Origin of the sequence: Roseovarius faecimaris, from assembly GCF_009762325.1 — a bacterium.
Classification (GTDB): domain Bacteria; phylum Pseudomonadota; class Alphaproteobacteria; order Rhodobacterales; family Rhodobacteraceae; genus Roseovarius; species Roseovarius faecimaris.
Map to the genome: position 1 here is coordinate 1205349 of NZ_CP034348.1, position 111464 is coordinate 1316812.

Annotated in this window: 115 protein-coding genes (2 of these 115 cut by a window edge); 84 read left to right on the top strand and 31 right to left on the bottom strand. The window is 63.9% G+C overall.

What is annotated here, in order from left to right:
* The 3 genes from EI983_RS06350 to EI983_RS06360 all read right to left on the bottom strand — a co-directional run.
* Positions 1–225 carry the start of an acyl-CoA dehydrogenase C-terminal domain-containing protein gene (locus EI983_RS06350; RefSeq protein WP_157706543.1) on the bottom strand. Its footprint begins 1554 nt before the window's first position, so 225 of the gene's 1779 nt are visible here — the first part of the coding sequence; it begins with the start codon at positions 223–225; its stop codon lies beyond the left edge, outside the window.
* A 30-nt stretch (positions 226–255) separates the two neighbouring features.
* Entirely contained in the window at positions 256–657 is a 402-nt protein-coding gene (locus tag EI983_RS06355; RefSeq protein WP_157706544.1) for a MerR family transcriptional regulator, read from the bottom strand.
* A 236-nt stretch (positions 658–893) separates the two neighbouring features.
* Positions 894–1262 carry a MerR family transcriptional regulator gene (locus EI983_RS06360; RefSeq protein ID WP_157706545.1) on the bottom strand — a complete coding sequence of 123 codons (369 nt, stop codon included), beginning with the start codon at positions 1260–1262 and terminating at the stop codon, positions 894–896.
* Between the two features lie 113 nt (positions 1263–1375).
* On the opposite strand from EI983_RS06360, the gene EI983_RS06365 reads away from it, so the two are divergent.
* Genes EI983_RS06365 through EI983_RS06375 form a run of 3 tightly spaced genes read left to right on the top strand, consistent with a single transcriptional unit; the run spans position 1376 to position 3627 of the window.
* Positions 1376–1798, top strand: coding sequence for a PaaI family thioesterase (locus EI983_RS06365; protein ID WP_157706546.1), 423 nt, complete (start codon positions 1376–1378; stop codon positions 1796–1798).
* Position 1799: 1 nt separating this feature from the next.
* Positions 1800–2309, top strand: coding sequence for a PaaI family thioesterase (locus tag EI983_RS06370; RefSeq protein ID WP_157706547.1), 510 nt, complete (start codon positions 1800–1802; stop codon positions 2307–2309).
* Complete coding sequence (locus EI983_RS06375; protein ID WP_157706548.1) at positions 2302–3627, top strand: MATE family efflux transporter; 1326 nt, start codon at positions 2302–2304, stop codon at positions 3625–3627. The genes EI983_RS06370 and EI983_RS06375 overlap by 8 nt, the downstream gene beginning before the upstream one ends.
* A gap of 53 nt (positions 3628–3680) precedes the next feature.
* On the opposite strand, the gene EI983_RS06380 is transcribed toward EI983_RS06375, so the two are convergent.
* The 4 genes from EI983_RS06380 to EI983_RS06395 all read right to left on the bottom strand — a co-directional run bounded on the left by EI983_RS06380 (position 3681) and on the right by EI983_RS06395 (position 7132).
* Positions 3681–5303 (bottom strand): MFS transporter, encoded by a 1623-nt coding sequence (locus tag EI983_RS06380; protein WP_157706549.1) that lies wholly within the window; start codon positions 5301–5303, stop codon positions 3681–3683.
* 85 nt (positions 5304–5388) lie between these two features.
* Entirely contained in the window at positions 5389–5733 is a 345-nt protein-coding gene (gene arsC, locus EI983_RS06385; RefSeq protein ID WP_157706550.1) for an arsenate reductase (glutaredoxin), read from the bottom strand.
* On the bottom strand, positions 5730–6788 hold the full coding sequence (locus tag EI983_RS06390) for a quinone-dependent dihydroorotate dehydrogenase (protein WP_157706551.1): 1059 nt from the start codon (positions 6786–6788) through the stop codon (positions 5730–5732). Before EI983_RS06390 ends, arsC begins: the two co-directional genes overlap by 4 nt.
* A 5-nt stretch (positions 6789–6793) precedes the next feature.
* Complete coding sequence (locus EI983_RS06395) at positions 6794–7132, bottom strand: DUF952 domain-containing protein (RefSeq protein WP_157706552.1); 339 nt, start codon at positions 7130–7132, stop codon at positions 6794–6796.
* A gap of 107 nt (positions 7133–7239) precedes the next feature.
* Here EI983_RS06395 and EI983_RS06400 point away from each other — a divergent pair, with 107 nt between their 5' ends.
* Entirely contained in the window at positions 7240–8799 is a 1560-nt protein-coding gene (locus EI983_RS06400; protein ID WP_157706553.1) for a bifunctional metallophosphatase/5'-nucleotidase, read from the top strand.
* A 122-nt stretch (positions 8800–8921) separates the two neighbouring features.
* On the opposite strand, the gene EI983_RS06405 is transcribed toward EI983_RS06400, so the two are convergent.
* Positions 8922–9470 (bottom strand): flavodoxin family protein, encoded by a 549-nt coding sequence (locus EI983_RS06405; protein WP_157706554.1) that lies wholly within the window; start codon positions 9468–9470, stop codon positions 8922–8924.
* Between the two features lie 87 nt (positions 9471–9557).
* Here EI983_RS06405 and EI983_RS06410 point away from each other — a divergent pair, with 87 nt between their 5' ends.
* On the top strand, positions 9558–10751 hold the full coding sequence (locus EI983_RS06410) for a class I SAM-dependent methyltransferase (protein WP_157706555.1): 1194 nt from the start codon (positions 9558–9560) through the stop codon (positions 10749–10751).
* A gap of 22 nt (positions 10752–10773) precedes the next feature.
* Here the strand turns inward: EI983_RS06410 and EI983_RS06415 are convergent, their stop codons facing one another.
* Positions 10774–11451, bottom strand: a complete 678-nt coding sequence (locus EI983_RS06415; protein WP_157706556.1) for a DUF6629 family protein — start codon at positions 11449–11451, stop codon at positions 10774–10776.
* Positions 11452–11639: 188 nt separating this feature from the next.
* Between EI983_RS06415 and EI983_RS06420 the strand changes: the two genes are divergently transcribed.
* Positions 11640–12635, top strand: coding sequence for a type I glyceraldehyde-3-phosphate dehydrogenase (locus tag EI983_RS06420; RefSeq protein ID WP_157706557.1), 996 nt, complete (start codon positions 11640–11642; stop codon positions 12633–12635).
* 127 nt (positions 12636–12762) lie between these two features.
* On the opposite strand, the gene EI983_RS06425 is transcribed toward EI983_RS06420, so the two are convergent.
* Complete coding sequence (locus EI983_RS06425) at positions 12763–13506, bottom strand: FadR/GntR family transcriptional regulator (RefSeq protein ID WP_157706558.1); 744 nt, start codon at positions 13504–13506, stop codon at positions 12763–12765.
* 85 nt (positions 13507–13591) lie between these two features.
* Here EI983_RS06425 and EI983_RS06430 point away from each other — a divergent pair, with 85 nt between their 5' ends.
* From EI983_RS06430 to murD, 16 genes are all read left to right on the top strand, one after another.
* Positions 13592–14380 carry a DUF2182 domain-containing protein gene (locus EI983_RS06430; RefSeq protein ID WP_157709005.1) on the top strand — a complete coding sequence of 263 codons (789 nt, stop codon included), beginning with the start codon at positions 13592–13594 and terminating at the stop codon, positions 14378–14380.
* A 3-nt stretch (positions 14381–14383) separates the two neighbouring features.
* A complete protein-coding gene (locus EI983_RS06435) occupies positions 14384–15088 on the top strand; it encodes a DUF1326 domain-containing protein (protein WP_157706559.1) in 705 nt (234 codons plus the stop codon).
* Positions 15089–15110: 22 nt separating this feature from the next.
* Positions 15111–16211, top strand: coding sequence for a dimethylsulfoniopropionate demethylase (locus EI983_RS06440; protein WP_157706560.1), 1101 nt, complete (start codon positions 15111–15113; stop codon positions 16209–16211).
* A gap of 76 nt (positions 16212–16287) precedes the next feature.
* On the top strand, positions 16288–17280 hold the full coding sequence (gene acuI, locus EI983_RS06445) for an acrylyl-CoA reductase (NADPH) (RefSeq protein ID WP_157706561.1): 993 nt from the start codon (positions 16288–16290) through the stop codon (positions 17278–17280).
* A 2-nt stretch (positions 17281–17282) separates the two neighbouring features.
* The gene (locus EI983_RS06450; RefSeq protein WP_425500899.1) at positions 17283–17792 is read left to right on the top strand and encodes a GNAT family N-acetyltransferase; all 510 of its coding nucleotides are present in this window, start codon (positions 17283–17285) and stop codon (positions 17790–17792) included.
* A 608-nt stretch (positions 17793–18400) separates the two neighbouring features.
* A complete protein-coding gene (gene mraZ / locus EI983_RS06455; RefSeq protein ID WP_157706562.1) occupies positions 18401–18904 on the top strand; it encodes a division/cell wall cluster transcriptional repressor MraZ in 504 nt (167 codons plus the stop codon).
* 3 nt (positions 18905–18907) lie between these two features.
* Positions 18908–19900, top strand: a complete 993-nt coding sequence (gene rsmH, locus EI983_RS06460; protein ID WP_157706563.1) for a 16S rRNA (cytosine(1402)-N(4))-methyltransferase RsmH — start codon at positions 18908–18910, stop codon at positions 19898–19900.
* Positions 19900–20247 (top strand): cell division protein FtsL, encoded by a 348-nt coding sequence (ftsL, locus tag EI983_RS06465; RefSeq protein ID WP_198389386.1) that lies wholly within the window; start codon positions 19900–19902, stop codon positions 20245–20247. The genes rsmH and ftsL overlap by 1 nt, the downstream gene beginning before the upstream one ends.
* A complete protein-coding gene (locus EI983_RS06470; protein WP_157706564.1) occupies positions 20244–22031 on the top strand; it encodes a peptidoglycan D,D-transpeptidase FtsI family protein in 1788 nt (595 codons plus the stop codon). The genes ftsL and EI983_RS06470 overlap by 4 nt, the downstream gene beginning before the upstream one ends.
* Before the next feature lie 22 nt (positions 22032–22053).
* Positions 22054–23535 (top strand): UDP-N-acetylmuramoyl-L-alanyl-D-glutamate--2,6-diaminopimelate ligase, encoded by a 1482-nt coding sequence (locus EI983_RS06475; protein WP_157706565.1) that lies wholly within the window; start codon positions 22054–22056, stop codon positions 23533–23535.
* The gene (locus tag EI983_RS06480) at positions 23532–24965 is read left to right on the top strand and encodes a UDP-N-acetylmuramoyl-tripeptide--D-alanyl-D-alanine ligase (protein WP_157706566.1); all 1434 of its coding nucleotides are present in this window, start codon (positions 23532–23534) and stop codon (positions 24963–24965) included. The genes EI983_RS06475 and EI983_RS06480 overlap by 4 nt, the downstream gene beginning before the upstream one ends.
* The gene (gene mraY / locus EI983_RS06485; protein ID WP_157706567.1) at positions 24966–26048 is read left to right on the top strand and encodes a phospho-N-acetylmuramoyl-pentapeptide-transferase; all 1083 of its coding nucleotides are present in this window, start codon (positions 24966–24968) and stop codon (positions 26046–26048) included.
* 5 nt (positions 26049–26053) lie between these two features.
* On the top strand, positions 26054–26458 hold the full coding sequence (locus tag EI983_RS06490; protein WP_246162321.1) for an ACT domain-containing protein: 405 nt from the start codon (positions 26054–26056) through the stop codon (positions 26456–26458).
* Positions 26451–27122: an SDR family NAD(P)-dependent oxidoreductase gene (locus EI983_RS06495; protein WP_157706568.1), complete on the top strand. Its 672-nt coding sequence runs from the start codon at positions 26451–26453 to the stop codon at positions 27120–27122. Before EI983_RS06490 ends, EI983_RS06495 begins: the two co-directional genes overlap by 8 nt.
* A 62-nt stretch (positions 27123–27184) precedes the next feature.
* Positions 27185–27517, top strand: coding sequence for a hypothetical protein (locus EI983_RS06500; protein ID WP_157706569.1), 333 nt, complete (start codon positions 27185–27187; stop codon positions 27515–27517).
* On the top strand, positions 27514–28911 hold the full coding sequence (gene murD / locus EI983_RS06505; RefSeq protein WP_157706570.1) for a UDP-N-acetylmuramoyl-L-alanine--D-glutamate ligase: 1398 nt from the start codon (positions 27514–27516) through the stop codon (positions 28909–28911). The genes EI983_RS06500 and murD overlap by 4 nt, the downstream gene beginning before the upstream one ends.
* 34 nt (positions 28912–28945) lie before the next feature.
* On the opposite strand, the gene EI983_RS06510 is transcribed toward murD, so the two are convergent.
* Positions 28946–29326, bottom strand: coding sequence for a nuclear transport factor 2 family protein (locus tag EI983_RS06510; RefSeq protein ID WP_157706571.1), 381 nt, complete (start codon positions 29324–29326; stop codon positions 28946–28948).
* A gap of 170 nt (positions 29327–29496) precedes the next feature.
* On the opposite strand from EI983_RS06510, the gene EI983_RS06515 reads away from it, so the two are divergent.
* On the top strand, positions 29497–30291 hold the full coding sequence (locus tag EI983_RS06515) for a phytanoyl-CoA dioxygenase family protein (protein ID WP_157706572.1): 795 nt from the start codon (positions 29497–29499) through the stop codon (positions 30289–30291).
* 309 nt (positions 30292–30600) lie between these two features.
* Here EI983_RS06515 and EI983_RS06520 read toward each other — a convergent pair whose 3' ends face one another.
* Positions 30601–31794 carry a BaiN/RdsA family NAD(P)/FAD-dependent oxidoreductase gene (locus tag EI983_RS06520; RefSeq protein ID WP_157709009.1) on the bottom strand — a complete coding sequence of 398 codons (1194 nt, stop codon included), beginning with the start codon at positions 31792–31794 and terminating at the stop codon, positions 30601–30603.
* A 220-nt stretch (positions 31795–32014) separates the two neighbouring features.
* Between EI983_RS06520 and ftsW the strand changes: the two genes are divergently transcribed.
* The 16 genes from ftsW to EI983_RS06600 all read left to right on the top strand — a co-directional run bounded on the left by ftsW (position 32015) and on the right by EI983_RS06600 (position 48157).
* On the top strand, positions 32015–33181 hold the full coding sequence (gene ftsW, locus EI983_RS06525) for a putative lipid II flippase FtsW (protein ID WP_157706573.1): 1167 nt from the start codon (positions 32015–32017) through the stop codon (positions 33179–33181).
* Positions 33182–33231: 50 nt separating this feature from the next.
* Positions 33232–34338, top strand: coding sequence for an undecaprenyldiphospho-muramoylpentapeptide beta-N-acetylglucosaminyltransferase (murG, locus tag EI983_RS06530; protein ID WP_157706574.1), 1107 nt, complete (start codon positions 33232–33234; stop codon positions 34336–34338).
* 29 nt (positions 34339–34367) lie between these two features.
* The gene (murC, locus tag EI983_RS06535) at positions 34368–35771 is read left to right on the top strand and encodes a UDP-N-acetylmuramate--L-alanine ligase (RefSeq protein ID WP_157706575.1); all 1404 of its coding nucleotides are present in this window, start codon (positions 34368–34370) and stop codon (positions 35769–35771) included.
* A gap of 154 nt (positions 35772–35925) precedes the next feature.
* Positions 35926–36177 carry a DUF2484 family protein gene (locus EI983_RS06540; protein ID WP_157706576.1) on the top strand — a complete coding sequence of 84 codons (252 nt, stop codon included), beginning with the start codon at positions 35926–35928 and terminating at the stop codon, positions 36175–36177.
* A gap of 28 nt (positions 36178–36205) precedes the next feature.
* A complete protein-coding gene (locus tag EI983_RS06545) occupies positions 36206–37393 on the top strand; it encodes an APC family permease (RefSeq protein ID WP_157706577.1) in 1188 nt (395 codons plus the stop codon).
* Positions 37390–37635, top strand: coding sequence for a DUF2484 family protein (locus EI983_RS06550; RefSeq protein ID WP_157706578.1), 246 nt, complete (start codon positions 37390–37392; stop codon positions 37633–37635). The genes EI983_RS06545 and EI983_RS06550 overlap by 4 nt, the downstream gene beginning before the upstream one ends.
* A gap of 29 nt (positions 37636–37664) precedes the next feature.
* Positions 37665–37952, top strand: a complete 288-nt coding sequence (locus tag EI983_RS06555; protein ID WP_157706579.1) for a hypothetical protein — start codon at positions 37665–37667, stop codon at positions 37950–37952.
* A gap of 64 nt (positions 37953–38016) precedes the next feature.
* A complete protein-coding gene (gene murB, locus EI983_RS06560; protein ID WP_157706580.1) occupies positions 38017–38949 on the top strand; it encodes a UDP-N-acetylmuramate dehydrogenase in 933 nt (310 codons plus the stop codon).
* A 95-nt stretch (positions 38950–39044) separates the two neighbouring features.
* A complete protein-coding gene (locus tag EI983_RS06565) occupies positions 39045–39923 on the top strand; it encodes a D-alanine--D-alanine ligase (protein WP_246162388.1) in 879 nt (292 codons plus the stop codon).
* On the top strand, positions 39911–40786 hold the full coding sequence (locus EI983_RS06570; protein WP_246162323.1) for a cell division protein FtsQ/DivIB: 876 nt from the start codon (positions 39911–39913) through the stop codon (positions 40784–40786). The genes EI983_RS06565 and EI983_RS06570 overlap by 13 nt, the downstream gene beginning before the upstream one ends.
* Before the next feature lie 3 nt (positions 40787–40789).
* Positions 40790–42121, top strand: a complete 1332-nt coding sequence (ftsA, locus tag EI983_RS06575) for a cell division protein FtsA (RefSeq protein WP_157706581.1) — start codon at positions 40790–40792, stop codon at positions 42119–42121.
* 177 nt (positions 42122–42298) lie between these two features.
* Complete coding sequence (gene ftsZ / locus EI983_RS06580) at positions 42299–43918, top strand: cell division protein FtsZ (RefSeq protein ID WP_157706582.1); 1620 nt, start codon at positions 42299–42301, stop codon at positions 43916–43918.
* Between the two features lie 236 nt (positions 43919–44154).
* Positions 44155–45075: a UDP-3-O-acyl-N-acetylglucosamine deacetylase gene (lpxC, locus tag EI983_RS06585; protein ID WP_157706583.1), complete on the top strand. Its 921-nt coding sequence runs from the start codon at positions 44155–44157 to the stop codon at positions 45073–45075.
* Positions 45076–45221: 146 nt separating this feature from the next.
* Positions 45222–46070 (top strand): outer membrane protein assembly factor BamD, encoded by an 849-nt coding sequence (locus EI983_RS06590; protein ID WP_157706584.1) that lies wholly within the window; start codon positions 45222–45224, stop codon positions 46068–46070.
* 36 nt (positions 46071–46106) lie between these two features.
* Entirely contained in the window at positions 46107–47756 is a 1650-nt protein-coding gene (gene recN / locus EI983_RS06595; protein WP_157706585.1) for a DNA repair protein RecN, read from the top strand.
* Entirely contained in the window at positions 47756–48157 is a 402-nt protein-coding gene (locus EI983_RS06600) for a hypothetical protein (RefSeq protein ID WP_157706586.1), read from the top strand. The genes recN and EI983_RS06600 overlap by 1 nt, the downstream gene beginning before the upstream one ends.
* 7 nt (positions 48158–48164) lie before the next feature.
* Here the strand turns inward: EI983_RS06600 and EI983_RS06605 are convergent, their stop codons facing one another.
* Positions 48165–49544, bottom strand: a complete 1380-nt coding sequence (locus tag EI983_RS06605) for an FAD-binding oxidoreductase (protein ID WP_157706587.1) — start codon at positions 49542–49544, stop codon at positions 48165–48167.
* A gap of 83 nt (positions 49545–49627) precedes the next feature.
* On the opposite strand from EI983_RS06605, the gene EI983_RS06610 reads away from it, so the two are divergent.
* Positions 49628–51319 carry a chloride channel protein gene (locus EI983_RS06610; RefSeq protein ID WP_157706588.1) on the top strand — a complete coding sequence of 564 codons (1692 nt, stop codon included), beginning with the start codon at positions 49628–49630 and terminating at the stop codon, positions 51317–51319.
* A 259-nt stretch (positions 51320–51578) separates the two neighbouring features.
* On the opposite strand, the gene EI983_RS06615 is transcribed toward EI983_RS06610, so the two are convergent.
* From EI983_RS06615 to cobS, 4 genes are all read right to left on the bottom strand, one after another.
* Positions 51579–51920, bottom strand: coding sequence for a DUF427 domain-containing protein (locus tag EI983_RS06615; RefSeq protein ID WP_157706589.1), 342 nt, complete (start codon positions 51918–51920; stop codon positions 51579–51581).
* Between the two features lie 93 nt (positions 51921–52013).
* The gene (locus EI983_RS06620) at positions 52014–53816 is read right to left on the bottom strand and encodes an aminopeptidase P family protein (protein WP_157706590.1); all 1803 of its coding nucleotides are present in this window, start codon (positions 53814–53816) and stop codon (positions 52014–52016) included.
* Between the two features lie 146 nt (positions 53817–53962).
* Entirely contained in the window at positions 53963–55837 is a 1875-nt protein-coding gene (gene cobT / locus EI983_RS06625; RefSeq protein ID WP_157706591.1) for a cobaltochelatase subunit CobT, read from the bottom strand.
* 88 nt (positions 55838–55925) lie between these two features.
* Complete coding sequence (cobS, locus tag EI983_RS06630) at positions 55926–56912, bottom strand: cobaltochelatase subunit CobS (RefSeq protein ID WP_157706592.1); 987 nt, start codon at positions 56910–56912, stop codon at positions 55926–55928.
* A 218-nt stretch (positions 56913–57130) separates the two neighbouring features.
* Here cobS and msrB point away from each other — a divergent pair, with 218 nt between their 5' ends.
* Positions 57131–57610 carry a peptide-methionine (R)-S-oxide reductase MsrB gene (gene msrB, locus EI983_RS06635; RefSeq protein ID WP_157706593.1) on the top strand — a complete coding sequence of 160 codons (480 nt, stop codon included), beginning with the start codon at positions 57131–57133 and terminating at the stop codon, positions 57608–57610.
* Positions 57611–57653: 43 nt separating this feature from the next.
* On the opposite strand, the gene EI983_RS06640 is transcribed toward msrB, so the two are convergent.
* From EI983_RS06640 to EI983_RS06665, 6 genes are all read right to left on the bottom strand, one after another.
* A complete protein-coding gene (locus EI983_RS06640; RefSeq protein WP_157706594.1) occupies positions 57654–58277 on the bottom strand; it encodes a J domain-containing protein in 624 nt (207 codons plus the stop codon).
* A gap of 108 nt (positions 58278–58385) precedes the next feature.
* Complete coding sequence (locus EI983_RS06645; protein ID WP_157706595.1) at positions 58386–58814, bottom strand: DUF4177 domain-containing protein; 429 nt, start codon at positions 58812–58814, stop codon at positions 58386–58388.
* Between the two features lie 76 nt (positions 58815–58890).
* Positions 58891–59934, bottom strand: coding sequence for a YeeE/YedE family protein (locus tag EI983_RS06650; RefSeq protein ID WP_157706596.1), 1044 nt, complete (start codon positions 59932–59934; stop codon positions 58891–58893).
* Positions 59935–60243: 309 nt separating this feature from the next.
* Positions 60244–61146 carry an ABC transporter permease gene (locus EI983_RS06655; protein WP_157706597.1) on the bottom strand — a complete coding sequence of 301 codons (903 nt, stop codon included), beginning with the start codon at positions 61144–61146 and terminating at the stop codon, positions 60244–60246.
* Entirely contained in the window at positions 61139–62146 is a 1008-nt protein-coding gene (locus EI983_RS06660) for an ABC transporter permease (protein ID WP_157706598.1), read from the bottom strand. Before EI983_RS06660 ends, EI983_RS06655 begins: the two co-directional genes overlap by 8 nt.
* Before the next feature lie 116 nt (positions 62147–62262).
* The gene (locus EI983_RS06665) at positions 62263–63963 is read right to left on the bottom strand and encodes a peptide ABC transporter substrate-binding protein (protein WP_157706599.1); all 1701 of its coding nucleotides are present in this window, start codon (positions 63961–63963) and stop codon (positions 62263–62265) included.
* A 277-nt stretch (positions 63964–64240) separates the two neighbouring features.
* On the opposite strand from EI983_RS06665, the gene EI983_RS06670 reads away from it, so the two are divergent.
* The 3 genes from EI983_RS06670 to EI983_RS06680 all read left to right on the top strand — a co-directional run bounded on the left by EI983_RS06670 (position 64241) and on the right by EI983_RS06680 (position 68665).
* On the top strand, positions 64241–66061 hold the full coding sequence (locus tag EI983_RS06670; RefSeq protein ID WP_157706600.1) for an ABC transporter ATP-binding protein: 1821 nt from the start codon (positions 64241–64243) through the stop codon (positions 66059–66061).
* The gene (locus tag EI983_RS06675; RefSeq protein ID WP_343038634.1) at positions 66049–67404 is read left to right on the top strand and encodes an NAD(P)/FAD-dependent oxidoreductase; all 1356 of its coding nucleotides are present in this window, start codon (positions 66049–66051) and stop codon (positions 67402–67404) included. Before EI983_RS06670 ends, EI983_RS06675 begins: the two co-directional genes overlap by 13 nt.
* A 100-nt stretch (positions 67405–67504) precedes the next feature.
* Positions 67505–68665, top strand: coding sequence for a M20 aminoacylase family protein (locus EI983_RS06680; RefSeq protein WP_157706602.1), 1161 nt, complete (start codon positions 67505–67507; stop codon positions 68663–68665).
* Positions 68666–68708: 43 nt separating this feature from the next.
* Here EI983_RS06680 and EI983_RS06685 read toward each other — a convergent pair whose 3' ends face one another.
* The 3 genes from EI983_RS06685 to moaA are packed head-to-tail and all read right to left on the bottom strand — an operon-like array spanning position 68709 to position 72056.
* Positions 68709–69752 (bottom strand): glycosyltransferase family 4 protein, encoded by a 1044-nt coding sequence (locus EI983_RS06685; RefSeq protein ID WP_157709012.1) that lies wholly within the window; start codon positions 69750–69752, stop codon positions 68709–68711.
* 7 nt (positions 69753–69759) lie between these two features.
* A complete protein-coding gene (locus EI983_RS06690) occupies positions 69760–71049 on the bottom strand; it encodes a 3-deoxy-D-manno-octulosonic acid transferase (RefSeq protein ID WP_157706603.1) in 1290 nt (429 codons plus the stop codon).
* On the bottom strand, positions 71049–72056 hold the full coding sequence (gene moaA / locus EI983_RS06695; protein ID WP_157706604.1) for a GTP 3',8-cyclase MoaA: 1008 nt from the start codon (positions 72054–72056) through the stop codon (positions 71049–71051). Before moaA ends, EI983_RS06690 begins: the two co-directional genes overlap by 1 nt.
* Before the next feature lie 103 nt (positions 72057–72159).
* Here moaA and EI983_RS06700 point away from each other — a divergent pair, with 103 nt between their 5' ends.
* Positions 72160–72657, top strand: coding sequence for a hypothetical protein (locus tag EI983_RS06700; protein WP_246162325.1), 498 nt, complete (start codon positions 72160–72162; stop codon positions 72655–72657).
* On the opposite strand, the gene EI983_RS06705 is transcribed toward EI983_RS06700, so the two are convergent.
* Genes EI983_RS06705 through glmU form a run of 3 tightly spaced genes read right to left on the bottom strand, consistent with a single transcriptional unit; the run spans position 72654 to position 76509 of the window.
* Positions 72654–73334 (bottom strand): DNA alkylation repair protein, encoded by a 681-nt coding sequence (locus EI983_RS06705; RefSeq protein WP_157706606.1) that lies wholly within the window; start codon positions 73332–73334, stop codon positions 72654–72656. The two genes, EI983_RS06700 and EI983_RS06705, sit on opposite strands and share 4 nt — an antisense overlap.
* A complete protein-coding gene (glmS, locus tag EI983_RS06710) occupies positions 73331–75154 on the bottom strand; it encodes a glutamine--fructose-6-phosphate transaminase (isomerizing) (RefSeq protein WP_157706607.1) in 1824 nt (607 codons plus the stop codon). Before glmS ends, EI983_RS06705 begins: the two co-directional genes overlap by 4 nt.
* Positions 75154–76509, bottom strand: coding sequence for a bifunctional UDP-N-acetylglucosamine diphosphorylase/glucosamine-1-phosphate N-acetyltransferase GlmU (gene glmU, locus EI983_RS06715; RefSeq protein WP_157706608.1), 1356 nt, complete (start codon positions 76507–76509; stop codon positions 75154–75156). The genes glmS and glmU overlap by 1 nt, the downstream gene beginning before the upstream one ends.
* A 144-nt stretch (positions 76510–76653) precedes the next feature.
* On the opposite strand from glmU, the gene EI983_RS06720 reads away from it, so the two are divergent.
* Together EI983_RS06720 and EI983_RS06725 are read left to right on the top strand one after the other, a co-directional pair.
* Positions 76654–77319, top strand: coding sequence for an HAD-IA family hydrolase (locus tag EI983_RS06720; RefSeq protein WP_157706609.1), 666 nt, complete (start codon positions 76654–76656; stop codon positions 77317–77319).
* Positions 77320–77424: 105 nt separating this feature from the next.
* Positions 77425–78618, top strand: coding sequence for a DegT/DnrJ/EryC1/StrS family aminotransferase (locus EI983_RS06725; protein WP_157706610.1), 1194 nt, complete (start codon positions 77425–77427; stop codon positions 78616–78618).
* Positions 78619–78695: 77 nt separating this feature from the next.
* Here the strand turns inward: EI983_RS06725 and EI983_RS06730 are convergent, their stop codons facing one another.
* Positions 78696–79928 (bottom strand): flavin monoamine oxidase family protein, encoded by a 1233-nt coding sequence (locus EI983_RS06730; RefSeq protein WP_157706611.1) that lies wholly within the window; start codon positions 79926–79928, stop codon positions 78696–78698.
* Positions 79929–80146: 218 nt separating this feature from the next.
* On the opposite strand from EI983_RS06730, the gene EI983_RS06735 reads away from it, so the two are divergent.
* From EI983_RS06735 to EI983_RS06750, 4 genes are read left to right on the top strand one after another with little or no spacing between them, the layout of a single operon-like run.
* The gene (locus EI983_RS06735; RefSeq protein WP_157706612.1) at positions 80147–81310 is read left to right on the top strand and encodes an isovaleryl-CoA dehydrogenase; all 1164 of its coding nucleotides are present in this window, start codon (positions 80147–80149) and stop codon (positions 81308–81310) included.
* A complete protein-coding gene (locus tag EI983_RS06740; RefSeq protein ID WP_157706613.1) occupies positions 81307–81684 on the top strand; it encodes a hypothetical protein in 378 nt (125 codons plus the stop codon). Before EI983_RS06735 ends, EI983_RS06740 begins: the two co-directional genes overlap by 4 nt.
* Before the next feature lies 1 nt (position 81685).
* Positions 81686–82156 (top strand): lysozyme inhibitor LprI family protein, encoded by a 471-nt coding sequence (locus EI983_RS06745; RefSeq protein WP_157706614.1) that lies wholly within the window; start codon positions 81686–81688, stop codon positions 82154–82156.
* 3 nt (positions 82157–82159) lie between these two features.
* Positions 82160–83722 carry an AMP-binding protein gene (locus EI983_RS06750; protein WP_157706615.1) on the top strand — a complete coding sequence of 521 codons (1563 nt, stop codon included), beginning with the start codon at positions 82160–82162 and terminating at the stop codon, positions 83720–83722.
* Positions 83723–83793: 71 nt separating this feature from the next.
* On the opposite strand, the gene EI983_RS06755 is transcribed toward EI983_RS06750, so the two are convergent.
* Positions 83794–84411, bottom strand: a complete 618-nt coding sequence (locus EI983_RS06755) for an OmpW/AlkL family protein (protein WP_157706616.1) — start codon at positions 84409–84411, stop codon at positions 83794–83796.
* 157 nt (positions 84412–84568) lie between these two features.
* Here EI983_RS06755 and EI983_RS06760 point away from each other — a divergent pair, with 157 nt between their 5' ends.
* The 33 genes from EI983_RS06760 to nuoL all read left to right on the top strand — a co-directional run.
* Positions 84569–86173 carry a carboxyl transferase domain-containing protein gene (locus tag EI983_RS06760; RefSeq protein WP_157706617.1) on the top strand — a complete coding sequence of 535 codons (1605 nt, stop codon included), beginning with the start codon at positions 84569–84571 and terminating at the stop codon, positions 86171–86173.
* Positions 86174–86178: 5 nt separating this feature from the next.
* On the top strand, positions 86179–86622 hold the full coding sequence (locus tag EI983_RS06765; RefSeq protein WP_198389387.1) for a thermonuclease family protein: 444 nt from the start codon (positions 86179–86181) through the stop codon (positions 86620–86622).
* On the top strand, positions 86622–87134 hold the full coding sequence (locus EI983_RS06770) for an O-acetyl-ADP-ribose deacetylase (protein WP_157706618.1): 513 nt from the start codon (positions 86622–86624) through the stop codon (positions 87132–87134). The genes EI983_RS06765 and EI983_RS06770 overlap by 1 nt, the downstream gene beginning before the upstream one ends.
* Positions 87127–89076, top strand: a complete 1950-nt coding sequence (locus EI983_RS06775) for an acetyl/propionyl/methylcrotonyl-CoA carboxylase subunit alpha (protein ID WP_157706619.1) — start codon at positions 87127–87129, stop codon at positions 89074–89076. Before EI983_RS06770 ends, EI983_RS06775 begins: the two co-directional genes overlap by 8 nt.
* Positions 89073–89729 (top strand): glutathione S-transferase family protein, encoded by a 657-nt coding sequence (locus EI983_RS06780; RefSeq protein WP_157706620.1) that lies wholly within the window; start codon positions 89073–89075, stop codon positions 89727–89729. Before EI983_RS06775 ends, EI983_RS06780 begins: the two co-directional genes overlap by 4 nt.
* Entirely contained in the window at positions 89726–90391 is a 666-nt protein-coding gene (locus EI983_RS06785) for a glutathione S-transferase family protein (RefSeq protein WP_157706621.1), read from the top strand. Before EI983_RS06780 ends, EI983_RS06785 begins: the two co-directional genes overlap by 4 nt.
* Positions 90388–91233 (top strand): hydroxymethylglutaryl-CoA lyase, encoded by an 846-nt coding sequence (locus tag EI983_RS06790; protein WP_157706622.1) that lies wholly within the window; start codon positions 90388–90390, stop codon positions 91231–91233. Before EI983_RS06785 ends, EI983_RS06790 begins: the two co-directional genes overlap by 4 nt.
* A gap of 69 nt (positions 91234–91302) precedes the next feature.
* On the top strand, positions 91303–92079 hold the full coding sequence (locus EI983_RS06795; RefSeq protein WP_157706623.1) for a crotonase/enoyl-CoA hydratase family protein: 777 nt from the start codon (positions 91303–91305) through the stop codon (positions 92077–92079).
* A 128-nt stretch (positions 92080–92207) separates the two neighbouring features.
* Positions 92208–93437 (top strand): hypothetical protein, encoded by a 1230-nt coding sequence (locus EI983_RS06800; protein WP_157706624.1) that lies wholly within the window; start codon positions 92208–92210, stop codon positions 93435–93437.
* Positions 93438–93529: 92 nt separating this feature from the next.
* Positions 93530–94285: an SDR family NAD(P)-dependent oxidoreductase gene (locus EI983_RS06805; protein WP_157706625.1), complete on the top strand. Its 756-nt coding sequence runs from the start codon at positions 93530–93532 to the stop codon at positions 94283–94285.
* A gap of 23 nt (positions 94286–94308) precedes the next feature.
* Complete coding sequence (locus EI983_RS06810) at positions 94309–95358, top strand: cobalamin-independent methionine synthase II family protein (RefSeq protein ID WP_157706626.1); 1050 nt, start codon at positions 94309–94311, stop codon at positions 95356–95358.
* A gap of 181 nt (positions 95359–95539) precedes the next feature.
* Positions 95540–95905: an NADH-quinone oxidoreductase subunit A gene (locus tag EI983_RS06815; protein WP_157706627.1), complete on the top strand. Its 366-nt coding sequence runs from the start codon at positions 95540–95542 to the stop codon at positions 95903–95905.
* On the top strand, positions 95896–96429 hold the full coding sequence (locus EI983_RS06820; RefSeq protein ID WP_157706628.1) for a NuoB/complex I 20 kDa subunit family protein: 534 nt from the start codon (positions 95896–95898) through the stop codon (positions 96427–96429). Before EI983_RS06815 ends, EI983_RS06820 begins: the two co-directional genes overlap by 10 nt.
* Positions 96430–96449: 20 nt before the next feature.
* On the top strand, positions 96450–97058 hold the full coding sequence (locus tag EI983_RS06825; RefSeq protein WP_157706629.1) for an NADH-quinone oxidoreductase subunit C: 609 nt from the start codon (positions 96450–96452) through the stop codon (positions 97056–97058).
* A 115-nt stretch (positions 97059–97173) separates the two neighbouring features.
* Entirely contained in the window at positions 97174–98391 is a 1218-nt protein-coding gene (locus tag EI983_RS06830) for an NADH-quinone oxidoreductase subunit D (protein ID WP_198389419.1), read from the top strand.
* Positions 98392–98536: 145 nt separating this feature from the next.
* On the top strand, positions 98537–98836 hold the full coding sequence (locus EI983_RS06835; RefSeq protein ID WP_246162326.1) for a hypothetical protein: 300 nt from the start codon (positions 98537–98539) through the stop codon (positions 98834–98836).
* A gap of 84 nt (positions 98837–98920) precedes the next feature.
* Positions 98921–100075, top strand: a complete 1155-nt coding sequence (locus EI983_RS06840) for an NADH-quinone oxidoreductase subunit E (RefSeq protein WP_157706631.1) — start codon at positions 98921–98923, stop codon at positions 100073–100075.
* A 45-nt stretch (positions 100076–100120) separates the two neighbouring features.
* Positions 100121–100879, top strand: coding sequence for an NADH:ubiquinone oxidoreductase (locus EI983_RS06845; RefSeq protein WP_157706632.1), 759 nt, complete (start codon positions 100121–100123; stop codon positions 100877–100879).
* A 13-nt stretch (positions 100880–100892) separates the two neighbouring features.
* Positions 100893–101114 (top strand): DUF5337 domain-containing protein, encoded by a 222-nt coding sequence (locus EI983_RS06850; RefSeq protein WP_157706633.1) that lies wholly within the window; start codon positions 100893–100895, stop codon positions 101112–101114.
* Positions 101115–101118: 4 nt separating this feature from the next.
* Entirely contained in the window at positions 101119–102414 is a 1296-nt protein-coding gene (gene nuoF, locus EI983_RS06855) for an NADH-quinone oxidoreductase subunit NuoF (protein ID WP_157706634.1), read from the top strand.
* 3 nt (positions 102415–102417) lie between these two features.
* On the top strand, positions 102418–102867 hold the full coding sequence (locus tag EI983_RS06860) for a DUF3291 domain-containing protein (protein ID WP_157706635.1): 450 nt from the start codon (positions 102418–102420) through the stop codon (positions 102865–102867).
* Complete coding sequence (locus EI983_RS06865; protein ID WP_246162328.1) at positions 102864–103289, top strand: MAPEG family protein; 426 nt, start codon at positions 102864–102866, stop codon at positions 103287–103289. Before EI983_RS06860 ends, EI983_RS06865 begins: the two co-directional genes overlap by 4 nt.
* Before the next feature lie 11 nt (positions 103290–103300).
* On the top strand, positions 103301–103636 hold the full coding sequence (locus tag EI983_RS06870) for a hypothetical protein (protein WP_157706636.1): 336 nt from the start codon (positions 103301–103303) through the stop codon (positions 103634–103636).
* 125 nt (positions 103637–103761) lie between these two features.
* Positions 103762–104160, top strand: a complete 399-nt coding sequence (locus tag EI983_RS06875) for a DUF5333 domain-containing protein (protein WP_157706637.1) — start codon at positions 103762–103764, stop codon at positions 104158–104160.
* 6 nt (positions 104161–104166) lie between these two features.
* A complete protein-coding gene (gene nuoG / locus EI983_RS06880; RefSeq protein WP_157706638.1) occupies positions 104167–106179 on the top strand; it encodes an NADH-quinone oxidoreductase subunit NuoG in 2013 nt (670 codons plus the stop codon).
* Positions 106179–106583, top strand: a complete 405-nt coding sequence (locus tag EI983_RS06885; protein ID WP_157706639.1) for a hypothetical protein — start codon at positions 106179–106181, stop codon at positions 106581–106583. Before nuoG ends, EI983_RS06885 begins: the two co-directional genes overlap by 1 nt.
* A 7-nt stretch (positions 106584–106590) precedes the next feature.
* Positions 106591–107628, top strand: coding sequence for an NADH-quinone oxidoreductase subunit NuoH (nuoH, locus tag EI983_RS06890; RefSeq protein ID WP_157706640.1), 1038 nt, complete (start codon positions 106591–106593; stop codon positions 107626–107628).
* An 8-nt stretch (positions 107629–107636) separates the two neighbouring features.
* Positions 107637–108404 (top strand): methyltransferase domain-containing protein, encoded by a 768-nt coding sequence (locus EI983_RS06895; RefSeq protein ID WP_157706641.1) that lies wholly within the window; start codon positions 107637–107639, stop codon positions 108402–108404.
* A 3-nt stretch (positions 108405–108407) separates the two neighbouring features.
* Complete coding sequence (gene nuoI, locus EI983_RS06900) at positions 108408–108902, top strand: NADH-quinone oxidoreductase subunit NuoI (RefSeq protein ID WP_157706642.1); 495 nt, start codon at positions 108408–108410, stop codon at positions 108900–108902.
* Positions 108899–109312: a carboxymuconolactone decarboxylase family protein gene (locus EI983_RS06905; protein WP_157706643.1), complete on the top strand. Its 414-nt coding sequence runs from the start codon at positions 108899–108901 to the stop codon at positions 109310–109312. The genes nuoI and EI983_RS06905 overlap by 4 nt, the downstream gene beginning before the upstream one ends.
* Positions 109309–109917: an NADH-quinone oxidoreductase subunit J gene (locus EI983_RS06910; RefSeq protein WP_157706644.1), complete on the top strand. Its 609-nt coding sequence runs from the start codon at positions 109309–109311 to the stop codon at positions 109915–109917. Before EI983_RS06905 ends, EI983_RS06910 begins: the two co-directional genes overlap by 4 nt.
* A gap of 99 nt (positions 109918–110016) precedes the next feature.
* A complete protein-coding gene (gene nuoK / locus EI983_RS06915; RefSeq protein ID WP_157706645.1) occupies positions 110017–110322 on the top strand; it encodes an NADH-quinone oxidoreductase subunit NuoK in 306 nt (101 codons plus the stop codon).
* Positions 110323–110326: 4 nt separating this feature from the next.
* On the top strand, positions 110327–111464 hold the 5' portion of the coding sequence (gene nuoL, locus EI983_RS06920; protein ID WP_157706646.1) for an NADH-quinone oxidoreductase subunit L. The gene runs 1016 nt beyond the window's last position; 1138 of the gene's 2154 nt are visible here — the first part of the coding sequence; it begins with the start codon at positions 110327–110329; its stop codon lies off the right edge, out of view.

A 111464-nucleotide genomic window follows, 5' to 3' on the forward strand; every position in this document is an offset into this window, starting at 1 on the left:
CTTGGGCGTGCGCACCACGCCGTTTTCCAGCACGCAGCCCTCTGTGTCTCCCACCACGTTCAGGGGAGCAAGCACTTCGGAGGCGATTTTGCCCGCCTCATCCAGGACGGCGGCGGTGAAATCGGCCTCAAGCTCGTTATAGCCGGGGGTGTCATGGGTGCTGACCTTGAGCACGTCATGCAGGACGAACTGGAGGTCTTTGGTGGGGGCGGTATAGCTGGGCATGGTGGTCTCCCTTGGGTCTTTGCGTATGTGTCAGCCGGCCTTGCGGCGGGTGGTGTTGAAAGAGGCGATCATCTTGCGGCCCCAGGCCATCTGTTCCTTGAGGTCGTCGATGGCGGTGGTCAGCTCGTCGCGCTGGCGCTCCATATCGGCCAGGCGGCGTTCGGCCACGTCATAGGCTGCGGTGATCTGGGTTTGCTGCTGGTCGCCCGCATCGTAGAGATCGAGCAACTGGCGGATTTCTTCGAGCGAAAAGCCAAAGCGCTTGCCCCGCAGGATCAGCTTGAGCCGGGCACGGTCGCGCTTGGTGAAAAGCCGCTTCTGGCCGACCCGGTGCGGAAACAGCAATTCCTTGCTTTCGTAGAACCGCAGGGTGCGCGGCGTCACCTGAAAAGCGTCACACATTTCGCGAATGGTCATTACTTGATCAGCCATGTTGAGCCTCGTACTCATGAATAGGATGAGGCGTAGGTGGACAGTTTCCACTATCGTTACAACAGCCGCGTTGGTTTACGTAGACACAACGCTACGTCACTTTGAAGTTGACGTAAGATCAGCAAAGGTAAACCGGGGGCTGGCGCAAGATTTTAACGGGGAAGAGGGGCTGTTTCCTCCCCGTAGGCCCTGTTTTTAAGGAGATTTGCGGGAATCAGCCAAGGTCATGGCGCAGGTCAGTCGAGGGCCTTCGCGCTTTCGTCGCGGACCTCGCGCAGCTCGGCGATCGAGGTTTCAAGCTGGGCCTTCTGCTTTTCAAGCTCGACCAGCTGATCGTCGGCTTTCTGCACCCAGTCACGCAGCTGCGCCTGCGTGCCTTCCTGTTCGTAGATCAGCAGCCATTGGCGGATGTCCTCCAAGGCAAAGCCCCAGCGGCGCCCGCGCAGGATCAGCGTCATCCGGGCCACTTCCCGCGGCCCGTAAAAGCGCGAGCGGCCTTCGCGCTCGGGGGCCAGAAGCTCGATATACTCGTAATAGCGAAGGGTGCGCGGCGTCACATCGAACTTTGCGCACATTTCCTTGAAGGACAGACGTGAGTCAGACATCTTTTAGGGCTCCCTTCGGTTGAGTTTACCCCATCCTGTGACGAGGGCAACAGGTGGGTTGCGGGTCGGGCGAATTGCGGCACATATAGGGCCAGAACGAACGGAGGCATGTGATGGCCGCGGACAGAAGCAAACAAGTCAGGCAATTCTTCGGCGCGTTGCCGCATGCGAATGCGCTTGGCATGAGCCTGACGGATGTCGGGCCGGGCTGGGCAGAATTCGAGATGGCTTATGACAAAAGGTTCATCGGTGATCCGGAAACCGGCGTGATTCATGGCGGGGCGGTGTCGGCGCTGATGGACACCTGTTGCGGCGCGGCGGTGTCGAGCCACCCCGACAATCCCGGCGCGACCGCCACGATCGACCTGCGCATCGACTATATGCGCCCAGCCACCCCCGGTCAGCGGATCCGGGCGCGGGCCGAGTGCTATCACATCACCCGCTCGGTGGCGTTTGTGCGCGCCCGCGCGATGGATGACGACGACACACGCCCGGTGGCCACGGCCACGGGCACCTTTACCGTGGAGGGCGGCTGACATGGCAAGATCCCGGCCCGAACCCGTACAGGTGGTCAAGCAGCGGCGCGACGCGGCGCTGAAGGCGCTGGTGGAGGGGGTGCCATATGTGCAGTTCCTCGGGATCAGCTTCGACCGGCGCGGCGATGAACTGACCGCGGTGATGCCGTTTGACGAAAAGCTGATCGGCAACCCGATCCTGCCCGCCCTGCACGGCGGGGCGACGGCGGCGTTTCTGGAGGTGACGGCCATTATCGGCCTTAGCTGGGCGACGCTCTGGGACGATATCGAAAGCGGCGCGCTGGAGGCTCCGGGCGAGGGTGATGCGCCGCTGCCGCCCCTGCCCAAAACCGTGGGGTTCACGGTCGATTACCTGCGCTCGGGCCTGCCGCGCGATGCCTATGCGCGGGCCGAAGTCACGCGTTCGGGGCGGCGCTATGCATCGGTACATGTGAGTGCCTGGCAGGACAACCGCGCGCGCCCCTTTGCACAGGCGACGGGGCGGTTCGTGATGCCGCGGCGCGATGGCTGACCTCAGGGGGCCGGTCACGCACGGCCGTGTTCTGAACATTGCCCTGCCAATCGTGCTGGCCAATGTGACGGTGCCGATCCTGGGCGCGGTGGATACCGGCGTGGTGGGCCAGCTGGGCGAGGCCGCGCCGATCGGGGCGGTGGGTATAGGCTCGGTGATCCTGACAGCGCTCTACTGGATTTTCGGCTTTTTGCGCATGGGCACGACGGGCCTCACCGCGCAGGCGCACGGGGCCGGGCAGGCGGGCGAGGTGGCGGCCCTGCTGACCCGCGCGCTGATGATCGCGGGGGCAGGCGGGCTTGCGGTGATCGCGTTGCAGGCCCCGCTGTTCTGGGGGGCGTTCCAGGTGGCCCCGGCCAGTGCCGAGGTGGAAAGCCTCGCCCGCGATTACATGGAAATCCGGATCTGGTCGGCCCCGGCCATCATCGCAACCTTTGGCGTCACCGGCTGGCTGATCGCGCTGGAGCGCACGCGCGCTGTGCTGGCGATCCAGATCTGGATGAACGGGCTCAATGTGGTGCTGGACCTGTGGTTCGTGCTGGGGCTGGGCTGGGGGGTGGAGGGCGTGGCCTGGGCCACGTTCCTGGCGGAATGGAGCGGGCTGTGTCTGGGGCTGTGGCTCTGCCGTGTGGCTTTGCGGCACTCTGCGTCGCGGGATTGGCCACGGGTGTTCGACCGCGGCGCGGTGATCAATATGGCGACGGTCAACAGCCACATCCTCCAACGCTCTCTGATGCTGGAGGGGATTGTCGTGTCGTTCCTCTTTCTCGGGGCGCGGTTCGGCGATGTGACCCTGGCGGCCAATCAGGTGCTGCTGCAATTCCTGCATATCACCGCCTATGCGCTGGATGGGTTCGCCTTTGCCGCCGAGGCGCTGGTGGGCCAGGCGATGGGCGCGCGCAACCGGGCGCGGCTGCGGCGCTCGGCCTGGATGTCGAGCCAATGGGCCGGGGCGATCTGTCTTGCGATGGCGGCGGCCTTCTGGTTTGGCGGCGGCGCGATCATCGACCTGATGGCCAAGGCCGAGGCGGTGCAGGAGGAGGCGCGCGCCTATCTTGTGTGGATGGCGCTCGCGCCGGTCATCGGCGTTGTGCCCTGGATGCTCGACGGGGTGTTCATCGGCGCCACCCGCACCCGTGACATGCGCGACATGATGGTGATCAGCCTGATCGTCTACATCATCGCCGTCCTCGTGCTCGTCCCCGTGTTTGACAATCACGGCCTGTGGATCGCGCTGCTGATCAGCTATGCGGCGCGGGGGCTGACCCTCTGGTCCCGCTACGGCGCGCTGGAGGCCGCCGCCGTCCCGCGCCTCTGATCGCTTTCATTGTTCCAAAAATACTCCCGCCGGAGGCCATATACTCTTCTGGCTCAGTCCGTCGTGCGCAGGCGCGACATCTGCACGAAAAACACCACCAGGAGCGGCACGATCACCGTCACCCCCGCCACGGTCAGCAGCAGGTGCCCGAGCTGGGTGTAATCGGCCGGTGTGGTGATCACGTCATCCGCGCGCACCTCGCGGGTCACGATAAAGACCTCGTTGAGATATTTGGTGCTGAGCGCCGAGGCCGAGAGCGCGAGATTGGTGAAGGACGCCATGACGGCAAAAAAGGTCGCCTTGAGATCGACAGGCGCGTTGCGGGCGATCCAGGCCAGCATCGGGATCATCGCGATCTGGCCCAGCGGGCTTTCCACCGCCGTGTCCAGGATGGCGATGAAGCGCGCGTCGACCACGCCACCCGTCATCGCGGCGGTCCAGTGATGAATGCCGTAGTAAAGCCCGATATTGGGCAGGCTCAGCAGGCCCGCCGCCACGGTCAGCAGCACGATGATCGTGGCAATGGGCCGGTGCGCGATCAGCGGGCGCAACAGCAGCATCCCCGCGAGTGTCAGGACCGAGGTGATCAGCGACAGCACCGACAGGAACTGCTGATCGAATTTCAGCACGTCGATATTGAACCAGGTCAGCCCGTCGCCCACGCCGGGGGTCGCGCGAAAGACGAAGATGATCAGCGCGGTGCCCACCAGCATCCGCGCCTGCGCCTCTGGCAGACGCGCAATAAGCTGGCGCATCAGGAACAGCACGATCGCCATCGATCCGGCAAAGATGATTTCCTGCCCATAGGGCACGCCGGTCAGGCCAACGGTCAGCGTCAGTGCCACGAAAAGCCCGCCGCCGATGAAATACCACGGGTTCGGCTTGGTGGCGGGGGCCTCCTCGAAACCGGGGATTGCGTCGGGATCCAGACCCTTGGCGCGCAGGGCGCGGCGCTGGCGCAGGGCCATGAACCCGCCCAGCCAGACGCCCGAGACCGAGATCACCGGGATGATCAGCGCAAGCCCGTAAATGCGGGCGTAGATCTGTGCCTTGTCCTCCTGCGGCAGCGCCTCGATGCCGGAAAACTGCCAGATATTGATCAGCGCCACGGCCACGGTGCCGCTGATCAGCGCGAAGCGGCCCAGCGTCTGCATGGTGGTGTGCATGTTCTTGATGTCGTCCTCGGGAATGGCGCGCCCGTGTTCATCATGGACGGGCACGGCCTCGATCGACATGGCGTCGGCCACGGCATCCTGCAGGACAAGGCCGCAGGGGGCGAGAATATAGGACAGGATATACCAGCTGCCGATGGGCATGACCGCCTGCATGGCGTCGGTCCGGGTCAGCACCAGATACATGATCGCGATGCTTGTGGCCACCAGCCCCGCGCCGAGATAGATCAGCAGCGACTTCCAGCGCCAGATGATATCCACCAGATGCCCCAGGGGCATTTTCAGCGCCCAGGGCAGCCCTGCCCAGAACACCAGCCCCGCGATATAAGCCGCCGAAAAGTCGAGATATTCCTTGACGAAGAACGTGCCGACAATGGCGGTGACGGTCGAGCAGCCGAATGCGAAATAGACCATGAGCGGCGGCAGGAAGGACCAGCGCATCTGATGCACCAGGTCAACGACGATGGCGTCATAGGCACGGGAGAGGACGGAAGCTTGGCGCATGCAGGTCCGGATCTGGTGTCAGCTCAGCAGGATATAATCGGCATTGGCGCGTTGGTCCAATGTCCTGACGAGGATGTGAGCGGGTTCAGAGGATATCGAGCACCGCTTCGGGCGGGCGGCCAATGGCGGCTTTGCCATCCTTCAGAACAATCGGACGCTCGATCAGCTTGGGCGCCTGCGCCATGGCCTTCAGAAGCGTCTCCTCGGGGTCGGTCTTGCTCAGGCCCAGATCCTTGAACGGGGCCTCCTGCGGGCGCATCATGGCGATGGCGGGCAGGCCCAGGGCGGTTTGCGCGGCGCGCAACTCGGCCTCGTCGGGCGGATCCTCCAGATAGAGCCGCACCACGGGGTCATGCCCCTCGCGTTTGAGCAGGTCGAGGGTTTGCCGCGATTTGGAGCAGCGCGGGTTGTGCCAGATGATCAGGCTCATAGCCAATCCTCCCGTTTGGTGCCGACCGCCTCGGCCACGCAGGTGTATCCGTCACGGGCCAGCAGCGCGTCAAGGCCGTGAGCAATCTCGGCGGCGAGCGACAGGCCGCGATAGACCAGCGCCGAATAAAGCTGCACGGCGGAAGCCCCGGCGCGGATCTTGGCATAGGCGTCCTCGGCCGAGGCGATGCCGCCGACGCCGATCAGGGGCATGTCGCCCCCGGTGAGGTGCGACAGCTTGGCCAGCACGCGGGTGGAGCGCTCAAAAAGCGGCGCGCCGGAGAGGCCGCCGGCCTCATTGCTCGCCGGGCTTTTCAGCCCGTCTCGCGACAGCGTGGTGTTGGTGGCGATGATGCCCGAGAGGCAGGAGGCGCGGGCGACATCGGCAATCTCGGAAAGCTCGGCATCGCTGAGGTCGGGCGCGATCTTGAGGAAAACGGGGATGGGGTTGGGCAGCCAGTCACGCGCCTCCATGACACCGGCGAGCAGGCCCGAGAGCGCCTCGGCCCCTTGCAGATCGCGCAGCTTTTCGGTGTTGGGAGAGGACACGTTCACGGTGGCGAAGTCGAGGTGGCGCCCGCAATGGGCCAGCACACGGGCGAAATCCTCGGCCCGGTCGGCGCTGTCCTTGTTGGCGCCGAGATTGAGGCCGATCACGGCGTCGCGCGGGCGCGAAGCAAGGCGCTGGGCGGCGGCTTCCATGCCGTCGTTGTTGAAGCCGAAGCGGTTGATGACGGCGCGGTCCTTGGAGAGGCGAAAGAGCCGCGGGCGCGGGTTGCCGGGCTGGGCGCGGGGAGTGACCGCGCCCACCTCGACAAAGCCGAACCCGGCACGAGAGAGAGGGCGGAGCGCCTCGGCGTTCTTGTCAAAGCCCGCGGCCAGGCCCACAGGGTTGGGCAGGTGTAGTCCGGCCAGTTCGGTGCGCAGGCGCGCAGAGGTGACAAGGCCGGGCAGGGGCACGGCGCCGAGGCGCAGCGCCCTGAGGGCGAGGCCGTGGGCGGTTTCGGGATCAACCCGGTGCAGAAGGCCGAGGCCCAGTTTTTCCAGCGCCCGCATGCGGCTTACCCGAGCCCGGGCGGGAACTGGTGATGGCCATCGACCAGCGGAAGGGGCTGTGCCCAGGCCACATCGGAGAGTTGAAGGGCGCGGTAGAGATGCGGAAACAGCGCGCCGCCGCGGGAGGGCTCCCATTTGAGCGCATCGCCCAGCCGCTCGGTTTCGACCGCGACGAGCATCAGCCCGTCGGCCCCGGCGAAGTGTTTGGCGGCGGTCTCGGGCGCCTGCTCGAGCGTTGAGAAGTGGACATAGCCATCAGCCAGGTCCACCGGCGCGCCAGACGTTTCGCCCTCGGCGCGCAGGTCTGCCCATTCGGGGGCGCGGAATATCTTGTAGATCAGCATGGACGCGTGATGCCTTGCCGCCGGGGCGCGGTCAAGCACGAAGGTTTTGACAGGAATCGGAACACAGGCCAGTCTGGTGGAATAGATCTTAGTAAAGGAATTGATTCATGCTGCATAGAGCGCTGGCCACGACGGCCCTGACATTGTGTGCGTCCATGGCGGTGGCCGAGTTCGAGCTTACCATTCTTCACACGAACGACTTCCACGCGCGGTTCGAGCCGATCACCCGTTATGACAATACCTGCAAGGAAGACGCCAACCAGGCGGGCGAGTGTTATGGCGGCTCGGCGCGGCTGGCCACGGCCATTTCGGACGCGCGCGGTCGGCATGAGAACACCATCCTGGTCGATGGCGGCGACCAGTTTCAGGGGACGCTGTTCTACACCTATTACAAGGGCACCATGGCCGCCAAGATGATGAACAAGATGGGCTATGACGCGATGACCGTGGGCAACCACGAGTTTGACGACGGCCCTGAGGTATTGCGCGGGTTCATGGATGCGCTGAACTTTCCGATCCTGATGTCCAATGCCGATGTGAGCGGAGAGAAATACCTGGCCGGGGTGCTGAAGAAGTCAACGGTGATCAGCCGGGGCGGTGAGCGGATCGGCCTGATTGGCGTGACCCCGCAGAACACCGATGAACTGGCCAGCCCGGGGCCCTATATCGTGTTCTACGATCCCGTGGACGGTGTGCAGACGCAGGTGAACCTGCTGCGCGATCAGGGGATCAACAAGATCATCGTGCTGAGCCATTCGGGGTATCTGGTGGATCAGCGTATCGCCGCCGAGACCGAAGGCGTCGATGTGATCGTGGGCGGGCATTCCAACACCTACCTGCATTCGGATGACGAGGATGCCGCGGGGCCGTACCCGACCATGGTGGGCAATACCGCGATTGTGCAGGCCTATGCCTATGGCAAGTTCCTGGGCGAGCTGAACGTGGTGTTTGACGATGACGGCGAGCTTGTCTCAGCCGTGGGCGCGCCGCTGATCATGGATGCCTCGGTGCATGAGGATGAGAGCATCAAGGCGCGGGTGACGGAGGCGGCCATTCCGCTCGACAAGATCCGCAACGAGGTGGTGGGCGAGGCTGTCGAGGCGATCGATGGCTCCTCGGCGTCTTGCCGGGCCGGGCCCTGTGCCATGGGGATTGCCATGGCCGAGGCGATGCTGGGCCGGGTGCGCGACCAGGGGATCGACGTGGCGATCACCAATGGCGGCGGCGTGCGGTCTGGCATCGACATGGGCGAGATCACCAAGGGCGAGGTGCTGACCGTGGCGCCGTTCCAGAACACGATGTCGACCTTCCGCCTGACCGGCGCGCAGATCGTTGCCGCGCTGGAAAACGGGTTTTCCCAGGTGGGCGAGGATGCCGGGCGGTTCCCGCAGGTGGCGGGGATGACGGTGACCTATGACGCCAGTGCGGAGCCGGGATCGCGGGTGCGCGACGTGACGGTAGGTGGCGCGCCTCTGGAGATGGACAAGCTCTATGGCGTGGTCTCGAACAACTATCTGCGCGGCGGCGGGGATGGCTACCGGGTGTTCGTAGATGCGGAGGATGCCTATGATTTCGGCCCCGATGTGGCCGATGTGCTGGCCGACTACCTGTCGCTCAACTCGCCCTTCACGCCGATGGTGGATGACCGGATCAAGCCTGCGGAGTGATCGCGCCGCTCGCCGCGCTCTGACGTGCGCGTCTCGCTGAGGGCGCGCGTCAGGGTTGGCGGGGGGAATTTGGCGCGCCGGGGATGCCTCCGGCGGGAGTATTTGGAGAACAATGAAAGGGCTCAGCGCCCCCAGCGATCAGCGGCGCGGCGCAGGCGGGTGCCGAAGAGGCGGGCGGTTTCGGCGTCACCGTCCGAGATCAGCCGGGATTTGTCCGGATCCGAGCGCGCCATGAGGCCCAGCATGGAGCCGTCACGGTCGATGCCGGGGCGGTCCGGGTTGACCGGCGCGCCGATCTCGGTCGCGCCGACCCAGAGCATGCCCATCTGCGCCGCGAAGATGCTGAGGCGCAGCAGCGTGCTGAGCTTGTCGCCCGAGGGGTAGGTGCCGATGGTGAAGCCCCCGGCGAGCTTGTTCTGCCAGCTTTGTGCGGTCCAGCGCGCATCAGAGGCCTCTTCGAGGAAGTGAACGTAGCGGGCGGCGACGGAGCCCATATAGGTGGGGCTGCCGAAGATGATGGCCGGGGCGGCGTCGAGCGCATCCCAGTCGGCCTGGGTCATCGTTTCGATATCGATCAGCCGGGCCGGGGCGGCGCCCTCGGCGATGGCCTGCGCGAGCCGTGCGGTATGGCCGTGGCCGGAGAAATAGGGGATGGCGATGGGATGGGTCATGGGGCGCAGTTTTGGCCGCTTGGATGGCTGGATGCAAGGGCGGCGGTTTGCTATGGCGGGCAGAGCGGCACCGGGGAGCGAGGGGATATGAGCGACGTCAAAGCACAATACGAGGCCTATCCCTATCCGGAGCGCGCGCCGGAGGAGGAGGCCAGGCGGCTGATCACCGGCTCGCCGTCGCATCCGCTGGAGATCGATCATTTCATTTATGGCGGACAGAGGGACTGGGCCCGGCCGCTGCGGGTGCTGGTGGCGGGCGGCGGGACCGGCGACGGGCTGGTGCAGCTGGCGCAGCTGATGGCGCAGGCGGGCAGGGCCTGTGAAATCACCTATGTGGATCTGTCAAAGGCCTCGCGGAAGATTGCCGAGGCCAGGATCAAGGCTCGGGGGCTCAAAGGCGTGCGGTTTGTCACCGGCAGCCTGCTGGATGCGCCTGAGCTGGGAACATTTGATTACATCGACTGCTGCGGGGTGTTGCATCACTTGCCGGAGCCTGCCGAGGGGTTCCGGGCCTTGCGCGCGGCATTGGCCCCGGGGGGTGGGATGGGGTTCATGGTCTATGCGCCGTATGGCCGCTCCGGGGTCTATCCTTTGCAGGAGGCGTTTGGCGCGCTTTATGCCGGGCTGGCCCCGGAGGAGAAACTGGCCGCCGCACGGGCGCTGCTGGAGCGGCTGCCGGAGGGGCATCCGTTTCGCTGCAATCCCAATCTGGGGGATCACCAGGACAGCGATGCCGGGTTCTATGACCTGCTGCTGCATAGCCAGGACCGGGCCTTTGATGTGCCTGCCCTGCTGCAGGTGCTGGGCGAGACCGGCTGGCGGCTGAGCGGGTTCACGATGCCCGCGCTCTATGATCTTGCCCGGATCACGCAGGTGCCCGAGGGACTGGATGAGGCAACGCGGATGGCGGTGGCCGAGAAGCTGCGCGGCACGATCAAGACCCATGTGGCCTATGCGGTGCCCGAGGAGGCCGAGACAGGGCGCGCGACCGGGGCCAACCGGGCGCTGGTGCCGCATCTGAAGGGTGTGGACGGGCGGGCGCTGGCGCAGGCGGCAGCGCAGGGTCAGGCGCCGAAGCTGAGCTTTGCCGGGGTCGAGGCGCGGCTGAGCCTGCCGAAAGAGGCCGCGCCGCTGCTGGCGGCGGTGAACGGGCGGCGGAGCCTGGCGGAGATTGCCGGGGCGACGAAGGCGGACCCGATCGCCTTTGGCGCGCTCTGGGGCAGGGTGGAGCGGGAGCTGGCGGACTGGGGTCTGTTGCTCTATTCCTCGATCCTTCGCTGATGCGCGGCGGCGCGCCGTTTCGTCAGCCCGGTGGCGCAGTGCCGCGGGCCGGGCGCGCGATCACCACCCAGGCCAGGTAGGCCGACAGGATTGCCGCGAAGAAGCACCAGACCGAAATGAACGCATAGGCGAAAAAGCCGTATGTGGCGACCAGCGAGACGGCCACCAGCGCGCCGAAGATGCGGATATGCCTGTGCGAGGAGAGCAGCAGGGCACTGACCACGATGGCGGCATAGAAAAGCTTGAGCGCCGTCCGGCTGATGATGCCTTCGTAGATCAGCGTGGTGCGGTACTCGATCGAGCGGTGGATCACCTCGACATAGAGCCAGTCGCGCAGAAGCGCCGCGGGCAGGAAGATAGAGAGCCCGAAGAGGCAGCCGATAACGCTGAGCCAGCCAAGGCCGCGGCGGCGCCGACCTGGGGGTTCGGTCAGCCAGACGGATAGCGGCACCCAGGCGAGCCAGAAAAAATGCGAGAAGAACAGGAAGCCGCGGGCGCTGGCTATGGTCAGAGCGGGGTCCTCTGCGCCGATGCCCAGCCACAATGCGCCTTCGATGGCCTGTTGCAGGCCGAACGCCAGGGGGTAGACCGCAAAGGGCCAGAGAGGAGAGCCCGTGCCGCGCGCATTGGCAAGCGTGATGGCGCCGAGGGGCACGAGCGCCCCGGCAAGGGTGAAGCTGGCGGTTGCGGAAAAGCACATGGTGCGGGCCTCCGGTTGGGGCGGTCAAGGCGATCTGATCTGACAAGTATACCGCGCGGCGGAGCAGGCCGGTTTGAGGTGGGTCAAAGGCGCCCGGTAATTTGATCAAATTTTGTTTCATGGGTGGCGCCGAGCGATTTGCGGCGTAATGTGTCAGATGTGTTGACCTTTTGAGGGAGGGGGGTGTCATGACGGACGCGCCCATACGCGTGGCGATCAACGGGTTTGGCCGGATTGGCCGGACCTTGCTGCGGATTCTCATGCGCGATGCGCCGGGGATCGAGCTGGTGCTGATCAACGAGATCGAGCCGCTGGAGACCTGCGCCTATCTGTTTCAGTATGACAGCGTGTTCGGCCCCTGGCCCGGAGAGGTCCGGGTTGAGCACCGGACGCTTGTCGTCGGTGAGCGGCGCATTCCCTTTCATGGCGAGACCGACCTGCGCGCGCTTGATCTGAGCGGTGTTGACGTGGTGCTGGAATGCACCGGCATGGGCGGGGCGCGGGCGATGGCCGAGAGGGGCCTTGAGGCCGGTGCCGGGGCGGTGCTGGTTTCGGGGCCGTCGGCGGAGGCGGATGTGACTTGCGTGCTGGGCGCCAACGAGGCCGATCTGGGGCAGCACCGGATCGTGTCGAACGCGTCATGCACCACCAATGCGCTGGCCCCGCTGGCGCGGCTTCTGGACGAGGCTTATGGCCTGAAAAGCGGGCAGATGACGACGGTGCATTGCTATACGGGCAGCCAGCCCACGGTGGACAAGCCGCGCGGCGCGCCGGAACGCAGCCGTGCTGCGGCGCTGTCGATGGTGCCCACCACTACAAGCGCCCAGCATCAGACCGGGCTGGTCCTGCCCTGGCTGAAAGGCCGGATCGAGGCGCGCGCCATCCGGGTGCCGACGGCCAGCGTGAGCTGCATCGACCTGACGGTGCAGACCGGGCGGCGGGTGACGGAAGAAGAGGTACGCGCGCTGATGCAAGAGGCTGCGCAAAGATCGGGCGTCTTCGGGTACACCGAACAGCCCCTGGTCAGCGCCGATCTGCGGCAGCGGCCGGAATCGATCATCCTGAGCGGGCCGGAAACCTCGGTATCGACGGGAGGATTGCTCAGGGTCTTTGGCTGGTATGACAATGAGTGGGGATTTTCCTGCCGGATGCTCGACATGGCGCGGCTGATGGCGGCGCGCTGAGCCGAGATGCATGCCGTCGGCGCGCGTTTTTTTGCCGAGAAGAAGAGGGGCGCACACCCTGTCGTGCGGCGCAGCGGGGCATGGCGCGCTTTGTTGTGACCCTTGCCAGCAGCGGTACCGGCGGCGTCTAGGCGGATTTTTCGGACATGCCCTGGCGGGCCGCCATGACATCGCGGGCCAGTGTCAGCGTGTAGGCTTCGAGATCGTGCAGGGCGGCGTCGGCCAGGGCGGCGTTGCGCGCCTCGAGCGCGTCGGCGATGCGGGTGTGCAGGCCGACAATGGCTTCGCGCGAGCGGGCGGTGAAGGTGATCATGTTCATCAGGGGTTGCATGGCCTCGACCGCGCCGGCGAGCTGGTAACTGAGCACCGGGTTGGCCGCTGAATCGACCAGCGCGCGGTGGAAGGTGACATCTGAGGCGCAGAAGCTTTCGTCACTCAGGCCGGGCTGACCCTGGCGGTGGATCTCGGCGCGCATCGTGGCCAGCATGTCGGGTGTGCGGCGCTGCGCGGCAAGGGGCGCGCACGCGCGTTCGAGCGCATAGCGGGCTTCGCAGGCGGTTGCGAAGCTGACCGCGTTCATGCTGAGCAGGAGCGTGGCGGTGGTGATCTGCTGGCCGTAGGCCTCTTCATAAGAGAGCCGGTTGACGAAGGCCCCGCCGAAGGCCCCGCGCTGGGTGCGGATGAGCGACTGGGCGGCGAGCCGTTTGAGCGCCTCGCGCACGGTGGAGCGGGAGACGGCGAACTGCTCGGCTAGCTCGGCTTCGGAGGGCAGGCGTTCATCGACGATCATCCGGCCCTCGACGATGGCATCGCGAATGGCCTGGGCAATCTGGGCCGAGAGGTCTGGCTTCTTATCAGGTTCAGTTTTCATTTGTCTGACATTTAAATGTCTGGCATTTGTGATGCAAGACTGAATTGATTCTCTCCGGTCTGAGGATTCGACCCTGAGCACCACCATCAGACATAGCTTGCGCAGCGCGCTTTGGCTGGCTTTTTTTGCGGCCATCCTTGCGGCGTGGTGGGTGATGTATTCCATGGCGATCGACATGGATGTCGATCTGATCGGGCGGCCGGGGGCCGAGGGCGCGATCATGCAGTCGATGGATCCGCGCATGCCGATGTATATGCCGATGGCCAATTTCGGGCCATTGTTCGCGATGTGGGCGATCATGATGGCGGCGATGATGCTGCCCACCATGGTGCCGACGCTTCGGTCGTACGAGGACCTGATCCACAGCGCCAACGGAAGCTGGGCCGGTTGGGCAGGTGTGCTGGCCGGGTATGCGATCATGTGGGTGGGTTTCGCCGCGCTGATCGCGGGCGTGCAGCTGGCGCTGCTCTTCGGCGGGGTGATCGACATGCTTGGGATCGCCAAATCGCCGCTGCTGGGTGCGGCACTGCTGATCGCGGTGGGCGCGTTTCAGTTCACCCGCACCAAGGAGCTGTGCCACGGGGTGTGCCATTCGCCGATGAGCTATTTCCTTGGCCATTGGCGACCCGGCGGCCTCGGTGGCTTGCGTATGGGGCTGGGGCTGGGCGCCTATTGCGTGGTCTGCTGCTGGGGTTTCATGGCGCTGGGTTTCGTCGGCGGGGTGATGAACCTCGCCTGGATGGGCCTCGCCACGCTTTTTATGGTGCTGGAAAAACTGCCCCAGATCGGGCACCGTGTGGTGCGCCCGCTGGGGATTGCAATGATCATCGGGGGGGTGGCCTGGGCCATTTCGCCGGTCGTAACGGGAGGATAGACCATGGCCGTGAAACGCAAACCCGAGGCCGATAAGCTGCCGGTGTCGCAGCGCATCGACAACCGGATGCCCAACCCCAAGCGTCGGCAGATGAGCCCGACGGAATGGGCCATCAAGGGCGAGCTTTTTCTGAACTGCTCATGCACGGTGTTCTGCCCCTGTGTGGTCAGCTTGGGGAACCATCCGCCCACCGAGGGCCATTGCCATGCCTGGATGGGCATTGCCATTGACGAGGGCCATTTCGAGGGCGAGGACCTCTCTGGGCTGAATGTCGGGCTGCTGGTGGATATCCCGGGCCGGATGGGCGAGGGCAACTGGAAAGTGGCCGCCTATGTGGACGAGCGCGCCTCGGGCAAGGCATATAACGGCATTCTGCAGATCTTCTCGGGCCAGGCGGGGGGCACGACGGGGCTTTTCACCATGCTGGTGAGCGAGATCATCGGCGCCGAGCGTCAGAAGGTCGATATTGTCCGCGAGGGCAAGAAGCGCGGCCTTTATATCGGGCGCAAGATCCAGGGCGAGATCGAGATGATCGACGGATCCTCACCCGATCATCCGGTCATGGTGACCAATTCGAAATACTGGATGGGGCCGGATATCATCGCCGCGAAAGGGCTGAAAAGCCGGGTGCGCGATTATGGCCGGGTCTGGGATTTCGGGGGCAAATCCGCCGAGATCTGCCCGATTGACTGGCACGGGCCAAAATAAGCCCATTTAAGGAGATACAGGGGTGGCGTTTATCTTTCCCTCGCGCCGGGTACGGCGCACGCCGTTCTCGGACGGTGTCGAGGCCGCGGGTGTGCGCGGCTATACGGTCTATAATCACATGCTGCTGCCGACGGTGTTTCACACCACCGAGGCCGATTATCGCCACCTGAAGACGCAGGTGCAGGTCTGGGATGTCGCCTGTGAGCGGCAGGTGCAGGTGAAGGGCCCGGATGCGCGGCGGCTGATCCAGTACCTGACCCCGCGCGATCTGAGCACACTGCGCGAAGATCGCTGCATGTATATCCCGGTCTGCGATCAGAATGGCGGGATGCTGAACGATCCGGTGCTGCTGGATGCGGGGCCCGACACCTACTGGATTTCCATCGCCGACAGCGATTTCCTCTTTTGGGTGCAGGCGGTGGCGGGCATGGGCAATTTCGATGTCGAGGTGACCGAGCCCGATGTCTCGCCCTTGGCCGTCCAAGGCCCGCTGGCCGACGAGCTGATGTCCCGGGTCTTTGGCGGCGCTGTGACGGGCCTGCGGTTTTTCGGTTGTGGCCGGTTCGAGTGGGAGGGGCATGAGTTCCTGATCGCGCGCTCGGGCTATTCCAAGCAGGGGGGCTTTGAGATCTACGTGAATGACACAGCCCTTGGCATGCCGCTTTGGGACGCGTTGTTCGCGGCCGGCGAGGATTTGCAGGTGCGGGCGGGCTGTCCGAACCTGATCGAGCGGATCGAGGGCGGATTGCTGAGCTATGGCAACGACATGACGCGCGAAAACTCGCCAATGGAATGTGGGTTGGGGCGCTATGTGTCGGATAACCAGCTGGAGCATTGCATCGGCGGACGGGCGCTGCGCGAAGAGCGTGAGGCGGGCTCGAAACGGATGATCCGCCCGGTGGCGATTGAGGGCATGGCCCCGCCCAGCGACCGGGCCTGGCCGCTTTATGCGGACGGCCGCCAGGTCGGGCGCGTGTCGTCGGCCGCCTACAGCCCCGATTTCGAGACCACGGTGGCGATCGCCATGGTGGACCGGTCGCACTGGGATGCCGGCACCGCGCTGGAGGTGGATACGCAGGATGGTATGCTCTCGGGTGTTGTGCAGGACCGGTTCTGGATCTGAGCGGGGCTGAGAAAATTCGTACGAATTTTCTTTTGCCTTCGGCGAGAGTATTTTTGGAACAATGAAGGAGAGAGAGATGTTCAAGGCACTTGTGGTTGAGAAGGACGAAGACAGCGGCAAGACCTCCGCGGTGGTGCAGGAGATCAGCGAGGATCAGCTGCCCGAGGCCGATGTGACGGTGGCGGTCGAGTATTCGACAGTCAACTACAAGGACGGGTTGTGCATCGGGCCGGGCGGCGGGCTGGTGCGCAAGTATCCGCATGTGCCGGGGATCGATTTTGCCGGAACCGTGGAGGCCTCGGAGGACGACCGTTACAAGCCCGGCGACAAGGTGGTGCTGACCGGCTGGCGCGTGGGCGAGGCGCATTGGGGCGGTTATGCCCAGAAGGCCCGGGTCAAGGCCGATTGGCTGGTGCCGCTGCCCGAGGGGCTGGATGCGCGTCAGGCGATGGCCGTGGGTACGGCGGGTTTTACGGCGATGCTGGCAGTGATGGCGCTGGAGGATCACGGGCTCGAGCCGGGGCATGGTCCGGTACTGGTCACCGGGGCCGCGGGCGGTGTGGGATCGGTCGCGACGGCGATCCTTGCCAATCTGGGCTATGAGGTGGCGGGTGTCACCGGGCGGCCGGAAACGGGCGATTACCTGAAAAGCCTCGGCGCGAGCCAGATCGTGCCGCGCGAGGACCTGAACGAGACCACCAAGCGCCCGCTGGAGGGTGAGACCTGGGCGGGCTGTGTCGATGCCGTGGGCGGCGAGATGCTGGCGCGCGTGCTGGGGCAGATGAAATATGGCTGCTCGGTCGCGGCTGTGGGTCTGGCCGGGGGGGCGGCGCTGCCTGCGACGGTCATCCCCTTCCTGCTGCGCGGGGTGAACCTTTTGGGGATCGACAGCGTCATGCAGCCCTATGACAACCGCGTGCGGGCATGGCAGCGCATTGCCAGCGACCTGCCGATGGACAAGCTCGAGGCGATGATCCAGCCCGCGACGCTGGAGGATCTGCCGGGGTTGGGGCGTGACATCCTGAAGGGTCAGGTCAAGGGCCGGGTCGTGGTGGATGTGAACGCCTGATCTTGGGCGCCGATCTGATCATACGAAAGGCGCGGGCCGGAGACTGGCCCGCGCTTTGGTCCATCCTTCAGCCGGTGATCCGCGCGGGTGAGACCTATGCGATCGATCCCGCGCTGCCGGAAGAGGCGGCGCGCGCGATGTGGATGGAGGCGCCTGCCGCCACCTATCTGGCCGAGCAGGGCGGAGACATCCTCGGAACCTACTATATCAAGACCAATGCCGCGGGCGGCGGCGCGCATGTGTGCAACTGCGGCTATATGGTGGGCGAGGCGGCGCGCGGGCGCGGCGTGGCCGGGGCCATGTGCGCCCATTCCCAGGAGGCCGCGCGCGCGCTTGGCTATCGCGCCATGCAATTCAACATGGTGCTGTGCTCCAACACAGGCGCGATCCGGCTTTGGGAAAAGATGGGATATGACACGGTGGGCCGGCTGCCGCGTGTCTTCGCGCATCCGAGCGAGGGGTTGGTGGATGCGCTGGTCATGTATAAGTGGCTGGAGGATACCCCGGCCTGACGCGTCACGGGAAAGTATGGGACGCTGCTTGGGAAACCACGGCACATGCCCCAAGAGTCGACGAATCAACCGCAGATTTAGGGGTGTTTCGCCCGTAGCATGGGGTTTGTTACCCCTTAATTGCGGCTGAGCTTCGAAAAATTTCAAGATATCCGGGAATTGATGGGACTTTTTTGCCGGTCAAGGTGGGCCACTATATATTGTGTTCGGTGGGCGGAATTCAGCTAGGTTATGCGCCAGTAGGGTGATTTTCTCCACATGATCTTGTTTTTCTAGGGGGTGAAAAACAAGATGCAGTGGCAAATTCCCAAAAAATGTTCTTGATTACCATGAATTCCCGTGTCATCCCTAATGACAGATGAAGACGGGACAGGGGCACCAAACGACCCCGAACACAAAAAACCCTAAGGCAGGTTCATACAGGCATCCGCTTTCATCGAACGAAGAGATCCGGCGCGCGGGCGAGCAGACATCCCCCCAGGTGGCGCGCGCAGCTGGACACCCCGCAAGCGCGGGACGAGGGCGGCGGATTGGGCAGTGGCAGCAGCTCAATCCGTCGTTTTCGTTTCTGAAACGGAATTTTGGGGGACAGGAAAGGGCCGGGACAGTTGGGTCGCAGGTTCAGAGGTGAAAGCCATCACAAGGTGGATGGCAAGGGGCGGGTGAGCATCCCGGCCTCGTTTCGCCGTGTGCTGGAAGCCTCGGACCCGAACTGGCGCGATGGCGACAACCCGGAGCTTGTGATCGTCTATGGCGATCACCGCCGCAATTACCTGGAATGCTACACGATGGAGGCGATCGACGAGGTCGATGCCAAGATCGACGCGCTGCCGCGCGGCTCAATGGAGCGCAAGATGCTGCAACGGCTGTTTCATGGCCAGTCGCTGCCCACGTCGGTGGATGAGACGGGGCGGCTGGTCCTGCCCGCGAAGCTGCGGCAGAAGATCGATCTGGACAATGAGGCGTTTTTCATCGCCGCAGGCGATACGTTCCAGATCTGGAAGCCCGAGACCTATGAGGCCGAGGAACTGGCCAAGACCGAAGAGTGGCTTGATGAGCTGCCCGATGACTTCGATCCGCTCGTCTATCTGGACGGTGTGAAAGGGGAGTAACGCATGGCCGCTGCCGCCCGCATCCCCGATGAGGCCCCCCATATTCCCGTTCTGTTGCGCCCGCTTCTGGCGGCGGTGGCCCCGGTCAGCGGCGTCTGGCTGGATGGCACGCTGGGGGCCGGAGGTTACACGCGCGGCTTGCTGGAGGCCGGTGCCGATCAGGTGATCGGGCTGGACCGCGATCCGCTGGCGCTGGAGATGGCCGAAGGCTGGGCCGCGCCGTATGGCGACCGCGTCCGGCTGGTGCAGGGGGTGTTTTCCGAACTGGACGAGGTGGCAAGTGATCTTGATGGGGTTGTGCTCGATCTGGGCGTGAGCTCCATGCAGCTCGACCGGGCCGAGCGCGGCTTTTCCTTCATGAAGGACGGCCCGCTCGATATGCGGATGAGCCAGGAGGGCACCTCTGCCGCGGATCTGGTGAATGAGCTTGGCGAGGCGGAGCTGGCCGATATCCTTTATCTCTATGGCGAGGAACGGGCGAGCCGCCGGATTGCGCGGGCGATTGTGCGGGCGCGCGAGGCGGCGCCGATCACCGGCACCCTGCGGCTTGCGGAAATTGTCGAGAGCTGTCTGCCGCGCGCCAAGCCGGGTCAGGCGCATCCCGCGACACGCAGTTTTCAGGCGCTGAGGATTGCGGTGAATGACGAATATGGCGAGCTTCTGGGCGGGCTGGAGGCGGCGGAGCGGGCGCTGAAGCCTGGCGGCAAGCTGGCCGTGGTGACCTTTCATTCGGTCGAGGACCGGATGGTGAAGCGCTTTTTGCAGGCGCGCTCGGGCGGCGGCGGCGGGGGCAGCCGCTATGCCCCGGAGATCGTCAGGGACGCGCCGCAATTCATTGTGAAGACACGCAAGGCCATTGGTCCGGATGACCGGGAGCTGGCCGAGAACCCGCGGTCGCGCAGTGCCAAGCTGAGGGTGGCGGAGCGAACGGATGCCGCCCCCGGCAGGACCGACCGCAAAGCCCTGGGAATGCCGATGTTGAAGGGGGAAAGATAATGCGCAGCTTTCTTGTGGTGATCACGGCGGTGGCGGTGATTGCGCTGGCCTTCTGGGCCTATCGCGAGAATTACGAGACGCAGGAGGCGCAGGCCGAGGCGCGGGATCTGATGCAGGAGATTGCCCGGGAACGCCAGCGCTTGCGCATGCTCAATGCCGAATGGGCCTATCTCAACCGTCCCGAGCGTCTGCGCGACCTTGCCGAGCTCAATTTCGACAAGCTGGGGCTGGTGCCGCTGCGCCCGGATCAGTTTGGCCGGATCGATCAGGTGGCCTTCCCGCGTGAGGAAGAGGAACTGCCGATCCTGAACCCTGTCGAGGTGTCCAACATGGAGCAATTCCCATGATCCGTACGCCGCTGCGCCCGCTGGCGCGCATCCTTGAGGCCCGCGCGAAGGGCGAGAACCCCGACGCCATCGAGCGCGAGAATATCCGCCTGCGCCACGAAGAAGAGCGCGACCGCGCCCGCAAGCGGGCCGAGGGCCGGCTTCTGGTGCTGGGGGTGGTGTTCTTTGCCGCCTTCTCGGTGATTGGCGGGCGCATGGGTGTACTGGCCAATTCGGAACCCGCGGAGCCGCGCATTTCGGTGGCCGGGGCGGACATCTATGCCCAGCGGGCCGATATCGTGGACCGCAAGGGCCGGATTCTGGCGACCAACCTTGAGACGCACAGCCTCTATGCTCAGCCGCAACAGATGATCGAGCCCGTCCGCACGGCCAAGGCGCTGGTCAAGATCTTCCCGGACCTGAAGGAAGAGCGGCTGATCAAGGATTTCACCGGCAAGCGCAAGTTCTTGTGGATCAAGAAGAAAATCAGCCCGGAACAGAAACAGGCGGTGCATGAGATCGGCGAGCCCGGCCTGCTTTTCGGACCGCGCGAGATGCGGCTTTATCCCAATGGCACGCTGGCGGCCCATGTGCTTGGCGGGGCAAGCTTTGGCCGCGAGGGGGTGCATGCGGCCGAAGTGATCGGCGTGGCGGGCATTGAGAAGTTTTATGACGAGCGCTTGCGCAACCCCGCAGAGGGGCACAAACCGCTGGAGCTGTCGCTTGATCTGACCATTCAGGCGGCGATCGAGCGGGTGCTCTATGGGGGCATGCGGATCATGAACGCCAAGGGCGCTGCGGCGGTGCTGATGGATGTGCATACCGGCGAGGTGATCTCGATTGCCAGCCTTCCCACATTTGACCCCAATGACCGCCCGCGCCCGCCGACCGAAGGCAATCCGAGCGACAGCCCGCTCTTCAACCGGGCGGTGCAGGGGGTGTATGAGCTGGGCTCGACCTTCAAGATTTTCGCCGCCGCGCAGGCGCTGGAGCTTGGGCTGGTGAATGCCGAGACGATCATCGACACCTCGGGGCCGATGAAAGTGGGCGGGCATACGATTGGTGAGTTCGACCGCAAGAATTACGGCAAGATCAGCGTGTCGGAGATAATCGTGAAGTCATCGAACCGGGGCACCGGCCGGATGGCGTTGCAGATCGGCCCGAAGCGGCAGAAAGAGTTTCTCGAAACGCTGGGGTTCTTCGAGCCCACGGGGCTTGAGATTGTCGAATCGAAAGGCGGCAAGCCGCTTTTGCCGCAACGCTGGACGGACCTCTCGACGGTGACGATCTCCTACGGGCACGGCCTGTCTTCCAGTCCGCTGCATCTGGCGGCGGGCTATGCGGCGATTGCCAATGGCGGCACGCGGATCCGGCCCACCTTGCTGAAACAGGACGGCCCGCAGAACGGGGAGCGCGTCATGTCGCCCGCCACGGCCCGCGAGGCGCGCACCATGCTGCGCAAGGTGGTGACCGAAGGCACGGCCAGCATGGGCGACGTGCCGGGATATGCGGTGGGCGGCAAGACCGGCACCGCCGACAAGCCCAAGGAGCGCGGCGGCGGCTACTACAAGGACAAGACCATCACCACCTTCGCCAGCATCTTCCCGGCGCACAAGCCGGAATACGTGCTGATCGTGACGCTGGACGAGCCGGTGGAAACCTCGGGGTCGAAACCGCGCCGCACGGCGGGGTGGACGGCGGTCCCCGTGGCCTCCGAGATCACCCGGCGCGTGGCCCCTCTGCTTGGCCTGCGGCCCGAGATTGAACCCGCCCAATTTAGCGGTATAACGCTGACATCGAATTGACCCGTGATCAGGGACAGGTGATGTGGGGCAGACAGTGACTTTGGCAGGTCTGGGGCTAACGGCGCAAGGCGGCCGCAGCCCCGAGATCACGGGGCTGGCGGTGGACAGCCGCGAGGTGAAACCGGGCTATCTTTTCGCCGCCTTGCCCGGCACGCGGGTGCATGGGGGCGAGTTCATCCAATATGCGCTGCGCATGGGGGCGGCGGCGGTGCTGACCGACGCGCAGGGTGCCGAGATCGCCCGCGCGGAACTGGCGGCGAGCGAGGCCGCGCTGGTCATCGCCGAGGATCCCCGTCAGACGCTGGCCTATGCCGCGGCCCTCTGGTTTGGCGCACAGCCCGAGACCATGGTTGCGGTGACCGGGACCAACGGCAAAACCTCGGTGGCGAGCTTTACCCGGCAGATCTGGGCGGCACTGGGCTTTGACGCCGTGAACCTTGGCACCACGGGGGTGGAAGGGGCATGGAGCGCACCGCTCAAGCACACCACGCCGGAGCCGATCACCCTGCACCGGACGCTGGCCGAGGCCGAGGCCCATGGGATCACCCATGCGGCGATGGAGGCCTCGTCGCACGGGCTGGAACAGCGCCGCCTGGATGGCGTGCGGCTGGCGGCGGCGGGGTTCACAAACTTCACCCAGGATCATCTGGATTACCACGCCACGTTTGAGGAATACTTCGCGGCCAAGGCCGGGCTTTTCGCGCGGGTGCTGCCCGAGGATGGCGTGGCGGTGATCAACATGGATGATCCGCGCGGCCCGGACATGGCCGAGATCGCGCTTGATCGGGGCCAGGAGGTGATCCGCGTGGGCTCTGCCCCCGGCAATGACCTGCAAATCCTCGCGCAGCGGTTCGAGGCGACGGGACAGGAGTTGCGCTTTGACTGGCATGGCCGGGTGCAGCAGCTCAGGCTGGGGCTGATCGGCGGGTTTCAGGCCGAGAACCTGATGATTGCGGCCGGGCTGGTGATCGCCTCGGGTGCGGACCCGGACCGGGTGTTCGAGACGCTGCCGCAGATGACCACGGTGCGCGGCCGGATGCAGTTGGCCGCGACGCGCGAAAATGGCGCGGCGGTGTTCGTGGATTACGCCCATACGCCCGATGCGGTGGCCACGGCGCTCAAGGCGCTGCGCCCGCATGTGATGGGCCGGCTGGTGGCGATTGTCGGCGCGGGCGGGGACCGCGACCCGACCAAGCGGCCCCTGATGGGGCAGGCGGCGGCAGACCATGCGGATGTCGTGATCGTGACCGATGACAACCCGCGCAGCGAGGACCCCGCCGCGATCCGAGCGGCGGTGATGCAGGGCTGCCCGGAGGCCACCGAGGTGGGCGACCGCGCCGAGGCGATCCTGCGCGGCGTGGACGCGCTGGGGCCGGGCGACGCGCTGCTGATCTCGGGCAAGGGGCATGAGACCGGGCAGATCGTGGGCGACGATGTGCTGCCCTTTGACGACACCGAACAGGCGAGCGTGGCGGTGGCCGCGCTCGATGGGGGCGGGGCATGAGCCTTTGGTCCTCACATGACGCCGCCGAGGCCACGGGCGGGCGTAGCACCGGTGACTGGCAGGCGAGCGGTGTGTCGATCGACACGCGCACCCTCCAGCCGGGCGATCTTTTCGTGGCCCTCAAGGATGTGCGCGACGGGCATGAGTTTGTCGCGCAGGCGCTGGAGAAAGGCGCCGCCGCGGCCCTTGTCAACCATATCCCCGACGGGGTGCCGGAGGATGCGCCGCTGTTGATCGTGAAGGACGTTCTTCCTGCGCTGGAGGCATTGGGCGTCGCGGCACGGGCGCGCACCGGGGCGAAGGTCGTGGCGGTGACCGGCTCGGTCGGCAAGACCTCGACCAAGGAAATGCTGCGCGACGTGCTGTCCCATCAGGGGCGCACCCATGCGGCGGAGGCCAGTTACAACAACCACTGGGGCGTGCCGCTGACGCTGGCGCGGATGCCTGCCGACACGGAATTCGCCGTGATCGAGATCGGCATGAGCAATCCCGGCGAGATCGCGCCCTTGAGCCGCATGGCACGCCCGCATGTGGCGATTGTGACCACCGTCGCGGCGGCGCATCTGGAGGCGTTCGAAAACCTCGAAGGGATCGCCCATGAAAAGGCGTCGATCTTCGAAGGGCTGGAGCCGGGCGGCGTGGCCATTGTCAACGGCGATGTCGAGACGGCCCCGATCCTGAGGCAGAAAGCAGAGGCGCGGGCGGCCCGCGTGATCGGTTTCGGTGCGGATGACGCCAATGATCACCGGCTGCTCAAGGTCAGTCTGGGCGACGAGGTGACAACCGTGCAGGCGCGCGCGGGCGACGTGCCGGTCCTTTACAAGCTGGGCGTGGTGGGTCGGCATTTCGCCCATAACGCGCTGGCCGTGCTGGCCGCGGTCGAGGCGATGGGCGGTGATCTCGCGGTGGCGGCCTCTGACCTCGGGCACTGGGTGCCGCCGGGGGGGCGCGGACGGCGCGAGACGCTGATCCTCGACAAGAGCGATGACAGCCTGACCGTCGATCTGCTGGACGATGCGTTCAATGCCAACCCGACCTCGATGGCGGCCTCGCTGGAGGTGCTGGCCGCCGCAACGCCCATGGAAGGGGTGGGGCGGATTGACAAGGGCCGACGCATCGCCATCCTTGGCGACATGCTTGAGCTTGGTCCCGATGAGGCGGCGATGCATGCCGCCCTTGCCGACCTGCCCGCGATGCAGGCGGTGACGCTGGTGCATTGCGTGGGCCCACGGATGCGTCACCTTTACGAGGCGTTGCCCGAACATCAGCGCGGTAAATGGGTTGCAACCGCGCCGGAATTGGCGGATGAGGCACTCCGCCTGCTGGATGCGGGCGACGTGGTGCTGGTCAAGGGCTCGAAGGGCAGCAAGGTCAGCCTGGTGGTTGATGCGCTGCGCCGCGCCTGCCGGACCAAGGAAAAGGACGAGTAGATGCTGTATTGGTTGACCGCATGGTCGGATGGCGGGGATTTCTTCAACCTCTTTCGCTATATCACCTTCCGATCTGGCGGGGCGTTCATGACGGCGCTGCTCTTCGGGTTCATCTTTGGCAAGCCACTGATCAACATGCTGCGGGTCCGGCAAGGCAAGGGCCAGCCCATTCGCGATGACGGCCCGGAGGGGCACTTCGTCAAGGCCGGCACACCGACGATGGGAGGCTTACTGATCGTGGGCGCCCTGGTGACCTCGACGCTTCTCTGGGCGCGGCTGGACAATCCGTTTGTCTGGCTGGTTCTTTTCGTAACGCTGGCCTTCGGCACCATCGGCTTTGCGGATGATTACGCCAAGGTCAGCAAGCAGAACGTGTCGGGCGTGTCGGGCAAGGTAAGGCTGGGCATGGGGTTCGTCATCGCAGGTGTCGCCTCGTGGTGGGCCAGCATGTATCACCCCGAGGCGCTGCAATATCAGCTTGCCCTACCGGTCTTCAAGGACACGCTGATCAATCTCGGGCTGTTCTTCATCCCCTTCGCGATGTTCGTGATCGTGGGGGCCGCCAATGCGGTGAACCTGACCGACGGGCTGGATGGTCTTGCGATCATGCCGGTGATGATTGCCGCCGGCACGCTGGGGCTGATCGCCTATGCGGTGGGGCGCGTGGACTTCACCGAATATCTCGATGTGCATTACGTGCCGGGCACCGGGGAAATTCTGGTCTTTGTGGCAGGCCTTGCGGGCGGTGGTCTTGGGTTCCTGTGGTATAACGCGCCGCCGGCGGCCGTGTTCATGGGCGATACCGGGTCTCTGGCCCTGGGTGGGGCACTTGGCGCCATCGCCGTGGCCACCAAGCACGAGATCGTGCTGGGCATTGTCGGCGGCCTGTTCGTGGTCGAAGCGCTGAGCGTGATCATCCAGGTGCTCTATTTCAAACGCACCGGCAAGCGCGTCTTCCTGATGGCGCCGATCCACCACCATTACGAGAAAAAAGGCTGGGCCGAGCCGCAGATCGTGATCCGCTTCTGGATCATCGCGCTGATCCTGGCGATGATCGGGCTGGCGACGCTGAAGGTGCGCTAGTGGCGGTGGTCCGCGACACAAACGCGATGATCGCGGGCATGGCGCCCGTGCTGGACCCTGAGACCTACCATTTCGTCACCTTGCCCGAAGGGGCGGCGCTGCCCGGCGCGGCCCTGGCGAGCTTTGTCGAAGACGAGGGTCTGTCGGTGATCCTGCCCGAAGCATTGGCCAAGGAATTGGGCCTGCTGTCTGAAACTCCCATGCGGCGGATCACGCTGAGTGTGTATTCCGCCCTTGACGGGGTCGGGCTGACGGCAGCGGTGGCCGGGGCGCTGGCGGAGGCGGGGATCCCCTGCAACATGGTGGCGGCCACCCGGCATGATCACGCCTTTGTGCCGGTGGCCCAGGCGGTGCAGGCGATGACGATCCTGAAGGCGCTGGCCTCCGATGGGGAGACGCGCGATGTTTGACCGGCTCGATCCTGCCCGGCGCACGGCGCTGGTGACCGGGGGCAACCGGGGCATCGGCAAGGCGATTGCGCGGGGGCTGCTGGAGCGTGATCTCAACGTGATCATCGCCTGTCGGGACGCCGAAGACGGGACCCGCGTCGCCGATGAAATGGGCGCGCATTTCGTCTATTGCGATCTTTCGGCCCCGATGGTTCTTCCGCCGGAGGGGGCAGAGGTGGATGTGCTGGTCAACAATGCGGGCGTGTGTTTCGATGCGCCGCTCTTGTCGCGCAAGGCAGAGTTTGAAGAGGTCATGAACGTCATGGTGACGGGGCCTTACGAGTTGATCCGGCAGGTGGTGCCTGGCATGCGTCAGCGCGGCTATGGCCGGATTGTCAATGTCTCCTCGGGTTGGGGCAGTTTTGGCGAGGGGCTGGAGGGGCCGGGGGCCTATGGTGTCGCCAAGGCGGCACTGAACGCGCTGACCGTCGCCGTCGCGCGCGAAGTGCCTGACGATATCAAGGTCAACGCCATGTGCCCCGGTTGGGTGCGCACACGGATGGGCGGGCAGGGGGCCACGCGCAGCCCCGAGGAAGGGGCCGACACCGCGCTGTGGCTGGCCTGTCTGGACGACGATGGCCCCACGGGTGGCTTTTTTCGCGACCGCAAACCGATCGACTGGTAGCGGCAGGCTGGTCAAGGCCGGGGCGTTGCGCTAGCGATAGGACAAGCGAGGGGAGGGCCGGGATGCCACATGCCGAACTGAGATATTCCAGCGATCTGCAGATCGATGCCGCTGCCGTTCTGGCCCGGATCGAAGAGGTGATCCAGGCGCATGATGCCGGATCCGGCGCGTGCAAGGGCCGGGCCTATCCGGCGCAGGTGTTCCACCACACGCATTGCCTGCTAACGCTCAGCCTGCTGACCAAGCCGCACCGCGATGCGGCCTTTACCCATGCGCTGATGGCGGATGTGGAGGCGGCGGTGAAGGCGATGATCCCGCAGAGCTGCTATTTCTCGCTGGGGCTTGAATATAGCGGCGCCACTTACGTGACCAACCGGCATGAGGTGGCCGCATGATCCCCGTGCTGGGAGTTGAGGGCGCGCGCGTGGCTGTACTCGGGCTGGGCCGGTCGGGTCTGTCGGCGGCGCGGGCCTTGCAGGCGGGCGGGGCGGTGCCGCTCTGCTGGGACGACAACCCCGAGGCGCGCGACCGGGCGCAGGCCGAGGGTTTCGACGTGGCTGACCTGAGCCGCCCCGGCGCCTTTGACGAGGTGGCAAGCCTGATCGTCAGCCCGGGTATTCCGCATCTTTATCCCGCGCCCAACAAGGTGGTGGCCGCGGCGCTGCACGCGGGCGTGCCGGTGGACAACGATATCGGCCTGTTCTTCCGCTCGCTGGCGGTCCCGGAGTGGGATAATTACGACACCGCGCCGCGGGTGATCGCGGTGACCGGCTCCAACGGCAAATCCACCACCTCGGCGCTGATCCATCACGTGCTGAGCGAGGCCGGGCGCGAGGCGCAGCTTGCCGGCAATATCGGGCGCGGGGTGCTGGATATCGACCCGCCCGGCGATGGCGGCGTGGTGGTGCTGGAGCTTTCCAGCTATCAGACCGAGCTTGCCCGCGCGCTGACGCCCGATGTGGCGGTCTTCACCAATCTCAGCCCCGATCACCTGGACCGGCATGGCGGGCTTGGCGGGTATTTCGCAGCCAAGAGGCGCCTCTTCGCAGAAGGCGGGCCGGACCGGGCGGTGATCGGCGTGGACGAGGATGAAGGGCAGTTTCTGGCGGGCCAGCTTGCCGAAGCACCGGGCGATGACCGGGTGATCCGCATCTCGGTCGCGGCCAAGCTGAGCGGGCCGGGCTGGGCGGTCTTTGCCAGGAAGGGGTTCCTGAGCGAGTACCGCAAGGGCCGACAGGCCGGGTCAATCGACCTGCGCGGGATCAAGGGCCTGCCGGGGGCGCATAACCATCAGAACGCCTGTTGCGCCTATGCCGCCTGCCGCACGTTGGGGCTGGCGCCGAAGGTGATCGAGCGCGGTTTTGCCAGCTTTGGCGGTCTGCCGCACCGCTCGCAACTGATTGCCGAAAAGGCGGGCGTGGCTTTCGTCAATGACAGCAAGGCCACGAATGTGGACAGCGCCCTGAAGGCGTTGCAGGCGTTTCAGAACATCCGCTGGATCTGTGGCGGGCTGGAGAAGGAAGGCGGGCTTGCCGGGCTCGCTCCGGGTTTGCAGAACGTGGTGAAGGCCTATGTGATCGGGCGCGAGGCGGCGCAGTTCGCGATGCAGCTTGACGAGGTGGAAACGCAGGTCTGCACGACGATGGCGGCGGCTGTGGACGCGGCAATGGCCGAGGCGCAGGCCGGCGACACGGTGCTTCTGGCCCCCGCCGCGGCAAGTTTCGACCAGTATGACAGCTTCGAGCGGCGCGGCGAGGATTTCATGGCCGAGGTGCAGGCGCGGCTTTAGCCCGGCGCCGGCGCGGCCAACCGCATGGGCGGCCCTAGGACGCGGCGTTGGCGTGATCGAAAAACGCCTTCATCACGATCTGCCATTGGCCGTCATGTTTGATCAGCGTCAGATAGTCGGTGAAAGTCGTGCCAAAACAGGCATCCGTCACCTTCGCCACCGCGACATCGCCAGTGATGTCCAGCGACACGATCTCGTACTCGTAAGGCGTTCCGGGCGGCAGGGCGGTTTCGCCTTCGACCGAGCTGATGAATGTCTCGCGATCGAAGAATTCGTAAGTCCCGTCGAAGTGACCGGCCTGCATGCATTGCGGGTGCATCGCGCGTTTCAGCCGCTCCCCCTGACCGTAGATCATCCCTTCCAGATACTCGACAACCACCGTTTCAATCGCATCCCGTTCGTTCCCGTTGCTCATCATCCGGTTCTCCATCCTGCGCAGCCGCCCGGCACGGGGCAGCCTGATGCCCAATATGCGGTGCCCCTTCCCTGATGTCTTGTGAATTTTGCCGGGAAAGGGGTGGTGCGTTTCTTGCAATTGCAATTGCAGTGCATTGGCGGCAGGTTGGGCCACAAAGGAGAGCCTCAATGCCACAGCACCTTGCCCCAGAGACCATTCAGCAATTCCGTGATCAGGGCGCGACCGTGCTGCGCGGTGCGTTTTCAGACTGGATCGACCGTCTGCGCGAGGGCGTGGATTACAACATGGCGCATCCTGCCCCGAACGCCCGCGACTATCGCACCGAGGAGGGCGGGCGCTTCCTGTCGGATTACTGCAACTGGGACCGGATCGAGGCCTATCGCGATTTCATCTTCAACTCGCCCGCCGCCGCCATCGGGGCCGAGCTGATGAGCAGCGAGACGGTGCGGCTTTTCCACGAGCATGTCATCGTCAAGACGCCCAAGACCGGCATGCCGACGCCCTGGCATCAGGATCTGCCCTATTACAGCGTCGATGCCACCCAGACGGTCAGCATCTGGATCCCGATGGATGCGGTGCCGCGCGACCGGACGCTGGAGTTCGTGGCAGGCTCGCACAAATGGGGCAAGCATTACCGCCCGCAGCGCTTTGACGGCACCGCTCTGAACGAGAATGACGGGCTGGAGGAGTTGCCCGATATCGACGGCAACCGCGCGGAGTATGACATTCTCGGCTGGGCTTTGGAGCCGGGCGATGCGGTGGCGTTCGATTATCGCACCGTGCACGGGGCCCCGGCCAACAATTCGGCCTCGGCCCAGCGGCGGGCGTTTTCCCTGCGCCTGCTTGGAGACGACGCCACCTTTGCCCGGCGCGAGGGGATCGTGACCTCGCCACCCTTTGAGGGGGTGACACTCAAACATGGCGACCCGATGGACGCGCCGGAGTTCCCGCGGTTGATGTAGGTGGGGGAGGGCGAATACGGGTTGTGGTTGTCTGGATTGCGGGACGCAAGCTGCCGTTCAACCGTCGCGCCATAGGCGGCCCATGGCCAGGCCCCGGGATGGCCATCCTGACCGGGGTTCTAAAGCCCTTTATCCCCGCCGCATCCGCGCGCAGAACGAGCGAAGCGCCCAGCATTACCCTATCGCCAGCCCAGGTAGGGGGGCTGGCGATGGGCCGGGCGCTTCGCGCTGTTAACCGGCCTGTTGTGTATCGCTCGAAGGTCCGCAAAGGGCTCAGCACGGACATTGCCAATACGGGAAAGCAAGGCGCTATTCTAAGCCGGTCTTTCGTGCCTTGATCGCCTGACCCGCCGCCCAGCCCGAGGACCAGGCCCATTGGAAGTTGTAGCCGCCCAGCCAGCCTGTCACATCCACGGCCTCGCCGATCACGTAGAGGCCGGGGACGGTCTTGGACATCATCGTTTTGGAGGACAGCCCGGCGGTGTCGATCCCACCCAGGGTGACTTCCGCCGTGCGGTAGCCTTCGGAGCCGTTGGGGGTGAGCGTCCAGTTGCGCAAACCTTCGACCAGCGCCGAAAGCGCCGCGTCGGACTGATCGGCCAGATTGCCCGTCATGGGCAGGGCCGGGCCGAGATGCTCCACCAGTTTGGCGGGCAGGTGACGCGCCAGTTCCGTCTTGAGCTGCCTGCGGCCCTCGCGCTGGCGTTGGTTGCGCAGGGTGTCAAAGAGCGTGCCATCGGGATCGAGGTCGAGCGTGATCGCCTCACCCTCGCGCCAATAAGAGCTGATTTGCAGGATAGCAGGCCCGGAGAGGCCGCGATGGGTAAAGAGCACGGCCTCGTCAAAACCGGCGCGGTCATTGAAGGCGCGTGCCGGGGCGGCCACGCCCGACAGCGGCGCAAACCGCTTGTCGGAAAAGGTGAGCGGCACAAGGGCAGGACGGGGCTCGACGATCTCGTGACCGAATTGCCGGGCGATGTCATAGGCCAGCCCCGTCGCCCCCATGGCGGGGATCGACTTTCCGCCGGTGGCCAGCACCAGTGCGGCCGCGCTTACCTCGATGCGGCGCCCGTCGCGTTCCAGCACAACCTGAAAGCGCTCATCGCGCCGCGCCACCTCCACCACGCTGGTGGATAGCCACAGCTCCGCGCCCGCGCGCGCCATCTCAGCGCGCAGCATGTCGATGATCTGGGTGGATTTGCCATCGCAAAAGAGCTGGCCCAGGGTTTTCTCGTGCCAGGAGATGCCATGACGCGCGACGAGATCGACAAAATCCCATTGGGTATAGCGGCTGAGCGCGGATTTGCAGTAATGCGGGTTGGCCGACAGGAAAGCCGCAGGCTCTGTATACATATTGGTGAAGTTGCAGCGCCCGCCGCCGGAAATGCGGATCTTCTCCCCCGGCTTTTTGGCATGATCCACCACCAGCACGCCCGCCCCGGCATGGGCCGCGCACATCATCCCGGCCGCACCGGCCCCCAAGATCAGCGTATTGACCTGCATGTCATGCGCCATGCCGTTTTCGCCCCCGCATGGCAAGCCCCCGCGTCGTCTTCTTGGGTCAAATACTCCCGTCGGAGGTGTCCAACGCCAGCCAGGGGCGCGCCGATCGGCAATTTGACCCCCTTATCTCGCTCAAAGCTTCCCTCACGCCACAACACCTGCTACACTGGCGGGATAGACCCCGGAAAGGGGCAGGCTGAGGCAGTGGTGAGCGGTTGTCATGACAGAGATGGTCTATGGGGCGGTCCCGGTGCGGGATGGGGAACCCATCTTGCCGAAATGGTGGCGCACGATCGACAAATGGTCGGTCTCCTGTGTGCTGATCCTGTTCGGGATCGGGATTTTGCTGGGTCTGGCGGCGTCGGTGCCGCTGGCGGAAAAGAACGGGTTTGAGCATTTCCACTACGTGAAGCGGCAGGCGCTGTTCGGCGGGCTGGCGCTGACGGCGATGTTTCTGACCTCGATGATGAGCCCGCAACTGGTGCGGCGCCTGGCGGTGCTGGGCTTTATCGGGGCGTTTATTGCCCTCGTGCTGCTGCCGGTCTTCGGCACGGATTTCGGCAAGGGGGCGGTGCGGTGGTACAGCCTCGGCTTTGCCTCTGTGCAACCTTCGGAGTTTCTCAAGCCCGGTTTCGTGGTGGTGGCCGCGTGGATGATGGCGGCGAGCCAGGATATCAACGGCCCGCCGGGGATCAGCTGGTCTTTCGTGCTGGCCATCGTAATCGTGGCCTTTCTGGCGATGCAGCCCGATTTCGGGCAGGCCTGTCTGGTGCTCTTTGGCTGGGGGGTGATGTATTTCGTGGCCGGTGCGCCGATAACCCTGCTTGTGATCATGGCGGTGCTGGTGGTGCTGGCGGGGTCTTTCGCCTATTCCAATTCCGAGCATTTCGCGCGCCGGATCGACGGGTTTCTGAGCCCCGATGTGGACCCCAACACGCAGTTGGGCTTTGCCACCAATGCGATCCGCGAAGGCGGGTTCTTTGGTGTGGGCGTGGGCGAGGGCGAGGTGAAATGGTCCCTGCCGGATGCGCATACGGATTTCATCATCGCCGTGGCGGCCGAGGAATACGGCCTCGTTCTGGTGCTGTGCATCATCACGCTTTACGCCTCCATCGTGGTGCGCTCTTTCCTGCGGCTGATGAAGGAACGCGATCCGTTCATTCGCCTTGCCGGGACCGGGCTTGCGGCGATGTTTGGCGTGCAGGCGATGATCAATATGGGCGTCGCGGTGCGGCTTCTGCCGGCCAAGGGCATGACGCTGCCCTTCGTGAGCTATGGCGGGTCTTCGCTGATTGCGGGCGGGATCGCGCTTGGCATGCTCTTTGCCTTCACGCGCTCCCGGCCGCAGGGCGGGGTGGGCGATATTCTGCGGGGGCATATCCGGTGAATGGCGTTCAGCAAAAGGTGCGTGAAATCACGCACCCTACGGCGTAGCTCATGGCGGAGCGTCAGCCTCTTCTCATCATCGCCGCAGGCGGCACGGGTGGGCATATGTTCCCCGCACAGGCGCTGGCCGAGGTGATGCTGCGGCGGGGCTGGCGGGTCAAGCTGAGCACGGATGCGCGTGGCGCGCGCTACACGGGAGGGTTCCCGCATTCCGTCGAGATCGAGCAGATCTCAAGCGCCACCTTCGCACGCGGCGGGCTGGTGGCGAAACTGGCCGTGCCGTTCCGCATTCTTGGCGGGGTGCTGTCGGCGGCGTTTGGCATGATGCGCGACAAACCGGATGTGGTGGTGGGTTTCGGCGGCTACCCGTCGATCCCCGCGCTTGGTGCGGCGTGGCTCTTGCGCCGCCCGCGCATGGTGCATGAGCAAAACGGCGTTCTGGGCCGGGTCAACCAGATCTTTGCCAAACGGGTGGACACGGTCGCCTGTGGCACCTGGCCCACGGCGCTGCCCGAGGGCATAGAAGGCGTGCATGTCGGCAACCCGGTGCGCGCGGCGGTGCTGGAACGGGCCGCGGCGGGCTATATCGCGCCGGGGGATTATCCGATGTCGATCCTGGTGATTGGTGGCAGTCAGGGCGCGCGTATCCTGAGCGATGTGGTGCCGCCCGCGATTGCGGGTCTGCCCACCGACCTTCTGCGCAATATCCGCGTGAGCCATCAGGCTCGCGAGGAGGATCACGACCGCGTGGCGGGATATTATGCCGAGCACGGGATCAATGCCGATGTGCAGCCCTTCTTCCGCGACATCCCCAACCGGATGAGCGAGGCGCAGCTGGTAATCAGCCGCTCGGGCGCCTCCAGCGTGGCGGATATCAGCGTGATTGGCCGCCCGTCGATCCTGATCCCCTATGCGGCGGCGGCCTCGGACCATCAGACGGCCAATGCGCGGGGCCTGGCAGAGGCGGACGCAGCGATCATCATTCCGGAATCAAGGCTTGAGGTCGAGACGCTTTGCGAGCATATGGCCAGCGTCCTGACCAATCCGGAAGCGGCCACGGCCATGGCGCAGGCGGCTTTGAGCGTGGCCAGACCCGATGCGCCGCAGATCCTGGCGGATATGGTGAGCGAGCTTGCCGGAAAGGACGATACGACATGAGGGATTTCGCAAGCGAAGGAGCCCAGCAGATGAATGCAGCGACGAAACTCCCGGGCGATGTAGGCCCGATTCATTTCGTGGGCATTGGCGGGATCGGCATGTCGGGGATCGCCGAGGTGCTCTTGAACCATGGCTATGTCGTGCAGGGCTCGGACCTGAAATCGACGCCGATCACCAGGCGGCTGGAAGAAAAGGGCGCGCTGATCTTCGAAGGACAGCGGGCGGAGAACCTGGCAGAGGCCGAGGTTGTCGTGATCTCATCGGCGATCAAGCCGGGCAACCCGGAACTCGATGAGGCGCGCAGGCTGGGCCTGCCGGTGGTGCGCCGGGCCGAGATGCTGGCCGAGCTGATGCGGCTGAAATCCAATATCGCGGTGGGTGGCACCCACGGCAAGACAACGACCACGACGATGGTCGCGGCCCTGCTGGATCACGGCAAATACGATCCGACGGTGATCAATGGCGGGATCATCCATGCCTATGGCTCGAACGCGCGCGTGGGGCAGGGTGAATGGATGGTGGTCGAGGCCGATGAAAGCGACGGCACCTTCACGCGGCTGCCCGCCACGATCGCCATCGTCACCAATATCGACCCCGAGCATATGGAGCATTGGGGCGATTTCGACACGCTGCGCGACGGGTTCCATGAGTTTGTCAGCAACATTCCGTTCTATGGCCTTGCCGTCTGCTGCACCGATCATCCGGAAGTGCAGAGCCTTGTGGGCCGCATCACCGACCGGCGCGTGGTGACCTTTGGCTTCAACAAGCAGGCGGATGTGCGGGCGGTGAACCTGACTTACAAGGCCGGGGTTGCGCATTTCGATATTGAGCTGAACAACGAGGACAAGCGCATCGAGGGCTGCACGCTGCCGATGCCGGGCGATCACAATGTCAGCAACGCGCTGAGCGCGGTGGCGGTGGCGCGGCACCTGGGCATGAAGCTTGATGAGATCCGCGAGGCGCTGGCCGCCTTTGGCGGGGTGAACCGCCGCTTTACCCGCGTGGGCGAAGTGAATGGTGTGACCATCATCGACGATTACGGGCATCACCCGGTCGAGATTGCCGCCGTGCTCAAGGCCGCGCGGCAGGCCACCGACGGGCGTATCATCGCCGTGCACCAGCCGCATCGCTACACCCGCCTGCATTCGCTGTTCGAGGATTTCTGCACCTGTTTCAACGAGGCCGATGTGGTCGCCATCGCCGATGTCTACGCAGCCGGGGAAGAGCCCATCGACGGCGCCAGCCGCGATGATCTGGTCGCGGGACTGATCGCCCACGGGCACCGCCATGCGCGCGCCATCCGCGATGAGGACGATCTGGAGCGTCTGGTGCGTGAACAGGCCCGGCCCGGCGATATGGTTGTCTGTCTGGGCGCGGGCACGATCAGCGGCTGGGCCAATGGATTGCCCGGGCGCCTCGAACGGGCCGGATAAGCGGCCATTGTGGCCGGACTGTGCCGGGCGGGCGTGAGGCGATGGGTCGCGGAGTGGCCGACGGGTTTGCCTTCAATGCCGCGACGATTTTGCGCATGATTGCGGAAGAGCATGAACGGCCCATTCGGGCCGTGCTGAACGAAGAGGTGTCATCATGACCCTGGTTGTTCTCTGTGCCGTCTGGGTGATTGCGGCAACGGCCGTGGCCTTCCTGCCGCTGCGGTATCAATATGCGCCGGGTATCCTGTTGCTGATCGCGGCGGCGGTCCTGATCTGGATGCTGGGACGAGAATTCGGGCTGCTTGTCGTTTTGCTGGCGGTGTTCGCCGTGGTGTCGATGTTCCGCAAACCGCTGCGATATTTCGCGCGGCGGGCGCTGGGGCAGACGCCGGAGGTGCGTAAATGAGACCTTTCGTCTCTACAGGCGGGTCACCATGACCGAGGCGCTCAAGCGACGCATCGGCCCGGGGCTTCTGACCGCTTATGGCGTGGGCGTCATGGTGGGGGCCGGTATCTATGTGCTGGTCGGAGCGATGGCTGCGGATGCGGGGGTCTGGGCGCCGCTGTCCTTTCTGATCGCGGGGCTGATCGCCGCACCGACAGCCCTGAGCTATGCGGAGTTTTCCACCCGGCTGCCGGAGGCGGCGGGTGAGGCAATTTATGTGGCCAAGGGGTTTGGCCTGCCTGCGCTGGCGCTGCTGGTGGGGCTTGCCATCGTCTTCGCCGGCGGGGTGTCCGCGGCGGCGGTGCTGCGGGGCGGGGCCGGGTACCTGACCGCGATCACCGATTTGCCGTTTGACGCCACGGTGGTGGTGATGGGCGCGGTCCTGGTCGCGGTGGCGCTGATCGGGGTGCTGGAGAGCCTGGCGCTTGCCGCGCTCTTTACGGTGATCGAGGTCACCGGGCTGGGGCTGGTTGTCTATGCGGGGTTCTCGGCGACGCCCACGGCCGATTTCACGCTGCCCGCCGAGATCGTCTGGCCTGGGGTGGCCGCGGGCGCGGTGCTGGCGTTTTTCGCTTTCATCGGGTTTGAGGACATCGTCAACATGGCCGAAGAGGTCGACCGGCCCGAACGCACCTTGCCGCGCGCGATCCTGTGGTCGCTGGTGATCACCAGTGTGCTTTATGCGCTGGTTGCCTATGCCGCCGTCCGGTCTGTGCCCCTGTCGCTTCTGGGCCAGAGCGAGCAGCCGCTGGCGCTTGTCTGGTCCACGTCGCAGGGCGGAACGGCGGCGTTTCTGTCCATCATCGCGGTGGCGGCGGCTCTCAACGGTGTGCTGGCGCAGATCGTGATGGCAAGCCGCGTCCTTTTTGGCCTGGGCAAGAGGCATCCGGGCCTGTCGCTGTTTCATCACGCGCATCCGCGGTTCGGCACGCCGGTGCTGGCGACGCTGCTGATCGGTGTTGCGGTGATAGCCGGGGCGCTTCTATTGCCGGTGGCTCACCTCGCGGAAATGACGTCGACGATATTGCTTGGCGTTTTCGTTCTGGTGAACGCGGCCCTGCTTCTGATGAAGCGGCGGACGCCGGAGGCGCCGTTTCGGGTGCCCGCGGTGGTGCCGCTTTTTGGTTTTCTCGCCGCGCTGGCGGCGCTGGTCTTTACGTTTGGAGGTGCAGCATGACCCTTTCGTTGATCCTGGCCTGTGTCTGGGCGCTTTGCGCAAACTTCCTGGCCATGCTGCCCAGCAAGGACAATCACTGGCGCCGGGCCTATGCGCTGATCGCGGTGGGAATCCCGCTACTGGGATATGTCACCTATGAGAACGGGCCGTGGATCGGCCTTCTGGTGCTGGCGGCAGGAATGAGCGTGCTGCGCTGGCCGGTGGTCTATCTGGGCCGCTGGTTGCGCGCGGCGCTTAGGTGAAACGGACAGGGATCAGGAGAGGCAACGCTATGTATACATCGACTTTTTTCGCTCTGCTGCCCCTCGCCAGCGTGGTGGCAGGGGCGCTGGCCGGGGCGGCCCTGGGGCGGTATTGCACCCCGCGCGCGGCGGCCTGGGCGCTGGCGGCCTACGCAGCGGTGGCGCTGGTGCTGATCATTCGGCTGGCAGGCGTCGGCGAGGGCGAGGAGATCAAGGCTTTTGCCCCCTTCGCCACGCTTACAGCGGGGCTGTTTCCGGCGCTCTTCGGGGCGATCCCCGGCTGGCTTGGTGGCAGGGCGCTGGCCCGGCGGGCCTGAGCGGCCGCAACAGGCGCGGGCAAAACGCTTGCAGTCCGCCCCGTGCCCGATTAGCAGAGCGGGCATGAGTGAAATGCCCACACCGCGCGGAAAGCTGACACCGAACCGAGTGCTTTCGGATCTGACATGGCTGCGTGTGGGCGGGCCTGCGGACTGGCTGTTTCAACCGGCGGATATCGACGATCTGGCGGCGTTCCTCGCCACCCTTGACAGGGATGTCTCGGTGTTTCCGATCGGCGTGGGATCGAACCTGATCGTGCGCGATGGCGGGCTGCGCGCGGTGGTTATCCGGCTGGGCCGTGGGTTCAACGGGATCGAGATCGACGGCACGCGTGTCATCGCGGGGGCGGCGGCGCTCGACGCCCATGTCGCGCGCAAGGCCGCCGAAGCGGGGATAGACCTGACCTTTCTGCGCACCATCCCCGGAGCGATGGGCGGGGCGGTGAAGATGAATGCCGGGTGCTATGGGCGCTACACCGCCGATGTCTTTGTGCAGGCCGAGGCGGTCACGCGCGCGGGCGATATTGTCACGCTTGGCGCCGATGAGCTGCAATTCGCCTATCGCCAGAGCAGTATTCCCGAGGGCTGGGTGATCACCAAGGTGACGCTGGAGGGGCCAAAGGCGGATCCCGAGGAGCTTGGGGCGCGGATGCAGGAGCAATTGCGAAAGCGCGACGAAACCCAGCCCACCAAGGACCGCAGCGCAGGCAGCACGTTCCGCAATCCGGCGGGGTTCAGCTCGACCGGTCGGGCCGATGACGTGCATGATCTGAAGGCCTGGAAGGTGATCGACGACGCCGGTATGCGCGGGGCGACGCATGGGGGCGCTCAGATGAGCGAAATGCACTCTAACTTCATGATCAACACCGGCACGGCCACCGCCGCGGACCTTGAGGCTCTGGGCGAAGAGGTGCGAAAAAGGGTTTTCCAAAACAGTGGCATAATGCTAGACTGGGAAATTATGAGGGTCGGCGAAACGGCCCCAACCGATCCGTGAGGCGGACATACGAATAACAAGACCGGAAAACGGTCTGGATATTGAGGCACAAGGTGGGACTTTCGAGCGGAAATCCCCCCAAAGTGGCGGTGATCATGGGTGGCCCTTCGTCCGAGCGCGAAGTGTCGCTTTCGTCAGGACAGGAATGCACCGCTGCATTGAGGGACGCAGGTTGCGAGGTGATTGAGGTCGATGCGGGCCTCGATCTGGCGCAGCGCCTGTTGGAGATCAAACCCGATTGCGTATTCAACGCCCTGCATGGCCGCTGGGGTGAGGATGGCTGTGTGCAGGGTCTGCTGGAATGGCTGCGCATCCCCTACACGCATTCGGGCGTCTTTGCCTCGGCCCTGACCATGGACAAGCAGCGCACCAAGCAGGTTTATGCCGAGGCCGGCCTGCCCTTCGTGCATTCGGTGATCGCCACCTCGGAAGAGGTCGAGGCCGCGCATGTTCTGCCCCCGCCCTATGTGGTCAAGCCTTTCAATGAGGGCTCATCAGTGGGTGTATACATTGTGGGCGAGAACCCCAACGGCCCGCCGAAGCTGGCGCGCGAGATGCCCGCGACCGTGATGGTGGAAACATATGCGCCCGGGCGCGAGCTGACCACGACGGTGCTGGACGGCAAGGCGCTGACCGTCACCGATATCATCACCGATGGCTGGTATGACTACCATGCCAAATATGCCTCCGGCGGGTCGCGCCATGTGGTGCCCGCAGAGCTGCCGCAGGAGATTTTCGACGCCTGCCTCGATTATGCCGAGCGCGCGCATGTGGCGTTGGGATGCCGCGGCCTTACCCGGACCGATTTCCGCTGGGACGAGGCGCGCGGGCTCGACGGGCTCATCCTGCTGGAAACGAACACGCAGCCGGGCATGACGCCCACGTCGCTTGCCCCCGAACAGGCGGCGCATTGCGGCATGAGCTTTCCCGAGCTGTGCCGATGGATGGTGGAGGACGCGTCATGCGACAGGTAAGCCAGACCCCGAAAAGCGATCCGGCCCCGTCCCGCTGGGCCTACCGGATGGAGCGGCTGATGCTGACCCCGCTTTTCCGCAAGGTTCTCAAGGTGGGGGTGCCTTTCGCGGCGGCCTTCATCGGCGGGACGATCTATTTCTCCGATGCGGAGCGGCAGGAAAAAATGGCGCTGGCCTTCGTGGACCTGCGCGAGCAGATCGAGACGCGCCCCGAATTCATGGTCAACCTGCTGGCCATTGACGGCGCCAGCGATGAGACCGCCGAGGATATTCGCGAAATCTTTCCCATCGAGTTTCCGGTCAGTTCCTTCGATCTGGAGCTGGATGACCTTCAGGAGCTGATCGAGGGCCTGCCCGCCGTGGCGGATGCTTCGGTGCGCATCCGGCAGGGGGGGATCCTGCTGGCTGAGGTCACCGAGCGGCAGCCGGTCGCGCTGTGGCGCAACCGTGACGGGCTGGGCATCGTCGATATCGAGGGCGTGGTGGTGGGCGAGGTGATCAGCCGCGCCGAACGGTCCGATCTGCCGCTGGTGGTCGGCGAAGGGGCCGAGCGCGCACTGCCCGAGGCGTTGCAGGTGCTGCATGCGGCGCGCCCGCTCGCGGGCCGGGTGAAGGGGCTGGTGCGCATGGGTGAGCGGCGCTGGGACGTGGTGCTTGACCGCGATCAGCGCATTCAGTTGCCCGCGGTCGGCCCGGTGCGGGCGCTGGAGCGGGTGATCGTGCTGAACCAGGTGCAGGACATGCTGGAGCGGGATCTGGTGGTGGTGGATATGCGCCTCGCCGAGCGGCCCACGATCCGGATGAATGAGGCGGCCATCGAAGAATGGTGGCGGGTGGTCAAGATGAGTGCAGAGGCAGAATAACACATGATCGAGCTCTACGAATCTCAACGGGCGATGCGCAACATGCGTCAGGCGGCGATGCAGCGCGGGGTGATTGCGGTGCTGGATGTGGGCACCTCCAAGATCGCCTGTCTGGTGCTGCGGTTTGACGGGTCCGACCGGCTGGAGGCCGATGGGATCGGCGCGCTTGCGGGGCAGGCGGGGTTTCGGGTGATCGGTGCCGCCACGACCCGCTCGCGCGGGGTGCGCTATGGCGAAATCGACACGATGCAGGAAACCGAGCGCGCCATCCGCACGGCGATTCAGGCCGCGCAGAAAATGGCCAATATCCGGGTGGATCATGTGATTGCCTGTTTCTCGGGGGCCGGGCCGCGCAGCTATGGGCTGGCCGGTCAGGTCGAGCTGGAAGGCCAGGTGGTGACCGAGCAGGATGTGAGCCGCGTGCTGAGCGCCTGCGACGTGCCCGATTACGGGCCGGGCCGGGAGGTGCTGCATGCGCAACCCGTCAATTTCGCGCTGGATCACCGTTCGGGGCTGAGCGATCCGCGCGGGCAGATCGGGCATGAGCTGAGCACCGATATGCATATGCTGACGGTGGATGCGATCGCGGTTCAGAACCTTGCCCATTGTGTGAAGCGCTGTGATCTGGAGCTCGCGGGGCTGGCCAGCTCGGCCTATGTGTCGGGCATTTCGGCGCTGGTGGAGGATGAGCAGGAGCTGGGCGCGGCCTGTATCGACCTGGGCGGCGGGTCTGCCGGTGTGTCCATCTTCATGAAAAAGCACATGATCTATGCCGATAGCGTGCGCATCGGCGGGGATCATGTGACCTCGGATATTTCCATGGGTCTGCAAATCCCCGCACCCACGGCGGAACGGATCAAGACCTTCTATGGCGGCGTGGTGGCGACCGGCATGGACGATCGCGAGATGATCGAGATCGAAGCCGATACCGGCGACTGGCACCATGACCGGCGCAGCGTGAGCCGGGCGGAACTGATCGGCATCATGCGGCCAAGGGTGGAGGAAATCCTCGAAGAGGTTCGCGCGCGGCTGGATGCGGCGGGGTTCGAGCATCTGCCGAGCCAGCAGATTGTGCTGACCGGCGGCGGCAGCCAGATCCCCGGCCTCGACGGGCTGGCGAGCAAGATCCTGGGTCAGCAGGTGCGCCTTGGCAGGCCGCTGCGCGTTCATGGGCTGCCGCAGGCGGCGACCGGGCCCGGATTTGCCAGCGCCGTGGGCCTGTGCCTCTTTGCCGCGAATCCCCAGGACGAATGGTGGGACTTCGAAATACCGGTCGACAGATACCCTGCGCGCTCGCTGAAACGGGCCGTGAAGTGGTTCAAGGACAACTGGTAACCGCAAGATATGGGGATTTTGGCGAAATACCGCGTATTTGCTGAAAAAAATGGCCATATTTGGTATGAATTTGCCAGTTTTCGGGTGACGTGCGGGAACGGGATGCGTAAGATCACTCCAATTTAGGCAGTAAACAGGCCTGCGCGGGCGGGCATAACAAGCAGGCGGATGAGGACCATGACTTTGAATCTGACGATGCCAGGCCACGAGGACCTGAAACCCCGGATCACCGTTTTCGGTGTGGGCGGGGCGGGCGGCAATGCCGTCAACAACATGATCGAAAAAGAGCTGGAGGGCGTCGACTTCGTCGTTGCCAATACCGATGCGCAGGCGCTGCAGCAAAGCAATGCCCCCAACCGGATCCAGCTTGGTGTGAAAGTCACCGAGGGGCTGGGCGCCGGGGCGCGTCCGTCGGTCGGGGCGGCCGCGGCTGAGGAGAATATCGAGCAGATCGTCGATCACCTCGCTGGCGCGCATATGTGCTTTATCACCGCCGGTATGGGCGGCGGCACCGGCACGGGCGCGGCGCCGATCATCGCGCAGGCCGCGCGGGAGCTGGGCGTTCTGACCGTTGGTGTCGTGACCAAGCCGTTCCAGTTCGAAGGGGCCAAGCGCATGCGCCAGGCCGAGGAAGGCGTGGAAAGCCTGCAGAAGATGGTCGATACCCTGATCATCATCCCGAACCAGAACCTGTTCCGTCTGGCCAATGAAAAGACCACCTTCACCGAAGCGTTCAGCATGGCTGATGACGTGCTTTATCAGGGTGTGAAAGGGGTGACCGACCTGATGGTGCGCCCGGGCCTGATCAACCTCGACTTCGCCGATGTCCGCGCGGTGATGGACGAGATGGGCAAGGCCATGATGGGCACCGGCGAGGACAGCGGCGAAGACCGCGCCATCCAGGCCGCCGAGAAGGCAATCGCCAACCCGCTTCTGGACGAAATCAGCCTGCGTGGCGCCAAAGGTGTCCTGATCAACATCACCGGCGGGCATGACCTGACGCTGTTTGAACTTGACGAAGCCGCCAACCGCATCCGCGAAGAGGTGGATGCCGATGCCAATATCATCGTCGGCTCGACACTGGATGCCGGGATGGAAGGCACGATGCGGGTGTCGGTCGTGGCGACGGGCATTGATGCGTCGGAGGTACAGCACGACATTCCGGTGCCGCGCCGCTCTCTGGCGCAGCCGCTGCAGCTTTCGACCGTGGCGGAAGAAGCCGATGAGGCCATCGCTGCCGCAACCGCGCAGACCGCCGCGGACGAGGCGCATGATGAGCCGTCGCTCTTTGCCGATATCGACGCGGAAAGTGCCGCTGCCGAGGAGCAGATGGAAAGCATCTTCGAACCTGAAACCGTGCGCCGCGCCGAGCCGGTCGCCGAGGATCTGGATGATGAACTGCCGCCCCCGGCCTATACGCCTCCGGCCCCCGAGCCCGAGGTGGCCGAAGCGGATGCGGAAAGCTTCGTCGCACCGCGCGCCCCGAGCGCCGGAACCCCCAGCGCGGAAGCTATGGCCCGGCTGAGCGCTGCGGTCAGCAAGGTTCCGGCCCGTAGCCCGGCGCCTGGTGCAGCATCGCAGGGCGGCAGCCCGGCCGAGAAGCCGCGCTTCGGGATCAACTCACTGATCAACCGGATGACGGGGCAAAGCGCGGAGAGTGACCAGCCCGCCGCGCGCCCGGCACGTCAACAGCCCCCGGTGCGCACTCAGGCGGCCCAACCGGCCCCGGTCGAATCGGAAGCAGCAGAAGAAGATCAGATCGAGATTCCGGCCTTCCTGCGCCGTCAGGCGAACTGATCCGCAACACATTGCCAATGGAAAGAGGCCGCATCACGCGGCCTTTTTTCTTTTTATTGCAGAGGGTTGGAGCCGCTGAACGGGACTTTCGGCAGGAGTCCGCCACCCTGTTGAAGCGCATGTTTCAACACGTTGCAAAGATTGAATTGAGCCCCTCGCGCCTGGCAACTACACCTTCGTCACTCTCCCAGCCTTAATGGGCTGTTAACCATTGAGACGACCAAAGCAGGCAAATCGTGCAAACAACGATCACATCGCAGGTGGAATTTCACGGCGTCGGGTTGCATTCCGGCGTGGCCGCGTGCCTGCGCATTCTGCCCGCTCTGCCGGGACGGGGTATCGTCTTTCGCCGCACCGATATGGATGGGGCCGGGGCCGAGATCCCGGCGCGCTGGGATCTGGTCAAGCAATCGCCGCTGTGCACGCGCATCGAGAACGCGCAAGGCGTGGCGGTCTCGACGGTCGAGCATGTGATGGCCGCGCTGGTCGGTTGTGGGATCCACAATGCCACGATCGAAATCGACGGACCCGAAGTGCCGATCCTGGATGGCAGCTCTGCCGCCTTCGTGCGGGGCATTCTGTCAAAGGGCGTGCGCAAGATGGCCGCCCCCCTCAAGGCATTGCGGGTGCGCGACACGGTCGAGGTCCAAAAGGGCGAGGCCTGGGCGCGGCTGGTGCCGCATGACACGCTCTTGATCGAGTTCAATATCGAGTTCGAGGATGCCGCGATCGGCACCCAGAAAAAGCTTCTGAACATGTCCAATGGCAGCTTTGTGCGTGAGCTGTCCAACAGCCGGACCTTCTGCCGCAAGGCGGATGTGGAGCAGATGCGGGCCAATGGGCTGGCGCTTGGCGGCACTTATGAGAACGCGGTCGTCGTGGACGGGGCCCAGGTTCTGAGCCCGGGCGGGCTGCGCTATCGCGATGAGGCGGTGCGCCACAAGATGCTCGATGCACTGGGCGATCTTGGCCTCGCCGGTATGCCGATCCTTGGGCATTATCAGGGCTTCCGTGCGGGGCATGCGCTGACCAATGACCTGTTGCGCGCGCTTTTCGCAACCCCCGAGGCGTATGAGATCGTCGATTGCGACGAGGATATCGCCGCCCGCCTGCCCGGTGCCGGGGTGCACTGGGGAGAGATCCCCGAGGTCGCCTGATCCTCGAGTAGAGGACCTTGCCGAACAAAAACAGATACTCGCGCAGAAATGTGCCAAAGGCGTTTTGCCCCGGATATTTCTGTGCTAGGACCATGCGGAGTTTTGGGGTAACAATCTGTAAAACCGCGATGAAGGGTCGTTCGAGCATGATATTCGGCAAGCCATGGGCCGCCAGCGCCAGCGCCCTTGTACTTAGCTTGGTGTTGACCGGCTGCGGCGGAAGCTCCGCGGTGGAACGCGGCGACGTGGATTTTGAGCAATACACCGCCGAGCAGATCTTTGAGCGCGCCGAATACGACCTTGCCCAGAAAGACCCGGATCTGGCCGCCACCGTCTTTGCCGAGGTGGAGCGGCTCTACCCCTATTCGGAATGGGCCAAGCGCGCGGTGATCATGCAGGCCTTCGCCTTCCATCAGGCCAAGGATTACGAGAACAGCCGCGCCGCCGCGCAGCGCTTCATCGATTTCTACCCGACGGATGAAGATGCAGCCTATGCGCAGTATCTGCTGGCGCTCAGCTATTACGACCAGATTGACGAGGTGGGCCGCGATCAGGGGCTGACCTTCCAGGCGCTGCAAAGCTTGCGCGAGGTGATCGAGCGCTATCCGGATAGCGAATATGCCCGGTCCTCAGTGCTGAAATTCGATCTGGCCTTTGACCATCTGGCCTCCAAGGAAATGGAGATCGGGCGGTACTACCTGAAGCGCGATCATTTCACGGCCGCGATCAACCGTTTCCGCGTCGTCGTCGAGGATTTCCAAACGACATCGCACACTGCCGAGGCTCTGCATCGTCTGGTCGAAGCTTATCTGTCGCTTGGTCTTGTGAACGAAGCACAGACCGCCGGCGCGATCCTTGGGCATAACTTCCAGAGCACCGAATGGTATGAGGACAGCTATGCGCTGCTTACCGGGCAGGGGCTGCAGCTTCAGGCCAAGGGCGACAACTGGCTGCGCCAGATTTACCGGCAGATGTTGCAGGGACGGTGGCTCTGAGGGGGGCGGGGTGACCCCCGCCCTACGGAGTGGGCGATGCTGCGAACACTAGAGATTCGGGACATGCTGATCATCGACCGGCTTGAGCTTGCGCTTGAGCCCGGGCTGAACGTGCTGACCGGAGAGACCGGGGCGGGCAAGTCGATCCTACTCGATTCGCTGGGCTTCGTTCTGGGCTGGCGCGGCCGGGCCGAACTGGTGCGCGCGGGCGCGGAGCAGGGAGAGGTCACAGCGGTGTTTGACCTGGAGGAGGGGCATCCCGCGCTAGAGGTACTGGAAGAGGCCGGACTGCCGGGAGGCGAAGAGCTGATCCTGCGGCGGGTCAACACGCGCGACGGGCGCAAGACGGCCTGGGTGAATGACCGGCGCTGCTCGGGCGAGGTGCTGCGGCAGCTCTCGGACACCTTGGTGGAATTGCACGGGCAGCATGACGACCGGGGGCTGCTCAATCCGCGTGGTCACCGGGCGTTGCTTGATACCTATGGCGGATTGCAGGGTGAGGTGGCCCGGGTGCGCGAAGCCTGGCGCGAGGTGATGACCAGGCGCCGCCAGCTTGATGAGACCCGTGCGACGCTCGACAAGGCGCGGGGCGAGGAAGAGTATCTGCGCCACGCCGTCGGAGAGCTTGATGCGCTCGATCCGCAACCGGGAGAGGACGCGGAGCTCGATGCCCGCCGCCGCCTGATGCAAGGGGCCGAACGGCTGCGCGAGGAGATCGGAAAAGCGGCGCAGGCGCTTGGACCCGACGGGGCCGAGGGGGCCGCGAACGATGCGCTGCGCTGGCTGGAAAGCGTGGCGGGACAGGCCGAGGGGCAGCTCGATGCGCCGCTTGCCGCGATTGGCCGGGCTCTGGTGGAGCTTGACGAAGCGGCCAGCGGGGTCAGCCGGGCCCTGGAGCAGCTGACCTTCAACCCCAGCGAACTTGAGGAAGCCGAGGAGCGGCTATTTGCGATACGGGCGCTGGCGCGCAAGCACGGCGTCGCGCCGGATGACCTGGGCGATTTCGCCCAAGGTCTGCGCGGGCAGATCGAGGCGATGACCCAGGGTGCGACAAACATGGTGCAGCTCCAGCAGGCACTGGTCGAGGCGGAACAGGCCTATGAGACGGCCGCGGCAGAGCTTGGCCAGGCGCGCGCGACGGCGGCCAAGGCGCTGGATGCCGCCATGGCGGACGAGCTGGCCCCGCTGAAAATGGAGCGCGCGCTGTTCACCACCGAAATCACGCAGGCTGAGGCCGGGCCGGAGGGGCGCGACGAAGTTGTGTTTACCGTCGCCACCAACCCTGGCGCCCCGGCGGGGCCGCTGAACAAGATCGCCTCGGGCGGGGAGTTGAGCCGCTTTTTGCTGGCGCTCAAGGTTTGCCTGACCGGCACGACCCCCGGCCTCACGCTCATTTTCGACGAGATTGACCGGGGCGTGGGCGGTGCCACGGCTGATGCGGTGGGCCGCAGGCTTGCTCAGCTGGCCGAGCACGGTCAGGTTCTGGTCGTTACCCATTCTCCTCAGGTCGCGGCGCGCGCCGGGCATCACTGGCGGGTGGAAAAGCGGGTTTCGGAAGATGCGACGCTGTCGACCGTGACCAAGCTCGCCACGCAGGAGCGCGTGGACGAGATCGCCCGGATGCTTTCCGGCGACCGCATAACCGACGAAGCCCGTGCCGCCGCAGACAAGCTGATGAGCGTCTGATGCGCGGCGCGTGGACAGCCGCGGCATGCTATTTCGCGGCGGTCTTTGCGCTTGGGTTCGCCCTTGGGACGGTACGGGTGTTGCTGCTGCTGCCGGTACTGGGGGAGGGGCTGGCGGTGCTTCTGGAACTGCCGATCATGCTCGCCTTCAGCTGGTGGATCGCCGGACGGATCATTGCCTGGCTCGATGTGGCCCCGGCCGTATTGCCGCGAATCATTATGGGAGGTGGGGCTTTTGCCCTGCTTATGCTGGCTGAATTGATGCTGGCCACGCAGGGGTTCGGGCGGAGCCTGACGGAGCATTTCGCGCATTACCTGACCCTGCCGGGCGCGGTGGGGCTGGCCGGGCAGGGGGTGTTCGGAGCCATTCCATTGCTGCGGCTGGGCCGCGACCGGGGCTGAAACGGGATCAGTTGCGCGGCGGGACAAGCTTGCCGGGGTTCATGATATTGTCGGGATCGAGCGCCTGCTTGATGTTGCCCATCATGGTCCAGGCGGTGTGCCCGTGCTCTTCTTCCATATAGCCGAGCTTGCCGATGCCGATCCCGTGCTCGCCGGTGCAGGTGCCGCCAAGCCGGAACGCGCGCTGAACCATACGATGCGACGCCTCCTGCGCGCGCCGCACCTCGTCCCCGTCGCTTTCGTCGATCAGAAGAATGGCGTGGAAATTGCCATCACCCACATGCCCCAGGATCGGGCCGGTGAGCCCGGATTGCGCCAGATCGGCGCGCGTTTCGTCAATCGCATCCGCAAGGGCCGAGATCGGCACACAGATATCGGTGACAATGGCACGCGCCCCGGGGCGCAGTTGCAGAATGGCGTAATAGGCATTGTGCCGCATCGCCCAGAGCGCCTTGCGGTCTTCGGCCCTGGTGGCCCAGTCAAAGCCCAGCCCGCCATGGTCGCGGGCCAGTTCTCCAAAGGTTTCCGCCTGTTCCGCGACCGCGCTTTCGCTGCCGTGGAATTCAAGCAGAAGATGAGGTTTCAGAGGTAAGTCACTGTTTGAATAGGCATTCACAGCTATAACGCTGTCTGTATCCATAAGCTCGATCCTGGCCACAGGCAGGCCGATCTGCACCGCGTCGATCACCGCATTCACCGCATCCGGGACGGTGTCAAACGCGCAAACCGCGCTGGATACGGCCTCGGGCTGGCCGTGCAGACGCAGGGTGAGTTCGGTGATCAGGCCGAGCGTTCCTTCGGCGCCGACGAAAAGATGGGTCAGATCGTACCCTGCCGAGGATTTGCGCGCCCGGCTGCCCGTGCGGATCACCTCGCCCGAAGCGGTCACCACTTCAAGCGCCAGAACATTGTCGCGCATGGTGCCGTATCGTACGGCGGTAGTGCCGCTGGCACGGGTCGAGGCCATACCCCCGAGCGAGGCATTCGCGCCGGGATCGACGGGAAAGAACAGGCCCGTGGCGCGCAGCTCTTCATTGAGCTCCTCGCGGGTCACGCCGGGCTGCACCGTGACATCCATATCCGCCGCGTTGATCTGCAGAATGCGGCGCATGTCGCGGAAATTGACCGCGACACCGCCCTGCACCGCCTGGGTCTGGGCCTCCAGCGAGGTGCCCGCGCCAAAGCCGATCACCGGACAGCTGTGGCGGGCGCAGATCCGGACCAGTTCGGCCACGTCCTGGGTCGAGCGCGGATAGACCACTGCGTCGGGGGGGGTTAGGGGGAAATGGCTTTCGCTGCGGCCATGTTGCTCCAATTCGGACTTGGAGCGGGTGAGCGCTTCGCCTAGAACAGCTTGAAGCTCCGCGATTGCATCCTGGATGCCCATTTACGTCCTCTCGTTACACGTCTTGACCGAGACTATGCGATGTGGCCGGATTGGAAAAGACGTGGTGTATAAAGGGGGTTACCGTGAGCGCAGAGCCTGATCCGCCGATCTGGAAGCAGAAGTGGCAGGCCGCTCGTGACGAGCTGCGCAAGGCCTGGTCCGTGCTTGTCACGCGCGGGCCAAGCCAGATTCAGTTCTGGTTCATCGCGTTGCTGATCGGGATTGCGGCGGGCTTTGCCGCCTTGTTGTTTCGCAAGGGGATCACGGCCTTGCAGACCTGGGCCTATGGTGCCGAGGACATCAGCCAGATTCATTCCTTCGCCGAAACGCTGCCCTGGTATGTGGTGTTTATCGTTCCGATCCTGGGCGGGCTTGTTGTCGGGCTGGTCCTGCATTGGTTCACTCCTGATGGGCGGGTGCGCTCGGTTGCGGATGTGATCGAGGGGGCCGCTCTTCAGGAAGGCCGGGTCGAGGCGCGTGAGGGGCTTGCCTCGGCGCTCGCGTCGATGATCACGCTGGGCACGGGGGGCTCCTCGGGGCGCGAGGGGCCGGTGGTGCACCTGGCGGGAGTGATCTCGACCTGGGTGAGCGACCGGATCAACGCCAATGGCATCACCGGGCGCGATCTGCTGGGCTGTGCGGTCGCGGCGGCTGTCTCGGCCTCGTTCAATGCGCCCATTGCCGGTGCCATTTTTGCCCTCGAGGTGGTGCTGCGCCATTTCGCGGTGCATGCCTTTGCGCCCATCGTCATCGCATCAGTCGCGGGCACGGTGATCAACCGCCTGGAATTCGGGGATGTGACCGAGTTCACCCTGCCGGTGGCCAGCGCGCTGGAATTCTACGTCGAACTGCCCGCGTTTCTTCTGTTGGGGTTGTTATGCGGTCTGGTGGCCACGGCGCTGATGCAGGCGATTTTCTTCACCGAGGACGTGGCGAGTGACTGGCAGAAGCGTTTGAGCATTCCGCGCTGGTGCCGCCCGGTTGCCGCGGGGGCGTTGCTGGGACTGCTGGCGATCTGGTTCCCGCATATCATCGGGGTCGGCTATGAAACCACGTCTGCGGCGCTCACCGGCAAGCTGGTGCTGCATGAGGCGGTGGTGTTCGTGATCCTCAAGGTCGCCGCCGTGTCGATCACGATCGGCGGGCGCATGGGGGGTGGGGTGTTCTCGCCCTCGCTGATGGTGGGCGCGCTGACGGGGCTGGCCTTTGGCCTGGTGGCGACGGGGCTGTTTCCCGAGGTGTCGGGCTCCAGCACGCTTTATGCGCTGGCGGGTATGGGGGCGGTGGCCGCCGCCGTGCTGGGCGCGCCGATTTCAACGACGCTGATCGTCTTTGAGATGACGGGCGACTGGCAGACCGGGCTGGCGGTGATGGTGGCGGTGTCGATGTCCACGGCACTTGGCTCGCGGCTGGTGCGGCGGTCCTTCTTCCTGACCCAGCTTGACCGGCGCGGGGTGCGGCTGGCGGCTGGACCGCAGGCCTATCTGTTGGGGATGTTCCGGGTGGCCAAGCTGATGCGGCCGATGGATCACCCGCAGGCGGCGGATGAGGCAGCGTGCTGGGAGCTGATCGGAGACGGCGTCTATATCGACGGCAATGCCACGCTGGAGGCCGCGATGCCGATCTTCGACAAGGCCGGGCTGCGCTATATCCCTGTGGTGACCCTGTCAGGCGAGGACGCCCCGCCGGAGTTGTGGGGGGCGTTGTTCCATGTGGATGCGCTCAAGGCGTATAACCGTGCCCTTGCTGCGGTGTCGGAGGAAGAGCATAGCTGAGGCGTTGCGCTCGCCCAAAAAGAAACGCCCCGGCACAGCGGCCGGGGCGCGATTGTCCGAAGTTATGCCGACGGCGCTCAGAGTGCGGCCACCATTGCAACGGGCAGACCGATCATGCCTGCGATGATGATGGCGGCGGAGGTGGTAAGACCTTTGAACATGAGGGTTTCCTTCCTGCTGTAAAACCTGACTGTTTTGCTGAGGTAGGAAGGGGAGGCGCGCCGGGTATGCGACACCCTGCCGCAGGTACGATCACGCCTCAGAGCCGCTCCACGGTCAGGTATTCGCCCTGGGTGAAGGCGATATGATCCTTGATCCGGGCGACCGCATCTTTTGGGTTTTCATAGCTCCAGCCGGCATTTTTCAATGTCTGGCTTTTGGTGACGATCGAAAAATAGCTGGCATCGCCCTTGTGCGGGCAATGGGTGCTGTGGGGGCTGTCGTCGAGAAAGGCCATGGCGATGTCGTCGCGCGGGAAATAGATCACATCGTCATAGCCCGGCTCACTCAGTTCCAGCGCATTCTTGCTTTCGGCAAGCACAGCGCCGCCTGCGCGCACCACCCAGGTGCCGCCCGCTTTTCGTATCGTGATCGTGGTCATCCCATTCCTCCCGTTGGTAATTGCGCCCCCGGTTCTGTGCAGGGGTGGCCCCCGTTATGACATGTTGTGCCTCTGTCGTAACCCGGCGCAATGTCACAGCGGCGCGGTGGCGGTCTCCAGCCAGGTGCGCGCGACGTCGCTCAGTTGCGGGGCGATCCTTGTCCGGCACTCGGCGTGATAGTCATTGAGCCAGGCGCGCTCCTCTTCGCTCAGCCTCTCGGCGATGATCAGGCGGCGGTCAATCGGCACAAAGCTGATCGTTTCGAAACAAAGCTTGCCGGTCTGGTCGCCCTGAGGCAGGGGGGCGGCCTCCTGCACGACGACGAGGTTCTCGATACGGATGCCGAAGGCGCCTTCGCGATAATAGCCCGGTTCGTTGGACAGGATCATCCCGGGCTCCAGCGGCACGTCGGAGATGCGGCTGAGCCGTTGCGGACCTTCATGGACGCACAGATGCACACCGACGCCGTGGCCGGTGCCGTGGTTATAGTCCTGATCGGCCAGCCAGAGCGGGTAACGGGCCAGCACGTCGAGGTCGCGGCCTGCCAGTCCCGCGGGCCAGCGCACACGGGACATGGCGATCATCCCCTGCAACACACGGGTAAAGGCGGCGCGTTCGTCCTCGCCGATCTCGCCAATGGGCAGGGTGCGGGTAATGTCGGTCGTTCCGTCGATATACTGCCCGCCGCCATCGAGCACCAGAAGCTCGCCCGCCTGCAAGGTGCGGTTAGAACTGGTGGTGACGCGGTAATGGGCAAGCGCCCCGTGCGGGCCAGAACCGGCGATCGTGTCAAAGCTGATATCGAGCAGTTCTCCGGTGGCGGCGCGGCACTCTTCGAGATGGCGCACCACGTCGATCTCGGTGATGGTGCCGGGTGGCTGCGCGTCAAACCAGGTGAGAAACTCACAAAGTGCGGCCCCGTCACGCAGATGCGCACGCCGTGTGGCGGCGATCTCGGCCCCGGTCTTGCGGGCTTTGGGCAGGATACACGGGTCCTGACCCCAGACATGGGGCACACCCGCTTCGTCAAGCTGCTGGCGCACCCAGATCGGCACTGTCGCCTTGTCGAGCCGCACGGGACCGGTCAGGCTGTGCAGGGCTGGCCCGAAGGCATTGGGTGGGCGCAGCGTGATCTGCGCGCCGAGATGCGCGCGCACGGTATCGTCAAGTTTGGCCGGATCCACAAACAGGGTGAGCTGCCCGGTGTCATGCAGAATGGCGAACCCATGCGGCAGCGGGTTGCGGGGGATATCTGCGCCGCGGATATTCAGAAGCCAGGCGATGGAATCGGGCAAGGTGATGACGGCACATTCCTGGCCCGCGTCACGCAGGGTCCGGGCCAGTGCCTCCCGCTTTTCCTGGTGGGTTTTCCCAGCCAGCTCCGAGGGGTAGGGAGTGATTTTGCCTTGCGGCGGGGCCGGTTGGTCGGGCCAGATACTGTCGATTGGATTGTCGGTGGGCTGGAGCGAGACACCGCTGCCCTTGAGCCCGGTCTCGATCGCCTCGATCTGCTCGGGCGAATAAAGCCAGGGGTCGAACCCGATCACCCCGCCGTTCGGCAGCGCCTCGCGCAGCCAATCCGCAGGTTTGGTCTCGGGCCAGTCCACGGGCGTGAAGGCGGCGGTATCAACCTGCACCTTCACCTGCACTCGGTAACGCCCATCGACAAAGACGCCCGCGCGCCCCATCAGAGCGATGCAAAAACCCGCAGAGCCGGTGAACCCGGTAAGCCAGGCCAGCCGGTCATCGCGCGGGGCGACATATTCACCCTGATGCGCATCGGCCCTGGGGATCAGGTAGCCGGCAAGGCCGGACTGGGCGAGCACCTCGCGCAGACGGGCGAGGCGCGGAGGCCCCTGATCAGGGGAAGCGGTATCGGCAAAGCTCTGAAACATGGACCCTCAACATGGTAATGCACCACGGGGAGCAAAGCGGCTCAGGCCACGGAAAGCAACAGGTAAATCATGGTGCGGACAGCCTGAGAAAATTCGTACGAATTTTCTTGGGCCGAGATTTTTCGTACGAAAAATCTGACGGTCGGTCAGCTGGCTTTGCGAATGCCCATCACCCTTGCCCGGGCGCGGGGGTCCGAATCGAAAAGGGCGGCCAGTTGCTCGGTCATGGCACCGGCCAACTGATCCACATCCGTAATCGTGACCGCGCGCTCGTAATAGCGCGTCACGTCATGGCCGATGCCGATGGCCAGAAGCTCGACCTGGCGGCGCTTCTCCACCATCGCGATCACGTCTCGAAGATGTTTCTCGAGGTAATTCGCGGGGTTAACGGATAAAGTTGAATCATCCACGGGCGCTCCGTCCGAGATCACCATCAGGATCTTGCGGGCCTCGCGGCGCATCACCGTACGCCGATGCGCCCATTCCAGCGCCTCGCCGTCGATGTTCTCCTTAAGCAGACCTTCCTTCATCATCAGGCCGAGATTCTGCCGTGTGCGCCGCATCGGTGCATCGGCGGATTTGTAGATGATATGACGCAGATCGTTCAGCCGCCCCGGCAGCTGCGGGCGACCCTGGTTGAGCCAGGCCTCGCGGTTCTGCCCGCCTTTCCAGGCGCGGGTGGTGAAACCCAGGATTTCGACCTTGACCGAGCAGCGTTCCAGCGTGCGCGCCAGCACATCGGCGCAGATCGCGGCAATCGAGATGGGCCGCCCACGCATCGAGCCGGAATTGTCCAAGAGAAGCGTGACCACCGTATCGCGGAACTCGGTGTCTTTCTCGACCTTGAAGCTGAGCGGGGTCGTCGGATTGGCGACCACCCGGGCGAGGCGGCCTGCGTCGAGCATGCCTTCCTCGCGGTCAAACTCCCATGAGCGGTTCTGCTGGGCCTGCAGGCGGCGCTGCAGCTTGTTGGCGAGGCGGCTAACCGCGCCTTTCAGCGGCTCAAGCTGCTGATCGAGATAGGCCCGCAGCCGTTCAAGCTCGACCGGCTCGGCCAGATCTTCGGCGTGGATTTCCTCATCGAATTCAGTGGTGTAGACAGTATAGTCCGGATCTGCCTCAGAAATGGGCTGCGGTGCGGGGGGCTCCATCGGGGCCTCGCCCTCGGGCAGCTCCTGTTCTTCGCCCGCGTCCTGGTCGGCCATGTCATCGGTGCTGACCTGGGCCTGTGCGGCGTCCTGCTGGTCTTCCTGGCTTTGCTCGGGGTCGGCATCGGCCTCGCTGTCGTCGCTGTCGTCCTGACCGGTACTTTCGGGCTCCTGTTCCTCGGTGCTGTCCTCGCCCTCGTCATTTTCATCTTCGTCCATCGCATCGGGGTCATCGCCGAGCTGATCGCCATAGCCGAGATCCTCGATGATCTGCCGCGCGAATTTGGCAAAGGCTGCCTGATCCGACAGCTTCTCCTGCAGATCCTCCAGCGTGCCGCCGGCCTGTTCCTCGATGAAGCCCTGCCAGAGGTTCATGACATTCTCGGCGCCCTCGGGCAGGGGACGGCCGGTGGCGAGATGACGGATGAGATAGCCCGCGGCGACGGGCAGGGGGGCCTCAGACGCGTCCTTGATATCGCCGTAGCCCAGCCGCTGCGCCTCGTTGGCGATCTTGACGTCGATATTGGAGGCGGTGCCGGGCATGTCGCGCGCGCCCATCGCCTCGCAGCGGGCAATCTCCATGGCCTCGTAAAGATCGCGGGCCATCTCGCCAGACGGGTTGTATTTTGTGTGCGTGGCGTCGTCGTGATACTTGTGACGCAGCGCGAGCGCATCTGCCGTGCCGCGCGCCAGAAGCACCTCGTCGCGGGTCATCCGGCGGCTGATCTGCGGCAGGCGCATCGCGTCGCCGGTCACGCCTGCGGGGTCCACCGAATAGGTGATGGTCAGGTCCGGATCATCGGCCATGACCTTGGTGGCCTCGGCCAGGGCCTTCTTGAACGGATCAGCAGGGTTGTCGGAGGGTTTGCTCATGGCGTTTCTCCCATTTGGGGCCGCTCATCCGCCCTGATGGGCGGCCTCGCGAGGCGGGCACGTAAGGGCCCGAAGAGCGGCACTCCCCTCACCCCAGGCTCAAGCTCGCCGCGCTTTCCGGCAGTTCCTCGTCAAAGCAGCGCTGGTAGAACTCGGCCACGGTCTGCCGTTCCAGTTCGTCGCATTTGTTGAGGAAGGTCAGCCGGAAGGCATAGCCCACATCGCGGAAAATCGTGGCGTTTTGCGCCCAGGCGATCACGGTGCGGGGGCTCATCACCGTCGACAGCTCGCCATTCATGAAGGCGGTCCGGCTCAGGTCGGCGACGGTCACCATCTGGCTGATGATCTTGCGCCCTTTCTCGGTATTGTAGACCGGGTTCTTGGCCAGCACGATGGCGGTTTCGGCGTCGTGGCTGAGATAGTTCAGCGTGGCCACAAGCGACCAGCGGTCCATCTGGCCCTGGTTGATCTGTTGCGTGCCGTGATAGAGCCCCGTCGTGTCGCCCAGACCCACGGTGTTGGCCGTGGCAAAGAGGCGGAAACAGGGGTTGGGCGTGATCACCTCGTTCTGATCGAGCAGCGTGAGCTTGCCGTCGGCTTCCAGAACCCGCTGGATCACGAACATAACGTCGGCGCGGCCGGCGTCATATTCGTCAAACACGATCGCGGTCGGGTTGCGCAGGGCCCAGGGCAGGATGCCCTCATGAAACTCGGTCACCTGCTTGCCGTCGCGCAGCTTGATCGCGTCCTTGCCGATGAGGTCGATCCGGCTGATATGGCTGTCGAGGTTGACGCGCACACAAGGCCAGTTGAGCCGGGCGGCGACCTGCTCGATATGGGTGGATTTGCCGGTGCCGTGATAGCCCTGGATCATCACCCGGCGGTTATGGGAGAAGCCTGCGAGAATCGCCAAAGTGGTATCGGGATCGAACTTGTAGGTGCTATCGAACTCCGGCACGCGTTCGGTACGTTCCGCAAAGCCTTTGACCGCCATGTCGGTATCAATTCCAAACACTTCGCGGACCGAGATCTCTTCGGTCGGTTTGGCGTTCATATCAATGGTTCCGTCGGCCATCGTCAGCTTCCTTCATTCGCGCAGTGTGGTTGCGGGACGTGGTGCAACATATCGCGGCAAAGGGCAAGGGGAAGGGGAAGAAATGAAAAGGGCTGTCGGAAACGGTGCGCGGGCGGCAGAGTTGTAACTTTTTTCACGCAAAGGTGCGGGAGGTTTAATTGCCCCTGCACCGCGCCTCCCCCATCTTTCTTTCAGAAGGTTTGGCAAGGGAGGCCCTCATGGAGCGGCGGTATTTCATCCTGAGTATACTTGGCGCAGGCGCGGCGGTGACGCTTGCCCGTACCGGTACGGTGTCGGCGGCCGGCGGGCGTTTCGAGATCACCCGGAGCGAGACCGAATGGCGCGCCATGCTGAGTGATTTGGAATACCGGGTGATGCGCGAGGAAGGCACGGAGCGCGCCTTCAGTTCGCCGCTCGACAAGCTTTACGATGCGGGCGTCTATCATTGCCGGGGCTGTGACAAGGCGCTCTATTCGTCGAAGCATAAATATGACAGCGGCACCGGCTGGCCCAGCTTCTGGCAATCTCTGCCGGGGGCGATCGGCACCAAGACCGACTACAAGCTGGTCTACCCGCGCACCGAATGCCATTGCGCCCGCTGCGGCAGCCATCTGGGGCATATCTTCAACGATGGGCCGCAGCCAACGGGCAAGCGGCACTGCCTGAACGGGGTGAGCCTGGTTTTTAAACCGGCGTGAGGCGTGGGGGCGGCAGGGGTGCGTGAAATCACGCACCCTACGGCTATTTAAAGCTCTTGCTCTGCTTGATCTGATCCCAGGCCCAGACCACCTGTTGCAGCTGCTCTTCCTGTGACCTGTCACCGCCATTGATGTCGGGGTGCAGCACCTTGATCAGCGATTTATAAGCCTTGCGGATCTCGGCCTTGGTCCAGGTGTCCTCGGCTTCGAGAATTTCGATGGCGCGGCGTTCCGTCGGGGGCAGCTTGCGCTGGCCGCCGCGGGCCTTGCCGGGGTTCTGCGTGGCATTGCCGCCCAGAACCTGATGCGGGTCCTCGATGCCAAGCCGGGCCCAGGCGCGCGCCTCGGGGTCTGAAAAGCTGCGGGTCTCGCGCTCCCAGACCTTGTCCTTTGACATCTGCGCGTTCATCTCGGCTTCGGTCGTGCCGTCGAAGAAATTCCACTTGAGGTTATATTCGCGCACATGGTCCTTGCAGAACCAGAAATAGTCATCCAGCACATCGGGTGCTTTGGGCGCGCGGAACTTGCCCGGCTCTTCACAGCCCTCGTGTTCGCAGACCCGGGTCGAGGTCTCCGATTCGCCTGACATGCCACGACGGCCGCGCGGCTTTTTCTTCTTGGCCGACGAGACGGACATATCGAAACCGAAGGGATCGGGCTTGGACATGGGGCACCCCTGAGTGACTCGGAGACGTGAGTTTAGGCAATTGTGCAGCGATGAGAAGAGGGTCGGGCGAAAAAAATGGGGATAAATTGGCGATGTGGGGGGCAGGTCTCAGACCGGGCGGGGGCTGTCGTCGGCCTCGGCGTGCTCCGGCGTCTCTGCGTCCGGGTCGGCGGTCTGTGACTGGCGGTCCTCAGCGGGCTCAGGCTCTGGCGCAGGGTTCGGCTCCGTCTCCGGGGCGGGATCGGGCGCGCCCGGTGCCGTGTCCGCCTCCGGCTCTGCCTCCGCCACAACAGGCGGCTCTTCCTCCAGCGCGCGGCGAAACACCAGAACCGAGCGATAGACGGTATGGGTCGATGTGAGCCCCTGGCGTTCTTCGCTGGGCAGGATATCGGAGCGCTGATATTCCCAGCCCTCTGCGGCCAGCGCGTTCATCGCCGTTTCGAGCCCGTGTGCAAAACGCGCCTCCGGGCCTTTGATGCCCGGGGCTTTGAGGCCCTTGTTGGGGGCCGGGATTACCTTGTATTCATACCGCGTCATGCCACTTGTCCCATCACCTCTGCGCGCCGCACTCTAGCGCAGCAGCCCTCAGGTGCAAGGGTTGTGCGGGTCTGACTTACTCCGCCGGCACCGCGTTGGCCGTCGGGATCCTGCCGCTGTCAAGCAGACGCTGGGCCACAAGCGCGCCCGCAACGATGGCGCCAAGGGCCAGCAGCGCGGCAATGGAAAGTGTGGGCACACCCGCCAGCCCCGCGCCGACGGTGCACCCCCCGGCCAAAGGCCCGCCCACACCCATCAGTGCGGCACCTGCCATGTAGCGACCGGTCTGGCGGGGGCTGTCGAAGCTGGTCCAGGCGAATTGTCCACGCAGCAGCGCCGCCACAAGCGCGCCCGCCAGCACACCGCCAACGAGGCCCGTGCCGAAGCTGGCGCTGATCGAGGTGGAGGCGACGGTGTAGAACAGAGCCTCTGAGAAGGGCAGGGTGAAGGACAGCGATTCCATCGCGATGGGATCGAAATCGTCATAAAGGACAAAGCCCGTGCCGACCCAACCCAGCGGCACCAGCGCGCCCAGGAGCGCAGCAAGTGCGAGCAGACCGGCGCGGTTGCCCGACCGCAGCGCAAAGGCCAGTGCCGCCACGGCCAGCAGCCCGGCCCAGATCAGCGGGTGACCGGGCAGCGCGGCGCTGTCGAGCGTCAGGGTCGTGGCGCCGAGCGAGGTACGCAGCGGGGCCAACACGCCCTTGAGGGTTGCGTGTACCACCACGGCAAAAACCAGCAGAACAGTCAGCGCGCGCAGGTTGCCCGAGCCGGTCAGCACGGTCAGACGCGAAACGCAGCCCCGGGTGAGAACCATCCCCGCGCCAAACAGAACCCCGCCGATGACAATTGCCAGAACCGGCAGGTCGCTGGCCATGAACCGGTGATCGCCGAAGCTGATCCAGCCAACGGCCACGGCCGCCTGCGTGCCGAGGATCGCCGTCGCCAGTGCCGTCAGCCAGACACCTGCGGCCGCGCGGCGGTCTTCGCCAACCACGGCGCGGCGCAGGCAGAAGCGGGTGATCTGTGCCAGACCACCAAAGAGCACCCCCAGACCGAGGCCGAAAAACACGGCCGCCTGCGGGGCGGTGAGGTTTTCAAATCCGAGTGTTTCAAACATGGTGCGACTCCGGCAGGGGATTTTTGTTCCAAATGACCTGAAAGGATCGTCGTTTCAAGCATGCCTGAACCTGAATATGTATAGGGTTGTGGAACAATATTCCGATTTGGCGGGCTGGGGAGGGTGGTTGTTCGCATTCGCAACGGCAGGGGCGACAAACGCACCCGGCTTGATGGGTTGACCTGAAGTCAGTTCTTTTTTGATCGGGTCTTTCCCGAAGAAGCCGCTCCGCTTTCGATGAGACGGGAGATGTGAGGGGGCATCAGGCGGCGGGGACCGTTCACGACAGAAACCGCGGAAGATGGCCGCTCAACGTCCGCGCAGCCGCGGGTCCAGCGCATCGCGCAGGCCATCGCCGAGATAGTTGACAGCAAGCACGGTAAGCGAAATCGCGATACCCGGCCAGATGACACGCTCGGGATAGTCCTGAAGATAGACCGTGGCATCGTTCAGAAGCCGGCCCCAGGTGGGAAAGTCGGGCGGGAAACCAAGCCCGAGAAAGCTGAGCGCGCTTTCGGTAATGATGGCGTTGGCGATGCCCAGCGTGGCCGAGACCATGATCGGTGAAAGGACATTGGGGAGGATGTGACGGGTGATCATCTTTGCGTTGGTGGTACCCAGAGAGCGCGCGGCGAGGACAAACTCCCGTTCCTTCAGCGCCAGCACGTCAGAGCGGACGATCCGCGCAGTGGGCATCCAGCTGGTCACGCCGATGGCCACCACGATAAGCAGGAAGATACCTGTTTCCGGCCCGAAAGCCGTGCTCAGCGCTTCGCGGAACAGCATCACCATGACAAGCAGCAGCGGCAGAAGCGGCAGGGACAGAAAGAGGTCGGTGAGGCGCATGAGGGGCGCGTCGAGGCGGCGGAAAAAACCGGCCAGCACACCGATGAGACTGCCAAGCCCGAGGGCCAGCAGCATCGCGGTGAGACCCACGGCGATTGAGGTCTGACCGCCTGCCAGCATACGCGCCAGCGTATCGCGGCCAAGCTGATCGGTGCCGAAAGGATGTGCCAGTGACGGCCCCTGATTGCGGGCGCGAATGTCGATCAGCGCAGGATCGATCCGCCAGATCAGCGGGCCAAGAAACACCGTGGCGACAATGAACAGAAACACCGCCCCCCCCAACACGGCCCCGCGATGCTGCCGGAACTGCTGCCAGACATCGTGCCACTGGCTGCGCGGAGGCGGGAGATGCGCGCGCTCAGTCATAGCGGATCCTCGGGTCGAGCCAGCCATAGATCAGGTCCGCCGCGATATTGGCGAGCACGATCAGCATCGCCAGCATGAAGGTCACCGTTTGCACCATCGGCAGATCATTGGCCTGAATGGCGGTGATCAGAAGCTGGCCAAGCCCGTTCACCTTGAAGATCTGCTCGGTAATGATGGCCCCGCCAAAGACGGCGGGCAGACCAAGCGCGATGACCGTCACCACCGGGATCATCGAGTTGCGAAGCACATGGACAAGCACGACGGTGCGTTCCCTCAGCCCCTTGGCACGGGCGGTGCGCACATAATCCTGGCCCAGATTGTCGAGCATCGCGGCACGCATGAACCGGCTGATCTGGGCGGTCGTCTGCAGGGCGAGCACCATAACGGGTAGGACCATCTGCCTGAGCTGGGTCTTGAAGCTCTCCCAGTCGACGACGACATGGGTGGTGTCATAGATCGATGGCAACCAGCCCAGTTGCACCGAGAAAATCACGATCACCAGCACGCCGGAGAAGAACGGCGGCACGGAATAGCCGACCATGGTGACAAAGGTGCCGACCTGATCGAAGAGAGAGTATTGCCGGTAGGCGGAATAGATGCCGATGGGCAGCGCGATGAGGATACCCACCACATAGGCCATCCCCACAACCCACATCGTCTGTGGTAGGCGTTGCAGCACGATGTCCATCACCGGAGAGCGGGTCTGCCAGCTGATCACCCGTTGTTTGTCGGCGGCAAGATCGGTGCCGAGCGCATTGTCCAGCCAGACCATGGGTTCCACCGCAAAGAACTGCCACATCCATTTGCCGAAACGGATATGGGTGGGCTCGCCCAGGCCAAGCGCCTCGCGCATCTGGGCCCTGACCTCGGGCGGGATGGTCAGGGGCACCTGCGCCATGGGGTCGCCGGGGGCAAGCTCCAGCAGCAGAAAGATCACCAGGGCGATGAAAAGCAGTGTCGGGACGGACAGAAGCAGACGCCGGATGGTGTAGGTGAGCATTCAGTTCGTGCCTATGCTGGTCGGGCAAGGTCATGGAGCAACCCGCCCCGGGCCTGACCCGGGACCTTCAGCATCGGCCGGTCGGCGATTTGGGTCAAGTCCGGGACCGCAGCGCGTCAGTCCGCCACACGGTGCCAGTCGGCGATATTCCACAGCTCGCTGTCCCACACATTGAGCCGGATACCGCCCAGCGAATTGGCATGCGCCGAGACGCGGCCGCGATCCACCAGGGGCAGCATCACGAAGTCCTGCATCAGCATGTCGTTCATCTTCTTCGCCAGCGCGGCCCGGGCCTCAAGCTCGCCCGTGCCCTGCATCTCGGCCACCAGGGCGTCATAGGCGTCGCTGCAATAGCGTGGCATGTTGTTGCCCTGCCATTGGTTTTCAGGCGTTGGGATCTGTGCGCAAAGCCAGCCGGCCATATAGGCCTCGGGATCGGTTCCGTCGAAATTCTGAGCATACATCTGCACATCGGCAAAGAACTTCTGGAATGTGTCGGGGCTGCCGGGGTCGCCACCGAAAAAGACGCTGGCATTTATGTTGCGCAGCTCTGTTTCCACGCCGATCTCGCTCCACCATTGCTTGATCAGCGCCTGGAAGTCCTGGCGCACCGCGTTGGTCGAGGTCTGATAGAGCAGACGCAGACGCTTGCCGTCCTTCACGCGGATGCCGTCGCCCCCCCTGATCCAACCGGCCTCGTCCAGAAGGGCATTGGCCCCGGCGATATCCTGCTGCTTGCAGGCGTCGTTGGCGGTGGAGGCATAGATCTCGGGGGCAGGCAGGATGTTGCAGGTGACGCGCCCGGCATCGCCATAGCCGATCTCGACCAGAATTTCGCGGTCAATCGCCATGCTCAGCGCCTGCCGCACGCGTTTGTCCGACAGGATCGGGTGCGGGTGCGCACGGGTTGAGCGCGCCGCGCCCAGATCGGCGGAGGGGTCGGAAAGGTTGATCATGATCCGCTCGACCAGCGTGCCGAAGGCCGAGACGAGCTGCCCCTTGCCTGCCGCCTGCATGCCGGCCAGCACATCGGGGGCAAGCTGCAGGTTCCAGGCATAATCAAATTCGCCTGTCTCCAGCACCGCGCGCCCCGCCGCCGCCGCCTCGCCGCCGCCTTTCAGCACCACGGTGGAAAAGGCGGGCTTGTCAGCCTCGCGGTAATTCGGGTTGGCGGCATACTGAACGACGTCATTGGGCCGGAAATCGGTGACAGTGAAAGGCCCGGTGCCGATGGGCATGAAATTGGCCTCGGTGCATTCCGGGGCCTTGGGACCGAGGCAGTCGGCGAATTGCGCGGCCTGCAGGATCGGCGTGGTTGCCCCGACAAAGGCGGTATAGGGGAAGGGCTTTGGCGCATCGAAATTGATCACCACGGTGCGGGCATCCGGGGTGTCGATCGCAGTGATGCCGTTGAAACTTTCCAGTCGGGCGCACCCGCCACCTTCGGAGGTGCAGTATTCCCAGGTGAATTTGACATCGACCGAGGTGACCGGGCTGCCATCGGACCAGTTCAGCCCCTCGGAGAGGTGCCAGGTGATCGAGGTGAGATCCGCCGCCACGCCGCCGTTTTCAACTGTGGGCAGGCTGTCCACCAGCCAGGGCACCATTGCCCCGGTTTCGTCATAGCGGGCCAGCGGTTCCAGCACGAGGCTGGCCGCCTCGATATCCTTGGTCCCGCCCGAGAGATAGGGGTTCATGATCGACGGGGCCTGCCAGTAGAGAATGTTCACCTGCCCGTCCGCGCCGCGCTCGGCCTGTGCTGCCGGAGCGAGCGCCAAGCCCAGGCAAATCCCAAGAAGCCCGTGGGGTACTCTCATTATCTGTCTCCCTTCAGGCCCTCCCGGTGGCCCGTTATTCGGCGTGCGAACGGCAACAGCCGTCAATGGGTCGGCGCTGACGGGTACGAAACAATGAGTGGATTTGGCGGCGCCGGACTGCAATACGCCAAAATTACAGCCCCTGAGCGGCTGAAAATCAAGGGTGGGATTGCTGTCCCGGTCGGGACCGTCTGCCATCAGAGGTGCGCGGACAGAGCGTTTGACACTTGCGCACTGATATCGCTAGCCTTTTGACGGAACGGCTTCAGGATTTTTGATGTTGGACAGCCCCATCGCCCGTGTCGAAAAGCTCGGCGTGCAGTTCGCCACGCGCGGAGGACCCGTGCACGGGGTTGAGGACGTGACCTTCGAAGTCAACCCTGGCGAGACATTGTGCATCGTGGGCGAATCGGGATCCGGCAAATCGGTGACATCGCTGGCGCTGATGCGCCTGGTGGAGTTCGCGGGCGGTGATATCACCCAGGGGCGGCTGCTGTTTGAACGCGAAGCGGGCGGGCAGGTGGACCTGGTCCGCAGCGATCAGGCGCAGATGCGATCGATCCGCGGTGGCGAGATCGGGATGATCTTTCAGGAGCCGATGACCGCGCTCAACCCGGTCTTTACCATCGGTCGGCAACTGACCGAGGGGCTGCGCCTGCATGAACGGCTGGGCAGGCACGCCGCCCGGGCGCGCGCGGTCGAGCTTTTGCAAGAGGTGCGCATCCCTGAACCGGAGCGGCGGCTCGGGCAATATCCGCATGAGCTGTCGGGCGGGATGCGGCAGCGGGTGATGATCGCCATGGCCATGGCCTGCCGTCCGCGCCTGCTGATTGCCGATGAGCCGACGACGGCGCTGGATGTGACCATTCAGGCGGAAATCCTGGCGCTGATTGACCGTCTCAAGCAAGAGACCGGCATGGCGGTCATCTTCATCACCCATGACATGGCCGTGGTGGCGCAGATGGCGGACCGGGTCGTCGTCATGCTGAACGGCCGAAAGGTGGAAGAGGGGGAGGTGACGCAGATTTTCGCCACCCCGCAGCACGACTATACCAAGGCCCTTCTGGCGGCGGTGCCAAAGCTGGGTGACATGCGCGGTAAACCCTATCCCGAGCTGATGCGCCTGCCGGGGCAGGGCCCGACCCATTCAGAGCCGATCAGGGGTAGCGACCGGCCGTTCTTGACGGTCCACGGGCTAACGACGCGTTTCCCGGTGAAAACCGGCCTTTTCCGGCGCACAACCGCCTATGTCCATGCGGTGGAGGACGTGTCCTTTACCCTCAATGCGGGGCGCACGCTGGCCCTGGTCGGCGAAAGCGGCTGCGGCAAATCAACTGCGGGCCGGTCCGTTCTGCGGCTGATGGAGCCGATGGCGGGCAAGGTGGAGCTTGATGGCACCGATATCCTTTCGCTCGGGGATGAGGCGTTGCGCCGGGCGCGGATCGAGATGCAGATGATCTTTCAGGATCCGTTCGGCAGCCTCAACCCGCAGCGAACGCTTGGCGCGCAGGTGGCTGAGCCGCTGCACAATTACCCCCTGCTGCCAAAGGACGAGATCGCCGACTGGGTGGCGACGCTGTTTGACCGGGTCGAGCTGCCGCGCAGCTATCTCAACCGCTATCCGCATGAGTTGAGCGGTGGCCAGCGCCAGCGGGTGGCAATCGCCCGTGCGCTGGCGCTCAAGCCCAAGCTGATCGTGGCGGATGAGGCGGTGAGCGCCCTGGATGTGAGCGTGCAGGCGCAGGTGCTGAACCTGATGATGGAGCTTCAGGCGGAGCTGGGCCTGAGCTATCTCTTCATTTCGCATGACATGGCGGTGGTGGAACGCGTGAGCCATGATGTGGCGGTGATGTATCTGGGCCGCATTGTCGAACGCGGGCCCCGCATGGCCGTTTTCGAGGACCCGCGCCACCCCTACACGAAGGCGTTGCTGCAGGCTGTGCCGGTGGCCGATCCATCGCGGCGAAGGGTCGAAAGGGACTTGAACTTCAGACCGATCCCGTCCCCTATCCACCCGGTGGGATATGAGCCTGAGCCCAGCGTCTATGAAGAGGTCAGCCCGGGCCATGTGGTTCTAACAAGCGAGTGCGGATATTGAGCGGATTTCCAATTGTCGAGAGCAACCCGGTCGAACACGCGGCGGCGCTGCCCGAGCGCGCCGATGTCGTGATCGTGGGCGGCGGTGTGATCGGGGTGATGACGGCCTATTTCCTGGCGCGCAAAGGGCGGCGTGTCGTGCTTCTGGAGAAGGGCCGGATCGCGGGCGAGCAATCGAGCCGCAACTGGGGCTGGGTCCGTCAGACCGGGCGGGATGCGGCCGAGCTTCCGGTGATGGTCGAGGCCAACCGGCTCTGGCCGCAATTGCAGCGCGAAACCAATGAGGATCTGGGGCTGGAGCAATCAGGCCTGACCTATCTTGCCGCGAGCCAGTCGAAACTGGCCGAGTATGAGGAGTTCATCCCGCTGGCCAGGATGAACGGGGTGGATAGCCGGATGCTGAGCGGCGCAGAGGTTGCCGCGATGATGCCCACCGCCACGCGCCGATATGCAGGGGCGTTGCACACCCCGTCGGATTATCGCGCCGAGCCGTGGATCGCGGTGCCGGGGCTGGCCCGGGCAGCGGTGCGCGCGGGCGCGCTGATCCGCGAGAATTGCGCGGTGCGCGGGCTTGATATCGCCGCCGGACAGATCGCCGGTGTCATAAGCGAAGCGGGCCGGGTGGCCGCGGATCAGGTTCTTGTCGCGGGGGGCGCGTGGTCTTCGCTGTTGCTGCGTCGGCATGGCGTCAAGATCCCGCAGCTGTCGGTCAAGAATACGGTTCTTGCAACCGAGCCGGTGGCAGATGTGTATGGCGGGGGCGCGGCGGATGATATTCTGGCGTTCCGGCGTCGCAAGGATGGCGGCTATACGCTTGCGCCTGAAGGCTTCCACGAGTTCTACCTTGGCCCCGACGCACTGCGCGCCACGAGACCGTTCCTGCGTGCATTCCTGCGCGATCCCATTGGCCGCAGCTATTGGCCTGCGGCACCTGCCGGGTTTCCGGATGGATGGACGCAATCGCGCCGCTGGTCGATGGAGGACGCGTCGCCCTTTGAGCGGATGCGCATCCTCAACCCGGCGCCGCATGCCAAGACCCTGCGCAAGCTGCTTGCCGATTTTCAGGTGCTGTTTCCGCAGCTTGGCGCAGTCAGGATGCAGGCGGCCTGGGCCGGGATGATCGACGTCATGCCCGATGTGGTGCCGATTGTGGATGAGGTGCCGGATGTGCCGGGGCTGTGGATCGGCACCGGCATGTCGGGGCATGGGTTTGGCATCGGCCCGGCCTTCGGGCGCATATTGGCGGACCTGATGAGCGGTGGCGAAGCCGGACATGATATGGAGCGTTTCCGGTTCGGGCGGTTCACGGACGGCTCGAAACTTGTGATAGGACCGGGGATGTGAGCGGTCAGAATTTGAAAAATTCTGGATCGGAAACTTTGAAAGTTTCCGCTACATTTTCTTTACAAGAAAATGGCCGCGCTCGACTGCGCAGGAGAAAACAATGCCCGTAAAGAACCGATTTGCCGAACTGCACGACGACATCACCGCCTGGCGGCGCGATATGCATGAGCACCCCGAGCTGCTGTTCGATACGCATCGCACAAGCGCGCTGGTTGAGGAAAAGCTACGCGCCTTTGGCTGTGACGAAGTGATTACCGGTATTGGCCGCACCGGCGTTGTCGGCGTGATCAAGGGACGCTCGGATCGGTCAGGCAAGGTGGTCGGGCTGCGCGCGGATATGGATGCGCTGCCGATCGAAGAGGCGACGGGGCTGGCCTATGCCTCGAAAACACCGGGCAAAATGCATGCCTGCGGACATGACGGGCATACCGCGATGCTGCTTGGCGCGGCGCAATACCTGGCCGAGACGCGCAATTTCGACGGCACGGCAGTGATCATCTTTCAGCCCGCCGAAGAGGGCGGTGGCGGGGGCCGGGAGATGTGCAAAGACGGGCTTATGGACCGGTTCGGCATCCAGGAGGTTTATGGCATGCACAACTGGCCTGGCATGCCGGTCGGGCAGTTCGCGATCCGCCCGGGACCTTTCTTTGCCGCGTCCGACTGGTTTGACATCGAGATCGTCGGCAAGGGCGGGCATGCGGCCAAACCGCAGGAGACGGTGGACCCGATCGTGATGGCCAGCCAGCTCATCAGCGCGTTCCAGACCATTGCCAGCCGCAATGCCGACCCGGTCGAGCAGCTGGTGATCTCCGTGACATCGGTGAGCACCTCGTCGAACGCCTATAATGTCATACCACAGGTTGCCAAGATGCATGGCACGGTGCGCACCCTGAGCGCCCGCATGCGCGATCTGGCCGAGACGCGCATGCAGGCGCTGTGCGACGCGATCGGCGCGGGATTTGGCGGGGAGGTGCGGTTCAGCTACACCCGCAGCTATCCGGTGATGGAAAACCACGATGCGCAGACTGCGTTTGCGGCGGATGTGGCGCGCAGCGTGGCCGGCGCTTGCGACGAGGCGCCGCTGATCATGGGCGGAGAGGATTTCGCCTTCATGCTCGAAGAACGGCCCGGTGCCTATATCCTTGTCGGCAACGGTGACACGGCGATGGTCCATCACCCGGAATACAATTTCAACGACGAGGCGATCCCGGCGGGTTGTTCCTGGTGGGCGGAAATCATCGAGCAGCGGATGCCTGTGTGATCAGCCACGGGAAATGAGTATTTTCGCCAGGAAGAAGAGGGGGTCAGCTCTCTGACCAGAGCTGGTCGTAGACAGCGGTGATGCCATCGGCTTCGGCCTGGATGGAGAAATGCGTCTCGGCCGTGCTGCGGGCATCGCGCGCCATCCGGGTATGGCGCGCCTTGTCGGTGAGCATGTCGGACAGGGCGATGGCCGCTGCTTCAGGGTCATCTTCGGGCACGATCAGGCCTGCGCGGCCCTGGGACGTGAAGCTGCGATAATACCCCGCATCGGTGGCCACGAAGGGCACGCCGCTGGCCATGGCTTCGAGCGGGGCCATGCCATAGCCCTCATAGCGCGGCAGTTGCACCACAGCGCTGAGCGCGCGCAGGAGGGCGGGGAGCCGTTGCGCGGGGATTTCACCGGGAAAGAGCAGGCGGTCCGAAAGATGAGCTTCGGCGATCTGTGATTTGAGATCGTTGAGAAAATTCTGATCGGAAGGTGCTGCGCGGCCAATCACCAGCGCGGTCAGATCAGGATGATCCGGCAACAGGTTCAGCATGGCCTTGACGAAGCGATCGGTGCCTTTCTCGGGACGGATGCGTCCGATGGTGGCGATGCCCGCCGCACCAGGATAGCCGGTGCCTGCCCACGCGGCGGCGCGGTCCCCTGCCGGAGTGAATGCCGCGCAATCCACCCCGTGCGGGACCACGGCGCGCACATGCGGCACGAAGGTCGCGGCGGCCTCCGTGGTGGCGATGACGGCATCCATCCGGCTGATAAGCCAGCGGGGGAAGGCCGAGTGCCGACGCTGCGCGGCGGAGGTGAAAACGATGCGGATGGGCAGGCGAAGCACGTCCCGTGCCCAGAGGGCCGCGCGCATTTCGGTATTGCGGCGGACGTGCCAGATGGTGAAGGGACGGCCAGGCGGCGGTGTGCGCGACTGGCGGCGTGCTTCGGCCAAAGAGATCGGATCTGGGCAGCCGGGCAAGGGGTGGCCCACAAGTGCAAGATCGCGCGTTCTGGCTTGCTGGCGCACGACACCGGCGGCTGTCGCAGACACGCCGGTGAAGTTCCGGTTGAAATTGGTGACGATTACCTCGGGCATGGGGCTGTCATAGCCCGAGCGAAAGGGCATTGGAAAGCTCTTGCCCCAGTGTTTTCAGCGCCTCTGCCTGATCTTGTACGAAGGCGCGCGCATTGTTGCGACGCTGCTGAAGGGCGCTCGGATGGTTCAGGTCGTCGCGCAATGCGTTTTCGAGTGCTGCAGCATCATGCACCTCACGAGCAGCACCGGCTGCGTCCAAATCCTCATAGACCTGCGCAAAATTGGCATAAAGCGGGCCGTGCAAAAGAGCCGATCCGGCGTGGGCGGGCTCGTATGGATTATGTCCGCCGACGGGGGTGAACGAGCCACAAATGCAGGTGATTGGGCTGAGGGCATACCAAAGACCGGTCTCGCCCAGCGTATCGGCAAGATAAACCTGGGTGTCGCCATTGATCTGCGCGCCCAGCGACCGCCGTTGGCCGCGAAGCCGATGGTCGGCGATCATCACCTCGATGTCCGGCGCGCGCTCGGGATGGCGTGGCACGAGGATCAGCAAGAGGCCCGGAAACTCGGGCAGCAGCGCCTGGTGGGCGCTGAGCATGATCTCGTCCTCGCCCGGATGGGTGGAACTGGCAAGCCAGAGCGGGCGTCCCTGGAGCACTTGCTGCATGCGCCTGAGTTCCGCTTTGTCATAGGGCAGGGGGCCGGAGATTGACTTGAGGTTTTGGCCCTGACGGGCATCCGGACGGCCTAGTTCGGCCATGTAAGCGGCTGTTGCGGCATCCTGGCAATGGATCATCGTGAACAGGCCGAGCAGGTAGCGCGACGTCCGGGCGGCCTTTTTCCACTTCTCGGCAGAACGCTTCGACACGCGCGCATTCAAAAGCGCCAGAGGGATCGCCCGGCTCGCGGTTTCGCGCAGCATGTTGGGCCAGAACTCGCTCTCGACAAAAACGGCGGCATCGGGTTGCCAGTGATCGAGAAACCGTCGCATGTAGAGGGCACTGTCGAGCGGCGCAAACTGGTGCCGGGTGCGCGCGGGCAAACGGCGAGACAGGATCTCGGCGGAGGTGGCAGTGCCCGACGTGATCAGGAAATGCAATTCAGGGTGGACGACACCGAGATGCTCGATCAGGCGCAGAACCGAAAGGCTTTCCCCCACCGAAGCTGCATGAAACCAGATCAGCCCCCCCTCGGGGCGGGGCAGGGTGGCGATGCCTTTGCGTTCTGAAAATCTTTTGGGATCAACGCCATGTACCTTGAGCTTTGCCACTGCCCCACGCAGCGCCAGAGGAGCAACCAAGCTGGCCACTCCGCCATAAAGGCGGACCAGAGCAGACGGGCTCGGGCGTGTCATCAGCCGCCGGTATGGCTCATGTGGCGCGAAACACGGCCATCGACGGTCTGACGCGAATAGTCGAAATCATGGCCCTTGGGTTTGCGGGTAATCGCCTCCCGGATGGCGGCATGAAGCGGCGCATCGTCATTTGGATGATTGCGCAGGGCCGGGCGCAGATCGGCCATATCCTCCTGACCGAGGCACATGTAAAGCTCGCCCGTACAGGTCAGCCGCACACGGTTGCAACTTTCGCAGAAATTATGCGTCAGCGGCGTGATGAACCCGATCTTCTGCCCGGTCTCTTCCAGCCGCACATAGCGGGCAGGGCCGCCGGTGCGTTCGGCCAGTTCGGTCAGCGTATACTGTTCGGCCAGACGTGCGCGCAGGTCGCTCAGCTTCCAATACTGATCCAGCCGGTCTTCGTTGCCGATGTCGCCCATCGGCATGACCTCGATGAAGGTCAGATCCATATCGCGGCTTTCGCACCATTCGACGATCTCAAAAAGCTCGTCCTCGTTGAAACCCTTGAGCGCCACGACGTTGATCTTGACCCGAAGACCCGCCTCCTGCGCCGCGTCGATGCCTTTGAGCACCTGCGGAAGGCGGCCCCAGCGGGTGATATCGGCGAATTTTTTCTCATCCAGCGTATCGAGAGAGATGTTCACCCGCCGCACGCCTGCTGCATAAAGCTCGGCGGCAAACCGCTCCATCTGGCTGCCGTTCGTTGTCAGCGTCAGCTCTTTGAGCGCGCCGCTGTCCAGATGCCGGGTCATCGCGTTGAAAAACGTCATGATCCCGCGCCGCACGAGAGGCTCCCCGCCGGTGATACGGAGCTTTTCCACACCCATATCGACAAAGGCGGTGCACATGCGGTCCAGTTCTTCCAGCGTCAGAAGCTCTTTCTTGGGCAGAAAGGTCATGTTCTCGGACATGCAATAGACGCAGCGAAAATCGCAACGGTCCGTTACCGAAACGCGCAGATACGAGATGGCGCGCTGAAAGGGGTCGATAAGAGGTGCTGTCATGGGGTGAAAGAGTAGTGTTTTACTCAGGTTTCAGCAAGAGCGATCTTGCCAATTGCGGCGGGTCGATGGGAGCCGTAAGTTCATCTCCATGAAACAGGGTTTTATGAGTATTGTTGTCGTTGCTGCGCTGACGGGATGTGCGCTGACCGGACCGTTGGAGCAAAGCCCGGCGCCGGACGTCCAGATCACGGGTGAAGGGCAGATCCGCCCGCTGGCGCGGCCCGAAACGCTGAACACGAGCATGAGCGCGCCGCCGGTGGCTGCGCGCACCGTGGAAGAGTTTGACACCACGACAGCTCAACAACGCAGCGAGGCGGTGGCAGAGGCGGCAACGGAAGGTGGGGAGGTTGATCTGGGGCGCACCATTGCGTCGCTTGGCTCCCCCACGGAGCCCGGTTTCTGGCTCAAGACGCCGCTTGTCAGCGCGCCGTCCAAAGGCCGTGTCGTCTATCCGGTCAGCGGAAAATCGGTGGCGGTGGACCTGATCCCGATTGACGGGCCAAAGACGGCTGGAAGCCGGATGTCACTGCCAGCGATGCGGCTCATCGAGGCCCCGTTAACAGAGTTGCCCGAAGTGCAGGTCTTTCGGGTAAGCGGCTAATCTTTCAGGTATTTTTCTGCTTCCTTGCGTGCAAACGACTTCATGTGCCTGCCATTTTCTGCCATGAAGGCGCGCACCCGGTCCGGGTCATGCTTGCTGAGGTCGCGCAGCCACCAGGCGACGGATTTCTGGATGAACCATTCGGGGTCGCGGACATAAGACGCGGCCCAGCCAAGCACCTGCTCGCGAATGTCGCGTTCCTGCGGTTTGGGGTGGTTCTGCTTGGTGTAGGGCAAGGTGATGACCATGGCCGCCCGGCGGGTCCAGTGAGAGCTTTCCTTGGTCCACGCCTCCACCTCGGCGATCCGCTCCGGTACAGCCACAAGCCGTTTTTGTCCTGCCATCATCGCGTGATCGGCAATCGCCCAGCTGTCGAAATCGGGCACCCAGCTTTTGATCAGGGACCAGGCGGCGTCGTCCGGGCGGATTCGCGCTTGCGTCAGCAGCTTTGCCGCAGCAAGGCGGGCCTCGAAGATGTTGGTCTGCCAAAGCTGATCGGCCAGCGCCACACGGTCCTCGACGCCCAGTGCTTGCCGCCAGCTTTTCGTCAGGTCGTTGATCGCCGGGTTCGGCACACCGAGATAGGGGCGCGGGACCTTGTGATAGTCGGCCATCCCTTCGGCGCGGCCCGGTTCAGCCGCGGCGCGCAGCGCGTCGAGCGCCTCGTCCCGCGTCATTCGACCGTGACCGATTTGGCGAGGTTGCGCGGCTGATCCACATCGGTCCCCTTGGCGACAGCGGTGTGATAGGCCAGCATCTGTGCGGGCAGGGCATAGAGGATCGGGGTCAGTACGGCGTCGATCTCGGGCATGATCAGACATTGCCAGACCCCGTCATCCGCCGCGCGCGCGCCCTCAGGATCGGTGATCAGGATCACCTTGCCGCCGCGAGCCATGACCTCCTGCATATTGCTGACCGTCTTGTCAAAGAGCGCATCGCGCGGGGCCATGACGATGACCGGCATTTTCTTGTCAATCAGCGCGATGGGGCCGTGCTTCAACTCCCCAGAAGCATAAGCTTCGGCGTGTATGTAGCTGATTTCTTTTAGTTTCAGCGCACCCTCAAGCGCGAGCGGATACATCAGGCCACGCCCCAGGAACAACGCGTTATCGGCTTCCGAAAGACGTTGCGCGGAGCGGCGGAATGTCTCGTTCATCTCCAGCGCCGTATTCAAAGCTGTCGGCAAGGCGCGCAGTTGAGACAGTTTGTCGGCCAGGGCATCGTTATCTATGCGGCCCCTCTGATGCGCGGCCTTCAGCGCCAGCAGCAACAGCACGGTGAGCTGGCAGGTGAATGCCTTGGTCGAAGCCACACCGATCTCGGTACCTGCAAGAATGGGCAGGGCGAGGTCGCTTTCACGGGCAATCGAGCTTTCGGGGACATTCACTACCGACAGGATCCGCGCGGCCTTGCCTTCGCAATAGCGCAGGGCGGCCAGCGTATCGGCAGTCTCGCCCGACTGGCTGACAAAGAGGGCGGCGGTGCGCTCTGGCACGGGCGGCTCGCGATAGCGGAACTCCGAGGCGATATCGACTTCGACAGGCAATCCGGCAAGCTGCTCGAACCAGTATTTCGCAGTCAGGCAGGCATAGTAAGCCGTGCCACAAGCCACCATAACTATGCGATCCAAGCTTTTGAAATCAATGCCATCTTCGGGAAGGCGGATATCTCGGCCCGCATCTGTCAGGTAATGCCCGAGCGCATCGGCGATCACCGAAGGTTGCTCGGCGATTTCCTTGGCCATGAAATGCTTGTGCCCGCCCTTGTCGACATGGCCGCTGTCGATCTGGATCTGGCGCATCTCGCGGTTGGCGAGGCGCCCGTCTGCATCGGTGATCTCCAGACTTGTGCGGGTGATCACCGCACAGTCGCCTTCCTCAAGATAGGTGATCTTGTCGGTGAGAGGGGCCAGGGCGATGGCGTCAGAGCCGACAAACATCTCGCCGTCGCCATGGCCCACCGCCAGAGGGCTGCCCTTGCGTGCGGCGATGAGCAGGTCCTCCTGCCCGTCGAACAGAAAGCAGAGCGCATAGGCGCCCTCAAGCCGCTCCAGGGTGCGCAGGACCGCCTCACGTGGACTGCTGCCCTGGCTGAGGAAATGCTGTGCCAGAAGGGCGATGGTTTCGGTGTCCGTATCGGTCGAATGGCCCATCCCGGCGGCGGTCAGTTCGGCGCGCAGCTCGCGGAAATTCTCGATGATCCCGTTATGGACCACGGCGACCGCGCCGGCCTGATGCGGGTGGGCATTTTCGACGCTTGGCGCACCGTGGGTGGCCCAGCGGGTATGGCCGATCCCGGCCTTGCCCGCGAGCGGCTCGTGCACAAGAAGGTCGGAGAGGTTCACGAGCTTTCCAACCGCCCTGCGGCGGTCGAGCCTCCCCTGATTTACGGTGGCGATCCCGGCGCTGTCATAGCCGCGATACTCAAGCCGCTTCAGCGCTTCGACGAGAATTGGCGCGGCTTCGTGATGGCCCAGTACCCCTACAATACCGCACATTATCCTGCCCCTTTATCGCGTTTATTCTTTTGTGATTTTAACATTTCGAACAATTTACGGGCAAGCCCCGGTTTGTTGACCTGACTGCCGCGAGCGATGGCAAGCGCCCCGTCGGGCACGTCTTTGGTGATCACCGAACCCGAAGCGGTCATGGCCTCGTCCCCGACCGACACGGGCGCCACGAGCATCGTGTTCGACCCGATGAAGGCCCGCGCGCCGATGCTGGTTTTGTGCTTCATCACCCCGTCATAATTGCAGGTGATGGTGCCCGCGCCGATATTGCTCGCCTCTCCGACCTCGGCATCGCCGATATAGCTCAGATGGTTGACCTTGGCCCCCTCATGCAGCACCGCATTCTTGACCTCGACGAAGTTGCCGATACGCGCCTCTTCGGCAAGCTCGGCACCGGGGCGCAGACGGGCGTAGGGGCCGACGATGCAGCCGCGCGACACATGGCAGCCCTCAAGATGGCTGAAGGCACGAATATGCGCGCCCGTCTCGACAGTCACGCCGGGGCCGAAGACGACGTTCTGCTCCACAATGGTATCGCGCCCGATCACCGTGTCATAGGCGAAGAACACGGTCTCGGGGGCGGGCATGGTTGTGCCGTTCTCCAGAGCCTCGGCACGGGCGCGGGACTGAAACGCCGCTTCGGCGCGGGCAAGGTCACTGCGGGAATTTATGCCCAGGGTTTCGGCCTCGTCGCAGGCAATCGCGGTGGCGGACAGCCCCTTGTCACGGGCAATCGAGACAATATCGGTCAGGTAGTATTCCCCACTGGCATTGTCATTCGTCACAGCATCGATCAGCTCGAAGAGCGTGCTGGAATCAGCGCATATAACACCTGAATTACAAAAGCTTATGGCGCGAACTTCATCTGAGGCATCTTTGAACTCGATGATCTCCGAAAGGGTTTCGCCCTCCATCACCAGCCGCCCGTAGCGTCCCGGATCGGCGGCTTCGAACCCGAGCACGACGATATCATGGTGCTTGCGGGCCTCGGCCATGGCCGTCAGCGTTTCGGGCCGGATAAACGGGGTGTCGCCATAGAGTACGATCGCGTCCCCGTCGAACCCGTCCAGCAGGGGGGCGGCCTGCGCCACCGCATGGGCCGTGCCGAGCTGCTCGGTCTGCCGGGCAATCTCGATCCGGTCGTCATGTCCCGTGGCGGCCTCTTCGACTGCGTCGGCGCCATGACCGGCCACAACGACCACGCGCTGGGGCTCCAGAACCGCCCCAGCCTCTATCGCGTGGAGCAGCATGGGCGCACCGGCAATCTCGTGCAGCACTTTCGGCAGGTCGGATTTCATCCGTGTGCCTTTGCCCGCGGCCAGGATGATCAGGGCTGTGCTCATGCAATATCTCTTTGTATTCGACGCCCGCTCGTTTTATCTGCCTTTGGCAGCGGCGCAAGAGTGATGCGGGTCAAAACGTGTTTCGCCATGTGACAGGGATGCGCGGATTTGCGCCGTGAAGAAGCGGGGGAGCAGGATAAGCCGATGAAAACAGTGGTGTTTGATCTTGATGGCACGCTGGCGGACACAAGCGGTGATCTGATCGCCGCGGCCAATGCCTGTTTCCGGGAAATGGGCGAGGGGGATCTGCTGGACCCTGTGCATGACGCCTCCACCGCGCTGCATGGCGGGCGGGCGATGCTCAACCTGGGGCTGGACCGGCTGGGCCGTTCGGGCGAGACGGCGACGGTGGATGCCTATTATCCCGTACTTCTGAAGGCATATGGCGGCGCGATAGACACCTACACCACGCTTTATCCCGGCGCGATGGACGCGGTGGAGCGGCTCAAACAGGACGGGTATCGCGTGGCGATCTGCACCAATAAACCCGAGGCGCTGGCCCGGCAGCTTCTGAACAGCCTGGGCGTGCTGGACGCCTTCGGCAGTCTGATCGGGGCCGATACATTGCCGGTACGCAAGCCTGACCCGGAACCTCTGCGCGAGGCCGCCCGGCGCGCTGGCGGACACCCCGAGAGATGCCTCCTGGTGGGCGATACGCTGACCGACCGCAGCACCGCCAGAGCCGCGGGTGTGCCATCGGTTCTGGTGACGTTCGGGCCAAATGGGCGCGGCGTCGAGGCACTGGAGCCTGAGGCGCTGATCGACCATTACGATGCCCTGGATGATGTCGTCCGGGAATTGATCGGCTAAGCAAGTTTCGGTTTTGATGCAGGGTGTTTGCGGATTTCCTGATCGAAGCGGGCGGTATGGTGTGGTCCCATTGACCTTGCCACACCCGATAGGCAGAGTTTTGATATGACAGAGATCTTCAAAGGGAATTTCACCCAGCAGGAGCCGATCCCAGACGAGGGGATCGAGGCCGCGCTGGAGGTGATGCGCAGCGGGCGGCTGCACCGCTACAACCTCGTCGGGGGCGACCCGGGCGAGACCGCGCTGCTGGAGCAGGAGTTCGCGGCCTATGTGGGCGCGAAATACGCGCTGGCCGTGGCGTCGGGCGGGTATGCTTTGGCCACGGCGCTGCGGGCCATGGGGGTCAGGCACGGCCAGAAGGTTCTGACCAATGCGTTCACCCTGGCCCCTGTGCCGGGGGCGATTGCAAGCGTCGGAGCGGTTCCCGTGTTTGTTGGCGTCACGGAGAATCTGACGATTGATCTCGATGACCTCGTGGCCAAGGCAGGCGAGGCTGACATCTTGATGCTCAGCCATATGCGCGGGCATCTGGCGGATATGGACCGGCTGCTGGATATTTGCGCGGCGCAGGGGCTGACCCTGATCGAGGATTGCGCACATACGATGGGCGCGGCCTGGAAGGGGCGGCCCTCGGGGCGCGACGGGCTCATCGGGTGCTATTCGACGCAGACCTACAAGCATATGAATTCGGGCGAGGGCGGGTTCCTCGTCACCGATGATGACGAGATCATGGCGCGCGCGGTGATCCTGTCGGGGTCCTATATGCTCTATGGGCGGAATGGCACGGTCCCGCCTGCGGAGGTGTTCGAGCGGGTCAAATACGATACGCCGAATGTCTCCGGCCGGATGGACCATCTGCGCGCGGCGATCCTGCGCCCGCAACTCAGGGTGCTCGACCGGCAATGCGAGGCATGGAATGCGCGTTATCGCGTGGTCGAGGATGGCTTGCGCGGAACGCCCGGGCTGACCGTTGTCGAACGCCCCGAGGCGGAGCAGTATGTCGGGTCGTCCATTCAGTTCCTGCTGCTGGACTGGAGCACGGAGGCGGTGAATGATGTGCTGTCCCGCTGCAAGGGACGCGGGGTGGAGTTGAAATGGTTCGGCGGCTCGGAGCCGTCGGGCTTCACCAGCCGCTATGACAGCTGGCGCTATGCGCCGTCCGAGCGGATGCCGGTTTCCGACCGTATCCTGCGTGGCATTGTCGATATGCGTCTGCCGCTCACCTTCAGCCTTGAGGATTGCGCCCAGATCGCACGGATCATCCGGGCCGAGGTGGGGGCGGTCTATCAGAGTGGATGACGCGCGAAGAGGTTGAGGCCGAGATGCGCACCTGCCGTGGCGGGACCCGTTTCCGCAACGCCAGGCAATCGCGCCGTTCAGCCAAGATGCGCGGCCACCGCCTTGCCCATCGTCTCGCCCGAGATCCGCGCGCCCGCCGCTGTCTGCTTTAGCCCGCCGCCCAGGGCCTCGCCCGCAAACCAGATGCGGTCGGCCACAGGCTCGGCCAGTGTCGAACGTGCATCGGCTTTGCCGGGACGGGCCGCGGCATAGGCGCCGCGCGCCCAGCGGTCTCCGGCCCAGTTGGTCATCATGCCCTTGCGGACATGCTTGCGCGTGTCACTGCCGAAGATCGACACAAGTTTGCCGGTGACGTAATCGACCCCGGCCTCTTCCCCCGCGGCTTCCAGCTCCCATGCGAAATCACCGCCGACGAAGCCGACCATGAGGTCGAGATCGAAGGGAAAGCACAGGAAATAAAGGTCATGCTTGGCCAACCCTTCGATCAGCAGATCGTCAAAGGGGTTAAGGTCGAAACGGGTTCCGGTGACCTGAAGGGGGATCTTGGTCAGCAGGCCCATGGGAAGATCAAAGATCGCCGCGCGGTGGGACAGCGGCAGTTCGGGCGCGAAGCGCAGCGCGTCGAACGCCAAAGCGCCCGTGGGAATGGTGACGATGGCCGCATGGGCCCGGATCGTGCCCTGATCTGTTTCCACCGCGACGCCGGGCCCGTCCCAGCGCAGCAAGCGCGCAGGGCAGTTCAGCGTCACCGGCACATCGGCACCCCAGCGGTGGATCAGCGCACCGAACCCTTCGAGCGTGAAATAATTGGGATCGAGGCATTCGGCGGACTGGTAATCGGCGATGGAGATCTCATCGGCGTCGCGGGCGAAGTCCATCGGCCCGGCATAGGTGGCATTCGCACGCAGGAAGTGGCAGTTCCCGATCAGATCGCTCAGCCGGTCGTCAGGGTCGGCATGGGCTTCGATTGCCTCCCGCAAGGCTTCGTCCGCCACGGCCAGGCGCGCCATATCCGCATCGCTGGCCCGCGTGGTCCCGAACCAGAGATGGTCGAGCCCGGCATCGTGGTGATAGAGCGTCCAGCCCGCCGCCTGCGCCTCGGGGTAAAACGGGTTGCGATCGGCGGCGTGCAGCCAGGCGCAGCCGATATCGAAGGGAACGCCAAAATCCGTGTCTGTGGTCCAGGCGCGCCCGCCGATCCGGTCACGCGCCTCGATCAGCCGGAAACTCTTGCCAGCCGCCCGGAGCGTCTTGGCCGCCGCCAGCCCAGCGGCCCCGGCGCCTATGATCACAACATCCACGTCCTGCATTTGTCTGTCCTTTTTGATGAAAGCCGAGTGGTGCAAATGTCTTCCGGTCCGCCAATTCATCCGGACCATGATTGAGTTAACTCCCGGATTGCCTCGCAAGGCAAGCGTTGATCCCGGCGGTGCGATGCAGCGGGCGCCGGACCCGCACGGGGATTGACCCGACTCGGGAGTCGTGCCTATAAATGAACAAGTGTTCAATAAAATGCCGGAGACAGCCGATGTTCAACGCCGCCATGCAGTTTGACCTGGGCGAGGATGTGAATGCACTGCGCGATATGGTGCATCGCTGGGCGCAGGAGCGGGTGAAGCCGATCGCCGCAGAGGTCGACAGCTCCAACGCCTTTCCCAATGAGCTCTGGCGCGAGATGGGCGAGCTGGGCCTTCTGGGCATCACGGTGCCGGAAGAATACGGCGGGGCGGGCATGGGCTATCTGGCGCATGTCATCGCGGTGGAGGAGATTGCGCGTGCCAGCGCGTCGGTCTCGCTCAGCTATGGCGCGCATTCCAATCTTTGCGTCAATCAGATCAAGCTCAACGGGACCGAGGCGCAAAAGCAGAAATACCTTCCCGGCCTTGTGTCGGGCGCGCATGTCGGCGCGCTTGCCATGTCCGAGGCGGGCGCGGGCAGCGATGTCGTCTCGATGAAGCTCAAGGCCGAGAAGCGCAATGATCACTACCGCCTGACCGGCAATAAATACTGGATCACCAATGGCCCCGATGCCGATACGCTGGTGGTCTATGCCAAGACCGATCCCGACGCAGGCGCCAAGGGCATCACCGCCTTTCTGATCGAGAAGGATATGGCCGGTTTCTCGACCAGCCCGCATTTCGACAAGCTGGGGATGCGCGGCTCGAACACGGCCGAGCTGATTTTCGACGATGTTGAAGTGCCCTTCGAGAACGTCCTGGGCGAGGAAGGCAAGGGCGTGCGCGTGCTCATGTCGGGGCTCGATTACGAACGCGTCGTGCTGGCCGGGATCGGCCCCGGGATCATGGCCGCCTGCATGGACGAGATCATGCCCTACATGGCCGAGCGCAAGCAATTCGGGCAACCCGTCGGGTCGTTCCAGCTGATGCAGGGCAAGATCGCCGACATGTACACGGCGATGAACTCGGCACGGGCCTATGTCTATGAGGTGGCGAAGGCCTGCGACCGGGGGGATGTGACCCGGCAGGATGCCGCCGCCTGCTGCCTTTACGCCTCCGAGCAGGCCATGGTGCAGGCGCATCAGGCGGTGCAGGCAATGGGCGGGGCGGGGTTCCTGGCGGATGCGCCCGTCGCGCGACTCTTCCGTGATGCGAAGCTGATGGAAATAGGGGCCGGCACCTCGGAAATTCGGCGTATGCTGGTGGGACGTGAATTGATGGGAGCGATGACATGAAACATCTGATTGCACTGACCGCGCTGGCGTTGGCCGGGCCGACTTTTGCCGGGGACAGCGCCTATGACCCCTATGTTGCGGGCGCGCTGAGCTGCATGGCGGGCGCACCGGGCGATGCAACGGCGCAGGATGCGTGCATTGTGGCCGCCGTGGAAGAGTGCCGCGCAAAGGCCGGAGTGTTCGAAAGCTGCCTTCAGGCTCTGCGCGACGGGTTTGACGCGGCCCAGTCGCGGGTCGAAGCCGAAGAGATGAAGGTCTGCGACGGCAAGATGGACAGCGCCTGCGCCGTGGTCCTGCGGGGCCATGCTCTGATCCGCTCGGGGCAGGGGCTGAGCGCCGCGCAATGGGCCGAGGCCCTGACCGGGGGCGACTGAAATGCGCCTTGCCGCGTGCCTCGTCCTGTTGCCCTCATTGCTGAGCGCGCAGCAGATCGAGTTTGACATCTCTCCGACCGCTGATTGCGCCGCAGGTGATGGCGGAATGGCCTGTGTCGGGCTGGCCGCGAATTCCTGCATGGAGTCGAGCCCGGGCGGATACTCCACCAACGGGATGAGCATCTGCACCGAGCTTGAACTGGACTGGTGGGATGAGCGGCTGAACCGCAATTATCAACTGATGCGGGAGCGGGCGCGCGCCTTCGATGCAGACACGGCGGATTATGCACCGCCGCAGGAGGAGGCGCTGAAAGAGATGCAGCGCGCCTGGATTCCCTTTCGCGATGCGAAATGCGAATTCGTGGCGACGGAATGGGGCGCTGGCACGGGCGCGGGCCCCGCGACGATCTGGTGCCTGATGGACGAGACCGCCCGCCAGGCGCTCTATCTCGAAGAGCGGAGCCGGAACTGAGCCATGCTGACACGGACCCAGACATATGAAGCGCTTTGCGCCGGGTTTTCCTGGGATTTGCCGGAGCGGCTGAACATGGCCGAACAGGTCTGTGATGTCTGGGCCGAGGCAGAGCCGGAGCGCATAGCGATCATTGATCTGACAGGCGGGGCGCGGCGCGATGTGAGCTATGGCCAATTGCGGGCCATGGCAGACAGTCTGGCACTGGCCCTTGCGGCGCGGGGGGTGCAGCGCGGGGACCGGGTGGGTGTGTTGCGGTCGCAATCGCCCTGGTGTGCGGCGGCGCATATCGCGATCTGGAAAATCGGCGCGATTTCAATACCTTTGTTCAAACTCTTCATGCAGGATGCGCTGACCAGCAGGGTCCGGGACGCGGGCGCGCGGATCATCGTGACCGATGCCGATGGCGTGGGTATGCTCAAGGCGCTGCCCGAGGTCGAAGCCCTTGTGCCCGAGGATGAAACTCTGCCCGAAGGCCGGTTCGAGACGGCTGAGACAGGTCCCGAAACCCCGGCTGTTTTGATCTACACGAGCGGCACGACCGGCAGCCCCAAGGGGGCGCTGCACGGCCATCGCGTCCTGACCGGGCACATGCCGGGGACTGAACTTTTCTGCGGTTTCCTGGGGCAGGAGGGCGATTGCCTCTGGACGCCTGCCGACTGGGCCTGGATCGGCGGGCTGTTCAACATCATGATGCCGGGCCTTGCGTTGGGGGTGCCGGTGGTGGCGGCGCGCATGGCCAAGTTCAATGTCGAAGAATGTATCAGGATCATCCGGGAAGCCTCTGTTCGGAATGTGTTTTTTCCACCGACCGCCTTGCGGATGCTGAAGGCGGAGGGCGCCCACATTCCGGGTCTGCGCAGCATCGGCAGCGGCGGCGAGCCGCTGGGCGCCGAGATGCTGGACTGGGGCCGTGAGGCGTTCGGGCTGACCATCAACGAATTCTATGGCCAGACGGAATGCAATCTGGTGGCCTGCTCGTGCAACGAGCTTTTCGACCCCAAGCCCGGCTGTATCGGGCGCGTGGTGCCCGGGCATGAGGTGGCTGTGCTGGATGAGGCGGGCCAGCCGACGTATGGCGAGGGGGATGTGGCCGTCAGGCGCGGATCGGCCTCGATGATGCTGGAATACTGGAACCGTCCCGAACAGACCGCCGAGAAGTTCAAGGGCGAATGGATGCTGACCGGGGACAGGGGCGTCTGGGATGGCGCATTCCTGCGCTTTGTCGGGCGGGAGGACGATGTGATCACCTCCGCAGGCTACCGCATCGGTCCGGCGGAGATCGAGGATTGCCTGCTGCAGCACGAGGCGGTCGCGACCGTGGGTGTCGTGGGCAAGCCGGACCCGCTGCGCGCCGAGATCGTCAAGGCCTATGTGGTGCTCAAACCCGGATTTGACCCCAGCGACGCACTTGCCCGGGACATGCAAAGTCATGTTCAGGAACGGCTTGCAAAGTATTCATATCCAAGGGAAATCGCCTTTCTTGACGCGCTGCCCATGACGGTTACGGGTAAAGTGATCCGCAAAGAGCTGAAGGCCCGCGCGGCCTCGGAGGGCGAGGTATGACCGGCCCGCATAAGAAAAGGGCCGGAGTTGCCCCCGGCCCGTTCCTATCTCTGTCCCTCGACGGCGTTGCGTCAGAATTTGAAGATGTAGGACGCACCCAGAACGACCGGGTCGATCTTGACCTTGCCGATCGGCGCTCCGCCCACCTTCACATCGGTTTCGATGTTGATCCAGCGCGCGTCGATGCGCAAGGCGGATTTGTCGCTGATGTCGAAATCCACACCGGCGTGCAGGGCAATCCCCCAGCTATCGTCCAGCGATACGGGCACACCTGCGAGGGCGCCAATGCCGGTTTCATCCCAGAACATGGTGTAGTTCAGGCCAGCACCCAGGAAGGGGCGGAAGCCCGAGCCGGTGTCGAAATGGTATTGCAGCGAGACGGTGGGCGGCAGGTGGTTCAGCTTGACCACGTCCCCCGCGCCCTGCAGCTCGACCTTGTGCTCAAACGGCGTGGCCGCGAGCAGTTCGATGCCAACATTGTTGGCGATGAAGTATTCGAAAGTCAGGGTCGGGCGGACATCGTCATTCGGGCGCAGCGGACCTGCGGCTGTGTTGGAATAGCTGCTGTCGGGCTTGACCCATCCGAGACCGATGCCGAGATGCATATCCCCTTTGGATTGCGCCAGTGCCGGGGCGGCGAAAGCTGCGAGAGCAGTGGTGAGCGTGAGCAGAGTGCGTGTTTTGGTCATTGGTCCATTCCTAGTTTTGACGGGATCGGTCTATGCCGCGATGCAGAAATCCGCTTTGACATGAATCAAGTGAGGGGTCTGGGAGAGAGACATTTGCACGTTGTTGCAAGTGTGCCACAGCGGGGTCTTGGCCGCTCCTTTCAGAAGGACAAATAAGATGAAACTGACAAGCGCGGTCCTGCCTGGATCGGAGATATTCAGGAAAAATGAAGCGGCGCATCTGGAGGCGCTTGAGGTGGTGCGCGAGGCGGCCGAGCTGGCGCAGGCCGGGGGTGGCGAGGCCGCGCGAGAGCGGCATCTGAGTCGCGGCAAGATGTTGCCGCGCGACCGGGTGGCGGGCCTGCTCGATCCGGGCTCGCCTTTTCTGGAGGTGGGCACCACGGCTGCGCATGGCATGTATGACGGGGCGGCCCCCTGCGCGGGCGTGATTGCCGGGATCGGGCGCGTTATGGGGCGCGACTGCGTGGTGGTGTGCAATGACGCGACGGTGAAGGGCGGAACCTATTATCCGATGACGGTCAAGAAGCATCTGCGCGCGCAGGAGATCGCGCAGGAATGCCGCCTGCCATGTGTTTACCTGGTGGACAGTGGCGGCGCGAACCTGCCCAATCAGGATGAGGTCTTCCCCGACCGCGACCATTTTGGCCGGATTTTCTACAATCAGGCGCAGATGAGCGCGCAAGGCATTCCGCAGATCGCGGTCGTCATGGGGTCCTGCACAGCGGGCGGGGCCTATGTGCCTGCCATGTCTGACGTGACGATCATCGTGAAAGAGCAGGGCACGATCTTTCTGGCTGGTCCGCCGCTGGTCAAGGCGGCAACCGGCGAAGAGGTGAGTGCCGAGGATCTGGGCGGCGGCGACGTGCATACGCGTCTTTCGGGGGTGGCGGACTACCTGGCCGAGGATGACGCCCATGCGCTGGCGCTGGCGCGGCGTGCGGTGGGCAATCTCGGTGCGTGCAGAGCACACACCCTACCGCTGGAAAGCGCTGAGCCGCCTGCCTACGATCCGGAGGAGCTTCTGGGCGTGGTGCCTGCCGATCTGCGCACGCCTTATGACATCCGCGAGGTGATCGCGCGGCTGGTCGACGGCTCGCGCTTTGACGAGTTCAAGGCGCGGTTTGGCGAAACTCTTGTGACCGGTTTTGCCCATGTCGAAGGCATGCCTGTCGGGATCATCGCCAATAATGGCGTGCTGTTCTCGGAAGCGGCCCAGAAGGGTGCGCATTTCGTCGAACTGTGCAGCCAGCGAAAAATACCGCTTGTTTTCCTTCAGAACATCACCGGTTTCATGGTGGGCCGGAAGTACGAGAATGAAGGCATCGCCCGGCACGGGGCCAAGATGGTGACCGCGGTGGCGACCACCTCGGTGCCCAAGATCACCATGCTGGTGGGCGGCTCTTTCGGGGCGGGCAATTATGGCATGGCCGGTCGCGCCTATCAGCCGCGTTTCCTGTGGTCCTGGCCCAACAGCCGGATCAGCGTGATGGGCGGAGAGCAGGCGGCAGGGGTGCTGGCCACAGTCAAGCGCGATGCGATCGAGCGCAAGGGCGGGACCTGGTCCGCCGAGGAGGAGGCGGAGTTCAAGCGCCCTACGGTGGAGATGTTCGAACGGCAAAGCCATCCGCTTTATGCCTCTGCCCGGCTCTGGGATGACGGGATTATCGACCCGCGCAAGAGCCGAGATGTGCTGGCCCTGAGCCTGCGCGCCGCGCTGAACGCCCCGATAGACGACACGCGTTTCGGCGTGTTCCGGATGTGAAGGCGGTGGCGCTTCTCGTGGCAAAGGCGCTGGTTCTCACGGCGCTGACAGTGGCGGCGTGGCTCTACCTCGTGCGTCAGGGCGGGCGAGAGGCCATCGCCGCCCCCGATTGCCGTGTGGCCTATGTTTACGACGGTGACACGATCGCCATGGCTTGCGATGGGCGACCCGAGGTGACGGCGCGGTTGCAAGGGTTCGACACGGCCGAGACGAAAGAGCCGCGCTGTGACGAAGAGCGCGCCCATGGGGCGCTGGCCACGGACCGGCTGCGGCAGTTGGTCAAACGGGGCGGGGCTGAGATCACCCGCGTCGGGCAAGACAAGTACAACCGCCCGCTGATCCGGCTGAGCGTGCAGGGCGAGGATGTGGGCGAGACGCTGATCCGCGAGGGGCTGGCCGTGCCGTATAACGGCGGCGCGCGAATTGATTGGTGTGAGAGGTTACGTTGATGGCCCTCGAGATTGTCAGATCGGATATCACGCAGATGAAAGTTGATGCGGTGGTGAATGCGGCCAATCGGTCTCTGCTCGGGGGAGGTGGCGTCGATGGGGCCATTCATCGCGCTGCCGGGCCGGAGTTACTCGCTGAATGTCGTGGCCTTGGAGGCTGTAACACAGGTGAGGCCAAAATCACTCTTGCATACAATATGCCTGCCAAATTTGTGATCCACACCGTCGGCCCTATTTGGCGTGGGGGAGAGAGCGGAGAAGCAGAGCTTCTGGAAAACTGCTATCGAAATTCCCTCGATTTGGCACGCTGTCACGGGTGTGGCAGCATCGCCTTCCCGGCGATCTCCACGGGTGCTTATGGATTTCCGCACGCAGAAGCAGCGCAAATCGCGATGCGCGCGACGTCTAACGAAACGGATCTCAACGTCTTTATGATTGCCTTGGATGCCCGAACCGAAAGGCACTTGAGGAATGCAGAGAAGAAAATCTTGCAGGAGCGCAAACATGTTTGACCGTATTCTGATGGCAAACCGGGGCGAGATTGCCTGCCGCGTGATCGAAACGGCGCGGCGCATGGGGGTGGAGACGGTGGCCGTCTATTCCGATGCCGACCGGGCGGCGCGCCATGTGGAAATGGCGGATATCGCGGTGCATATCGGAGCGTCCGCCCCAGCAGAGAGCTATCTGCGCGGCGAGGTGATGATCGAGGCGGCGCTGGCCACAGGCGCGCAGGCGATCCATCCGGGCTATGGGTTTCTGAGCGAGAACCCGGATTTCGTGGAGGCGGTCGAGGCGGCGGGGTTGGTGTTCATCGGCCCGTCGGCCGAGGCGATCCGCGCGATGGGGCTGAAGGATGCCGCCAAGGCGCTGATGGAAAAGGCGGGCGTGCCGGTGGTGCCCGGCTATCATGGCGACAACCAGGATGATGCGTTTCTGGCGGACCAGGCCGGGGCCATCGGCTATCCGGTCCTGATCAAGGCCGTGGCGGGCGGCGGCGGCAAGGGGATGCGTTTGGTCGAGGACCCGAAGGGCTTTGCCGACGCACTTGCCTCTGCCCGGGGGGAGGCCAGGACCGCCTTTGGCAATGACGCGGTGCTGATCGAGAAGTTCGTTCAGCAGCCCCGGCATATCGAGGTTCAGGTGTTCGGCGATGGCGCGCGCGCCGTGCATCTTTTCGAGCGCGATTGTTCCCTCCAGCGCCGTCACCAGAAGGTGATTGAAGAGGCCCCCGCGCCGGGCATGACCGAAGAGATGCGTGCCGCGATGGGGCAGGCGGCCGTGCGCGCGGCGGAGGCAATCGGCTATAAGGGGGCCGGTACGGTGGAGTTCATCGTGGATGGCTCGGACGGGCTGCGCTCTGATGGGTTCTGGTTCATGGAGATGAACACGCGCCTTCAGGTCGAGCATCCGGTGACCGAGGCCATCACCGGCGTGGACCTTGTCGAATGGCAACTGCGCGTGGCCTCTGGCGAGGCTCTGCCCAAGCGGCAAGACGAACTCAGCATCACCGGCCACGCGTTCGAGGCGCGGCTTTATGCCGAGGATGTGCCGAAAGGCTTTCTGCCCGCCACAGGCACGCTCACGCATCTGCGCTTTCCGGACGGCGCGCGCGCGGATACCGGCGTGCGGGCGGGCGATGAGATCAGCCCCTATTACGATCCGATGATCGCCAAGTTGATCACCCACGGGCCAAGCCGGGGGGTCGCCCTGAAACAGCTCGCCGCGGCGCTGGAGCAATGCGAGGTGGCGGGCACGGTGACCAACCTCGCCTTTCTTGGCGCCTTGGCGCGGCATGAGGGCTTTGCGGCGGGGGATGTGGATACCGGACTGATCGCCCGGGATCTTGAGGATCTCGTGGTGCCGCCCGAGGTGACGCCCGAGGCCACGGCCCTTGCCGCGCTCAAGGCGTTGGATGTGCTTGGGTCGCCCGGCCCGCAGGGCGGGTTCACGCTCTGGTTGCCGCTCAGGCGGCAGGTGGCACTGCGCCTTGACGAGGAAGAGATAGACGTGACGGTCATTTGCCTCGGCGCGGACGCGTATGACGTCTGTGCCGGTCAGGCGCGTGTCGAGGCGCGGCGGGTGGCCGGCCGGTGGCGCCTGAACGGGCAGGAGGCCCCCGCGCTGGCACAGGCCGGTGCGGTGATCACGGTCTTTGAAAACCATGGGGTCAGGTTCGAAGCCGTGGACCCGCTGGCCCGCGATACCCAGAGCGCGCAGGCCGCTGGGGTGATCGAAGCGCCCATGCCGGGGCTTGTGAAGCTCTTGTCCGCCACGCCGGGGATGGCCGTGGCCAAGGGCGATAGGCTCGCCGTGCTCGAGGCGATGAAGATGGAGCATTCGCTTCTGGCGGCGCGCGACGGCGTGGTGGCCGAGGTGCTGGTGGCTGAGGGCGATCAGGTGGTCGCGGGGGCTGCCCTTGTGCGTCTGGAAGACGAGGAAGAGGCCGCCGCATGAGTGGGGAGCCGACGCTCACAGGCTACGGCTTCAGCGTCTACACGCGCGCGGCGCGCATGGCGCTGGCCGCCAAGGGGGTGAGCTACAGTTATGAGGAATGCAATCCCTTCGCGCCCGGCGACGCGGAGGCCCTGCGCGCGGTGCATCCGTTTGGCCGTGTGCCCGCCCTGCGCCATGGCGGGTTTCATGTGTGGGAAACGCAGGCCATTCTTGATTATGTGGAGGCAGGCTTTGACGGCCCGCCGCTGACCCCGCAAAGGGCCGAAGCAAAGGCCCGTATGCGGCAGGTGATGGGGATCGTCGATGCCTATCTCTATTGGCCGTTGGTGCGCGGGGTCGTGTCGAATGCGTTGTTCGCGTCTCAAGCAGAGCGGGACGGCGCCGCCGCACAGGCAGGGCTCGACGCCGCGCCCCGGGTGCTGGCCGCGCTGGAGGAGATCGCGGGCGAGGGCGAAGTTCTTGTCCCGGGGCAACTGACCCTGGCCGATTGTCTGCTCTGGCCCATGCTGGATTATTTTCGCCAGGTCCCCGAGGGTGCGGCGCTGTTGCGGACATATGAGGCGCTGACCCTCTGGGCCGAGACCATGGCGCAGCGGCCGGAGGCGATAACAACCGCTCCCGATCTGAACCAACTTGAAAGGAGCCCCGCATGATCACATTGCACCATGTTCCGTTTTCCCGGTCCTTCCGCATTCTGTGGTTGCTGGAAGAACTGGGGCTCGATTGTGAGATCAGGCATTACCGGATCACCGATGGCAGCCTGCGCGACCCCGCGTTTCTGGCCATATCTCCCGCTGGGCGCGTCCCGGCGCTGGAGATGGACGGGCAGGTGCTGTTCGAGAGCGGCGCGATCGTGCAATGGCTTTGCGAGGCGCATCCCGGGGCGGGGCTGATCCCCGCACCCGGCACACCGGAGCGCGCCGCGTTCCTCGAAATGCTGGGCTTTGCCGAGACCATGGCCAGCCTGATCGAGAACCTGAACCTGTCGCATATTTTCCTGCGCGACCCAAGCCAGGCCTCTCCGGTGGTGATCAAGCTGACCACCGCGCGGCTGGCGGCCACGCTCGCAGGATTGGAGCGGCGGCTCGCGGGGCAGGACTATCTTCTGGGCGCTGCGTTCTCGGGGGCTGACACGATGATGGGGTTCAACATCTTCGCCGCACCCTATTATGTGAAGCTTGATCCCTATCCCGCCTTGCAGGCCTACGCGGCCCGGCTCGAATCGCGCCCGGCCTTTCAGCGCGCCCGCACCAGGGATGGCGAGCAGGAGTTTTACGTCAAGGATTTCTATCCGGTGCCGGAGGCGGGGGCATGAGCGCGGTCGAGATTTTCGAGGTCGGACCGCGTGACGGGCTTCAGAACGAGGCACGCGACATCCCGGCCAGTGAGAAGATCGCGCTGGTGGATTGTCTGAGCCGCGCCGGATTTCGCCGCATCGAGGTGGCCAGTTTCGTCAGCCCGAAATGGGTGCCGCAGATGGCAAGCTCCGCCGAGGTGCTTGCCGGGATCACGCGTGCGCCGGGGGTGTCCTATGCCGCACTCACGCCCAATCTGCGCGGGTTCGAGGACGCGCGGGCGGCAAGGGCCGATGAGGTCGCGATTTTCGGCTCGGCCTCAGAAGGGTTTTCCAGGGCCAACATCAACGCCACGATTGCCGAGAGCCTGGAGCGGTTCGACCCGGTGATGGAAGCGGCGAAAGCGGCGCAGATACCGGTGCGCGGTTATGTGTCCTGCGTGACCGATTGCCCCTATGACGGACCAGTCGCGCCGGGGCAGGTGGCCTTTGTGGCCGAACGGCTCTTTGCCATGGGCTGTTATGAGGTCAGCCTGGGTGACACGATCGGCCAGGGCACGCCCGAGACGGTCGCGGCGATGCTTGCTGCGGTGACGCAGAGTGTTCCGGCGGAACGCCTGGCCGGACATTTCCACGACACGGCAGGGCGGGCGCTCAGCAATATCGATGTGTCGCTGGAGGCGGGGCTCAGGGTATTTGACGCGGCGGTCGGCGGGTTGGGTGGATGCCCCTACGCGCCGGGCGCGGCAGGGAATGTGGCCACGGAAGCGGTGCATGATCATCTGACGGCGCTCGGCCATGAGACCGGGCTGGACCGCGCGGTGCTGAGCGAGGCGGCGCAGATGGCCCGCGCGATGCGATGAGGGCGGACAAGAAAATTTACATTTTCTTGGCAAATTTCTGGGTCAGAAATTTGGGCGATGGAGGACAGGATGTACGAGACGATTGAGGTGGTTCAGGACGCGCGCGGGGTGGCGACGCTCTGGCTCGACCGGCCGGAAAAGCACAATGCAATGTCGGCGCAGATGATCGCCGAGCTGACGGAGGCGGCAGGCACGCTGGGGCAGGATACCAAAGTGCGCGTGGTCGTTCTGGCCTCGCGCGGCAAGAGCTTCTGCGCGGGCGGCGATCTCGGCTGGATGCGCGCGCAGATGGAGGCCGATCCCGACACGCGGTCGCGCGAGGCGGCCAAGCTGGCTTATATGCTTCAGGCGCTCAACACCCTGCCAAAACCGCTGATCGGCAGAGTGCAGGGCAATGCCTTTGGCGGAGGGGTCGGTCTGGCATCGGTCTGCGATGTGGCAATCGGGGCCGACACGCTGCTGATGGGCCTGACCGAAACGCGGCTGGGCCTGATCCCGGCCACGATCGGCCCCTATGTCTGTGCCCGCATGGGCGAGGCGAAGGCGCGCCGCGTCTTCATGTCCGCCCGCCGCTTTGCCGCCGCCGAAGCGGTCACGCTCAACCTTCTGGCGCGCGTCGTACCTTCGGAGGAACTGGATGCCGCGGTGGAGGCCGAGGTCGCCCCCTATCTCGACTGCGCGCCGCAGGCGGTGGCGCGCGCCAAAGCGCTCTTGCGCAGCCTCGGGCCACGGATCGACGAAGAGGTGATCGACCACACGATTGCCGAACTGGCCCGCTGCTGGGAGGGTGACGAGGCTGCGGAAGGCATCGCGGCCTTTTTTGAAAAACGTGCTCCTGAATGGTGAGTGTCGGCTTCCTTATTGGGATGGTATTTTCGTTACCTTTGATTAACGATTGAGACGTAAACCAAATTAATCAAATTTGGTGCATCCGCGCCGCGTATCAATCTCACCGCGTCCCCCCCGAGGAAGCCATGAAAAATCATATTTGCGCGCTCGCTCTACTGGGGCCCTGCCTCGGGGCGGCGGTCGGCCCTGCCGCGGCCCAGGACGGGTTTAGCCCGGGCTTTGGTCCGGTCCGCTATTCCGAGGTCATGTTCGACCGCCAGAACAAGGTGACCGGCAAAATCGCCGAAGCCTTGCGTGCCCGCCAACGCGGAGAGTTGCCTGAGACGGGTCTGCACTTCGGCGCGCGTTTTGTCGGGACAGTGATCGCCGAGGAAACGGACACCCCCGGCAAATTCCCGATCCTGTCACGCCTGCCACCTACACATACCAAGGGCACTTCGGACATATTCGGTGTGGTCAATGAGGTCTCGGCCAATGTCACGCTGACCCTGCCGATGTTCACGGCCTTCGCACAGGGCGAGTTCACCGAGGTGGAATATCCCGGGCAGGACGATGTGCAGCTGCGCAAATACTGGCTGGCCTATGGCGACCTTGACCGGTCTCCGGTCTATGTGGCCGCCGGGCGCAAGACGATCAATTTCGGCCAGTTCGAAAGTTATGCGCCCTTCACGCACACCCACAGCACCCATTATTTCTGGGCGCAGTCGGACGATCCGGTCATGGAGATCGGGTATGTCACCGACCGGACCGAGCTTTCCTTTACCCTGATCCCCGCGCATCGCGGCAACCGTGTGATCAGCAGCCCGAAGAATGACGGGGCGCTGAGCAACTTTGCGGTCAATGCCAGCCACACTCTCCCGGTGGGGCAGGGGGGCGCGCTGCGGCTGGGCGCGGGTTTCCTGCGCGGGACGATCTATGACAGCGTCATCGCGCATCACCCGCCCGGTGTGGGCATCAACCGCTACTGGAACGAGGCGTGGGATATCAACGCCACCTATTCGCGCGGTCCGTTCGATGTGCAGGCGGAGTTCACACGCACCATGCATGACTGGGCCGCGACCGGGCATCACGTCTCGGCGCTGACCCTGCAGGGCCGCTATCGCAGTGAGTTGTTTGGCAAACCCGCGATCTGGTCGGTCAGCGCCAGCCGGGGTGAGCAAGGCACCAATGGCACGGAATGGGAGCGCATGGAGCAGGTCATTCTGGGGCTCGAAGTGCAGGCCCATGAGAATGTGAGCATCGGGGCGGAGTATCTCTATGACGAAGGCTTTGTGCCATTGATCATGCCAACCTTCGTTGGCGACCGTTCGGTCACGTCGCACACGCTGATCACCGGGATCAAGGTGACGTTCTGAGCCTCGTGGACGCACCCGTATCGGGGTGAGACCGGGCCGCTGTTGTCATTCACGATCCGCGATGCCATCCTTCCCGCAAAGAGGGAAGGCTTATGAAACTTGTTCTGATCACCGGCGCGTCGAGCGGGGTCGGTGCCGCCGCTGCCCGCGCATTTCACCGTCAGGGCGCCAGGGTGGTGCTGGTGGCCCGGTCGACCGACAAGCTCGACAATCTGGTAGGAGAGCTCGGCGTCAACGCTCTGGCCGCGCCTTGCGATGCGTCGGACGGGGCGCAGGTGCTGGCCATGGCCGAGCGCATCCTGCGCGAAGAAGGCGTGCCGGATGTGATCGTGCATTGCGCCGGGGCGGGGCAGTGGAAAACCGTCGAAGACACATCCCCCGCCGAAGCCATCGAAATGATGCAGGCGCCCTATTTTTCGGCCTTCAACGTCACCCATGCCTTTCTGCGCGCCATGCTGGATCGCGGCAGCGGCGTGATTCTTCATGTGAATTCGCCCGCCTGCGTGGTGCCCTGGCCCTCCAGCGCGGGCTATACCGCGGCGCGGGCGGCGCTGCGCGGCTTTCACGAGGCGCTTTCACAGGATCTGGCGGGCACCGGTGTGCAGAGCTGCCACGTGATCTTCGGCAAGATCGCGTCGGCCTATTTCGACAACAACCCGGGCGTTCTCGACAAGATGCCGATGCTGACCCGGACGATCCCGACCCTGAGCGTCGAGCGCTGCGCAGAGGCGCTGACCCATCTTGCGCATTACCCGCGGCACGAGGCGATCTCTCCTTTCATCTTGCGGCTTTATGTGTCTTTTGGCAGGCTTTTCCCGCGGCTGACCCGGTGGATGCTGCGCTTCTGACAGATCACAGATGAGGCCCCCAAATGCCGCTGAAAACAACCTGCATCGGGGCCTACCCCAAGCCGGATTACCTGCCCATTCAGGACTGGTTCCAAGTGCATTACGACGCCGAGGACTATAACGAGAGGGTCACGCAGGGCTGGACCCGCGAGAAGATGCGCGCAGCGCAGGATCTTTTCGACCGCGCCACGGCCGAGGCAGTGGCCGATCAGATCGCCTGTGGTGTCGATATCCCCACCGATGGCGAACAGCGGCGCGAAAACTATGTGCATTACCAATGCCGCCACTTCACCGGCTTCGATTTCGAGAACCTGACGCGTGCGGTCATGCGCAACGGGGCCTACACGGTCGATCTGCCCACCATTCGCGGCAAGATCACCGGACAGGACAACTCAACCCTTGTGCGCGACTGGCAGGTGGCCGAAGCGGCGGCGGGACGGCCGGTGAAGATCACGCTTCCCGGGCCCATGACCATCGCCGACACCACGGCGGATGCGTTCTATGATGATGACGCCGCCCTTGCGCGCGACCTGTCGGATGCGCTGAACGGGCAGGTGCGGGCACTGGCGGAGGCGGGCTGTCGGTTCATCCAGGTGGACGAGCCGATTTTTGCCCGCAAGCCCGATCAGGCGCTGGCTTACGGGATCGAGACGCTGGAGCGTTGCTTTCACGGCGTGCCGGGCGAGGTGACGCGCGTGGTGCATATGTGCTGCGGCTACCCGAACAATCTCGATGATGACGATTATCCCAAGGCGGATCAGCAGGCCTATGCCCAGATTGCCGAGGCGGTGGACGGCGTGACCGACCAGATTTCCATCGAAGACGCGCATCGCTACAATCCCGGCGACCTCTTCGAGCGTTTCAAAACGTCGCAGTTGATCGTGGGATTTGTCACCGTGGCCTCGTCCCGCGTCGAGCCGGTCGAGGAAATCCGTACCAGGATGCAGGAGATCCTGCAGCATATTCCGGCCGAGCGTCTGCTCGCGGCACCCGATTGCGGGCTTGGTTTCTTGGGGCGGGAGCTGGCCATGACCAAGTTGCGCAACCTCTCGACCGCCGCCCGATCCGTCTGAAACCTGCTATTAACATCGGTCAAGGACAGTGGCGCGTCGGCGGTCAATTCTTCATCGCCGAACTCATGTTTATATCACCGGCGCTGGTTGACCCTTTCAAAGGGCAGGGGTAAACCCTGAGAGAGTTGACAAGAGCCAATCCAATGCGCCCCGTCTGCCCGCGCATGAAAGGAGCCTCACCGTGGAAGAGATGCTCAGAGAATACCTTCCCATTCTCGTGTTCCTGGCCGTGGCCATCGCGCTTGGGATCGTGCTGATCCTCGCCGCCGTGGTCCTCGCCGTCCGCAACCCCGACCCCGAAAAGGTCAGCGCCTATGAATGCGGGTTCAACGCGTTCGATGACGCGCGGATGAAGTTCGATGTCCGGTTCTATCTGGTCTCGATCCTGTTCATCATTTTCGACCTTGAAATTGCGATGCTCTTTCCCTGGGCGGTTGCGTTCCAGGATGTCAGCATGGCGGCGTTCTGGTCGATGATGGTGTTCCTCGCGGTGCTGACCGCGGGCTTTGCCTATGAATGGAAGAAGGGGGCAATGGAATGGGAGTAGCCACCGGCGCGAACCATGCGGGCGCCGACCGCGAGGTCGCCACGCAGGAGCTGAACCGTGAGCTGCAGGACAAAGGCTTCCTGCTGACCTCCACGGAGGACATCATCAACTGGGCGCGCACCGGTAGCTTGCACTGGATGACCTTCGGGCTGGCCTGCTGTGCCGTCGAGATGATGCACACCGCCATGCCGCGCTATGACCTTGAGCGTTTCGGCACAGCGCCGCGCGCCTCCCCGCGTCAGTCGGACCTGATGATCGTGGCGGGCACGCTGACCAACAAGATGGCCCCTGCGCTGCGCAAGGTCTATGACCAGATGCCCGAGCCGCGCTACGTGATCTCGATGGGGTCCTGCGCCAATGGCGGCGGCTATTATCACTACAGCTATTCGGTGGTGCGCGGCTGTGACCGGATCGTGCCGGTCGATGTCTATGTGCCCGGCTGCCCGCCCACGGCGGAGGCGCTGGTTTACGGCATCCTGCAATTGCAGCGCAAAATCCGCCGCACCGGGACGATTGTGCGCTAGAGGCGCGAGGAGACACAGACATGACCGACGCCCTTCAGGAGCTAGGCACCCATATCGAGCTGAAACGCCCCGATTGCGTGCTGGCCTGGTCCGTTGCCCACGGGGAATTGACCGTCGATGTCGCGTTGAACAACATCGTCGGGCTGGTTGAGTTCCTCAAGGTGGATCAGACCTGCAAATTCTCGACGCTGGTGGACATTACGGCGGTGGATTACCCCGACCGGCCCAAGCGGTTCGACGTGGTGTATCACTTCCTCAGCATGTATCAGAACCACCGCATCCGCCTGCGTGTGGCCTGCCGCGAGGAGGACATGGTTCCCTCGATTGTCGAAGTGCACCCTTCGGCCAACTGGTTCGAGCGCGAGGTGTTCGACATGTTCGGCATCCTCTTCTCGGGCCACCCGGACCTGCGGCGCATCCTGACCGATTACGGCTTCCGCGGCTATCCGCTGCGCAAGGATTTCCCGACCACGGGCTATACCGAAGTGCGCTATGACGAGGTGCAAAAGCGCGTCGTTTATGAGCCGGTGAGCCTGGTGCAGGAATACCGCCAGTTTGACTTCATGTCGCCTTGGGAAGGGGCCGAATACATCCTGCCCGGCGATGAGAAGAAGGAGGAGGCGAAATGATCACCTTCTGGAACGCTTTGTTGCTGGCTGCTCTTGGCCCCCTGTTTGTTTTGCCGATGCTGACGCGCAGATTTGTGCCCGCGCGGCAAACGGCTGCTGAAGGAGACGCAAAATGATGGACGGCTCCAAGTTTGACGACGCCCAGACGGGCGAGCAGAAGATCCGCAACTTCAACATCAACTTCGGCCCGCAACACCCGGCCGCGCACGGCGTGCTGCGTCTTGTGCTGGAGCTGGACGGCGAGATTGTCGAGCGCTGTGACCCGCATATCGGCCTGCTGCACCGTGGCACCGAAAAGCTGATGGAAAGCCGGACCTACCTGCAAAACCTGCCCTATTTCGACCGGCTTGATTACGTGGCGCCGATGAACCAGGAACATGCCTGGTGTCTGGCCATCGAAAAGCTGACAGGCGTGCAGGTGCCGCGCCGGGGCAGCCTGATCCGGGTGCTTTACTCGGAGATCGGCCGCATTCTCAACCACCTCCTGAACGTCACCACGCAGGCGATGGATGTGGGCGCTCTGACCCCGCCGCTCTGGGGCTTTGAGGAGCGCGAAAAGCTGATGGTGTTCTATGAGCGGGCCTGTGGCGCGCGCCTGCACGCGGCCTATTTCCGCCCCGGCGGGGTGCATCAGGACCTGCCGCCCGAGCTGATCGACGATATCGAGACCTGGGCCAATGAATTCCCCAGGGTGATCGACGACCTTGACGGCCTTCTGACCGAGAACCGCATCTTCAAGCAGCGCAACGCCGATATCGGCGTGATTTCGGAAAAAGACGCGCTCGATTGGGGGTTTTCCGGCGTGATGGTACGCGGCTCGGGCATGGCCTGGGATCTGCGCCGCGCGCAGCCCTATGAATGCTATGACGAGTTCGACTTCCAAATCCCCGTCGGCAAGAACGGCGATTGCTATGACCGCTACCTCTGCCGGATGGAGGAGATGCGCCAATCGCTCAAGATCATCCATCAGGCGATCGAGAAGCTGCGCGCGCCCGAAGGGCAGGGCGATGTGCTGGCCCGTGGCAAGATCACCCCGCCGAAACGCGGCGAGATGAAACAGTCGATGGAAGCGCTGATCCATCACTTCAAGCTTTACACCGAAGGCTTCCACGTGCCCGAGGGCGAGGTTTATGCCGCTGTCGAAGCGCCCAAGGGCGAGTTCGGCGTCTTCCTTTTGGCCGATGGCACCAACCGGCCCTATCGCGCCAAGATCCGGGCGCCGGGGTATCTGCACCTGCAAGCGATGGACTATGTCGCGGGCGGGCACCAGCTTGCCGATGTGGCGGCGATCATCGGGACGATGGATGTCGTTTTCGGGGAGATTGACCGCTGATGTCGCGGCGCCGCCAGGGAAATATCCCGATGGGGGCACGCGCCGGGGATGCGGGCCATGCAACCGTCAGAAATAAGGCGGACGTGGCCCGGTATGATGTTGTTTTGGGCGCGCCTTTCGCGCTTCGCACAGAAAGGGGACTCTGATGCGATTGACTATGAAACTGGCCGGCCTCGCGGGCCTGATGGTGCTGGCGGGCTGTGAAGTGCCGCCGCAAGGCACCAGTGCCGAAGATGTGGCGCGTTTTCAGGCCGCCGTGGCCAGCATCGGCTGCGAGATGGTGGGCGAAAGCGACTATCTTCCGGTGGAGCTGCAAGCCGGGCTGACCCGCCAACAGGCGACCGACCTGGTGTCGTTCCATCTGGCGACGGGAAAGGCCGTTGAGCTTGAAAGCGGCGGCGCGCGTCTGGTTGTGGGCGACTGCACGCCAGAACCCGCCGCCTGAGCCGGATTATCCCGGCCTCCGGGATGCATTGAAACAAGATGGGCGGGAATTCCCGCCTTCGAGACCTGAAAAGACTGTTTGACCATGCTGCGCAGACTGTATCACGACCAGCCCGAGAGCTTCGCCTTCACCCCTGCCAATCAGGCCTGGGCCGAGGCGCAGATTTCCAAATATCCCGAAGGCCGCCAGGCCAGCGCGATCATCCCGCTTCTGTGGCGTGCGCAGGAGCAGGAGGGCTGGCTGACCCGTCCGGCGATCGAAACGGTCGCGGATATGCTCGACATGGCTTATATCCGGGCGCTCGAAGTGGCCTCGTTCTACTTCATGTTTCAGATGCAACCCGTTGGATCCGTTGCCCATATTCAGATTTGCGGCACGACCTCCTGCATGATTTGCGGCGCCGAGGACCTGATCGGTGTCTGCCGCGAGAAGATCGCCGACAAGCCCCACACCCTGAGCGCCGATGGCAAATTCAGCTGGGAAGAGGTGGAATGCCTCGGGGCCTGCGCCAACGCGCCTATGGCCCAGATCGGCAAGGATTATTACGAAGACCTGACAGCCGAACGCTTCGCCGAGATGCTGGATGAAATGGCCGCGGGCAAGGTGCCGGTCCCGGGCCCCCAGAATGGCCGCTATGCGTCGGAACCCAAATCGGGGCTGACCAGCCTTACCGAGTTCGACACCGGCAAGACGAAATACAACGCCAGTGTGCAACTGGCCACCGATATCGGCGACACGATCAAGCGCATCGACGGTACCGAAGTCCCCCTGATTGCCCCCTGGCGCGACAAGGGCGCGATGCATGATCCTGCGCCGTCCACGGTGAAAGTTGCAAAGCAACCTGCCGCCCCCGAGGCGAAGCCCGCTGAAAAACCTGCAAAGGCCGTGGCCGAGGAGAAACCGGCGACCAAGCTGGCAGAGGCTGAAAAGCCCGCGGCTGTGGCCAAGTCGGCGGAGGGTGCAGGCACCAAACCGCAGGCGCTTGAGGCGGCGCGCGACGGCAAGGCGGATGATCTGAAGCTGATCAAAGGTGTCGGGCCCAAGCTGGAAAAACTCCTCCATTCACTTGGCTTTTATCATTTTGACCAGATTGCCGAATGGACCGCCGACGAGGTGGCCTGGGTCGATCAGAACCTCGAAGGGTTCAAGGGCCGGGTGAGCCGCGATACCTGGGTCGACCAAGCCAAGATTCTGGCAGCCGGAGGCGAGACCGAGTTTTCCGCCAGGAAGAAGAAGTGAGTAAAAGGTGAGCAAGGCACCCGTCATATCAGGGAGTAACCAGTCATGAATTCAGGATATTGGACCACCTGCACAATCGTGTGTTGGCTGATCTCGGCAATCGCCGGGATATTGGTGTTTCTGGTGGCGCGCGAGCCGACAAGTTTCATTGCGGCCCTTCTTGTGGGTATGGCCTTTGCCGCCTTCCTCGGGCTGGTTCTGACGCGCCTTTTCTGCACGTCTGATACTGCGGGTGCCGCGACGAGTGTTGAGACCGGTGCATCGGACGCTCAGGCCGATGACGGCGAAGCCGCTGCTGCGGCGGCTGCCGAAGCTCAGGCCAAAGCACAGGCCGAGGCGGACGCACAGGCAAAGGCGGAGGCGGAGGCCGCAGCGAAAGCGGAGGCTGAGGCAAAAGCCAAGGCCGAGGCCGAGGCGCAGGCAAAAGCAGCGGAGGCCGAGGCGGCCCGCAAGGCCGAAGAGGCAGCCTCCACCCCCGATTATGATGGGGACGGTGTGCGCGAAGGCACCGATGAAGGTTCGCGCCCGGCAGCCCTCTCAGGTCCGCGCGATGGCGGTGCCGACAACCTCAAGGAAATCAAGGGGATCGGCCCCAAACTTGAAAAGCTCTGCAATGAGCTCGGCTTCTACCATTTCGACCAGATCGCCGCCTGGACGGCGGATGAGGTGGCCTGGGTCGACGCCAATCTGCAAGGCTTCAAGGGCCGCGTGACCCGTGACGAATGGGTGGCACAGGCCAAGATCCTCGCCTCCGGGGGCGAGACCGAATTTTCCAAACGCGTCGAAGATGGCGATGTGTACTAACGCAAGATGAGCAATGTCGGACAAGGATCAACAGATTGCACGCAAGGGCCGCTTCACCGCGATGGTGATCGCGGGCACCGGTGTGTTCTGGATTCTTGCGACGCTGATCGGCGGGCATCTGGAGCTGACCAACAGGATGCGCGCGCTCTTCGACATGCTCGCCCTCGCGGGGTTCATCTGGGCGTTTGTGTTGATCTATCAAATGTGGCGCTTGCGCCAGGACAATCAGAGGTAGCGGGATGCTGAAAGACCAGGATCGTATCTTTACCAATCTTTACGGGATGCACGATCGCAGCCTCAAGGGCGCGCAGGCGCGCGGCCATTGGGACGGCACCGCCAAGATCCTGCAGAACGGGCGCGACTGGATCATCGACCAGATGAAGGCCTCGGGTCTGCGCGGGCGGGGCGGCGCGGGCTTCCCCACCGGGCTGAAATGGTCGTTCATGCCCAAGGAAAGCGACGGGCGTCCGGCCTATCTGGTGGTCAATGCCGACGAATCCGAGCCCGGCACCTGCAAGGACCGCGAGATCATGCGCCATGACCCGCATACTCTGGTCGAGGGCTGCCTGATCGCCAGCTTCGCGATGAATGCGCATGCCTGCTATATCTACATCCGCGGCGAATATATCCGCGAGAAAGAAGCGCTGCAGAACGCCATCGACGAGGCCTATGAGGCCGGTCTGATCGGCCGCAACGCCTGTAACTCGGGCTGGGATTTCGACCTCTACCTGCATCACGGGGCCGGGGCCTATATCTGTGGTGAGGAAACCGCGCTTCTGGAAAGCCTTGAGGGCAAGAAGGGCATGCCGCGCATGAAGCCACCCTTCCCGGCGGGGGCGGGGCTCTATGGCTGCCCGACCACGGTGAACAACGTGGAATCGATCGCCGTTGTGCCGACCATCCTGCGGCGCGGGGCGGACTGGTTTGCCGGGTTCGGCAACGCCAACAACGCGGGCACCAAGATTTTTGCCATCTCGGGCCATGTGAACAATCCTTGTGTGGTCGAAGATGCGATGTCGATCAGCTTCGAGGAGCTGATCGAGAAACATTGCGGCGGCATTCGCGGCGGCTGGGACAATCTTAAGGCGGTGATCCCCGGCGGGTCCTCTGTGCCGTGCGTGCGCGGCGAGACGATCCGCGACGCCACGATGGATTTCGACGGTCTGCGCCAGGTGGGCAGCTCGCTGGGTACGGCGGCGGTGATCGTCATGGACAAGGACACCGACATCATCAAGGCGATCTGGCGCCTGTCCAAGTTCTACAAGCACGAAAGCTGTGGTCAGTGCACGCCCTGCCGCGAAGGCACGGGCTGGATGATGCGGGTCATGGACCGGCTGGTAAAGGGCGAGGCCGAGGTCGAGGAAATCGACATGCTTCTCGACGTGACCAAACAGGTCGAGGGGCACACGATCTGTGCGCTCGGCGACGCGGCGGCCTGGCCCATTCAGGGCCTGATCAAAAACTTCCGGGATGAGATCGAGGACCGCATCAAGGCCCAGAAAACCGGCCGCGTCAGCGCGGTGGCGGCGGAGTAAACAATGCAGCTTGCCCAGTTCAATATCGGCAGACTTGCCTATGATCTCGACGACCCCCGGGTTGCCGATTTCGTGGCGGGCGTCGATGTGTTGAACCGGATTGCAGAACGCAGTGATGGCTTCGTCTGGAAGTATGAGACCTTCGCTGGCGGTGCGGTTGACGAAGACGTGGACGACGACCCGCGGATTGTCGTGAACCTGACGGTCTGGGAAAGTGTCGCAACCCTGCGCCACTATGTCTGGAACACGCTGCACAAGCATTTTCTGACCCGCAAGGGCGAGTGGTTCGAGAAACTGGACCGCGCGCATCTGGTTCTGTGGCGGGTGCCGACGGGGCATCGTCCCGATCTTGCCGAGGCCAGGGGCAAGCTGGATCGTCTGCGCCATCTTGGGGCGTCCGACGCGGCGTTTGACTGGGCCTGGCTGGATCAGGACAAGAGGGAGAGTGCATGATGGAACCGTTCGCACCCTATTCCCACGCGATCGTGGCCCTGGCGGGTACGGCGATCCTGCTGCTGATCATGAGCCCGCTATCCGCAATGAAGAAATCCGCAATGGGCCTCGCCCCAGGTGCGACGCCCGAGCAGGACTATACCAACGCCTGCTATCGCTGGCACCGCGCCTATGGCAACCTCGCCGAGAGCATTGGCACGTTCGCGGCGGTCACGCTGGCGGCAATTCTGGCGGGAGCCAGCCCGTTCTGGGTGAACCTGCTTGCCTCGCTCTTTCTGGTGATCCGCATCTTTCTGGCGGTGGTGCATATCAAGGGCATCGGCAAACCCGATATGAGCCTGCGCTCGTTCACATATGTGGCGGGCTGGCTCATTTGTCTCATCCTGGCGCTTCTCGCCATTTTTGCAGCCATAGGCGGGTAGGGGAACAGACCATGTTGCGCGCACTCATCATCTCTCTGCTCACCGTCACCCTGCTCAGCGGCTGTGTCGAACGGGCCAAGCGGGTCTATTTCGACGGCAAGCATTATCCGACAAAGGGCAAGGCGGTGTCGAAGGACGATCGCAAGGCGTTTGTTGTCAATGTCCGCAAGGCGTCACAGGGCATCGATGGTGCGCGCGAAGCCGGGCGGCATGGCGGCTCACGCTATTGTATCGAAACCTTCGGCACATCCGAAATCGAATGGGTCGTGGGCCCGGACAGCCCGGCCGAGGCGCTGGTTGTCAGCAACGGCAATCTGCAAATGACGGGGCGCTGCGTCACGTGGTAAAAAATTGCAACATATCAGGTGCTTGGGCGGATGATATTGTATATCAACCCGAGCTCTCCCCATGTCGGGGCAACCGGGGCGCATCCTGTGCGCGCCCGGCTGTTCGCATGGAAGGAGAAACTGGTATGCGTATGATCACCCCCCTTGTTCTGGTCGCGGCCCTGGGCGTCGGCACCGCCGCGTCAGCGGGTCTGCAGGATGAAACCGACCTCAATAACGGCTTGCTCGTGGCGGCCGTGGCCGAGAAGATTCAGCGTGAATGCTCCACCATCGGTGCCCGGATGTTCCGCGCCCGCGCCTATGCCAATGAGCTGAAGGAACGCGCCGAGGCGCGCGGATACACCATGGCCGAGATCGAGGCCTATGTGGATGACAGCGACGAGAAGCGCAAAATGCGCGAACGCCGCAATGCCTATTTCAAATCGAAAGGGGCCAGCAACCTTGACCCCGACAGCCTCTGCGTGCTGGGCCACGCGGAGATCAATAAGAACAGCCCCGTGGGGCAACTGTTAAGAGCAAAGTGAGACCACATGTCAGACCTTCGCAAAGTCATCATCGACGATCAGGAAATCGAAGTGGACGGGGCCATGACCCTGATCCAGGCCTGTGAACAGGTGGGGGTCGAGATACCGCGCTTTTGCTATCACGAGCGGCTTAGCATCGCGGGCAACTGCCGGATGTGCCTTGTGGAAGTTGTGGGCGGGCCGCCCAAGCCCGCCGCCTCCTGTGCCATGCAGGTGCGCGACCTGCGGCCCGGCCCCGAGGGCCAGCCGCCGGTGGTCAAGACGAACTCACCCATGGTCAAGAAGGCCCGCGAAGGCGTGATGGAGTTTCTGCTCATCAACCACCCGCTGGATTGCCCGATCTGCGATCAGGGCGGCGAGTGTGATTTGCAGGATCAGGCAATGGCTTACGGGGTGGACTTCAGCCGCTTCCGCGAGCCCAAGCGTGCGGTGGACGACCTCGACCTCGGACCGCTGGTCGAAACGCATATGACCCGCTGCATCTCCTGCACCCGCTGCGTGCGCTTCACCACCGAGGTGGCGGGCATCACCCAGATGGGCCAGACCGGCCGCGGCGAGGATGCCGAGATCACGTCCTATCTGGGCGAAACGCTCGACAGCAACCTGCAGGGCAATATCATCGACCTTTGCCCGGTTGGGGCGCTGGTGTCGAAGCCCTATGCCTTCACCGCGCGGCCCTGGGAACTGCGCAAGACCGAAACGATCGACGTGATGGATGCGCTCGGCTCCAACATCCGGGTGGATTGCAAGGGCCGCGAAGTGATGCGCATCCTGCCGCGCAACCATGACGGCGTGAACGAGGAATGGATCTCCGACAAGACGCGCTTTGTCTGGGACGGGCTGCGCCGCCAGCGGCTCGACAAGCCCTATATCCGTGAGAATGGCAAGCTGCGCCCGGCCAGCTGGAGCGAGGCGCTCACGAAGGCGGCGGAGGCCGTCAAGGGAGCGAAGAGCGTGACCGGCCTCGTGGGCGATTTGGCCCCGGTCGAGGCGGCCTATGCGCTCAAGCAACTGATCGAAGGGCAGGGCGGACGCGTCGAATGCCGCACCGATGGCGCGCATCTGGTGCCGGGCAACCGGTCGGCCTATGTCGGCACGGCCGCGGTGGAAGAGATCGACAGCGCCAGGCATATCTACCTCATCGGCACCGACCCGGCGGTAGAAGCCCCCGTGCTGAACGCGCGCATCCGCAAGGCCTGGCTGGCCGGAGCCGAGGTGACCCATGTGGGCGCCGAAACCAGCTTTACCTATGACGCCAACCATATGGGAGCGGGCAACCGGTTCCTGGTCCGTCTGGTGAACGAGGCGGCGGAACAGGACGGCGCCATCGTGATCGTCGGCCAGGGTGGGCTGATGGGCGAGAACGGCGCAGGCGTTCTGAACCATGCGATGCAACTGACCGAGAAGCTGGGCGGCAAGATGCTGGTCCTTCACAGCGCGGCGGGCCGCGTCGGGGCGATGGACGCAGGCTGCACCACCGAGGGCGGGATCACCGCGGCGCTCGACGGGGCCGACGTGATCTATAACCTGGGTGCCGATGAGATCGACATCGCACCGGGGGCCTTTGTGATCTACCAGGGCAGCCATGGCGACCGGGGCGCGCACCGCGCGGACGTGATCCTGCCCGGGGCCGCCTATACCGAGGAACAAGGGCTGTTCGTGAACACCGAAGGCCGTCCGCAGCTTGCCCTGCGCGCCGGCCATCCGCCGGGCGAGGCCAAGGAAAACTGGGCGATCCTGCGGGCGCTGTCGGGCGAGATGGGCGCAACATTGCCCTTTGATAACCTGGCGCAGCTGCGCACGGCGCTGGTGGGTGAGGTGCCGCATCTGGCGCAGATCGACGAGGTGCCGGAAAACGCGTGGGAGATGGTCCCCGCCGCCGAGCTGGGCAAAGGGCATATGCCCGCCGCGATCGGTGATTTCTACCTGACCAACCCGATCGCCCGCGCCTCGGCCCTGATGGCCGAGCTCAGCGCCAACGCCAAGGCGCGCGCCAACCCGCCGGTTGCCGCCGAGTAATGCGCACCGCCGCCGCCATAACACCTGTGTCGCTCGCCATGATCGGCGCGCTGGGGGGCTGTCAGGCCACGTCGCCTGACACCGTCACCCGCTTTGCGCCGGACTATCGCGGCATTGAGACACGGCTTCTGGACGGCGATTTGGTGAATTTCCGGGTGGAAATGACGGGTGCGCGCAACCGTGGGGATGTCGCGCGCTATGCCGAATGCGCCGCAGCGCAATACACGCTGATCCGGGGCTATGGTTTTGCGCGGCATTTGCGCACGACCGTGTCGGAACAGGGTGGCATCTGGCGCGGCGATGCGGTTTATACGATCTCGCCGGACCTGCCCGACGGGCTGAAAAAAATCGACGCGGAAGTCGTCGCCGCCGACTGTGCGGAAAACGGAATACCGATGGTATGAGGGACTGATGGCTGAATTCTTTACAACCCCGCTCGGGACATTCGTGATTATCCTGGCCCAATGCCTTGCGGTGCTGGGCTTCGTGATGATCAGCCTCTTGTTCCTTGTCTATGGCGACCGCAAGATCTGGGCCGCCGTTCAGATGCGCCGCGGGCCCAACGTGGTGGGCACGTTCGGCCTGCTGCAATCGGTGGCCGACGCGCTGAAATACGTGGTCAAGGAAGTGGTGGTGCCAGCAGGCGCCGACAAGCCGGTCTTCTTCCTGGCGCCCATGACCAGCTTCGTGCTGGCGGTGATCGCCTGGGCGGTGATCCCGTTCAATGAGGGCTGGGTGATCTCTGACATTAACGTCGCCATCCTCTATGTCTTCGCCATGTCCTCGCTGGAGGTTTACGGCGTGATCATGGGCGGCTGGGCGTCGAACTCCAAATACCCGTTCCTGGGCTCGTTGCGCTCGGCGGCGCAGATGATCTCCTACGAGGTGTCCATCGGTTTGATCATCATCGGTGTGATCATTTCGACGGGCAGCATGAATTTCGGCGCCATCGTGTCCGCGCAGGACACCGCCTATGGCTTCTTCGGATGGTACTGGCTGCCGCATCTGCCGATGGTGTTCCTGTTCTTCATCTCCTGCCTGGCCGAAACGAACCGGCCTCCCTTCGACCTGCCCGAGGCGGAATCGGAACTCGTCGCGGGCTATCAGGTGGAATATTCCGCAACGCCCTTCCTTTTGTTCATGGCGGGCGAATATATCGCCATCTTCCTGATGTGCGCGCTCACCTCGCTTCTGTTCTTCGGCGGTTGGCTCTCGCCCATCCCGGGTATCCCCGACGGGGTGCTCTGGATGATTGCCAAGATGGCCTTCTTCTTCTTCATCTTCGCCATGGTGAAGGCGATCACCCCGCGGTATCGCTATGACCAGCTCATGCGCATCGGCTGGAAAGTATTCCTGCCGCTCAGCCTGGCCTGGGTCGTGATCGTGTCCTTCCTGGCGAAGTTCGAAGTCTTCGGCGCCTTCTGGGCCCGCTACGCGATGGGAGGCTGATCACGGTCATGGGTGTCGACTACGTCCTTTTTGACAGGCTGGTAGAGCTTTCGACCCGGTTCAAACCGGAAGGTCGGACGCTTATGCTTGGCCGTCAGGCGTTCGGTATCCAGACAAGGTATCGCCAGATGTACGAGGCCACGCTCAAGCGTCACGGGATCGACGCCAAGCGGTTCGATTTCCTGCAAGAGGACGGTTTTGCCGAAACGCTGATGCGCCGCCTCGGCTTTGGCGAGATCGAGACGATGGATTTCTCTGATTACGAAGGCGCGCAGGTGATCCATGACCTGAACACGCTGCCCGATGAGAGCCTTGAGAACCAGTTCGACCTGATCTTTGACGGTGGCACGGTGGAGCATGTGTTCAACGTGCCCAACGAGCTGGAAGGTATCTTTCGGATGCTGAAACCCGGCGGGCGGTTCGTGTCGGCCAACGGGCTGAACGGCTGGTATGGCCACGGTATGTATCAGTTCAACCCCGAGCTGGTCTGGACCTTCTGGGGCCGCGCCTGCAATTGCCGCGTCATCGACTGCCGCGCCGTTCCGGTGGAGCCCGATCAGGACTTCAGCCAGGTGGAGTTTCAGGATCCGGCGCTGACCGGGCATCGCCTGTGGCTCAAGGGCAAGATCGGGCCGGGGCGCACCTATCTTTATTACGAGGTGGAAAAGACCGACGAGTCCCACCTGCCGACATTCGCGCTGCAAAGCGATTATGAAACCAAATGGGCCGGGCATGACACTGCCGGCGAGACCAGACTGCAACAGGCGAGGGGCTGAGACATGACCCAGATCGATTATGGACGTGCTGCCGGGTATTTCCTGCTCAAGGATTTCTTCGTCGGCTTCAAGCTGGGGCTGAAGTATTTCTTCGCCCCCAAGGCCACGCTGAATTACCCGCATGAAAAGGGGCCGCTTTCCCCGCGCTTTCGCGGCGAACATGCCCTGCGCCGTTATCCTAATGGCGAGGAGCGCTGCATTGCCTGCAAACTCTGCGAGGCGATCTGCCCGGCGCAGGCGATCACCATCGACGCCGAGCCGCGCGATGACGGCTCCCGCCGGACCACCCGCTATGACATCGACATGACGAAATGCATCTATTGCGGCTTCTGTCAGGAGGCCTGCCCGGTCGATGCCATCGTCGAAGGGCCAAACTTCGAGTTTGCCACCGAAACCCGCGAGGAGCTGTTCTACGACAAGGCCAAGCTTCTGGAAAACGGCGATCGCTGGGAAGCCGAGATCGCCCGCAACCTCGAACTGGACGCACCGTACAGATGAGCAACCCCACGAACCCCTTCGAGGCCATGATGGCCCAGGCGCAGGAGATGGTGAAAGCCATGAATCCGGCGATGGAAAGCTTCTCGCCCAAGGGGTTTGAAAGCCTGTGGCCGACCATGCCCAAGGAATTCATGGAAATGGCCTTTGGCAAGGGGTTGAACAAGGACGGTCTGGATGCCAAGACGCGGCTGCTGATCACGCTTGCGGGGCTCACCATGCTGGGCGCGCAAAGTGCCACACAGATGCGCATGACCGTGCGCCACGCGCTCGAGGCCGGGGCCACAAAAGATGAGATTGCCGAAACCATCGGGATGATGTCGATGTTTGCCGGTATCCCGTCCATGACCCGCGCGATGGAATATGCGCGCGAGGTGCTCGACGGGGACAATAAAGAGGACGAAACGTCATGACTTTTGCAGCTATCGCCTTCTACCTCTTTGCCGTTTCGGCCATTGTTGGCGGGCTTTTCACCGTGATCAGCCGCAACCCGGTGCATTCGGTGCTCTGGCTGATCCTGGCCTTTATCAGCTCTGCCGGACTCTTCGTGCTTCTGGGGGCCGAGTTCGTCGCCATGCTGCTGATCATCGTCTATGTCGGCGCGGTCATGGTGCTGTTCCTCTTCGTCGTCATGATGCTCGACGTGGATTTCGCCGAGCTGAAGGCGGAGATGGCCAAGTATATGCCGCTGGCGCTGCTGATCGGGGTGATCATCCTGATGCAGATCGGCATGGCCTATGGCGCGTGGGAGACCGCGGAAGGCGCCGAAGCTGCGCGCGGGGCCGTGGCCCCTGTGGGGGTGACCAATACCGAGGCGCTCGGCCTCTTGCTCTATGACAAATACTTCCTGCTGTTCCAACTTGCGGGGCTGATCCTGCTGGTGGCCATGATCGGCGCCATCATGCTGACCCTGCGCCACCGCTCTGACATCAAACGCCAGAACGTGCTGGCGCAGATGTACCGCGATCCGGCCAAGGCGATGGAGCTGCGGGACGTGAAACCGGGGCAGGGGCTCTGAGGCAAAGAATAGGCCCCCGGATCAGATCCGGGGCATGACGGACAAAAGACGACCGGGGCCGATGAGACCCCACAGATAAGAGAACCGAGGGACGACGACATGATAGGAATTGAGCATTACCTGACGGTGGCGGCGGCGCTGTTCGTCATCGGCATCTTCGGCCTCTTCCTGAACCGGAAGAACATCATCATCCTGCTCATGTCGATCGAGCTGATGCTGCTTTCGGTCAATATCAACCTGGTGGCCTTCTCCAGCTTTGCCGGAGATCTTGTCGGCCAGGTCTTCACCCTCTTTGTGCTGACCGTGGCCGCCGCCGAGGCCGCCATTGGCCTTGCGATCCTGGTCTGCTTCTTCCGCAACCGCGGCACGATCGCGGTCGAAGATGTCAACGTGATGAAAGGCTGAGACGATGGAGCAAACAATCCTCTTCGCGCCTCTCATCGGGGCCATCATCGCGGGGTTCGGCTGGCGCATCATTGGTGATGTGGCGGCGCAATGGGTCACCACCGGCCTGTTGTTCCTGGCCGCGATCCTGAGCTGGATCGTGTTCCTGGGCCTGGGCGACGAAACCCAGCATATCCACATCCTGGACTGGGTGCAGTCCGGCACGCTCGATACAAGCTGGTCGATCCGGCTGGACCGGCTGACCGCGATCATGCTGATCGTCGTCACCACCGTCTCGGCGCTCGTCCATCTCTATTCCATGGGCTACATGGCGCATGACGAAAACTTCCGCGAGGATGAGAGCTATCGCCCGCGCTTCTTCGCCTATCTCAGCCTCTTCACCTTCGCCATGCTCATGCTGGTCACCGCCGATAACCTCGTGCAGATGTTCTTCGGCTGGGAGGGTGTGGGCCTCGCCTCTTACCTTCTGATCGGCTTCTACTTCCGCAAACCCAGCGCCAATGCCGCCTCGATCAAGGCCTTCGTGGTCAACCGGGTGGGCGATTTCGGCTTTGCCCTGGGCATTTTCGCGATCTACTTCCTGGTCGACAGCGTCAAGTTCGATGACATTTTCGCCGCCGCCCAGCAGCTTTCGGAAACGCAGCTGACCTTCCTGTGGACCGAATGGAACGCGGCCAACCTGATTGCCGTGCTGCTCTTTATCGGGGCCATGGGTAAATCGGCACAGCTCTTCCTGCACACCTGGCTGCCTGACGCGATGGAAGGCCCGACGCCGGTGTCGGCGCTGATCCACGCGGCCACGATGGTGACGGCGGGCGTGTTCCTTGTCTGCCGTATGTCGCCGCTGATTGAATACGCCCCTGATGCCAAGGCGCTGATCACCTTCCTCGGCGCCTCCACGGCCTTCTTTGCGGCCACGGTGGGCCTGGTGCAGAACGATATCAAACGCGTCATCGCCTATTCCACCTGTTCGCAGCTGGGGTACATGTTCGTGGCCGCGGGCGTGGGCGTCTACTCGGTGGCCATGTTCCACCTCTTCACCCACGCGTTCTTCAAGGCGATGCTGTTTCTTGGCGCCGGCTCGGTCATCCACGGGATGCATCACGAGCAGGACATGCGCAACTATGGCGGACTTCGCAAGA

What these genes read in the sequence shown, in the direction of transcription:
- EI983_RS06355 (WP_157706544.1), bottom strand. Translation starts at nt 657, where the DNA reads ATGGCTGATCAAGTAATGACCATTCGCGAAATGTGTGACGCTTTTCAG.
- EI983_RS06360 (WP_157706545.1), bottom strand. Translation starts at nt 1,262, where the DNA reads ATGTCTGACTCACGTCTGTCCTTCAAGGAAATGTGCGCAAAGTTCGAT.
- EI983_RS06365 (WP_157706546.1), top strand. Translation starts at nt 1,376, where the DNA reads ATGGCCGCGGACAGAAGCAAACAAGTCAGGCAATTCTTCGGCGCGTTG.
- EI983_RS06370 (WP_157706547.1), top strand. Translation starts at nt 1,800, where the DNA reads ATGGCAAGATCCCGGCCCGAACCCGTACAGGTGGTCAAGCAGCGGCGC.
- EI983_RS06375 (WP_157706548.1), top strand. Translation starts at nt 2,302, where the DNA reads ATGGCTGACCTCAGGGGGCCGGTCACGCACGGCCGTGTTCTGAACATT.
- EI983_RS06380 (WP_157706549.1), bottom strand. Translation starts at nt 5,303, where the DNA reads ATGCGCCAAGCTTCCGTCCTCTCCCGTGCCTATGACGCCATCGTCGTT.
- arsC (WP_157706550.1), bottom strand. Translation starts at nt 5,733, where the DNA reads ATGAGCCTGATCATCTGGCACAACCCGCGCTGCTCCAAATCGCGGCAA.
- EI983_RS06390 (WP_157706551.1), bottom strand. Translation starts at nt 6,788, where the DNA reads ATGCGGGCGCTGGAAAAACTGGGCCTCGGCCTTCTGCACCGGGTTGAT.
- EI983_RS06395 (WP_157706552.1), bottom strand. Translation starts at nt 7,132, where the DNA reads ATGCTGATCTACAAGATATTCCGCGCCCCCGAATGGGCAGACCTGCGC.
- EI983_RS06400 (WP_157706553.1), top strand. Translation starts at nt 7,240, where the DNA reads ATGCTGCATAGAGCGCTGGCCACGACGGCCCTGACATTGTGTGCGTCC.
- EI983_RS06405 (WP_157706554.1), bottom strand. Translation starts at nt 9,470, where the DNA reads ATGACCCATCCCATCGCCATCCCCTATTTCTCCGGCCACGGCCATACC.
- EI983_RS06410 (WP_157706555.1), top strand. Translation starts at nt 9,558, where the DNA reads ATGAGCGACGTCAAAGCACAATACGAGGCCTATCCCTATCCGGAGCGC.
- EI983_RS06415 (WP_157706556.1), bottom strand. Translation starts at nt 11,451, where the DNA reads ATGTGCTTTTCCGCAACCGCCAGCTTCACCCTTGCCGGGGCGCTCGTG.
- EI983_RS06420 (WP_157706557.1), top strand. Translation starts at nt 11,640, where the DNA reads ATGACGGACGCGCCCATACGCGTGGCGATCAACGGGTTTGGCCGGATT.
- EI983_RS06425 (WP_157706558.1), bottom strand. Translation starts at nt 13,506, where the DNA reads ATGAAAACTGAACCTGATAAGAAGCCAGACCTCTCGGCCCAGATTGCC.
- EI983_RS06435 (WP_157706559.1), top strand. Translation starts at nt 14,384, where the DNA reads ATGGCCGTGAAACGCAAACCCGAGGCCGATAAGCTGCCGGTGTCGCAG.
- acuI (WP_157706561.1), top strand. Translation starts at nt 16,288, where the DNA reads ATGTTCAAGGCACTTGTGGTTGAGAAGGACGAAGACAGCGGCAAGACC.
- rsmH (WP_157706563.1), top strand. Translation starts at nt 18,908, where the DNA reads ATGGCCGCTGCCGCCCGCATCCCCGATGAGGCCCCCCATATTCCCGTT.
- ftsL (WP_198389386.1), top strand. Translation starts at nt 19,900, where the DNA reads ATGCGCAGCTTTCTTGTGGTGATCACGGCGGTGGCGGTGATTGCGCTG.
- EI983_RS06470 (WP_157706564.1), top strand. Translation starts at nt 20,244, where the DNA reads ATGATCCGTACGCCGCTGCGCCCGCTGGCGCGCATCCTTGAGGCCCGC.
- EI983_RS06480 (WP_157706566.1), top strand. Translation starts at nt 23,532, where the DNA reads ATGAGCCTTTGGTCCTCACATGACGCCGCCGAGGCCACGGGCGGGCGT.
- mraY (WP_157706567.1), top strand. Translation starts at nt 24,966, where the DNA reads ATGCTGTATTGGTTGACCGCATGGTCGGATGGCGGGGATTTCTTCAAC.
- EI983_RS06495 (WP_157706568.1), top strand. Translation starts at nt 26,451, where the DNA reads ATGTTTGACCGGCTCGATCCTGCCCGGCGCACGGCGCTGGTGACCGGG.
- EI983_RS06500 (WP_157706569.1), top strand. Translation starts at nt 27,185, where the DNA reads ATGCCACATGCCGAACTGAGATATTCCAGCGATCTGCAGATCGATGCC.
- murD (WP_157706570.1), top strand. Translation starts at nt 27,514, where the DNA reads ATGATCCCCGTGCTGGGAGTTGAGGGCGCGCGCGTGGCTGTACTCGGG.
- EI983_RS06510 (WP_157706571.1), bottom strand. Translation starts at nt 29,326, where the DNA reads ATGAGCAACGGGAACGAACGGGATGCGATTGAAACGGTGGTTGTCGAG.
- EI983_RS06515 (WP_157706572.1), top strand. Translation starts at nt 29,497, where the DNA reads ATGCCACAGCACCTTGCCCCAGAGACCATTCAGCAATTCCGTGATCAG.
- EI983_RS06520 (WP_157709009.1), bottom strand. Translation starts at nt 31,794, where the DNA reads ATGCAGGTCAATACGCTGATCTTGGGGGCCGGTGCGGCCGGGATGATG.
- ftsW (WP_157706573.1), top strand. Translation starts at nt 32,015, where the DNA reads ATGACAGAGATGGTCTATGGGGCGGTCCCGGTGCGGGATGGGGAACCC.
- murG (WP_157706574.1), top strand. Translation starts at nt 33,232, where the DNA reads ATGGCGGAGCGTCAGCCTCTTCTCATCATCGCCGCAGGCGGCACGGGT.
- murC (WP_157706575.1), top strand. Translation starts at nt 34,368, where the DNA reads ATGAATGCAGCGACGAAACTCCCGGGCGATGTAGGCCCGATTCATTTC.
- EI983_RS06540 (WP_157706576.1), top strand. Translation starts at nt 35,926, where the DNA reads ATGACCCTGGTTGTTCTCTGTGCCGTCTGGGTGATTGCGGCAACGGCC.
- EI983_RS06545 (WP_157706577.1), top strand. Translation starts at nt 36,206, where the DNA reads ATGACCGAGGCGCTCAAGCGACGCATCGGCCCGGGGCTTCTGACCGCT.
- EI983_RS06550 (WP_157706578.1), top strand. Translation starts at nt 37,390, where the DNA reads ATGACCCTTTCGTTGATCCTGGCCTGTGTCTGGGCGCTTTGCGCAAAC.
- EI983_RS06555 (WP_157706579.1), top strand. Translation starts at nt 37,665, where the DNA reads ATGTATACATCGACTTTTTTCGCTCTGCTGCCCCTCGCCAGCGTGGTG.
- murB (WP_157706580.1), top strand. Translation starts at nt 38,017, where the DNA reads ATGAGTGAAATGCCCACACCGCGCGGAAAGCTGACACCGAACCGAGTG.
- EI983_RS06565 (WP_246162388.1), top strand. Translation starts at nt 39,045, where the DNA reads ATGGGTGGCCCTTCGTCCGAGCGCGAAGTGTCGCTTTCGTCAGGACAG.
- EI983_RS06570 (WP_246162323.1), top strand. Translation starts at nt 39,911, where the DNA reads ATGCGACAGGTAAGCCAGACCCCGAAAAGCGATCCGGCCCCGTCCCGC.
- ftsA (WP_157706581.1), top strand. Translation starts at nt 40,790, where the DNA reads ATGATCGAGCTCTACGAATCTCAACGGGCGATGCGCAACATGCGTCAG.
- ftsZ (WP_157706582.1), top strand. Translation starts at nt 42,299, where the DNA reads ATGACTTTGAATCTGACGATGCCAGGCCACGAGGACCTGAAACCCCGG.
- EI983_RS06590 (WP_157706584.1), top strand. Translation starts at nt 45,222, where the DNA reads ATGATATTCGGCAAGCCATGGGCCGCCAGCGCCAGCGCCCTTGTACTT.
- recN (WP_157706585.1), top strand. Translation starts at nt 46,107, where the DNA reads ATGCTGCGAACACTAGAGATTCGGGACATGCTGATCATCGACCGGCTT.
- EI983_RS06600 (WP_157706586.1), top strand. Translation starts at nt 47,756, where the DNA reads ATGCGCGGCGCGTGGACAGCCGCGGCATGCTATTTCGCGGCGGTCTTT.
- EI983_RS06605 (WP_157706587.1), bottom strand. Translation starts at nt 49,544, where the DNA reads ATGGGCATCCAGGATGCAATCGCGGAGCTTCAAGCTGTTCTAGGCGAA.
- EI983_RS06615 (WP_157706589.1), bottom strand. Translation starts at nt 51,920, where the DNA reads ATGACCACGATCACGATACGAAAAGCGGGCGGCACCTGGGTGGTGCGC.
- EI983_RS06620 (WP_157706590.1), bottom strand. Translation starts at nt 53,816, where the DNA reads ATGTTTCAGAGCTTTGCCGATACCGCTTCCCCTGATCAGGGGCCTCCG.
- cobT (WP_157706591.1), bottom strand. Translation starts at nt 55,837, where the DNA reads ATGAGCAAACCCTCCGACAACCCTGCTGATCCGTTCAAGAAGGCCCTG.
- cobS (WP_157706592.1), bottom strand. Translation starts at nt 56,912, where the DNA reads ATGGCCGACGGAACCATTGATATGAACGCCAAACCGACCGAAGAGATC.
- msrB (WP_157706593.1), top strand. Translation starts at nt 57,131, where the DNA reads ATGGAGCGGCGGTATTTCATCCTGAGTATACTTGGCGCAGGCGCGGCG.
- EI983_RS06640 (WP_157706594.1), bottom strand. Translation starts at nt 58,277, where the DNA reads ATGTCCAAGCCCGATCCCTTCGGTTTCGATATGTCCGTCTCGTCGGCC.
- EI983_RS06645 (WP_157706595.1), bottom strand. Translation starts at nt 58,814, where the DNA reads ATGACGCGGTATGAATACAAGGTAATCCCGGCCCCCAACAAGGGCCTC.
- EI983_RS06650 (WP_157706596.1), bottom strand. Translation starts at nt 59,934, where the DNA reads ATGTTTGAAACACTCGGATTTGAAAACCTCACCGCCCCGCAGGCGGCC.
- EI983_RS06655 (WP_157706597.1), bottom strand. Translation starts at nt 61,146, where the DNA reads ATGACTGAGCGCGCGCATCTCCCGCCTCCGCGCAGCCAGTGGCACGAT.
- EI983_RS06660 (WP_157706598.1), bottom strand. Translation starts at nt 62,146, where the DNA reads ATGCTCACCTACACCATCCGGCGTCTGCTTCTGTCCGTCCCGACACTG.
- EI983_RS06665 (WP_157706599.1), bottom strand. Translation starts at nt 63,963, where the DNA reads ATGAGAGTACCCCACGGGCTTCTTGGGATTTGCCTGGGCTTGGCGCTC.
- EI983_RS06670 (WP_157706600.1), top strand. Translation starts at nt 64,241, where the DNA reads ATGTTGGACAGCCCCATCGCCCGTGTCGAAAAGCTCGGCGTGCAGTTC.
- EI983_RS06680 (WP_157706602.1), top strand. Translation starts at nt 67,505, where the DNA reads ATGCCCGTAAAGAACCGATTTGCCGAACTGCACGACGACATCACCGCC.
- EI983_RS06685 (WP_157709012.1), bottom strand. Translation starts at nt 69,752, where the DNA reads ATGCCCGAGGTAATCGTCACCAATTTCAACCGGAACTTCACCGGCGTG.
- EI983_RS06690 (WP_157706603.1), bottom strand. Translation starts at nt 71,049, where the DNA reads ATGACACGCCCGAGCCCGTCTGCTCTGGTCCGCCTTTATGGCGGAGTG.
- moaA (WP_157706604.1), bottom strand. Translation starts at nt 72,056, where the DNA reads ATGACAGCACCTCTTATCGACCCCTTTCAGCGCGCCATCTCGTATCTG.
- EI983_RS06700 (WP_246162325.1), top strand. Translation starts at nt 72,160, where the DNA reads ATGAGTATTGTTGTCGTTGCTGCGCTGACGGGATGTGCGCTGACCGGA.
- EI983_RS06705 (WP_157706606.1), bottom strand. Translation starts at nt 73,334, where the DNA reads ATGACGCGGGACGAGGCGCTCGACGCGCTGCGCGCCGCGGCTGAACCG.
- glmS (WP_157706607.1), bottom strand. Translation starts at nt 75,154, where the DNA reads ATGTGCGGTATTGTAGGGGTACTGGGCCATCACGAAGCCGCGCCAATT.
- glmU (WP_157706608.1), bottom strand. Translation starts at nt 76,509, where the DNA reads ATGAGCACAGCCCTGATCATCCTGGCCGCGGGCAAAGGCACACGGATG.
- EI983_RS06720 (WP_157706609.1), top strand. Translation starts at nt 76,654, where the DNA reads ATGAAAACAGTGGTGTTTGATCTTGATGGCACGCTGGCGGACACAAGC.
- EI983_RS06725 (WP_157706610.1), top strand. Translation starts at nt 77,425, where the DNA reads ATGACAGAGATCTTCAAAGGGAATTTCACCCAGCAGGAGCCGATCCCA.
- EI983_RS06730 (WP_157706611.1), bottom strand. Translation starts at nt 79,928, where the DNA reads ATGCAGGACGTGGATGTTGTGATCATAGGCGCCGGGGCCGCTGGGCTG.
- EI983_RS06735 (WP_157706612.1), top strand. Translation starts at nt 80,147, where the DNA reads ATGTTCAACGCCGCCATGCAGTTTGACCTGGGCGAGGATGTGAATGCA.
- EI983_RS06740 (WP_157706613.1), top strand. Translation starts at nt 81,307, where the DNA reads ATGAAACATCTGATTGCACTGACCGCGCTGGCGTTGGCCGGGCCGACT.
- EI983_RS06745 (WP_157706614.1), top strand. Translation starts at nt 81,686, where the DNA reads ATGCGCCTTGCCGCGTGCCTCGTCCTGTTGCCCTCATTGCTGAGCGCG.
- EI983_RS06750 (WP_157706615.1), top strand. Translation starts at nt 82,160, where the DNA reads ATGCTGACACGGACCCAGACATATGAAGCGCTTTGCGCCGGGTTTTCC.
- EI983_RS06755 (WP_157706616.1), bottom strand. Translation starts at nt 84,411, where the DNA reads ATGACCAAAACACGCACTCTGCTCACGCTCACCACTGCTCTCGCAGCT.
- EI983_RS06760 (WP_157706617.1), top strand. Translation starts at nt 84,569, where the DNA reads ATGAAACTGACAAGCGCGGTCCTGCCTGGATCGGAGATATTCAGGAAA.
- EI983_RS06770 (WP_157706618.1), top strand. Translation starts at nt 86,622, where the DNA reads ATGGCCCTCGAGATTGTCAGATCGGATATCACGCAGATGAAAGTTGAT.
- EI983_RS06775 (WP_157706619.1), top strand. Translation starts at nt 87,127, where the DNA reads ATGTTTGACCGTATTCTGATGGCAAACCGGGGCGAGATTGCCTGCCGC.
- EI983_RS06780 (WP_157706620.1), top strand. Translation starts at nt 89,073, where the DNA reads ATGAGTGGGGAGCCGACGCTCACAGGCTACGGCTTCAGCGTCTACACG.
- EI983_RS06785 (WP_157706621.1), top strand. Translation starts at nt 89,726, where the DNA reads ATGATCACATTGCACCATGTTCCGTTTTCCCGGTCCTTCCGCATTCTG.
- EI983_RS06790 (WP_157706622.1), top strand. Translation starts at nt 90,388, where the DNA reads ATGAGCGCGGTCGAGATTTTCGAGGTCGGACCGCGTGACGGGCTTCAG.
- EI983_RS06795 (WP_157706623.1), top strand. Translation starts at nt 91,303, where the DNA reads ATGTACGAGACGATTGAGGTGGTTCAGGACGCGCGCGGGGTGGCGACG.
- EI983_RS06800 (WP_157706624.1), top strand. Translation starts at nt 92,208, where the DNA reads ATGAAAAATCATATTTGCGCGCTCGCTCTACTGGGGCCCTGCCTCGGG.
- EI983_RS06805 (WP_157706625.1), top strand. Translation starts at nt 93,530, where the DNA reads ATGAAACTTGTTCTGATCACCGGCGCGTCGAGCGGGGTCGGTGCCGCC.
- EI983_RS06810 (WP_157706626.1), top strand. Translation starts at nt 94,309, where the DNA reads ATGCCGCTGAAAACAACCTGCATCGGGGCCTACCCCAAGCCGGATTAC.
- EI983_RS06820 (WP_157706628.1), top strand. Translation starts at nt 95,896, where the DNA reads ATGGGAGTAGCCACCGGCGCGAACCATGCGGGCGCCGACCGCGAGGTC.
- EI983_RS06825 (WP_157706629.1), top strand. Translation starts at nt 96,450, where the DNA reads ATGACCGACGCCCTTCAGGAGCTAGGCACCCATATCGAGCTGAAACGC.
- EI983_RS06830 (WP_198389419.1), top strand. Translation starts at nt 97,174, where the DNA reads ATGGACGGCTCCAAGTTTGACGACGCCCAGACGGGCGAGCAGAAGATC.
- EI983_RS06835 (WP_246162326.1), top strand. Translation starts at nt 98,537, where the DNA reads ATGCGATTGACTATGAAACTGGCCGGCCTCGCGGGCCTGATGGTGCTG.
- EI983_RS06840 (WP_157706631.1), top strand. Translation starts at nt 98,921, where the DNA reads ATGCTGCGCAGACTGTATCACGACCAGCCCGAGAGCTTCGCCTTCACC.
- EI983_RS06845 (WP_157706632.1), top strand. Translation starts at nt 100,121, where the DNA reads ATGAATTCAGGATATTGGACCACCTGCACAATCGTGTGTTGGCTGATC.
- EI983_RS06850 (WP_157706633.1), top strand. Translation starts at nt 100,893, where the DNA reads ATGTCGGACAAGGATCAACAGATTGCACGCAAGGGCCGCTTCACCGCG.
- nuoF (WP_157706634.1), top strand. Translation starts at nt 101,119, where the DNA reads ATGCTGAAAGACCAGGATCGTATCTTTACCAATCTTTACGGGATGCAC.
- EI983_RS06860 (WP_157706635.1), top strand. Translation starts at nt 102,418, where the DNA reads ATGCAGCTTGCCCAGTTCAATATCGGCAGACTTGCCTATGATCTCGAC.
- EI983_RS06865 (WP_246162328.1), top strand. Translation starts at nt 102,864, where the DNA reads ATGATGGAACCGTTCGCACCCTATTCCCACGCGATCGTGGCCCTGGCG.
- EI983_RS06870 (WP_157706636.1), top strand. Translation starts at nt 103,301, where the DNA reads ATGTTGCGCGCACTCATCATCTCTCTGCTCACCGTCACCCTGCTCAGC.
- EI983_RS06875 (WP_157706637.1), top strand. Translation starts at nt 103,762, where the DNA reads ATGCGTATGATCACCCCCCTTGTTCTGGTCGCGGCCCTGGGCGTCGGC.
- nuoG (WP_157706638.1), top strand. Translation starts at nt 104,167, where the DNA reads ATGTCAGACCTTCGCAAAGTCATCATCGACGATCAGGAAATCGAAGTG.
- EI983_RS06885 (WP_157706639.1), top strand. Translation starts at nt 106,179, where the DNA reads ATGCGCACCGCCGCCGCCATAACACCTGTGTCGCTCGCCATGATCGGC.
- nuoH (WP_157706640.1), top strand. Translation starts at nt 106,591, where the DNA reads ATGGCTGAATTCTTTACAACCCCGCTCGGGACATTCGTGATTATCCTG.
- EI983_RS06895 (WP_157706641.1), top strand. Translation starts at nt 107,637, where the DNA reads ATGGGTGTCGACTACGTCCTTTTTGACAGGCTGGTAGAGCTTTCGACC.
- nuoI (WP_157706642.1), top strand. Translation starts at nt 108,408, where the DNA reads ATGACCCAGATCGATTATGGACGTGCTGCCGGGTATTTCCTGCTCAAG.
- EI983_RS06905 (WP_157706643.1), top strand. Translation starts at nt 108,899, where the DNA reads ATGAGCAACCCCACGAACCCCTTCGAGGCCATGATGGCCCAGGCGCAG.
- EI983_RS06910 (WP_157706644.1), top strand. Translation starts at nt 109,309, where the DNA reads ATGACTTTTGCAGCTATCGCCTTCTACCTCTTTGCCGTTTCGGCCATT.
- nuoK (WP_157706645.1), top strand. Translation starts at nt 110,017, where the DNA reads ATGATAGGAATTGAGCATTACCTGACGGTGGCGGCGGCGCTGTTCGTC.